Source organism: Allobosea sp., assembly GCF_017308015.1.
In the GTDB taxonomy this organism is placed as follows: Bacteria; Pseudomonadota; Alphaproteobacteria; order Rhizobiales; family Beijerinckiaceae; genus Allobosea.
In genome coordinates, this window is sequence record NZ_JAFKFW010000006.1 from 1 (window position 1) to 112,001 (window position 112,001).

At 66.3% G+C, this 112,001-nt stretch carries 105 protein-coding genes (1 of these 105 running past the window's edge); 44 read left to right on the forward strand and 61 right to left on the reverse strand.

The genetic code is table 11. The features are described from left to right. Window positions 1–295 precede the first annotated feature (295 nt). Window positions 296–1,099 (forward strand): DUF72 domain-containing protein, encoded by an 804-nt coding sequence (locus tag J0I42_RS06810; protein WP_291654059.1) that lies wholly within the window; start codon window positions 296–298, stop codon window positions 1,097–1,099. Window positions 1,100–1,103: 4 nt separating this feature from the next. Here J0I42_RS06810 and J0I42_RS06815 read toward each other — a convergent pair whose 3' ends face one another. From J0I42_RS06815 to htpX, 6 genes are all read right to left on the reverse strand, one after another. Beyond that, window positions 1,104–1,592, reverse strand: a complete 489-nt coding sequence (locus tag J0I42_RS06815) for a YbaK/EbsC family protein (RefSeq protein WP_291654061.1) — start codon at window positions 1,590–1,592, stop codon at window positions 1,104–1,106. Beyond that, on the reverse strand, window positions 1,589–1,867 hold the full coding sequence (locus J0I42_RS06820) for a hypothetical protein (protein WP_291654063.1): 279 nt from the start codon (window positions 1,865–1,867) through the stop codon (window positions 1,589–1,591). The genes J0I42_RS06815 and J0I42_RS06820 overlap by 4 nt, the downstream gene beginning before the upstream one ends. A 57-nt stretch (window positions 1,868–1,924) precedes the next feature. Beyond that, window positions 1,925–3,517, reverse strand: coding sequence for a bifunctional phosphoribosylaminoimidazolecarboxamide formyltransferase/IMP cyclohydrolase (gene purH, locus J0I42_RS06825; RefSeq protein WP_291654065.1), 1,593 nt, complete (start codon window positions 3,515–3,517; stop codon window positions 1,925–1,927). 101 nt (window positions 3,518–3,618) lie between these two features. Next, window positions 3,619–5,337 (reverse strand): heparinase II/III family protein, encoded by a 1,719-nt coding sequence (locus J0I42_RS06830; RefSeq protein WP_291654067.1) that lies wholly within the window; start codon window positions 5,335–5,337, stop codon window positions 3,619–3,621. Window positions 5,338–5,421: 84 nt separating this feature from the next. Beyond that, entirely contained in the window at window positions 5,422–6,783 is a 1,362-nt protein-coding gene (locus J0I42_RS06835; protein ID WP_291654069.1) for an RsmB/NOP family class I SAM-dependent RNA methyltransferase, read from the reverse strand. A gap of 1 nt (window position 6,784) precedes the next feature. Next, window positions 6,785–7,714 (reverse strand): zinc metalloprotease HtpX, encoded by a 930-nt coding sequence (gene htpX, locus J0I42_RS06840; protein WP_291654071.1) that lies wholly within the window; start codon window positions 7,712–7,714, stop codon window positions 6,785–6,787. Between the two features lie 116 nt (window positions 7,715–7,830). On the opposite strand from htpX, the gene J0I42_RS06845 reads away from it, so the two are divergent. Both J0I42_RS06845 and J0I42_RS06850 read left to right on the forward strand, forming a co-directional pair. Then, window positions 7,831–8,052, forward strand: coding sequence for a DUF1674 domain-containing protein (locus J0I42_RS06845; RefSeq protein WP_291654073.1), 222 nt, complete (start codon window positions 7,831–7,833; stop codon window positions 8,050–8,052). A 202-nt stretch (window positions 8,053–8,254) separates the two neighbouring features. Further along, window positions 8,255–9,559 carry a class I SAM-dependent methyltransferase gene (locus tag J0I42_RS06850; RefSeq protein ID WP_291654075.1) on the forward strand — a complete coding sequence of 435 codons (1,305 nt, stop codon included), beginning with the start codon at window positions 8,255–8,257 and terminating at the stop codon, window positions 9,557–9,559. Window positions 9,560–9,743: 184 nt separating this feature from the next. Here the strand turns inward: J0I42_RS06850 and J0I42_RS06855 are convergent, their stop codons facing one another. Next, complete coding sequence (locus tag J0I42_RS06855; RefSeq protein ID WP_047574507.1) at window positions 9,744–10,061, reverse strand: DUF2853 family protein; 318 nt, start codon at window positions 10,059–10,061, stop codon at window positions 9,744–9,746. A gap of 230 nt (window positions 10,062–10,291) precedes the next feature. On the opposite strand from J0I42_RS06855, the gene J0I42_RS06860 reads away from it, so the two are divergent. Continuing rightward, complete coding sequence (locus J0I42_RS06860; RefSeq protein ID WP_291654079.1) at window positions 10,292–11,248, forward strand: 2-hydroxyacid dehydrogenase; 957 nt, start codon at window positions 10,292–10,294, stop codon at window positions 11,246–11,248. Between the two features lie 4 nt (window positions 11,249–11,252). Here J0I42_RS06860 and J0I42_RS06865 read toward each other — a convergent pair whose 3' ends face one another. The 4 genes from J0I42_RS06865 to J0I42_RS06880 form a co-directional block, all read right to left on the reverse strand. After that, window positions 11,253–11,765 (reverse strand): L,D-transpeptidase, encoded by a 513-nt coding sequence (locus J0I42_RS06865; RefSeq protein ID WP_291654080.1) that lies wholly within the window; start codon window positions 11,763–11,765, stop codon window positions 11,253–11,255. A 113-nt stretch (window positions 11,766–11,878) separates the two neighbouring features. After that, window positions 11,879–12,703 (reverse strand): heme ABC transporter ATP-binding protein, encoded by an 825-nt coding sequence (locus J0I42_RS06870; RefSeq protein ID WP_291654082.1) that lies wholly within the window; start codon window positions 12,701–12,703, stop codon window positions 11,879–11,881. After that, entirely contained in the window at window positions 12,696–13,724 is a 1,029-nt protein-coding gene (locus tag J0I42_RS06875) for a FecCD family ABC transporter permease (RefSeq protein ID WP_291654249.1), read from the reverse strand. The genes J0I42_RS06870 and J0I42_RS06875 overlap by 8 nt, the downstream gene beginning before the upstream one ends. A gap of 74 nt (window positions 13,725–13,798) precedes the next feature. Then, on the reverse strand, window positions 13,799–14,758 hold the full coding sequence (locus J0I42_RS06880) for a heme/hemin ABC transporter substrate-binding protein (RefSeq protein WP_291654083.1): 960 nt from the start codon (window positions 14,756–14,758) through the stop codon (window positions 13,799–13,801). A gap of 347 nt (window positions 14,759–15,105) precedes the next feature. Between J0I42_RS06880 and hmuQ the strand changes: the two genes are divergently transcribed. From hmuQ to J0I42_RS06895, 3 genes are all read left to right on the forward strand, one after another. Continuing rightward, window positions 15,106–15,453 (forward strand): heme-degrading protein HmuQ, encoded by a 348-nt coding sequence (gene hmuQ, locus J0I42_RS06885; protein WP_291654084.1) that lies wholly within the window; start codon window positions 15,106–15,108, stop codon window positions 15,451–15,453. 10 nt (window positions 15,454–15,463) lie between these two features. Further along, window positions 15,464–15,985 carry a heme utilization cystosolic carrier protein HutX gene (hutX, locus tag J0I42_RS06890; RefSeq protein ID WP_291654085.1) on the forward strand — a complete coding sequence of 174 codons (522 nt, stop codon included), beginning with the start codon at window positions 15,464–15,466 and terminating at the stop codon, window positions 15,983–15,985. 140 nt (window positions 15,986–16,125) lie between these two features. Continuing rightward, window positions 16,126–17,583 carry a hypothetical protein gene (locus J0I42_RS06895; RefSeq protein WP_291654086.1) on the forward strand — a complete coding sequence of 486 codons (1,458 nt, stop codon included), beginning with the start codon at window positions 16,126–16,128 and terminating at the stop codon, window positions 17,581–17,583. 62 nt (window positions 17,584–17,645) lie between these two features. On the opposite strand, the gene J0I42_RS06900 is transcribed toward J0I42_RS06895, so the two are convergent. Further along, window positions 17,646–18,368, reverse strand: a complete 723-nt coding sequence (locus J0I42_RS06900; RefSeq protein ID WP_291654087.1) for a fused DSP-PTPase phosphatase/NAD kinase-like protein — start codon at window positions 18,366–18,368, stop codon at window positions 17,646–17,648. A gap of 152 nt (window positions 18,369–18,520) precedes the next feature. Here J0I42_RS06900 and ppa point away from each other — a divergent pair, with 152 nt between their 5' ends. After that, a complete protein-coding gene (ppa, locus tag J0I42_RS06905; RefSeq protein WP_291654088.1) occupies window positions 18,521–19,060 on the forward strand; it encodes an inorganic diphosphatase in 540 nt (179 codons plus the stop codon). Between the two features lie 54 nt (window positions 19,061–19,114). Here the strand turns inward: ppa and J0I42_RS06910 are convergent, their stop codons facing one another. Next, window positions 19,115–19,990 (reverse strand): HpcH/HpaI aldolase/citrate lyase family protein, encoded by an 876-nt coding sequence (locus J0I42_RS06910; protein WP_291654089.1) that lies wholly within the window; start codon window positions 19,988–19,990, stop codon window positions 19,115–19,117. Between the two features lie 91 nt (window positions 19,991–20,081). Between J0I42_RS06910 and J0I42_RS23975 the strand changes: the two genes are divergently transcribed. The 6 genes from J0I42_RS23975 to J0I42_RS06945 all read left to right on the forward strand — a co-directional run bounded on the left by J0I42_RS23975 (window position 20,082) and on the right by J0I42_RS06945 (window position 26,533). Beyond that, a complete protein-coding gene (locus tag J0I42_RS23975; RefSeq protein WP_366509805.1) occupies window positions 20,082–21,794 on the forward strand; it encodes a serine/threonine dehydratase in 1,713 nt (570 codons plus the stop codon). Between the two features lie 76 nt (window positions 21,795–21,870). Further along, window positions 21,871–22,932: a MaoC family dehydratase gene (locus J0I42_RS06925; protein WP_291654090.1), complete on the forward strand. Its 1,062-nt coding sequence runs from the start codon at window positions 21,871–21,873 to the stop codon at window positions 22,930–22,932. Between the two features lie 154 nt (window positions 22,933–23,086). Continuing rightward, a complete protein-coding gene (gene sdhC, locus J0I42_RS06930; RefSeq protein ID WP_291654251.1) occupies window positions 23,087–23,485 on the forward strand; it encodes a succinate dehydrogenase, cytochrome b556 subunit in 399 nt (132 codons plus the stop codon). Between the two features lie 11 nt (window positions 23,486–23,496). Further along, window positions 23,497–23,889 (forward strand): succinate dehydrogenase, hydrophobic membrane anchor protein, encoded by a 393-nt coding sequence (sdhD, locus tag J0I42_RS06935; protein ID WP_291654091.1) that lies wholly within the window; start codon window positions 23,497–23,499, stop codon window positions 23,887–23,889. Window positions 23,890–23,893: 4 nt separating this feature from the next. Next, on the forward strand, window positions 23,894–25,726 hold the full coding sequence (sdhA, locus tag J0I42_RS06940) for a succinate dehydrogenase flavoprotein subunit (RefSeq protein WP_291654092.1): 1,833 nt from the start codon (window positions 23,894–23,896) through the stop codon (window positions 25,724–25,726). A gap of 9 nt (window positions 25,727–25,735) precedes the next feature. Further along, entirely contained in the window at window positions 25,736–26,533 is a 798-nt protein-coding gene (locus tag J0I42_RS06945; protein ID WP_291654093.1) for a succinate dehydrogenase iron-sulfur subunit, read from the forward strand. Window positions 26,534–26,722: 189 nt separating this feature from the next. Here J0I42_RS06945 and J0I42_RS06950 read toward each other — a convergent pair whose 3' ends face one another. Together J0I42_RS06950 and J0I42_RS06955 are read right to left on the reverse strand one after the other, a co-directional pair. Further along, window positions 26,723–27,964 carry an NAD(P)/FAD-dependent oxidoreductase gene (locus J0I42_RS06950; protein WP_291654094.1) on the reverse strand — a complete coding sequence of 414 codons (1,242 nt, stop codon included), beginning with the start codon at window positions 27,962–27,964 and terminating at the stop codon, window positions 26,723–26,725. Beyond that, window positions 27,961–28,764, reverse strand: a complete 804-nt coding sequence (locus J0I42_RS06955) for a glutamine amidotransferase (RefSeq protein ID WP_291654095.1) — start codon at window positions 28,762–28,764, stop codon at window positions 27,961–27,963. The genes J0I42_RS06950 and J0I42_RS06955 overlap by 4 nt, the downstream gene beginning before the upstream one ends. Here J0I42_RS06955 and J0I42_RS06960 point away from each other — a divergent pair. The 3 genes from J0I42_RS06960 (at window position 28,753) to J0I42_RS06970 (ending at window position 34,146) form a co-directional block, all read left to right on the forward strand. After that, on the forward strand, window positions 28,753–29,652 hold the full coding sequence (locus tag J0I42_RS06960) for a TetR/AcrR family transcriptional regulator (protein WP_291654096.1): 900 nt from the start codon (window positions 28,753–28,755) through the stop codon (window positions 29,650–29,652). The genes J0I42_RS06955 and J0I42_RS06960 overlap by 12 nt on opposite strands. A 65-nt stretch (window positions 29,653–29,717) precedes the next feature. Next, on the forward strand, window positions 29,718–30,899 hold the full coding sequence (locus tag J0I42_RS06965; protein WP_291654097.1) for an efflux RND transporter periplasmic adaptor subunit: 1,182 nt from the start codon (window positions 29,718–29,720) through the stop codon (window positions 30,897–30,899). A 25-nt stretch (window positions 30,900–30,924) separates the two neighbouring features. Continuing rightward, entirely contained in the window at window positions 30,925–34,146 is a 3,222-nt protein-coding gene (locus J0I42_RS06970; RefSeq protein ID WP_291654098.1) for an efflux RND transporter permease subunit, read from the forward strand. A gap of 4 nt (window positions 34,147–34,150) precedes the next feature. On the opposite strand, the gene J0I42_RS06975 is transcribed toward J0I42_RS06970, so the two are convergent. The 3 genes from J0I42_RS06975 to J0I42_RS06985 form a co-directional block, all read right to left on the reverse strand. Then, window positions 34,151–34,846 (reverse strand): hypothetical protein, encoded by a 696-nt coding sequence (locus J0I42_RS06975; protein ID WP_291654099.1) that lies wholly within the window; start codon window positions 34,844–34,846, stop codon window positions 34,151–34,153. Then, the gene (locus tag J0I42_RS06980; protein WP_291654100.1) at window positions 34,843–35,970 is read right to left on the reverse strand and encodes a hypothetical protein; all 1,128 of its coding nucleotides are present in this window, start codon (window positions 35,968–35,970) and stop codon (window positions 34,843–34,845) included. Before J0I42_RS06980 ends, J0I42_RS06975 begins: the two co-directional genes overlap by 4 nt. A gap of 61 nt (window positions 35,971–36,031) precedes the next feature. Continuing rightward, a complete protein-coding gene (locus tag J0I42_RS06985) occupies window positions 36,032–36,535 on the reverse strand; it encodes a winged helix-turn-helix transcriptional regulator (protein WP_291654101.1) in 504 nt (167 codons plus the stop codon). 100 nt (window positions 36,536–36,635) lie between these two features. On the opposite strand from J0I42_RS06985, the gene J0I42_RS06990 reads away from it, so the two are divergent. Continuing rightward, window positions 36,636–37,196 (forward strand): dihydrofolate reductase family protein, encoded by a 561-nt coding sequence (locus J0I42_RS06990; protein WP_291654102.1) that lies wholly within the window; start codon window positions 36,636–36,638, stop codon window positions 37,194–37,196. Between the two features lie 9 nt (window positions 37,197–37,205). On the opposite strand, the gene J0I42_RS06995 is transcribed toward J0I42_RS06990, so the two are convergent. After that, window positions 37,206–38,108 carry a DMT family transporter gene (locus J0I42_RS06995; RefSeq protein ID WP_291654103.1) on the reverse strand — a complete coding sequence of 301 codons (903 nt, stop codon included), beginning with the start codon at window positions 38,106–38,108 and terminating at the stop codon, window positions 37,206–37,208. A 165-nt stretch (window positions 38,109–38,273) separates the two neighbouring features. On the opposite strand from J0I42_RS06995, the gene J0I42_RS07000 reads away from it, so the two are divergent. Together J0I42_RS07000 and obgE are read left to right on the forward strand one after the other, a co-directional pair. Further along, a complete protein-coding gene (locus J0I42_RS07000) occupies window positions 38,274–39,140 on the forward strand; it encodes a LysR family transcriptional regulator (protein WP_291654104.1) in 867 nt (288 codons plus the stop codon). 44 nt (window positions 39,141–39,184) lie between these two features. Continuing rightward, a complete protein-coding gene (gene obgE, locus J0I42_RS07005) occupies window positions 39,185–40,228 on the forward strand; it encodes a GTPase ObgE (protein ID WP_047582735.1) in 1,044 nt (347 codons plus the stop codon). 49 nt (window positions 40,229–40,277) lie between these two features. On the opposite strand, the gene J0I42_RS07010 is transcribed toward obgE, so the two are convergent. Together J0I42_RS07010 and J0I42_RS07015 are read right to left on the reverse strand one after the other, a co-directional pair. Continuing rightward, on the reverse strand, window positions 40,278–41,054 hold the full coding sequence (locus J0I42_RS07010; protein ID WP_291654105.1) for a hypothetical protein: 777 nt from the start codon (window positions 41,052–41,054) through the stop codon (window positions 40,278–40,280). A gap of 6 nt (window positions 41,055–41,060) precedes the next feature. Continuing rightward, the gene (locus J0I42_RS07015) at window positions 41,061–42,197 is read right to left on the reverse strand and encodes a DSD1 family PLP-dependent enzyme (protein ID WP_291654106.1); all 1,137 of its coding nucleotides are present in this window, start codon (window positions 42,195–42,197) and stop codon (window positions 41,061–41,063) included. A 120-nt stretch (window positions 42,198–42,317) separates the two neighbouring features. Here J0I42_RS07015 and J0I42_RS07020 point away from each other — a divergent pair, with 120 nt between their 5' ends. Further along, window positions 42,318–44,138, forward strand: a complete 1,821-nt coding sequence (locus J0I42_RS07020) for an ABC transporter ATP-binding protein (protein ID WP_291654107.1) — start codon at window positions 42,318–42,320, stop codon at window positions 44,136–44,138. Window positions 44,139–44,147: 9 nt separating this feature from the next. On the opposite strand, the gene surE is transcribed toward J0I42_RS07020, so the two are convergent. The 9 genes from surE to J0I42_RS07065 all read right to left on the reverse strand — a co-directional run bounded on the left by surE (window position 44,148) and on the right by J0I42_RS07065 (window position 54,625). Next, window positions 44,148–44,912 (reverse strand): 5'/3'-nucleotidase SurE, encoded by a 765-nt coding sequence (gene surE / locus J0I42_RS07025; protein WP_291654108.1) that lies wholly within the window; start codon window positions 44,910–44,912, stop codon window positions 44,148–44,150. Between the two features lie 2 nt (window positions 44,913–44,914). After that, entirely contained in the window at window positions 44,915–46,060 is a 1,146-nt protein-coding gene (locus tag J0I42_RS07030; protein WP_291654109.1) for an MBL fold metallo-hydrolase, read from the reverse strand. A 10-nt stretch (window positions 46,061–46,070) separates the two neighbouring features. Beyond that, a complete protein-coding gene (locus J0I42_RS07035; protein ID WP_291654110.1) occupies window positions 46,071–47,162 on the reverse strand; it encodes an ABC transporter ATP-binding protein in 1,092 nt (363 codons plus the stop codon). After that, window positions 47,150–48,862: an ABC transporter permease gene (locus tag J0I42_RS07040; RefSeq protein WP_291654111.1), complete on the reverse strand. Its 1,713-nt coding sequence runs from the start codon at window positions 48,860–48,862 to the stop codon at window positions 47,150–47,152. Before J0I42_RS07040 ends, J0I42_RS07035 begins: the two co-directional genes overlap by 13 nt. 17 nt (window positions 48,863–48,879) lie before the next feature. Beyond that, the gene (locus tag J0I42_RS07045; RefSeq protein WP_465247652.1) at window positions 48,880–49,887 is read right to left on the reverse strand and encodes an ABC transporter substrate-binding protein; all 1,008 of its coding nucleotides are present in this window, start codon (window positions 49,885–49,887) and stop codon (window positions 48,880–48,882) included. A 131-nt stretch (window positions 49,888–50,018) separates the two neighbouring features. Further along, entirely contained in the window at window positions 50,019–51,254 is a 1,236-nt protein-coding gene (locus J0I42_RS07050; protein WP_291654112.1) for a dihydrolipoamide acetyltransferase family protein, read from the reverse strand. Further along, window positions 51,254–52,264 (reverse strand): alpha-ketoacid dehydrogenase subunit beta, encoded by a 1,011-nt coding sequence (locus tag J0I42_RS07055; RefSeq protein ID WP_291654113.1) that lies wholly within the window; start codon window positions 52,262–52,264, stop codon window positions 51,254–51,256. The genes J0I42_RS07050 and J0I42_RS07055 overlap by 1 nt, the downstream gene beginning before the upstream one ends. A 1-nt stretch (window position 52,265) precedes the next feature. Continuing rightward, window positions 52,266–53,267 (reverse strand): thiamine pyrophosphate-dependent dehydrogenase E1 component subunit alpha, encoded by a 1,002-nt coding sequence (locus J0I42_RS07060; protein ID WP_291654114.1) that lies wholly within the window; start codon window positions 53,265–53,267, stop codon window positions 52,266–52,268. Then, entirely contained in the window at window positions 53,264–54,625 is a 1,362-nt protein-coding gene (locus J0I42_RS07065) for an NAD(P)H-dependent oxidoreductase (RefSeq protein ID WP_291654115.1), read from the reverse strand. The genes J0I42_RS07060 and J0I42_RS07065 overlap by 4 nt, the downstream gene beginning before the upstream one ends. Before the next feature lie 115 nt (window positions 54,626–54,740). On the opposite strand from J0I42_RS07065, the gene J0I42_RS07070 reads away from it, so the two are divergent. Together J0I42_RS07070 and J0I42_RS07075 are read left to right on the forward strand one after the other, a co-directional pair. Beyond that, a complete protein-coding gene (locus J0I42_RS07070) occupies window positions 54,741–55,799 on the forward strand; it encodes a sugar-binding transcriptional regulator (protein ID WP_291654116.1) in 1,059 nt (352 codons plus the stop codon). Next, window positions 55,789–56,145, forward strand: coding sequence for a hypothetical protein (locus J0I42_RS07075; protein ID WP_291654117.1), 357 nt, complete (start codon window positions 55,789–55,791; stop codon window positions 56,143–56,145). Before J0I42_RS07070 ends, J0I42_RS07075 begins: the two co-directional genes overlap by 11 nt. Before the next feature lie 4 nt (window positions 56,146–56,149). Here J0I42_RS07075 and J0I42_RS07080 read toward each other — a convergent pair whose 3' ends face one another. From J0I42_RS07080 to J0I42_RS07125, 10 genes are all read right to left on the reverse strand, one after another. Continuing rightward, window positions 56,150–56,671 (reverse strand): hypothetical protein, encoded by a 522-nt coding sequence (locus J0I42_RS07080; protein ID WP_291654118.1) that lies wholly within the window; start codon window positions 56,669–56,671, stop codon window positions 56,150–56,152. Between the two features lie 12 nt (window positions 56,672–56,683). Further along, window positions 56,684–57,613 (reverse strand): nucleoside hydrolase, encoded by a 930-nt coding sequence (locus J0I42_RS07085; protein ID WP_291654119.1) that lies wholly within the window; start codon window positions 57,611–57,613, stop codon window positions 56,684–56,686. Between the two features lies 1 nt (window position 57,614). Next, a complete protein-coding gene (locus J0I42_RS07090) occupies window positions 57,615–58,379 on the reverse strand; it encodes an ATP-binding cassette domain-containing protein (protein WP_291654120.1) in 765 nt (254 codons plus the stop codon). A 71-nt stretch (window positions 58,380–58,450) separates the two neighbouring features. Next, a complete protein-coding gene (locus J0I42_RS07095; protein WP_291654121.1) occupies window positions 58,451–59,395 on the reverse strand; it encodes a sugar ABC transporter substrate-binding protein in 945 nt (314 codons plus the stop codon). A 38-nt stretch (window positions 59,396–59,433) separates the two neighbouring features. Beyond that, on the reverse strand, window positions 59,434–60,390 hold the full coding sequence (locus J0I42_RS07100; protein WP_291654122.1) for an ABC transporter permease: 957 nt from the start codon (window positions 60,388–60,390) through the stop codon (window positions 59,434–59,436). Between the two features lie 69 nt (window positions 60,391–60,459). Beyond that, entirely contained in the window at window positions 60,460–61,977 is a 1,518-nt protein-coding gene (locus tag J0I42_RS07105; RefSeq protein ID WP_291654123.1) for a xylulokinase, read from the reverse strand. Between the two features lie 118 nt (window positions 61,978–62,095). Further along, window positions 62,096–63,106: a Gfo/Idh/MocA family protein gene (locus J0I42_RS07110; RefSeq protein WP_291654124.1), complete on the reverse strand. Its 1,011-nt coding sequence runs from the start codon at window positions 63,104–63,106 to the stop codon at window positions 62,096–62,098. An 11-nt stretch (window positions 63,107–63,117) separates the two neighbouring features. Next, window positions 63,118–64,140 carry a Gfo/Idh/MocA family protein gene (locus tag J0I42_RS07115; protein ID WP_291654125.1) on the reverse strand — a complete coding sequence of 341 codons (1,023 nt, stop codon included), beginning with the start codon at window positions 64,138–64,140 and terminating at the stop codon, window positions 63,118–63,120. A 2-nt stretch (window positions 64,141–64,142) separates the two neighbouring features. Next, window positions 64,143–65,318 carry an extracellular solute-binding protein gene (locus tag J0I42_RS07120; protein ID WP_291654126.1) on the reverse strand — a complete coding sequence of 392 codons (1,176 nt, stop codon included), beginning with the start codon at window positions 65,316–65,318 and terminating at the stop codon, window positions 64,143–64,145. 146 nt (window positions 65,319–65,464) lie between these two features. Beyond that, on the reverse strand, window positions 65,465–66,649 hold the full coding sequence (locus J0I42_RS07125; protein WP_291654127.1) for an ROK family protein: 1,185 nt from the start codon (window positions 66,647–66,649) through the stop codon (window positions 65,465–65,467). Between the two features lie 116 nt (window positions 66,650–66,765). Between J0I42_RS07125 and J0I42_RS07130 the strand changes: the two genes are divergently transcribed. The 3 genes from J0I42_RS07130 to J0I42_RS07140 are packed head-to-tail and all read left to right on the forward strand — an operon-like array spanning window position 66,766 to window position 69,776. Next, complete coding sequence (locus J0I42_RS07130) at window positions 66,766–67,512, forward strand: glucosamine-6-phosphate deaminase (protein WP_291654128.1); 747 nt, start codon at window positions 66,766–66,768, stop codon at window positions 67,510–67,512. Between the two features lie 2 nt (window positions 67,513–67,514). Further along, a complete protein-coding gene (locus tag J0I42_RS07135; protein ID WP_291654129.1) occupies window positions 67,515–68,549 on the forward strand; it encodes an amidohydrolase family protein in 1,035 nt (344 codons plus the stop codon). Window positions 68,550–68,582: 33 nt separating this feature from the next. Further along, window positions 68,583–69,776: an extracellular solute-binding protein gene (locus tag J0I42_RS07140; RefSeq protein WP_291654130.1), complete on the forward strand. Its 1,194-nt coding sequence runs from the start codon at window positions 68,583–68,585 to the stop codon at window positions 69,774–69,776. A gap of 106 nt (window positions 69,777–69,882) precedes the next feature. On the opposite strand, the gene J0I42_RS07145 is transcribed toward J0I42_RS07140, so the two are convergent. Genes J0I42_RS07145 through J0I42_RS07165 form a run of 5 tightly spaced genes read right to left on the reverse strand, consistent with a single transcriptional unit; the run spans window position 69,883 to window position 75,870 of the window. Next, window positions 69,883–71,544 carry an ABC transporter ATP-binding protein gene (locus J0I42_RS07145; RefSeq protein WP_291654131.1) on the reverse strand — a complete coding sequence of 554 codons (1,662 nt, stop codon included), beginning with the start codon at window positions 71,542–71,544 and terminating at the stop codon, window positions 69,883–69,885. After that, window positions 71,541–72,359, reverse strand: a complete 819-nt coding sequence (locus J0I42_RS07150) for an ABC transporter permease (RefSeq protein ID WP_291654253.1) — start codon at window positions 72,357–72,359, stop codon at window positions 71,541–71,543. The genes J0I42_RS07145 and J0I42_RS07150 overlap by 4 nt, the downstream gene beginning before the upstream one ends. A 50-nt stretch (window positions 72,360–72,409) precedes the next feature. Continuing rightward, window positions 72,410–73,354, reverse strand: coding sequence for an ABC transporter permease (locus J0I42_RS07155; RefSeq protein ID WP_291654132.1), 945 nt, complete (start codon window positions 73,352–73,354; stop codon window positions 72,410–72,412). A 60-nt stretch (window positions 73,355–73,414) separates the two neighbouring features. Beyond that, window positions 73,415–74,956: an ABC transporter substrate-binding protein gene (locus tag J0I42_RS07160; protein WP_291654133.1), complete on the reverse strand. Its 1,542-nt coding sequence runs from the start codon at window positions 74,954–74,956 to the stop codon at window positions 73,415–73,417. Between the two features lie 29 nt (window positions 74,957–74,985). Continuing rightward, a complete protein-coding gene (locus tag J0I42_RS07165; RefSeq protein WP_291654134.1) occupies window positions 74,986–75,870 on the reverse strand; it encodes an alpha/beta hydrolase family protein in 885 nt (294 codons plus the stop codon). A 170-nt stretch (window positions 75,871–76,040) separates the two neighbouring features. Here J0I42_RS07165 and J0I42_RS07170 point away from each other — a divergent pair, with 170 nt between their 5' ends. Beyond that, window positions 76,041–76,703, forward strand: coding sequence for a GntR family transcriptional regulator (locus tag J0I42_RS07170; RefSeq protein WP_291654135.1), 663 nt, complete (start codon window positions 76,041–76,043; stop codon window positions 76,701–76,703). Window positions 76,704–76,891: 188 nt separating this feature from the next. On the opposite strand, the gene J0I42_RS07175 is transcribed toward J0I42_RS07170, so the two are convergent. Next, window positions 76,892–78,445, reverse strand: coding sequence for an ABC transporter substrate-binding protein (locus tag J0I42_RS07175; RefSeq protein WP_291654136.1), 1,554 nt, complete (start codon window positions 78,443–78,445; stop codon window positions 76,892–76,894). A gap of 43 nt (window positions 78,446–78,488) precedes the next feature. Then, entirely contained in the window at window positions 78,489–79,631 is a 1,143-nt protein-coding gene (locus J0I42_RS07180) for a C45 family autoproteolytic acyltransferase/hydolase (protein ID WP_291654137.1), read from the reverse strand. Window positions 79,632–79,713: 82 nt separating this feature from the next. Here J0I42_RS07180 and J0I42_RS07185 point away from each other — a divergent pair, with 82 nt between their 5' ends. Beyond that, complete coding sequence (locus J0I42_RS07185) at window positions 79,714–80,601, forward strand: GntR family transcriptional regulator (RefSeq protein ID WP_291654138.1); 888 nt, start codon at window positions 79,714–79,716, stop codon at window positions 80,599–80,601. Between the two features lie 180 nt (window positions 80,602–80,781). Continuing rightward, on the forward strand, window positions 80,782–82,032 hold the full coding sequence (locus J0I42_RS07190; RefSeq protein ID WP_291654139.1) for an aminopeptidase: 1,251 nt from the start codon (window positions 80,782–80,784) through the stop codon (window positions 82,030–82,032). 15 nt (window positions 82,033–82,047) lie between these two features. Here the strand turns inward: J0I42_RS07190 and J0I42_RS07195 are convergent, their stop codons facing one another. The 5 genes from J0I42_RS07195 to J0I42_RS07215 all read right to left on the reverse strand — a co-directional run bounded on the left by J0I42_RS07195 (window position 82,048) and on the right by J0I42_RS07215 (window position 87,812). After that, window positions 82,048–83,085 carry a DmpA family aminopeptidase gene (locus tag J0I42_RS07195; RefSeq protein WP_291654140.1) on the reverse strand — a complete coding sequence of 346 codons (1,038 nt, stop codon included), beginning with the start codon at window positions 83,083–83,085 and terminating at the stop codon, window positions 82,048–82,050. Between the two features lie 22 nt (window positions 83,086–83,107). Further along, complete coding sequence (locus J0I42_RS07200) at window positions 83,108–84,076, reverse strand: ornithine cyclodeaminase family protein (protein ID WP_291654141.1); 969 nt, start codon at window positions 84,074–84,076, stop codon at window positions 83,108–83,110. A 300-nt stretch (window positions 84,077–84,376) separates the two neighbouring features. Further along, the gene (locus tag J0I42_RS07205; protein WP_291654142.1) at window positions 84,377–85,789 is read right to left on the reverse strand and encodes a L,D-transpeptidase family protein; all 1,413 of its coding nucleotides are present in this window, start codon (window positions 85,787–85,789) and stop codon (window positions 84,377–84,379) included. Window positions 85,790–85,987: 198 nt separating this feature from the next. Continuing rightward, complete coding sequence (locus tag J0I42_RS07210) at window positions 85,988–86,941, reverse strand: acetyl-CoA carboxylase carboxyltransferase subunit alpha (RefSeq protein ID WP_291654143.1); 954 nt, start codon at window positions 86,939–86,941, stop codon at window positions 85,988–85,990. A 103-nt stretch (window positions 86,942–87,044) separates the two neighbouring features. Then, on the reverse strand, window positions 87,045–87,812 hold the full coding sequence (locus J0I42_RS07215) for a class I SAM-dependent methyltransferase (RefSeq protein WP_291654144.1): 768 nt from the start codon (window positions 87,810–87,812) through the stop codon (window positions 87,045–87,047). 140 nt (window positions 87,813–87,952) lie between these two features. On the opposite strand from J0I42_RS07215, the gene gloB reads away from it, so the two are divergent. The 3 genes from gloB to J0I42_RS07230 are packed head-to-tail and all read left to right on the forward strand — an operon-like array spanning window position 87,953 to window position 89,941. Then, window positions 87,953–88,717, forward strand: coding sequence for a hydroxyacylglutathione hydrolase (gene gloB / locus J0I42_RS07220; protein ID WP_291654254.1), 765 nt, complete (start codon window positions 87,953–87,955; stop codon window positions 88,715–88,717). An 8-nt stretch (window positions 88,718–88,725) separates the two neighbouring features. Next, window positions 88,726–89,181 carry a cupin domain-containing protein gene (locus J0I42_RS07225; protein ID WP_291654255.1) on the forward strand — a complete coding sequence of 152 codons (456 nt, stop codon included), beginning with the start codon at window positions 88,726–88,728 and terminating at the stop codon, window positions 89,179–89,181. Between the two features lies 1 nt (window position 89,182). Next, window positions 89,183–89,941 (forward strand): GNAT family N-acetyltransferase, encoded by a 759-nt coding sequence (locus J0I42_RS07230; protein WP_291654145.1) that lies wholly within the window; start codon window positions 89,183–89,185, stop codon window positions 89,939–89,941. A 103-nt stretch (window positions 89,942–90,044) separates the two neighbouring features. Here the strand turns inward: J0I42_RS07230 and J0I42_RS07235 are convergent, their stop codons facing one another. Continuing rightward, window positions 90,045–90,500: a DUF2938 domain-containing protein gene (locus J0I42_RS07235; RefSeq protein WP_465247657.1), complete on the reverse strand. Its 456-nt coding sequence runs from the start codon at window positions 90,498–90,500 to the stop codon at window positions 90,045–90,047. A 207-nt stretch (window positions 90,501–90,707) separates the two neighbouring features. Here J0I42_RS07235 and J0I42_RS07240 point away from each other — a divergent pair, with 207 nt between their 5' ends. The 4 genes from J0I42_RS07240 to J0I42_RS07255 all read left to right on the forward strand — a co-directional run bounded on the left by J0I42_RS07240 (window position 90,708) and on the right by J0I42_RS07255 (window position 96,554). Then, the gene (locus J0I42_RS07240; RefSeq protein ID WP_291654147.1) at window positions 90,708–91,802 is read left to right on the forward strand and encodes an ROK family protein; all 1,095 of its coding nucleotides are present in this window, start codon (window positions 90,708–90,710) and stop codon (window positions 91,800–91,802) included. Between the two features lie 213 nt (window positions 91,803–92,015). Further along, the gene (locus J0I42_RS07245) at window positions 92,016–94,637 is read left to right on the forward strand and encodes a DUF3772 domain-containing protein (protein ID WP_291654148.1); all 2,622 of its coding nucleotides are present in this window, start codon (window positions 92,016–92,018) and stop codon (window positions 94,635–94,637) included. 4 nt (window positions 94,638–94,641) lie between these two features. Further along, window positions 94,642–95,166 carry a CAP domain-containing protein gene (locus J0I42_RS07250; RefSeq protein ID WP_291654149.1) on the forward strand — a complete coding sequence of 175 codons (525 nt, stop codon included), beginning with the start codon at window positions 94,642–94,644 and terminating at the stop codon, window positions 95,164–95,166. A 161-nt stretch (window positions 95,167–95,327) separates the two neighbouring features. After that, window positions 95,328–96,554, forward strand: coding sequence for a winged helix-turn-helix domain-containing protein (locus J0I42_RS07255; protein WP_291654150.1), 1,227 nt, complete (start codon window positions 95,328–95,330; stop codon window positions 96,552–96,554). On the opposite strand, the gene mutT is transcribed toward J0I42_RS07255, so the two are convergent. The 5 genes from mutT to J0I42_RS07280 form a co-directional block, all read right to left on the reverse strand. Further along, window positions 96,520–96,936: an 8-oxo-dGTP diphosphatase MutT gene (mutT, locus tag J0I42_RS07260; RefSeq protein ID WP_291654256.1), complete on the reverse strand. Its 417-nt coding sequence runs from the start codon at window positions 96,934–96,936 to the stop codon at window positions 96,520–96,522. The two genes, J0I42_RS07255 and mutT, sit on opposite strands and share 35 nt — an antisense overlap. Then, window positions 96,933–97,448, reverse strand: a complete 516-nt coding sequence (locus J0I42_RS07265) for a carboxypeptidase regulatory-like domain-containing protein (protein WP_291654151.1) — start codon at window positions 97,446–97,448, stop codon at window positions 96,933–96,935. The genes mutT and J0I42_RS07265 overlap by 4 nt, the downstream gene beginning before the upstream one ends. Continuing rightward, window positions 97,445–98,374, reverse strand: coding sequence for a DMT family transporter (locus tag J0I42_RS07270; RefSeq protein ID WP_291654152.1), 930 nt, complete (start codon window positions 98,372–98,374; stop codon window positions 97,445–97,447). The genes J0I42_RS07265 and J0I42_RS07270 overlap by 4 nt, the downstream gene beginning before the upstream one ends. Next, on the reverse strand, window positions 98,355–99,605 hold the full coding sequence (argJ, locus tag J0I42_RS07275; RefSeq protein WP_291654153.1) for a bifunctional glutamate N-acetyltransferase/amino-acid acetyltransferase ArgJ: 1,251 nt from the start codon (window positions 99,603–99,605) through the stop codon (window positions 98,355–98,357). Before argJ ends, J0I42_RS07270 begins: the two co-directional genes overlap by 20 nt. Before the next feature lie 161 nt (window positions 99,606–99,766). Beyond that, a complete protein-coding gene (locus tag J0I42_RS07280) occupies window positions 99,767–100,615 on the reverse strand; it encodes a peptidylprolyl isomerase (protein ID WP_291654154.1) in 849 nt (282 codons plus the stop codon). Between the two features lie 360 nt (window positions 100,616–100,975). Between J0I42_RS07280 and secA the strand changes: the two genes are divergently transcribed. The 5 genes from secA (at window position 100,976) to serA (ending at window position 107,410) form a co-directional block, all read left to right on the forward strand. Continuing rightward, entirely contained in the window at window positions 100,976–103,750 is a 2,775-nt protein-coding gene (secA, locus tag J0I42_RS07285; RefSeq protein WP_291654155.1) for a preprotein translocase subunit SecA, read from the forward strand. A 192-nt stretch (window positions 103,751–103,942) separates the two neighbouring features. Next, entirely contained in the window at window positions 103,943–104,458 is a 516-nt protein-coding gene (locus J0I42_RS07290) for an invasion associated locus B family protein (RefSeq protein WP_291654156.1), read from the forward strand. Window positions 104,459–104,588: 130 nt separating this feature from the next. Beyond that, window positions 104,589–105,572, forward strand: coding sequence for an SPFH domain-containing protein (locus J0I42_RS07295; RefSeq protein ID WP_291654157.1), 984 nt, complete (start codon window positions 104,589–104,591; stop codon window positions 105,570–105,572). Between the two features lie 12 nt (window positions 105,573–105,584). After that, complete coding sequence (locus tag J0I42_RS07300) at window positions 105,585–106,031, forward strand: NfeD family protein (protein ID WP_291654158.1); 447 nt, start codon at window positions 105,585–105,587, stop codon at window positions 106,029–106,031. A 119-nt stretch (window positions 106,032–106,150) separates the two neighbouring features. Further along, entirely contained in the window at window positions 106,151–107,410 is a 1,260-nt protein-coding gene (gene serA / locus J0I42_RS07305; protein ID WP_291654159.1) for a phosphoglycerate dehydrogenase, read from the forward strand. Window positions 107,411–107,413: 3 nt separating this feature from the next. On the opposite strand, the gene J0I42_RS07310 is transcribed toward serA, so the two are convergent. Then, entirely contained in the window at window positions 107,414–107,599 is a 186-nt protein-coding gene (locus J0I42_RS07310; protein ID WP_291654264.1) for a hypothetical protein, read from the reverse strand. A 290-nt stretch (window positions 107,600–107,889) separates the two neighbouring features. On the opposite strand from J0I42_RS07310, the gene J0I42_RS07315 reads away from it, so the two are divergent. Both J0I42_RS07315 and J0I42_RS07320 read left to right on the forward strand, forming a co-directional pair. Next, window positions 107,890–108,882: an LLM class flavin-dependent oxidoreductase gene (locus tag J0I42_RS07315; protein ID WP_291654160.1), complete on the forward strand. Its 993-nt coding sequence runs from the start codon at window positions 107,890–107,892 to the stop codon at window positions 108,880–108,882. A gap of 157 nt (window positions 108,883–109,039) precedes the next feature. Next, window positions 109,040–109,495: a Fur family transcriptional regulator gene (locus J0I42_RS07320; protein ID WP_291654161.1), complete on the forward strand. Its 456-nt coding sequence runs from the start codon at window positions 109,040–109,042 to the stop codon at window positions 109,493–109,495. Window positions 109,496–109,504: 9 nt separating this feature from the next. On the opposite strand, the gene J0I42_RS07325 is transcribed toward J0I42_RS07320, so the two are convergent. Together J0I42_RS07325 and J0I42_RS07330 are read right to left on the reverse strand one after the other, a co-directional pair. Next, complete coding sequence (locus J0I42_RS07325) at window positions 109,505–109,777, reverse strand: GNAT family N-acetyltransferase (RefSeq protein ID WP_291654162.1); 273 nt, start codon at window positions 109,775–109,777, stop codon at window positions 109,505–109,507. Window positions 109,778–109,809: 32 nt separating this feature from the next. Continuing rightward, window positions 109,810–111,423: an OpgD/OpgG family glucan biosynthesis protein gene (locus J0I42_RS07330; protein ID WP_291654163.1), complete on the reverse strand. Its 1,614-nt coding sequence runs from the start codon at window positions 111,421–111,423 to the stop codon at window positions 109,810–109,812. Window positions 111,424–111,710: 287 nt separating this feature from the next. Between J0I42_RS07330 and J0I42_RS07335 the strand changes: the two genes are divergently transcribed. Then, window positions 111,711–112,001 carry the 5' portion of a glyoxalase superfamily protein gene (locus tag J0I42_RS07335; RefSeq protein WP_291654257.1) on the forward strand. 258 nt of this gene lie beyond the right edge of the window, so the window shows 291 of its 549 coding nt (coding positions 1–291); its start codon is at window positions 111,711–111,713; the stop codon falls past the right edge of the window.

A 112,001-nucleotide genomic window follows, 5' to 3' on the forward strand; every position in this document is an offset into this window, starting at 1 on the left:
GCGGGGTGGAGCAGCCCGGTAGCTCGTCAGGCTCATAACCTGAAGGTCGTCAGTTCAAATCTGGCCCCCGCAACCAATATCGCCAAAAACCCCGCCTCCAAAACAGGCGGGGTTTTCGCGTTCGAGCCCAGAAAACGGATGCGACGCCGACGAGGCTGATCACCAGCTCGCAAAAGCAGGCTCCTCCTGACAGCCTTGGCCGGCCCTACGACCTATCCTCCTGCCATCTGTCGGGAAACGGGTGGCGCACCGCTGCTCGCGAAGGCAGGATCGGTCTGATAATCGGAGGAGTGCGATGACCGCCGCAGCAGGCAAGATTCATATCGGCATCGGCGGCTGGGTGTTCGAGCCCTGGCGCGGGGCTTTCTACCCCGATGGGCTGCCCCAGAAGCGCGAGCTCGAATATGCGGCGAGCAAGCTCACGTCGATCGAGATCAACGGCACCTATTACGGCTCGCAGAAGCCGGAGAGCTTTGCTAGATGGCGCGAAGAGACGCCGGCCGATTTCGTATTTGCGCTGAAGGGCTCGCGCTTCTGCACGAATCGTCGCGTGCTGGCGGAGGCAGGGCCCTCGGTCGAGAAATTTCTCTCCAGCGGCCTGACCGAATTGAAGCAGAAGCTCGGGCCGATCAACTGGCAGTTCATGCCGACCAAGCGGTTCGATCCCGACGATTTCGAGGCTTTCCTCAGGTTGCTACCCAAGGAGCTCGATGGGATGACGCTGCGCCATGCCGTCGAGGTCCGGCATGACAGCTTTCGCTCGCCGGATTTCATTGCGCTCCTGCGCGAGTACGGGGTGGCCGCGATCACCTCGGCCGACGCCGACTATACCCAGATTGCCGATGTGACGGCGCCGTTCGTCTATGCCCGGATCATGGGGACGAAGGAGCTGGAGCCGAAAGGCTATTCCGAAGCGGGGTTGGATCGTTGGGCGAAGGCGGCGCACGCCTGGGCCAGGGGCAGCGTACCGGAGGGGCTGGATATCGTCGGCCCCGCGACGAAGGCCGGGAAGCGCGACGTGTTTCTCTATGTCATCAGCGGAGGCAAGGTGCGCAATCCGGCTGCTGCGATGGAGCTGATCGCACGAACCAGGGTCTGAGTTCCTATTCCGCCGCGGCGACGTCCTGCGTTGCTTCCTGGCAGGTATCGACCCATTCGGCCTGGGTCAGCTCGGCCATGCGCTCCGGTGCGATGCGTAGCGCGCTATGCGTCGAACCGGCCGCCGGCACGACGATGTCGAAGGCCCTCAGAGAGATGTCGCAATAGACCTTGAGCGGCGTCGCCAGCCCGAAGGGGCAGACGCCACCGACCGGATGACCGGTCAGGGCCTCGACCTCCTCTTGTCCAAGCATGCGCGGCTTGCCGCCGAGCGCCGCCTTGGCCTTCCTGTTGTCGAGCCGCGCGTCGCCACGGGTGACGACAAGCACGACCTCGTTGCCGATGCGCAAGGAAAGCGTCTTGGCGATCTGGCCGGGCTCGACACCATGAGCCGCCGCGGCGAGCGGCACGGTGGCGCTGCTTTCCTCGGTGACGATGACAGCGATATCGGGCGCGTTCTTGGCGAAGAAGGTGCGGACGGATTCGAGGCTCATCGGGCGATTCGGAAAGTCAGCCACAGGATCAGCAGGCTGGCGATGGCCGGCACGCCGAAGACGACGAGGAAGATCGGCGCTTCCTCCCTTACGGTATAGCCCGCCCGGGCGACGCCGATCCAGAGATTGATCAAGGCACCGGCGAACCAGAGCGGCAGGAAGAGCTTCACGGCGAAGGGGATCGGCCGGCCGGCGGCAATAGACAGGCGCGGCGCCAGGACGAGCAGCATGCCGAGCAGGGCAAAGCCGATGCCGATGACCTTGATCGTGTGCACTTCTTCCCCTGCGTCAATGGTCTGGCCGCAGAGGCTGGCGCGCTGCGGGCCTCGCCGTCAATGGCGGAAGTGGCGATGCCCGGTGAAGACCATGGCGAGGCCGGCCTCGTCGGCCGCCTTGATCACCTCATCGTCGCGCATCGAGCCGCCCGGCTGGATCACGGCGGTGGCGCCGGCCTCGGCCGCAGCGAGCAAGCCGTCGGCAAAGGGGAAGAAGGCGTCGGAGGCGACGACCGAGCCCTTGGCGAGGCTCTCCGCGACGCCGGCCGCCTTCGCGGCCTCTGCGGCCTTCCAGGCAGCAATGCGCGAGGAATCGACCCGGCTCATCTGGCCGGCGCCGATGCCGACGGTTGCGAGATCCTTCGCATAGACAATGGCGTTCGACTTGACGTGCTTGGCGACGCGGAAGGCGAAGCGCAGGTCGGCCAGCTCGCGCTCGCTCGGCTGCCGCTTCGTCACGACCTTGAGCTCCATGTCGTCAACGACGGCATTATCCCGCGACTGGGCGAGGAAGCCGCCGGAAACGGTGCGCAGCGACAGGCCGGGTGCACGGACATCCGGCAGTCCGCCGGTGAGCAGCAGGCGCAGGTTCTTCTTGGCGGCGATCATCGCGATCGCCTCCTCGTCGGCGTCCGGCGCGATGATGACTTCGGTGAAGATCTCGACGATCTTCCTGGCCGCAGCGGCGTCGAGCTTGCGGTTCAGCGCGACGATGCCGCCGAAGGCCGAGACGGGATCGCAGGCCAGCGCGCGCTCATAGGCTTCGAGCAGCGAGCCGCCGGCGGCGACGCCGCAAGGGTTGGCATGCTTGACGATGACGCAGGCGGCAGAAGCCTCGGGCGCGAACTCGGCGACGCATTCGAAGGCGGCGTCGGTGTCGTTGATGTTGTTGTAGGAGAGCTGCTTGCCCTGGACCTGACGCGCGGTCGAGACACCCGGCCGGTTCTCCGGCGTGCGGTAGAAGGCGGCCCATTGATGCGGGTTCTCACCGTAGCGCATCGTCTCGGCGAGGGCGCCGCCAAGGGCGCGGAAGGCCGGGGCCGTGTCGCCAAGCTCATTGGCGAACCAGTTCGAGATCGCCGCGTCATAGGCCGCGGTGCGGGCATAGGCCTTCTGGGCGAGTTTGCGGCGCAGCGTCAGCGTGGTCGCGCCCTTCTGCGCCTCGAGATCGGCGAGGACGGAGGGATAGTCGGCCGGCTCGACCACCACGGCGACGTCGTGATGGTTCTTGGCGGCGGCGCGGATCATGGCGGGGCCGCCGATATCGATGTTCTCGATGCAGTCGTCATAGGCCTTGCCGGCGGCGACCGTCGCCTCGAACGGGTAGAGATTCACGACCAGCAGATCGATCGGCTGGATGCCGTGGCCGAGCATTGAGGCCTGGTGTTCGGGATGCGAGCGGATGGCGAGCAGGCCGCCATGGACCTTCGGATGCAGGGTCTTGACCCGGCCGTCCATCATCTCGGGGAAGCCGGTGAGGTCGGAGACGTCCGAGACCGGCAGGCCGGCTTCGGCGATCGCCTTGGCGGTGCCGCCGGTCGAGACCAGCGCGATGCCGAGCTTGTGGAGGGCGCGCGCGAAATCGATCAGGCCCGTCTTGTCGGAAACGGAAAGGAGCGCGCGTTCGACGCGGCGAAGCTCATTCGGCATCGGGATCAGGTCCGGCTTTGATTGCAGGAAGGCAGTTTCGGCAGACGCGCGCGGGCTATCATGCTGCGCTGCAAAAGGCAAAAGCCGCCGTCGCAGAACCGTCACGCGTCAGGTGCGGGTTCCATGGCCTCGCGCTCGGCGATCACGGCGGCAACGGTCTTGCCGGCACGCGGATTGGCGGCGCTGATCCGGCTGAATCGCCAGATAACGCGTGGAGTCGCAACCGCGTCGAAGGCGATGACGAGTTGCTCGGTGCGGCGCCTGCCGTCGGACGAGGCAAGGAAGATGCTCTCCTCGATGGCGATGGCGGCGCCGCCGGCTTCGAAGCTCCAAACCTCGCCCGAGGCGAGCGCCAGAAGCGCGCCCGTGCCCTCGCGGACGAGGCTTGCGCGGACATTGGGGTGAAGATGGAAGCGCAGCGCCGCGGAAAGTGCCGTATGCGTGCCGGTCAGGGCGACTTCATCCTCTCCGGCAAGTGTCGCGCCATCGGGTGCCAGCACGAGCCGGCGGGTATGGACCGCGCCGAGATTGCGGCGATAGCCGTCATGGCTTGCCACCCATTCGGCGCCGCCAGCCCCATCCTGGCGGGCGGCACGGACATCGCGGGGGCCGGAGACAATACGCATCTCGCCCAGAACCGTGCCGAAATTCGCGCTCGAGCGATCGTCGAGGACAAGTGTGGAATGGGCTGCGGTGCTGCGTGCGGCGAGCTTCAACTCCGGCGGGCCGAAACGGCTGGCGCCGCAATTGACGATGATGCGCTGCGCGCCGCTGGAGAATTCGAAGGCGAGGCAGCCGGCATGTGCCTCGACCGAATAGGCGCCGCGTGGCGGGGCCCCTGCATCCGCGACGACGATGCTGCGTTCGGCCGAGAGGCGGCTGTAGCCGGAATAGGCGGCGTGCTCGGTCGGGCGGCCACGCGCGTCGTCATAGGCAGCGAGCGTCGCCATCAGGTCGGGCGGGGTCGTGCCCATGCCGTTGAACAAGGCGAGCGCCCCGTCGCCATGCCGGAACAGGCGCAGATGCGGCATCATCCGCTCGATCGCGGTCAGCAGGCCGCGCGGCGGTTCTGCGCCGCGGGCAGCGAAGGTTTCGCGCAAGGGCAGGAGATCGAGCAGGAATTCGATCAGCAGGCGCGGGTTGCGCGAGAGATGGCCGCCATCGGGGAGGATCTGCTCGTCGAGCTCGTCGGAGAGGAGGGTTTCGATCCGGCGCCGGCGGCCGTCCTGTCCATCAAGGCAAATGGCGGCGAAGGCGATGGCGATCAGCCCGTTCAACCGGTCGGCGCCCTCGACTGCACCGGCGAGAGCCAGGCTCAGCCGGTCGGTGAGGCGTGAGACATGACGCAGATAGCGCTCGTAGAAGGCGTGATCGGCGCCCTCCAGCAGCAGTGGTGAGTGCGACAGGAAGGAGATCAGCCGGCGGGCGGCCACGGCCGGGCGTCGTGCGATGTCGTGCCGGTCCCTGCGCCGGGTGATGAAGTCCTCGACAAGGCTGCGGGCATTGGCGCGGGCGATAGCCGTATCGGCGGCGCGCATGTGGCGCAGCCAGCCAAAGCCGTAGAGCCCTTCGGCCCAGGCTTCGCTCGGCGGCGTCGCGTCGAAAGGCGATTCGCCGTGGCTGCGCAGCGTCCGCCCGGCGAAGGCATAATAGCCCGCGTAGAAGTCGCCAGCCGTTGTCGGGTCGGCCGTGCGCAGGTCGTGCGGGGCGAAGAGCAAGCGTGTGACGTGGCTCCGGCCGAACGGCCAGAGCTTGCGGGTCGCGCCGACAAACTGGCCGCGGGTTCGCCGCGCCGCCCGTCCGATCGCGGCCTGGGCCAACCCCCGTCGCTCAGCCCACCCGTTCAAAACTCCCGTCAGCTCCGTGCCCGGGCGCGGCAGCGTGCCGCGCGAATCCCGATCTTGTCATAGCCTGATCAGGCGGGTTGCGTAAAATCCCGCCCATCCCGACAGGCGCGGAGTTTCGCCCGGCAATTGGTGTGGAAGGGTACGGATATCGCCGTTCGCGTCGATTGCCTCGGCCAAACCGCCGATTTCCTCGGAACGAACCGGCTCGCGACGAAACTGGGGATTGCGAGCCAGGAAGGCGGTGGTCTGCTGCTCGCCTTCCTCCGGCTCCAGCGAGCAGGTGCAGTAAACGAGGCGTCCGCCGGACTTGGTCAGCGCGGCGGCGGCGTCGAGCAGGCGCGCCTGCAGGGCGGCGAGGCGGTCGCGATCCTCGGGGAGCTTGGTCCAGGCGACATCGGGATGGCGGCGGATCGTACCGGTTGCGCTACAGGGCGCGTCGAGCAGCACGGCGTCGAACGGCTCGGCCTTCCATGTTGCCGCATCGGCTGTGACGACCTCGGCCGAGAGTCCGAGCCGGGCGAGATTGGCCTTCAGGCGACGCAGGCGCGGGCCGGAGCGGTCGAGCGCGGTGACGTTGGCGCCGGCCGCCGCGATCTGAGCGGTCTTGCCGCCGGGAGCAGCGCAGAGATCGGCGATGCGCTCGCCCGGTTGTGGAGCCAGCAGCTTCACCGGCAGGGCGGCGGCGGCGTCCTGAACCCACCATTCACCCTCGTCGAAGCCGGACAGGCCGGCGATGGCCTGGCGCTCGCGCAGGCGCACGGAGCCGATCGGCAGGGCAATGCCATCGAGCTTTTCCGCCCAGCCGGCTGGGTCGGCCTTGACTGTGAGGTCGAGCGGCGGCTCCTCGCGATGGCTCTGCGCGATCGCGGCGGCGGTGTCCTCGCCATAGGCCGTGCACCAGCTTTCCACCAGCCAGTCGGGCGTATCGCCGAAGACTTCCGCCTGCGCTTCGGCGAGAACCGCATCGCGCTCACGGGCGAGGCGACGCAGCACGGCATTGCCGAGCGCGGCATAGCGGGCCGAGCGCGGATCCTCATGCAGATGGCGGATGGCGAGGTCGACGGCCGCATGATCGGGTACGTCGAGGAAGAGAATCTGGGCGGCGGCGGCCGTCACGATCGGTTCGAACGGGCCGGATTTGCGCGGGCTGCCGCGGTCGAGCCGCGCATCGATCGCCTGCTGAATCGTGCCGAGGCGGCGGAAGGCCGTCACTACGATGGCGCGGGCGAGGCTCGCATCGGCGGCATCGAGCCCTGATCCGGGCAGCATCCGCTCCAGGGTCTCGTCGAGCGCGACGCGGGCGCGCAGCACTTCGTCGATGACGGCGGCTGCGAGACGGCGCGCCGGCAGGCCCGGCGCATCGTCGGATTTCGGCGCTTCCGGCTGGGGCGGGCGGCGTGTGGAGGCTTGATCCGCCATCTCAGCCCCACGGGCCCGGCTGGCGCGGGGCGTTACCCCAGGGATTGTTGGCGGCCTGGGCGGTGAACCCTGTACCGGCATTGCCGCTGGTGATGCCGAGCGCCCGTGCCTGATCCATCAGGGCGGCGATGCGATTGCCGGTGTCGGGGTGTGTCGAGAACAGATTATCCATGCCGCCGCCGGTCAGGGGATTGATGATGAACATGTGCGCCGTAGCAGGCTTGGCCTCGGCTGTCTCGTTGGGGATGTGCTGGACTCCGGCCGCGATCTTGGCGAGCGCATCGGCAAGCCAGACCGGATTGCCGCAGATCTGACCGCCGAGCCGGTCAGCCTCATACTCGCGCGAGCGCGAAATCGCCATCTGGATCAGTGCAGCCGCCATCGGCGCCAGGATCGAGAGCAGGATCTGGACGATGACATTCGGGCGGTTGTCGCGCGAGCCGAAGAACATGCCGAATGTGACGAGCGAGGAGATCGCGCCGGCGAAGGTCGCAGTGATCGTCATGGTCAGCGTGTCGTGGTTCTTGATATGCGCGAGCTCGTGCGCCATCACGCCAGCGAGTTCCTCATAGGTCAGCGTGCGCAGGATGCCGGTGGTCGCCGCCACGGCCGCGTTCTGCGGGTTGCGGCCGGTAGCGAAGGCGTTGGGCTGGTCCTCGTGAATCAGGTAGACGCGCGGCATCGGCATGTTCGCGCGGGCCGCGAGATCGCGCACCATTCCGTAGAGCTCGGGCGCGCTGCGCTCATCGATCTCCTGCGCGTTATGGGCTGCTAGCGCCATCCGGTCGGAATTCCAGTAGCTGAAGAGGTTTGTCACGGCCGCGAAGCCGAGAGCCATCAGCATGCCGCCCCCACCGCCGAGCAGATAGCCGACCGCGCCGAAGAGCGCCGTCAGGCCCGCCATCAACATGCCGGTGCGAACGTAGTTCATTGAAACCCCTTCTATGGCGCCTGTTTGCGCAAGCCCTCGCATCTGCGAGCGTCGTGCCCTATGTGGTGAGGGCAATCCCGATCCTGCAAGAGAATCCTGCAAGGAAACGTGCCGACATGCCCGAGAAGACCGATCAGGACAGGCTCGCGGAGGCTGCCGAGCCCAAGATTCTGTCTCCAGCGGCGGAGCGCGCATTGGCCGAAGCGGCGGCGCGACGCGCCGCGATCGATGCCCATGCCGCGGAAGTCGCAAGGCAGCGCGAGGTCAATGGGCGCGGCGGGCTGGAGCCGGTGCGCTATGACGACTGGGAAGTGAAGGGCATCGCCAGCGATTTCTAGCCTCATTGCGAGTTCTCGGATCTTGCTCACGGCAAGCCCGGAGACAGGCTCCGCGGAACAATGTCGGAGGGCCGCGCATGGTGTCTCAACCGACCCGCCGGGATGGTCCTACCGCTTCGCGCCTCGCGAAGACAGAGCTGCAAGGCGCTCCTGCATGTTGCCAGATGGCGGCTTCGCGTCCAAACATCTGCGGATGCGCTTCATGGACAGCAACGACAAGCGCCTCGCGGCCCTGCGCCGCCTTCTCGCCGAGGTGCATGAGAAGCTCGGCCTGAAGCTCGGCTTCCGTCTCTGGGACGGCAGTTCGGTGCCGGCCTCCTGGCCGTCGGATGGGCTCGCCATCGCCATTGCCGATGCCGGCGTTTTGGCCGCGCTGCTCCGCAAACCCAAGCTCGATACGGTGCTGAACCTGCACATCGCCGATCGCATCGCGATCGTGAACGGTTCGATCTTCGATCTCGCCGCCGCACGACCAGAAGGCAAGATCGGCAAGCTCGCGCGGGATATCCCGAAGGGCGCTGTCTTCGATGTCGTCCGTCGCTTCATCTTCGCGCCGGGCAAGGCGCCCGATGCGATCGGCCATCGCAAGGGCGATGAACTCGCGCGCGATGGCGCGCCCGCCACCAACAAGGCCAATATCGCCTATCATTACGACGTTTCGAACGATTTCTACCGGCTCTTCCTCGACGAGGAGATGGTCTACACCTGCGCCTATTTTACCGAGGATCACGGCGATCTGGAGCGGGCCCAGCGTGACAAGCTTGACATGATCTGCCGCAAGCTGCGCCTGAAGCCGGGCGACCGCTTCCTCGATATCGGCTGCGGCTGGGGCGCGCTGGTCTGCCATGCCGCGCGCTATTACGGCGTCGAGGCTCATGGCGTGACGCTGGCCGAGGAGCAGCTCGCTCTGGCGCGCGACAAGGTCGGGAAGCTCGGCCTTCAGGGCAAGGTCACGCTCCACCTCAGGGACTTCACGCAGATGGAAGGGGAGTTCGACAAGATTTCCTCCATCGGCATGTTCGAACATGTCGGCATCCGCAATCATCCGTCCTATTTCCAGACGGTGAACCGGCTGCTCAGGCCGCGCGGTCTGTACCTGCATCATTGCATCTCGCGCCGCGCCAAGAAGACCGAGAAGGCCTTCAACAAGATGCCGGCGGAGTATCGCGCACTGGTGCGCTACATCTTTCCGGGTGGGGAGCTCGACCATCTGGGGATGTCGATCGCCAATCTCGAGCGCCATGGCTTCGAGGTCCACGATGTCGAAGGCTGGCGCGAGCACTACCAGCGCACGACGCGGCTGTGGTGGGAGCGACTGGAGGCCAACAGAGCCAGAGCCGAGGCCGAGATCGGCCCCGAGCGAACGCGGATGTGGCTGCTGTATCTCGCGGGCTGCTCGCTTGCCTTCGAGCGCGGCGGGGCGCTGATCAACCAGACGCTGGTCTCGAAACGGCGCAAGGGCGCTTCCGGCCTGCCGCTGACGCGCGCAGACCTCTATCGCGTCTGAACGGGACTTTGGCCGGCACCGCATCGGACCGAAATGTGGATTCTTCCTTTCAGAAGAATCCGATGCAGCAATACCCTGCTAGATCACCGTTATCGCGCCCCACAGGGCGCGCGGTGATCTAGGCCTGGGTCTTCCGTATGTCCTGTTTTCGGGAAGCCGCCCGGCTTGTCGTCGGGCCGAAGCCTTACTTCTTGACGAAGAGGTCGAGCTTTCCGTGATGCTCGGCCAGCAGGTAGTAGAAGGTCAGGCGGGACTTGGTCTTGTCGGCCTTCATATGCTCGCAGATCGCCTTGACCGAGCCATCGAGATCGCCGGACTTCAAGCCGAGCTTCTTCTTCAGGAAGTTTTCGCGGACGCGGTCGAGTTCGGCCGGATCGGAGCAGGCGACGTAGCGGGTGTCTGGTTTGCTCATCACCAGAGCGTAGGATTTCGACATGCCGGCGAAGGCCGCTTCGTTGAGCGGCTTCTTGGCGAATTTCTTCACGTCGGCGAGATGGTCCATCTGGTAGCCCCTTCCTGACCCGCGCGGGAGTACGGGTGGTTACGTGTCGCGGGGCGGACGTTAACGCGGTTCTTCGTGAGGTGCGAGAGGGCAAACGCGATGATTTCCAGATTTTGGAACCGCTTCGCCCTCTCTTTGGTAGAAAGTCGAAATGCGCTACGTCGAGCACAGGCACCATGTTGCTCGAGACCTGTTCGGAGGGGGCGGTGCTGACACGCAGCATGCGCTCAATGGATAAGATGAAGCCGACGATCCTGATGATTCCGCGCCTCGCCGACGATGCGATTGCGAGCCTGAAGCAAAGCTACACGGTGATCGGGCCGGTCGATGGCGGCGATGCTGCGGGCATCCCGGCCGCTGCGCGGGAAGCCCGTGCGTTGGTGACCTATGGCGGGCTCCGCACCGACGCGGAACTGATGGCCGCCTTGCCGAAGCTCGAGTTGATCGCCTGCTATGGCAGCGGTATCGAGGGGGTCGATGCCACCGCAGCCAAGGCGCGCGGCATCAGGCTCTGCAACGCCGCCGATGCCAATGCGCGCAGTGTGGCGGAATTCGCGATGGGCCTGATGCTCTGCGTCATGCGTGGGATCGGGCGAGGCGATCGATTCGTCCGGGAAGGCCTTTGGAATCGCCGGGGTATCGAGCCGGTGGCCAATACGCCGGACCTGGCCGGCCGGAAGATCGGCATCTACGGGCTTGGCGCCATCGGCAGTCGCATCGCGAGCCGGGCCGCGGCTTTCGAGATGGAGGTGGGCTATCACAGCCGCACGCCCAAGCCGGGGCTGGATTATCGCTTCCATGACAGCCTGCTCGGCCTCGCCGAGTGGGCGGATGTGCTCATGGTCGCGGTCCGGGCCAGCGCGGAGACGCGCAATGCGGTCGACGACGCCGTCCTGAGCGCGCTGGGGCCGTCGGGCCATGTCGTCAACATCTCGCGGGGGCTCGTCATCGACGAAGAGGCGCTCTGCGCTGCCCTCGAACAAAAGCGGATCGCCGGGGCTGCGCTCGACGTCTTCGTGGCGGAGCCGCATGTGCCGGAGCGGCTGCGCAAGCTCGACAACGTCGTGCTGACTCCTCATATCGCCGCGAGTTCGCAGGACGCCAAGAAGGCGCAGTTGCGCACGCTGCTCAGCAATCTCGACGCGTTCTTTGCGGGCCGGCCGATGCCTTCGGCCGTTCCGCTTTGACGTCTCAGGGCAGGACGACGACCGGCGTGCCCATCCGGACGCGGGCGTAGAGATCGATCACGTCCTGGTTGTGCATGCGGAAGCAGCCATAGGACGCGGCGGTGCCGATCGTGTTCGGCATGTTGGTGCCGTGGATGGCGTATTGCCCGGTCGGTCCCAGCCCGATGACGCGCGCGCCCATCGGGTTGCGAGGAGAGCCGCCCGGAATGACGTCGGGCAGGCGTGGGTTGTCCCGCCGGACCTCTGCCGGCGGGCTCCAGGCCGGATCGACCTGCAGTTCCTCGACATATTTGACGCCGCGCCACTGCTTGCCGGCCTTGCCGACGGCGACAGTGTAGCGGATCGCCTCGCCGGGCCCGGTGACGAAATAGAGCCTCCGCTCGCCGGTGCGGATCACGATGGTGCCGGGGTCGAAGCGCCCGTCGCGCATCCCGACGATCTCGCGTGCCTGTGCCGGCAGCGCGGCGGGAGAGGCTGCCGCGAGGACAAGGGTGGCAACGGCGGCATGTCTGAGCATGGTCGGAACTCCCGCTGGAAACTGGCGGGAGTTGTGGCGTTACAGCCGTGAAGCGGGGGTTGAGCGATATGGTGAAGCCGTGATTCAGGATGAATCGCGGCTGAATCCGTTTCCTATGCCGCCGGCCGGGCGCGATGCTGCTGCGGCAGCAGGAAGGGCAGACCGGGTGCGGGGGCGCGGCTCAGCGTCAGGTCGACCTTGAAGACCTGGCGCAGCAGGGCGTCGTCCAGGGTCTTCGCCGGCGGCCCCTGCGCGATGATGTGGCCCTGATCCATCACGACGAGATGGTCGGCATAGGTCACGGCTAGATTGAGATCGTGCAGCACGATCAGCACCGCCACACCGCGCGCGGCGATGCTGCGAGCCATGTCGAGCAGCGCGAGCTGGTGGCAAAGATCGAGGCTGGCGATCGGCTCGTCGAGGAAGAGCACCTGCCGCTCGGCGACGCTCCGGCCAGCCTCGAGCTGGCAGAGCGCGCGGGCGAACTGCACGCGCTGCTGCTCGCCGCCGGAGAGCGTCTGGTAGCGTCGTCCCGCGAGATCGATCACGCCGGCGGCGGCGAGGCTTTCGGCGACGATCGCCTCGCGCCGCTGGCGCGAGAGCGCCCGGCCGATACCGTCAACGCCGAGGCTCGCGACCTCGTAGACGCTGAAGGGGAAGGCGAGGCGGGCATGCTGGGCCATGACCGAGCGCAGGCAGGCCAGCCGCCAGGCGGGAACCGATGCGAACGGTTCGCCGGCGATGCGGATCTCGCCGCCGGCCGGCTTGATCTCGCCGGTCAGGAGTTTGAGCAGCGTCGATTTGCCGGCGCCGTTCGGGCCGATCAGAATCGTGGTCGTGCCGCCGGCCAATTCGAGGTTCGCATCGGTGACCAGCCGACGCCCGTCCGCGACGAAGCTGACACCATGGCCGGATAGGAACGGGTTCGCTTCAGACATCGATCAGGCTCGTGCGGCGCAGCAGCAACCAGAGGAAGAAGGGCGCGCCGATCGTGGCGGTGACGATGCCGATCGGCAGCTCGGCCGGGACGACGATGAGGCGGGCGACGATGTCGGCGCCGACCAGCAGCATCGCGCCGCCCAATGCCGAGAGCGGCAGCAGCAGACGATGATCCGGCCCGACGCAGAGCCGGATCAGATGCGGCACGACGATGCCGACGAAGCCGATCAGGCCGGCCGTGGCGACGCTGGCGCCGACGGCGAGCGCGACCAGCAGGATCGCCAGCGCCTTGATGCGCTGGACGGGGATGCCGAGATGATAGGCCTCGGCCTCGCCGAGCATGAGCCCATTCAGGCCGCGTGCCAGCAGCGGCATCAGCAGAAGCAGCGGCAGGATGATCGGCGCGACCACTGTCAGCTTGGTCCAGCTCGCGCCGCCCAGGCTGCCGAGCGACCAGAAGGTGAGATCGCGCAATTGCCGGTCGTCCGACCAGAAGGCGAGGAGGCCGGTCAACGCGCTGGCGAGCGCGCCGAGCGCGACACCGGCGAGCAGCATCGTCGCGACCGAGGTGCGGCCGCCACGGGTGGCGATGAGATACAGCGCCAGCGTCGAGACGAGGCCGCCGCAGAAGGCGCCGGCCGGCAGGGCGGCGAAAGGCAGCTTCATCATGCTGCCGGCGAGGAAGCGGTCGCCGAGCACGATCGTGGCGGCTGCGGCGAGCGCCGCGCCGCTGGAGACGCCGACAAGGCCGGGATCGGCGAGCGGGTTGCGGAACAATCCCTGCATCAACGCTCCCGAAACCGCGAGGCCAGCGCCGACGAGAAGGCCGAGAAGGACGCGCGGCAGGCGGATATTGAGGACGACGAGGACGTCGCGACCTTCGAGCAGGCTGGTGTCGCCCGTCAGGCGCGCCATCAGGATCTCGGCGACGCGGCCCGGCGCGATCGCGATCGCCCCCTGCCCGATGGCGACGATGGTCAGGAAAAGGCAGGCGAGGCCGAGGCCGATGACGGCGAGCATGCCGGTGCGCCGGCGGCCGGCGATCAGCGTTGCCAAGGTTGAAGAGGCCACGGTCGGGGCAGGCGTCGCGAGGGTCACGGGGTGGCGGCCGTCCCGAGCGGCGGGATCACGGCTTCCGGATAGATCGCGGCCATCAGGTCGCGGGCCGCCATCGGCGTGCGTGGTCCGAAGCCGAGCAGATAGAGTCCGTCCATATGGACCAACCGCTTCTCGCTTGCCGCGGGAATCCGGGCGAAGGCAGGCATCGCGAAAAGCTCGTCCGGCGTGATGTTGTGCGCGCTGCTGTTGCGCATCATCAGCACCATGTCGGGCGCGGCGGCGGCGATCGCCTCATCCGTCATCGGCTTGTAGCCTTCGATCGCGTCGGCGACGTTGATACCGCCGGCCAGCGCGATGATGCCGTCGGCCGAGCTGTTACGGCCGCCGACCATCGCCCGGCCGTTCTGCAGCGAAAGCAGGAAGAGGATACGCTTCTTCCTCGCAAGACCGGCGCGCAGCGTGGCGAGTTCGTCGAAATGCGCCCTGGTCTGCGCGGCCAGGCGTTCGGCCGGGGCGGCCGCGCCGATCGCGGTACCGATCGCGGCGATCTTGGTGACGACCCCCTCGGGGGTCAGCCCATCATGGATGCGGGCGATCTTCACGCCGGATTCGCTCAAGAGCGAAACGGCGTCCGGCGGACCGGCGCCGTCGATCAGCATGATCAGCGACGGCTTCAGCGAGAGCACGCCTTCGGCTGAAAGCGCGCGGACATAGCCGACATTGGCCTTCTCCTTCAGCGCCTCGGGCGGGAATTGGCTGGTGGAGTCGATGCCGACGATGCGGTCCTGCAGGCCGAGCGCGTAGATGACCTCGGTAATGACGCCGCCGGCGACGACGATGCGATCCGGCGTCTGGGCAAGTGCTGCGCCCGGCAAGGCCCGGGAGAGCCCGAGCCCGCCGAGGCCAAGAGCGCTCAAGCCAAGGGCTGTCGTCAGCTCGCGGCGGTTCGGCTGCTGAAGGCCGCGATGCGCTGGGATGATGCGCGAGCCGGGCATGTCGCAACTCCATTCGGGCGCAGATGGCGGTCTTTCCGGCATGAGCGCTCAGATTACAAGTTTGTAGTCAGTTTAAAATGATTCAATATAGAGTATATCTTGTTTTTAATTACTCAAAACAAGATATACTTTGCATCATTATTGACGCTGATATGAGCCTTTACTACAACGGGTCAAGGGCTATGCGATGCGCAGCCAACCCGTCTGGCGATATCGCCGGACGGGCGGTTTCCGGCTCTTGCGCATGTCCCGGTCGAAACCTCCGCTCGGAGGCGGTCGATCGGGACAGGATTGCCCGGTTTCGTTCGCTTCCGCCGTTTCCGGCGTGCCAGATGCAGGATTTACTCATGTTCATCGCCATGAATCGCTTCAAGGTCGTCAAGGGCGAGGAGGCCGCCTTCGAGACGGTGTGGTCCTCGCGCAAGAGCCGCCTCGACGAGATGCCGGGCTTCCTCTCCTTCCATCTGCTGAAGGGGCCGGAGAAGGAGGACCACACACTCTACTCCTCCCATACGAGCTGGGCCTCGAAGGAGGATTTCACGGTCTGGACCAAGTCCGAGCAGTTCCGCGAATCGCATCGCAGCGCCGGCCAGCCGCGTCCGAAGCCGATCTATCTCGGCCATCCCGAGTTCGAGGGGTTCGAGACCGTGCTGAGCGAGAGCAATCCGCACCTGCCCCGCCAGGCGGCCGAGTGAGGCTCGGGCTATGACGATTGCCGATATCACCAAGCGGGATCCGATGGAGCAGGCGCGTGCGCTGCTCGCCGCCAAGCCGGACGGCCTGGTCGAGGCGATTGCGCGCGAGGCCAAGGTCTCGACGCGCGCCGTGCTCGAGCTTTTGCCCGAGGCGCAGCGCCAGTTCGTGGCACCCGAGCGTTTCGAGGACGTCTGGAAGGAGCTCGCGACCTGGGGCACGGTGCTCTTCCTGATGCATACGCCCGACATCGTGCTGGAATGCGAGGGCTCACTCCCGGTCGGCAGCTTCGGCCACGGCTATTACAACATCCATGGCGACAGTCCGATCGGCGGCCACATCAAAGCCGAGAACTGCCGGGCGATCTATCTGGTCGACCGTTCGACGGCGCAGGGCCGGCGTGCCTGCTCGGTGCAGTTCTTCAACGGCGCCGGCGACGTGATGTTCAAGGTCTTCGTGCGGCGTGATACCGCGCGGGAACTGCTGCCGGATCAGCTGGCGCGGTTCGAGGCGCTCAAGACGACATTCGCCTGAGCCGCAAAAACGACATGGTGTCCGGTTCATGCATCGCGCGGCAGAAGCCGCGCGATGCGGCCACCGATGAAGGCGATGAGCGGAATTCACCATTCGTTAACCATGCTGGCCCAGCCTTCGCGGCAGAAGGCCCGTCGACCATGACCGTCTCCCGCGACCGAGAGCCCGCGGATAACGCGACGGACATGGCCGGCGAGGAACTACCCGACGGTTCGACGATGGGGGTCGCGATGGCCGCACATGTCACCATGGATCGGGCCCATCTGCCGCATCGGCGCCCGGGGCTGACGATCGCGGCCGGGCGAAGGTTTGTGGCAAGGCGGGTTCCCGCTCTGCGCTCGAATCTGGGCTCGGCGCTTCTGCTTGGCCTACGCTTCATTCAGGCGCGGCTGATCTCGGTCTGGGGTCTGATCATCGCGGCCGCCCTGTGTCCGCCCTTCGTCTTCGCAGCCTTCGCCGTCTTTTCCTCGGCTGCGAACTTCATCTCGATCGCCTCGCTGCTGCGGCTGGAAGCGGTGTTCTTCAGGAGCAGCGATCGCGTCCGGCTCGGTCTCGCCTTCCGCCTTGCGGCGACCGTGGGCTCGGCCTTCCTCGCCGTCACCACATTCATCCTGATCGGGCTCGCCGCGACCGGTTGGATCGCGCCCGCGGTCGCCTTCTTCTTCCTCGTCTCGCTCACGGCGCGCTCGGTGCTGCGCCTGCTTTGGTCAGAGGCCACCGCGGAGGGGGATTTCCGCGCCATCGGCAACAGCAATGTCGTCCAGGCCGTGGTGCAGCCGGCCATCATGCTGATCCTGATCGCGATCTTCGGTCCGAAGGCGCTGACCCTGTTCATGGCCGATGCGCTCGGGCATGTCCTGGCGGCGGCCTATCTGCTGCTGCGCCGGCGGGATTCGATCGCCGGCCTGGTCCGTCCGGCGCTTTGGTCCTGGCGCAGTCTCATCGAGGCGACGGTGCGCTGGCGGGACGCTCCGTTGGCCCTGCTGCCTTCGGCCCTGCTGGCCTATGGATTCGCGGTCGCGCCGCTCCTCGCGCTGCCTTATGCCAGCAATACCGTTCTAGCGGCGCAGGTCGCGCTGTCGATGCGTCTGCTTGACATGCCGACCCAGATGTTCGGAACCGTTTCCATCCCGCTGGTGCTGAACCGCCTGCGGATGCATGTGGGTCCACGTCGGCGCTTCTGGGCGCGGATCATGACCCTTGGGCTGACCGTCGGCGCGACCGTCCTGTTCAGCGCCATCGCCGTCGCCTCGCTCATGGCCGATCAATGGCTGATCGGAACCCAGTGGCAGGATCTGGGCGAGGTCGTCGCGCTGCTGGCGGCATTCTATATCGGTATCGCCGTGCTCGGCCCATTGCAGGAAGTGGCGACGCTTTCGCGCCAGCCCTTCTGGCAGGTCGCGATCAATGCCGTCGCATTGGTTGCGATCGTGGCGGCTATGGCATGGTTTCGGGTCCTGTCGCCGGAGTTGCTGCTGACGATCGGCGCCATCTCGATCCTCCGGACGCTGGCGCATGCCGCCTTCATCTGGCTGCATCTCGACGATCCCGCCGAGGCGCCGTCCGACTGCCTTGCTGCTTCGGGGGGTGCCCGCTGAGCGGCTTTTGCTCGCCGCATTCCCTTTACGCGAACCGGTGGCCACTTGGCTTGAATATGCTCTTATTCGCGGCGGATCAGCCTGTCTGCGATCAGCGAGGAGAGTAGCCCGGGCTTGAACTCGCGCTCCAGCCGCTCGGGGTCGTAGATCGTGGCGACCCAGTCGAGGAAGGCGACGCCGTTCGTTTCACCCTCACGGTGATAGGCCTCGAAGAAGGCGTCGAGAATGCCGGTCTTGGCAAAGCGAAAATGGCCGTAGCGCAGTGAGAGCTGGCGCATGGCCTCGTCGAGCGGTCGTCCTTCATGCACTAGCAGATAGAGGGCCGAGAAGAAGCCGGCCCGATCAGCGCCCGATTTGCAGTGAACGAGGGCTGGCTCGTCGAGACTTGCGAAGAAAGCTTTCGCGCCGATGATGGTCTCGCGATCGGGCGCGCCTCGCGAGCGCAGCACGAAATCGACGAGCTTGATGCCGTGGCGCTCGCAGGCCTCCTTCTGGAGCGGCCAGGAGCCGTGCTCGCGGCCGCCACGCAGGTTGACGATGGTCTTGATGCCCTTGCGCGCGAAGGCCGCGATCTGGCCGGGTGCCGGCTGGGCCGAGCGCCAGAGCCGCGGCGTGACGCGGTGGGCGTTGAGATAGGCGAGCCGGAAGATGCCGTGGTCGACAAGGAGCATGTTGGCCCAGGCGCGCAGGCGCTGGCCGCGGCCTTCGAGCGGCCGGTCCCAGCGGGCGATGCGGGCCATGCGGCGGGCATAGCGCTCTTCGTCGGGGCGCAGGCGGCTCAGCACGGCCTGGTCTCGGGGCTGTTCATGGGGCGCCGGATAGCAGCGCGGGGGCGCATGCGCAAATCGTCTGAGCACCAAGCGTGGCGGAAGGGCTTGGACTTTTCGCCGCGAACTTGCATAAGGCCCGGCAAAATTCCCAAGCGACAGGTTCCAGAATGCGCATCGACGCCATCTCCATCGGCAAGAACCCGCCCGAAGAAGTGAATGTCCTGATCGAAGTGGCGATCGGCGGCGAGCCGATCAAGTACGAGATGGACAAGGAAGCCGGCACGCTCTTCGTCGACCGCTTCCTCTATACCCCGATGCGTTATCCCGGAAACTACGGCTTCATCCCGCATACGCTCTCGGAAGACGGCGACCCCTGCGACGTGCTGGTCGCCAATACGCGTCCGCTGGTGCCGGGCTCCTATATTGCGGTCAGGCCCATTGGCGTGATGCTGATGGAGGACGAGGGCGGCGGCGACGAGAAGATCATCGCCGTGCCCGTGCCGAAGCTGACCAAGCGCTACGAGAACGTCCACAACTACACCGATCTGCCGCAGATCACGCTCGATCAGATCCAGCACTTCTTCGAGCATTACAAGGATCTGGAGCCCGGCAAATGGGTCAAGCTCAAGGGCTGGGGCGACGCCGCCATGGCCAGGAAGCTGATCGTCGAGGCGATCGAGCGGGCGAAGGCGGCGAAGGAGGGCTGAGCCCTCTCGTCCAGACGTTTCGAAGGGCCGCGTGCAGCGCGGCCCTTTTTCGTTTCAGGCCGCGATCGCCTCTGCCAGTGCAACCGTTCGGCGCGCCATCTCGGCATGGAGCAGTTCGACCATGCGGCCGTCGAGCTGGATCGCGCCCTTGCCGGCGTTCTCCGGCAGGTCGAAGGCGGCGATAATGGCGCGGGCTTTCGTCAACTCGGCCTCGTCGGGTGCGAAGACGGCGTTGGCCACCGCGACCTGGGATGGGTGGATCAGGGTGCGGCCGTCGAAACCGAGATCGCGGCCCTGCTCGCATTCGGCCAGGAAGCCGGCCTCGTCCCGGATGTCGTTATAGACGCCGTCGAGGATGTCTATGCCATGGGCGCGGGCGGCGAGCAGCGCGCTCGTCAGCCAGGGCAGCATCGTCGCCCGGCCGGGCACGAAGCGGGCGCGGGTTTCCTTGGCGAGGTCGTTGGTTCCCATGACGAAGCAGGCGAGCCGCGTCACGGGATCGAGAGCGGCGCGAGCGACGCGCTCGACGTCGAGGATGGCTAGCGGGGTCTCGATCATCGCCCAGACGGCGATAGAGGGATCGGCCCAGAGGCCCTTCAACTGGCTGCCGACCTCATGCAGCGTTTCCGGCGCCGAGACCTTCGGGATCAGGATCGCCTGCGGCTTCGCCTCGGCGGCGGCGGCGAGATCGTCGATGAACCAGGGGGTTCCGACACCGTTGACGCGGATCACCAGCTCGCGCCTTCCATAGCCGCCGGCCTTCACGGCAGCGCAGACCTGCCGGCGCGCAACCGCCTTGGCGTCGGGCGCGACGGCGTCCTCAAGGTCGAGGATCAGAACGTCGGCCGCGATCTCGCGAGCCTTTTCCAGCGCGCGGGCGTTCGAGCCCGGCATATAGAGGGCGCTGCGGCGGGGGCGTATCGTGCTCATGGTCTCTCCTGACACGGGCCGGCTCGTGCTGCGCTGCACAGTAGACGAACGCAGATGCAATGCCAGCGCTGCGAAAGGCGGAGGAAACGGGATGGCGTGGCTCGCCGGTGTCGATGGCTGCAAGGGCGGCTGGATCGTCGCCATTGCGTCCGATGACGGGAAGACCGCGCCGTTGATCCGCGTGGTGTCACGCTTTGCCGATCTGTTCGTGGGCGAGATCGTGCCCGATCTGGTTGCGGTCGACATGCCTATCGGTCTGCCGGATCGGGTACAGGGCTCCGGGCGCGGTCCGGAGCAGGCGGTGCGAGCGCTGCTGGGCGACCGGCAATCCTCGGTCTTTTCGATCCCCGCGCGCCGGGCCGTCGAGGCGACCGATTATCGGGAAGCTTGTGCACTGGCGCTCGCCGCCTCCGATCCGCCGCGCAAGGTCTCGAAGCAGGGCTTCCACCTGTTCCCGAAGATCCGCGAAATCGATGGCCTGCTGCGTCCCGAGCCCGCTTTGCGCGAGCGCGTCTTCGAAATTCATCCCGAGTTGGCCTTCCGTACAATGCGGGGCGCACCGCTGCTTCAGCCCAAGAAGATCAAGGGCGTGCTCAATCCGGAGGGGCTGGCTGAGCGGAGGAGCCTGCTGATCGCAGCCGGCATTTCGGCGGAGACGGCAGGCTCCCGCCCGCCGGGCGGGGCAGCCGCCGACGACCTTCTCGACGCGCTGGCGGCGCTGGTCGTCGCCCGGCACATTGCCGCCGGGCGCGGGCAGCCCTTTCCCGATCCGCCGGGACGCGATAGCCACGGGCTTCCGATTGCGATCTGGACGTGGCGTCCAGTGTCCGAGCCCGAGCAGGATATCGTCATGAGCGCACGCCCCGTCACCCGTCCGATGATCGAGGAAGCGGCGGAGCGCATCGCCGGCCATGCCCGCGTCACGCCGGCGATGCGATTGGGCCCGGGCGCTTTCGGCGCGCAGGCGGATGTCTCGCTCAAACTCGAATGCCTCCAGCATGCCGGTTCGTTCAAGACGCGCGGCGCCTTCAACAACCTGCTCTCGCTGCCGGTGCCGGCAGCCGGCGTCTCGGCCGCGTCCGGCGGCAATCATGGCGCGGCGGTGGCCTATGCCGCGATGAAGCGCGGGGTGAAGGCGACGATCTTCGTCCCCGAGATTTCGCCAGCCGCGAAGATCGAGGCGATCAAGCGCTTCGGCGCCGACGTCGTGATCGGCGGCGCGCAGTACGATGACGCGCAGGCCGCCTGCGATCGCTTCGTTACCGAGACCGGCGCGCTCAAGATTCATCCTTTCGCGGCGGTGGAGACCATCGCCGGACAGGGCACGCTCGGTCGCGAATGGGATTTGCAGGAGCCCGATCTCGACACGGTGCTCGTCGCGGTCGGCGGCGGTGGGCTGATCTCCGGCATCGCCAGCTGGTTTGCCGGCAGCAAGGTCAAGGTCGTCGGCGTCGAGCCGGAAGGTTCGCGCGCCCTGCAGGCTGCGTTCGACGCGAAGGGGCCCGTCGAGGTCAAGGTCGCGTCGGTGGCGGCGGATTCGCTGGGCGCCCGCAATGTCGGTCAGCTCGTCTATGACGTGACCCGGGACAGTGTCGATCATATTGCGCTGGTGCCGGATGCGACGATCACGGAGGCGCAAGGCGTACTCTGGCGCGATTTCCGTCTCGCGGTCGAACCTGGCGGGGCGGCGGCGCTGGGTGCGCTGCTCTGCGGCGCCTACAAGCCTGCGAAGGGGGAGCGGCTCGGTGTGCTGGTCTGCGGCGCCAATGTCGATATGACGAAGCTCGCTGCCATCGTCGGCTGATCGCTTTCGGCTTTCGTCGGGGCTGGACGCCGACCTTGGTTGCAACGCACACTTGCCTGCGATCAGGAGGGGATGCATGCCCGGCTCTAACCCGAAGACCAGTTCCGGCCGCTTCTTCGAGGATTTCCACCTCGGCGATACCATCGTCCATGCAACGCCGCGCACGGTGCGGGCCGGTGATGCGGCGCTCTATTCGGCGCTCTATGGTTCGCGTTTTGCGGTGCAGTCCTCGGATGTTTTCGCGAATGCGATCGGCTATCCCACGGCGCCGATCGACGACTTGCTGGTCTTCCATATCGTCTTCGGCAAGACCGTGCCGGATGTCTCGCTGAATGCCATCGCCAATCTCGGCTATGCCGACGGGCGCTTCCTCAAGCCGGTCTATCCGGGCGATACGCTCTCGACGACGTCGGAGGTCATCGGGCTGAAGCAGACTTCGGCCGGCGATGCCGGCATCGTCTATGTCCGCTCGATCGGCCGTAACCAGCGTGGCGAGATCGTGCTGAGTTATGCGCGCTGGGTCCTAGTGCGCAAACGCGAGCCCGGCACGCCGGCCCATGCCGAGCAGGTGCCCGATCTGGCCAAGGCGGTGCTGCCGGAAGCGCTCGGGGAGGGCTGCCCCCGAATCGAGCTTGCCGCTTACGACGATGCGCTCGCCGGCTCGACCTTTCGCTGGAGCGACTACGCCGTCGGCGAACGGATCGATCATGTCGACGGCATGACCGTCGAGGAGGCCGAGCACCAGCTCGCTACCCGGCTCTACCAGAACACGGCGCGGGTGCATTTCGATGCGCACGCGGCGCCGGATAGCCGCTTCGGCAAGCGCCTGATCTATGGTGGCCATGTCATCAGCCTGGCGCGCGCGCTGTCGTTCAACGGGCTCGGCAATGCCTTCCACATCGCCGCGATCAATGGCGGGCGCCATGTCGCGCCGCTTTTCGCCGGCGACACCGTCTATGCCTGGAGCGAGGTGCTCGGCAGCGCGGAAATTCCGGAGCGCAGCGATATCGGCGCGCTCCGGCTCAGGCTGGTGGCGACGAAGAACCGCGCGTGCCTGGATTTCCCGCTGAAGATCGGCGATCAGTATGATCCGAGCGTGATTCTCGATTTCGACTATTGGGCGCTTCTGCCGCGCTGACTTTTAGCAGCAAAATGACGATTTTCATAATCTGTAACTTTGTTATGCGCCTGCCGCATTGCAGCGCCGGGACGGTTTCGTTAGAGAACCAGTCACTCTAGAATGATGCCAAATGGGCTCGCGCGTTTTCTGCGGGCCGCTTGATCGGAGAACGATATTGGCCGAGGTCAAGCCCGCGGCTCGTCCGCTTTCGCCCCATCTGCAGATTTATCGCTGGTCCTGGACGATGGCGATGTCCGTCGCCCATCGCGTCACCGGTACCGGGCTCTATCTCGGCACGGTGCTGATCGCCGCCTGGTTGGTCGCAGCCGCCTCGGGGCCTGCCGCCTTCGACACGGCGCAGGCCATCGCCGGTTCGTTCCTCGGCCGGCTCGTGCTCTTCCTCTACAGCTTCTCGCTGATTCACCACATGTGCGGCGGCCTGCGCCATTTCGTCTGGGATACGGGCAAGGGCTATGAGCCGCAGACGCGCATGAACATGGCGAAGTTCACGCTCGTCGCATCGGTGAGCCTCACGGTCCTGGTCTGGATCGCCGCTCTGGTCCTGCGCTGAGGAGCCCCGCCATGCTGTCCAATTCCTCGATGCGCACCCCGCTCGGCCGTGTTCGCGGCCTCGGTTCAGCCAAGTCCGGCACCGGCCATTTCTGGCTGCAGCGCGTCACCGCCGTCTCGAACCTCATCCTGACGGTGATCTTCATCGGTATCGTCATCGCGCTGGTCGGCCGGCCCTACCCGGCGGCGGTCGCGCTTCTGTCGCATCCGCTTGTCGCGATCCTGATGCTGCTCTTCATCCTCTCGGCCTGCATCCATATGCGTCTGGGCATGCAAGTCATCATCGAGGACTACATCCATGGCGAGGGGGCCAAGGTCCTCGCCGTCATGGCCAACACCTTCTTCGCCATCGCGGTCGGCGCGGCCAGCGTCTACGCGGTGCTGAAGCTGTCTTTTGGAGGCTGATCCGATGGCGATCACCAAGTCCCGCCCGGTCCCGGCCTATGCCGGTACCGCCTATCCGATCACCGACCACACCTTCGACGTCGTCGTCGTCGGCGCGGGCGGTGCGGGTCTGCGCGCCACGGTCGGCTGCTCGCAGGCCGGCCTGCGCACCGCCTGCATCTCGAAGGTGTTCCCCACCCGCTCGCACACCGTCGCGGCGCAGGGCGGCGTTGCCGCCTCGCTCGGCAACATGGGCAAGGACACCTGGCAGTGGCACATGTACGACACCGTGAAGGGGTCGGACTGGCTCGGCGACCAGGACGCCATCGAATATCTCGTGCGCAACGCGCCGGCCGCCGTCTACGAACTCGAGCACTGGGGCGTGCCGTTCTCGCGCACCGAGGACGGCCGCATCTATCAGCGTCCCTTCGGCGGCATGACCACCGAATTCGGCGAGGGCCCGCCGGCCCAGCGCACCTGCGCCGCGGCCGACCGCACGGGCCACGCCATGCTGCACACGCTCTACGGGCAGGCGCTGCGCTACAATACCGAGTTCTTCATCGAGTATTTCGCCATCGACCTGATCATGGACGAGGATGGCCATTGCCGCGGTGTGATCGCGCTCAAGCTCGATGACGGTACGCTGCACCGCTTCCGCGCCCAGCAGACCATCCTGGCGACCGGCGGTTATGGTCGCGCCTATTTCTCGGCGACCTCGGCCCATACCTGCACCGGCGATGGCGGCGGCATGGTGCTGCGCGCCGGCCTGCCGCTGCAGGACATGGAGTTCGTGCAGTTCCACCCGACCGGCATCTATGGCTCGGGCTGCCTGATCACCGAAGGCGCGCGCGGCGAGGGCGGCTATCTCACGAATTCCGAGGGCGAGCGTTTCATGGAGCGCTATGCGCCCTCCGCCAAGGACCTCGCCTCGCGCGACGTCGTCTCGCGCTCGATGACGATGGAGATCCGGGCCGGCCGCGGCGTCGGCAAGGACAAGGACCACATCTACCTGCATCTCGACCATCTCGATCCGAAGATCCTGCACGAGCGCCTGCCGGGCATCTCGGAGAGCGCCAAGATCTTCGCCGGCGTCGACGTGACGCGCGAGCCGATTCCGGTCCTGCCGACGGTGCACTACAACATGGGCGGCATCCCCACGAACTATCACGGGGAAGTGCTGACCAAGGTCGGCGGCGATCCGGATACGGTGGTGCCGGGCCTGATGGCGATCGGCGAGGCGGCTTGCGTCTCGGTCCACGGCGCCAACCGCCTCGGCTCCAACTCGCTGATCGACCTCGTCGTGTTCGGCCGCGCGGCCGGCCTGCGCTGCGCCGACACGGTGACGGCGGGCGAGAAACAGCCCGAGCTGCCGAAGGGCTCCTCGGACCTCGCGCTCAGCCGCCTCGACAAGTACCGCAACGCTGCGGGCGGCACGCCGACCGCGGTGCTGCGCGACCGGATGCAGCGGACGATGCAGAACAACTGCGCCGTCTATCGCGAGGGCGACACGCTGGAAGAGGGTCACAAGCTCATCCACGAGGTCTGGAACGGCATCACCGATATCGGCACCAAGGATCGCTCGCTGATCTGGAATTCCGACCTGATCGAGACCCTGGAATTCGACAACCTGATCACCCAGGCGGTCGTGACCATGGATTCGGCGCTGAACCGTCCGGAAAGCCGCGGCGCCCATGCCCGCGAGGACTATCCGAACCGCGACGACAAGGACTGGATGAAGCACACGCTCGCCTGGATCGATGACGAGAAACGCACGATCACGCTCGATGACCGGCCGGTGCACACTTACACGATGTCCAACGACATCGAGTACATCAAGCCCAAGGCACGGGTGTACTGAGGGACTCCGATGGCTGAATTCAATCTCCCGAAGAACTCCCGCCTCGTCGAGGGTAAGGCCTGGCCGAAGCCGGCCGGTGCCAAGAAGCTGACCGAGTTCAAGGTCTATCGCTGGAGTCCGGACGACACCGAGAATCCGCGCACCGACACCTATTGGGTCGACCGCGACGATTGCGGCCCGATGGTGCTCGACGCGCTGATCTGGATCAAGAACAAGGTCGACCCGACGCTGACCTTCAGGCGCTCCTGCCGCGAGGGCATCTGCGGTTCCTGCGCCATGAACATGGACGGCAAGAACGGTCTTGCCTGCACCACCGGCATCGATGAGTGCGGCGGTACCGGCAAGAATTCGGGGAAGGTCGCGATCTACCCGCTGCCGCATATGCCTGTGGTCAAGGACCTCGTGCCGGACCTGACGCGCTTCTATGCCCAGCACGCCTCGATCGAGCCCTGGTTGAAGACCACGACGCCGGCCCCCGAGAAGGAATGGCGTCAGGCCAAGGACGACCGCGAGAAGCTCGACGGCCTCTACGAGTGCATCCTCTGCGCCTGCTGCTCGACTTCCTGCCCGAGCTACTGGTGGAACGGCGACCGTTATCTCGGCCCGGCCGCGCTGCTGCAGGCCTATCGCTGGCTGATCGATAGCCGCGACGAGGCGACCGGCGAGCGGCTCGACAATCTGGAAGACCCCTTCCGGCTCTATCGCTGCCACACCATCATGAACTGCGCGAATGCCTGCCCGAAGGGCCTGAACCCGGCCAAGGCGATCGCGGAAGTCAAGAAGATGATGGTCGCCCGCCAGGTCTGACGAAGGCTGTGTTCCCGTACGCACTGCGGCATGAAGCGCCGCGGCGCCGACACGGGACCGTTTTCAAATAGAGGCGCGTTCTCATATCGAGGCGCGCCTTTTTTGTTATCGAGCCGCTTTTCCCGAGCTCTGCCCCGCATCCGCCCAGCGGCGTTTCATGCCGCAGTGCGTACGGGATTACCGCCGCTATCAGCGGATATAGCGCTCCGGCCGGAACGGCCTCGGGTCGATTGGCGGCTTCTCGCCGCAGACCATCGTGGCGATCAACTCGCCGGTGATCGGGCCGGTCGAGAAGCCGATATGCTGATTGCCGAAGGCAAGCCAAAGGCCGGGATTGCGGGGCGCTTCGCCGATCATCGGCAGGGAATCCGGAAGGGTCGGCCGGGCGCCGCGCCAGGTTTCGCCGACGACCTCGCCCAGCGGGAAGGCGTCGCGCGCCGCGGCGGTCGCCCCGTCGATCTGGCGGTGTTCGTCGGGTGCATCGCGGAACGAGAGATCGACGCCGCTGGTCACGCGAAAACCCTGCTCCATCGGCGCCATGTAATAGGCGCCGTCGACATCGTAGAGCGGCCGCGACAGGCCGGTGCCGGCTTCCGGCTTGAGATGGCGGTGATAGCCGCGCTCGACATCCAGTTTTGGATCGATGCCGAGCGACTTCAACAGATCGCCGCTCCATGGGCCGAGGGCGACGACCGCGAGATCGGCCTCGAAACTCCCTGAAGCGGTGCTCGCGCGCCAGCCATTGCCATTGCGGGTGAGGCCGGTGACCGCGGCCTGCTCTATCCGGCCCCCTCGCTCGGCGAAGAGCGCCGCATAAGCCTCGGTGACGGCGCCGGGAGAATCGACCGAGCCGACGCAGGGGATCAGGAGCCCGGCCGGGAAAATCGGGTTCAGGTTCGGCTCGATTCCGGAAATGCCCTGCCGGTCGAGGACTTCAGACGCGATGCCGTGACGCTTGAGGAAATCGTGCTCGGCCCGGGCAGCTTCATGGCCGGCTTCGGTGCGCCAGAGCTTGAGCGTGCCGGTCTCGCGCAGGCGATGGGAGACGCCGGCCTCGGCCATCAGGGCGCGGTGACGCTCGACCGTGCTCGCCGTCAGAGCCTGCAGAGCGGCGATGCGCGCGGCTCCCTGCGAGGGCCGGGCCTCCCAGAGGAAACGCAGCAGCCAGCCCGGCTTCGTGAAGGCGCGGGCCCAGCTCAGGTTGAGCGCGGGGTGGCGGTTGCCGAGATAGCCCGTGATCTTGGCGTAAAGCGAGGGATTGTTCAGCGGCAGGATTGAGGAGGTCGCGAGCACGCCGGCATTGCCGTAGGAGGTTTCGCGGCCTGGCGCCTTGCGGTCGATCAGGGTGACAGCGATGCCGCGCTTCTGGAGCGCGAGCGCGCAGGAAACGCCGACCATGCCGGCGCCGAGAACGAGAGCTGTACGTTTCAAGATGATGTCGTTCCGGCTGCTGCCGGCTCCTTAAGCCAGTAATCAAGGAAGGCGTCGAGCCAGAGCCGGATCGCCGGATCGTGCTGGAACCAGCCGGGCACATGGGTGTGGCCGAGCTGGGCGCCCGGCATCAGCGTGCGCTCATAGCCGCGCACCGACCAGCGATACATCATTGCCGGCGTAACTTCGGGGTGGAACTGGATGCCATAGGCCTTGCTGCCGGCGCGGATAGCCTGGACCGGGAAATCCCCGCCGGTTGCGAGACACTCCGCGCCGTTCGGGCAGTCGAAGCCGTCCCGGTGCCACTGATAGACTGTACCGGGCCAAGTGAAGCCGGCGGCGGCCGCGTGCGAATGGCCGCTTTCCGTGATCGCAAGCGGGTAATAGCCGACCTCGGCGCGACCCTCGCCATGGGTATAGACGCGCGCGCCCATATGCTTCGCCAGCATCTGCGCGCCCAGGCAGATGCCGAGGAAGGCGGCGTCCTCCTTCAGGCAGGTACCGATCCAGTCGATCTCGGCCTTGATGAAGTCGTCGGGGTCATTGGCTCCCATCGGGCCGCCGAAGATCACCGCGCCGGCATGGTCGCGCATGGTCGGCGGCAGAGGATCGCCAAAGCGCGGCTTGCGGATGTCGAGCGCATGACCGCGCGCCTGCAGCAGACGGCCGACCCGGCCGGGCGTCGAATGCTCCTGATGCAGCACGACGAGCACGGGCTTCGGCGCGGGCTTCGTCTTGCTGGCTGTGAGAGGGGAGCGGCTGCGGCGAGACGGACGCAAGGGGAAGGCGTGGTCGTTCATCACGGACTTCAAGGTCGCTCGCGCGTGACGTTGAGGAGAGACGACGCGCGAAGCCATGCCAGATCGCTTCCAAGCATGCGGTTCCGGACGGTGCGAAGCAAGCAATTTATGCGCCGGGGCGCGGCGATGGCTCGGGCCTGTCAGCCCGTCTCATCATCGGGCCAACGCCTGCAAACAGGGTCCGGCTTGACGTTCGGGGCCTTATCTGAGATGAGAATGAACATTCATTCTCATTCATATCGCGCTCTGATGCCACCTCCGGTTCCCGCACCGCAGCCATCTGCCGCCCTGTCGGAGCGGCATATCCGCATTCTCGATGCGGCTGAACGGGTCTTCGCGCGTGCGGGTTTCCATGCGGCCACGATGCAGGATGTAGCGGCCGAGGCGGGTATGAGCCCGGGCAATCTCTACCGCTATTTCAGCGCGAAGGACGCGATCATCGAGGGTATGACCGAGCGAGATCGCAGCCTGATCGCGGAGGATTTCGGCAATCTCTGCCCGAACAACGGCGCGCTGCTCGACCAGCTCGAGAAGCTCGGCCGCAGGCATCTCGTGCATCAGCCGCGCGAAAAGGCCGTCATCGCCCTGCAGATCTGGGCCGAGGCGGCGCGCAACCCCGGCATGGCGCGGATGTGCGCGGATATCGAAGGTACCGTGATCGAAGGGCTCGCCGCGGCGATCCGTGACGCCAAGGCGAACGGCGAGCTGGCGCCACGGCTCGACGAGGGTCGCTTTCTCATGGCGATCTCGATGATGGCGGACGGCTTCTTCTGTCGGCGGGCAATGGATCCGAATTTCGACCTCACGGCTGCCGCCGATACGCTCTTCGACGGCATGCGTCAACTCGCCCAGACCATGCTCCTGCCCGAAACGGAGACGCAGTCGTGATTTCTGCTCCGGCCGGGCTTTTCCCGTTTCCGTCCGGCCGCCACGCCGTAACAGGATTCTCTCCGATGCCCCTTCATTCGATCGTTCCGCTGAATGCGATGATCGCCCTGGCCCTGCTGGCGGCACCGTTGCCGCTGCAGGCCCAGACTGCCGCTCCGGTTTCGCCCGCCGCCGCGGGCCCCTCCGTTACGGTGACGCAGGCGCAGGCCACCGAGATCGTGCAGAGCGTGGTCGTCTCGGGCTCGATCGTCGCCCGCGACGAGATCCTGGTCGCGCCGGAAGTCGACGGGCTCGCGATCGTCGATTTGCTGGCGCAGGAGGGCGACAAGGTCGCTCAGGGGCAGGTGCTTGCACGGCTGAACCGTACGACGCTCGATGTGCAGAAGGCGCAGAACGACGCCCAGATCGCCCGTGCCGAGGCGCTGGTCGCACAAGCCAAGGCCCAGATCGCCGAGGCCGACGCCAATCTCGTCCAGGCCAACAATGCCTTCGACCGGACAAAGGCCCTGCGCGAGAGCGGCAATGCCAGCATCGAGACGTTCGACCAGCGTGCCGCTGCGGCACGCTCGGGACAGGCACGCTCCAATTCGGCCCGGCAGGCGCTGGCGATCGCCAGCGCCGATCTCGCTTTGGCGCAGGCGCAGGGCCAGGACATCGCTGTCAAGCTGGCGCGAACCGAGATCAAGGCGCCGCGCGCCGGCACCATCAGCCGGCGGACGGCGCGGCTTGGCTCGATGGCGAGCATGCTGCCGCAGAGCGAGCCGCTGTTTCGGATCATCGCCGATGGCGCGGTCGAGCTGGAAGCGCAGGTCGCCGAGGTCGAACTGCCCCGACTCAGGCTCGGCCAGCGCGTCGCGGTGACGCCGGCCGGTGCCAAGGAAGCCCTGGCGGGCAGCATCCGCCTGATCATGCCGGAGGTCGACAAGGCATCGCGGCTTGGCCGGGTCCTCGTCGCGCTCGACGGCAACCCGCCGGTCGCCATCGGCTCCTTCGCGCGCGGGATCATCGAAACCGGGCGCAAGCGCGCCGTGACCCTGCCGCTTTCGGCCATCACCTATAGCCGCCTCGGCGCAACCGTTCAGTCGGTGAAGGACGGCAAGGTCACCACCAAGCCGGTGACGCTCGGGCTCGTCGGCCATGGCCGTGCCGAGATCGCAGGCGGCCTTGGCGAGGGCGAAACCGTGGTCGCGCGAGCCGGCACCTTCGTGCGCGACGGCGATATCGTTACGGCGATCACGACGAACTGACGGATTTTATAGAGGCTCCTGGCCGATGAACGTCAATTTCTCTGCCTGGTCGATCCGGAAGCCGGTTCCGGCCATTCTGCTCTTCGTCGTGCTCTGCGTGCTCGGGCTGCTCGCCTTCTCGAAGCTGCCGGTCACGCGCTTCCCGAATATCGACATTCCGCTGGTTTCCGTCACCGTGACGCAGTCCGGCGCGGCGCCGGCCGAGCTCGAGAGCCAGGTCAGCAAGCGCGTCGAGGACACGGTCGCCAACATTACAGGCGTCAAGCACGTCACTTCGACGCTGACCGACGGCCAGTCGCTGACGCTGATCGAGTTCCGGCTGGAAACCAACACGGACCGGGCCGTCAACGACGTCAAGGATGCGATCGCCAAGATCCGCGCCGAGCTGCCACGGACGATCGACGAGCCGATCATCCAGCGCATCGATGTCGAGGGGCAGTCGATCCTGACCTATGGCGCGGCTTCGGCCGGGATGACGCTGGAGCAGCTCTCCTGGCATGTCGACGATGTCGTTGCGCGCGAATTGCAGGGGCTGAAGGGCGTTGGCCGGGTCGAGCGCTATGGCGGCGTCGATCGCGAGATCCGCATCTCGCTCGATCCCGACCGCCTGCTCGCGCTCGGCATCACCGCCGGCGAGGTCAACCGCCAGATCCGCGCGACCAATGTCGACCTCGCGGGCGGACGTGGCGAGGTCGGCGGCCAGGAACAGGCGATCCGCACGTTGGCGGGTGCACGCACCGTCGCGGATCTCGCGGAGACCAAGATCACGCTTTCCGGCGGGCGCGAGGTGCGCCTGAAGGAACTCGGCCGTGTCGAGGATTCCAATTCCGAACCGCGCGCCTTCGGCCGCCTGAACAAGAACCCGGTCGTCACCTTCGCGGTGTTCCGCTCGAAGGGATCGAGCGAGCTTTCGGTGAAGGATGTCGTGGCGCAGCGCGTGGGGGAGCTGAACAAGCGCTTCCCGGACATCAGGATCACGCCGATCGACGACGCGGTCGCCTATACCTACGGCAACTACAAGGCGGCGATGGAGACGCTGCTGGAGGGCGCGGCGCTCGCCGTCATCGTCGTCTTCCTGTTCCTGCGCAACTGGCGGGCGACGCTGATCACGGCGGTGGCGCTGCCGCTCTCGGCGATCCCCACGTTCTGGGCAATGGAATTGATGGGCTTCTCGCTGAACCTCGTCAGCCTGCTCGGCATCACACTGGTGACCGGCATCCTCGTCGATGACGCCATCGTCGAGATCGAGAACATCGTCCGCCACATGAAGATGGGCAAATCGCCCTATCGCGCCGCGATGGAGGCGGCCGACGAGATCGGGCTCGCGGTCATCGCGATCACGCTGACCATCGTCGCGATCTTCGCGCCGGTCTCGTTCATGGGCGGTGTCGCCGGCCAGTATTTCCGGCAGTTCGGCCTGACCGTCGCCGTCGCCGTGCTGTTCTCGCTGCTCGTCGCGCGCCTGATCACGCCGATGATGGCGGCCTATCTGATGAAGCCGGTCCACCACGCCGATCCCAAGGACGGCTGGGTCATGCGCGGCTATGTCGGCCTGCTCAAGGGCACGCTGAAGAAGCGGCGCATTCCGTTCTTCCCGCGCTTCGACGGTTCGGGCCGCTGGCGGACCATGCCGTTCAACACGGCCTATGCGACTCTGGTCGTCGGCTTCATGTTCCTGATCGGCTCGATCCAGGCGACGCAGATGCTGCCGACCGGCTTCATTCCGGACGAGGACACTTCGCGCGTCGTCGCCTCGGTGGAGCTGCCGCCGGGCTCGACGCTGGAGAATACCCGCGTCACCACCGACAAGCTCGTCGACGCGCTGAAGACCATTCCGGAAGTGCGTGATGTCTTCGTGCTCGGCGGTGCGTCGCCGACCGGCCAGCGCGAGGTGCGCCGCGCCGCGGTGTTCATCCTGCTCAAGCCCAAGGCCGAGCGCGACATCGCCCAGAAGGAGCTCAAGGTCACCATCGCCGAGAAGCTCGCCAGCGTGCCCGACGTGCGCGCCTGGTATGTCAACGAGCGCGGCGAGCGCGAGATGGCCTTCTCGATCCTGTCCAAGGACGGCGAGGCGCTCGACGCTGCCGTCGCCAGGATCGAGGCGCGGATGCGCCAGGTCGACGGCTATCTCAACGTCGCGACCGCGGGCTCGCTGAGCCGCCCGGAATTGCGCGTCACGCCGAAGCTGGAGGAGGCCGCCGGTCTCGGCGTCACGCCCGAGGCGATCTCGGAAGCCGTACGCGTCGCCACGATCGGCGATGTCGGGCCCAACCTCGCCAAGTTCAATGCGGGCGACCGGCTGGTGCCGATCCGCGTCCAGCTCGACGAGGCCGCCCGCACCGACATGCGCAACATCGCAGCGCTTCGCGTGACCAACGCGACCGGCGTCTCGATTCCGCTGACGGCTGTCGCCGAGATCGGCTTCGGCGAAGGGCCGAGCTCGATCGATCGCTATGACCGCGTCCGCCGCGCCCAGATCGGCGCCGATCTGAAGCGTGGCTTCGAGCTCGGCACGGCGCAGGACAAGTTCCAGGAGATCGTCAAGGAGGTCGGCCTGCCCCCGGGCGTCTGGATCGCCGCGACCGGCGATGCCGAGATCCAGGGCGAGGTCGTGCAGGGCTTCATCACCGCGATGACCACCGGCCTGATGCTGGTGCTGGCGGTGCTGATCCTGCTGTTCGGCTCGGTCTTCCAGCCGATCACCATCCTGCTCTCGCTGCCGCTCTCCTTCGGCGGCGTGGTGATCGCGCTCCTGGCGACGAATAACGCCGTCTCGATGCCGGTCTATATCGGCCTGCTCATGCTGATGGGCATCGTCACCAAGAACGCGATCATGCTGGTCGATTTCGCGGTCGAGGAGGTCGGGCGCGGCAAGGACCGCTTCACGGCGCTGATCGAAGCCGGCCGCAAGCGGGCAAGGCCGATCCTGATGACCACGATCGCGATGGCGGCGGGCATGCTGCCCTCGGCCTATGGCGTCGGCGATGGCGGCGAGTTCCGCGCGCCGATGGCGATCGCGGTGATCGGCGGCCTGATCGTCTCGACCGTGCTCTCGCTGGTCTTCGTGCCGTCCTTCTACATGGTGATGGACGATCTCTCGCGGGCGACCGGCTGGCTCTTCGGCCGCTTCTTCGGCAAGGCCGAGGATGAAAGCCAGTGGGAGCCGATCGAGGAGCACGCCGCACCCGCGATCGCGACGGCGGAAGCGATGTCGAAGCCGGCTCCGCCACGACTGGCGGCGGAGTGAGGGGTCAGGGCTGCGGCTGGAGCTCGAGCGGGAAGGGCGTGCGTTCGTAGATGTCTTCGAGGCCGTTGCGGGCGACGAAGCCGTCTTCCCATCCGTGGAGAAGGGAGGCGACTCCAGCTCGGTCTCCGTCGGCGATCAACGCACCAAGTTCCGAAGCTTTCTCGTAATCGGGGCGCGGCCATGACGTCATGCGGAGATGCGTGTCCTTGATGTCCTCGTAGACGGCGAGGGATTCCTCCCAGCGCCCCAAGGCTGCCGCGATGGCGAGGCGATAAGGTGGGTAATGATTGAGCCAGCCGTCATATTTATGAGACCGCGGCACCCCCTCGATTCGAAACATGTCCTCGATGGTCTGCACACAGCGCAGCATCGGCAGAATATTCGTCTCGATCTCCTCGACGGCCGTTTCGATGAAACCAGCTTCCGACCAAAGGCTCGGCTTACCGCGGGGCAGCCAGAACGATTCGGCAGAGAGACCTCCCAGCGAGCCGAAAGGTCCGAAGCAATGCCCGACATGCCAAAAAAAGTTAGGATCATCGGCGCGTGACGTGCGGTCGATCGAGATCGAGCGAGAGACATGCCGCATCGGCCTCAGCACGAGGTAAGGCACCTTGAAGACGTAATGATCTTTCACGACAAGATCGTCGTTGCGAGCCGTCAGGTGAGCGAAAAGCGTTTTGATCTGCTTTTTCGTCGTCAACCTTTTGGCCTCACCGCTATGACGATAACGCGGAGGACAGGCTTGAATCCCATCGCTGCCGCATTTGCTATAATTTCAGCCCGCCGGTCTGGCAAATTGGCAAGGCCGGTCTTCAGATCGTAGACGCAAAGTGTGCCATCTCGGCGATATTCATAAGCGTCGACGCGGACCGACCCAGGATAACCATAACTCACTTCTCCGCCGCTTGCTCCTTCCGCGCGCTCTTTGATGTATGATCGTTCGGCGTCGAAGTTGCTGTCATGTAGATCTTTGACGAATTTTGCGAAGCCCGTGTGAACGCTTGTTCCGTAAGCGGCTCGCGACGGGTAGAGCTCAGGAGCGCCAGCGGCATTGGCAGCGCGGTCGGCGAGTGTCTGGACGTCCGTTAAGCGCTGGCAAGCCAGTTCGGCCTCTTCCTGCGTCACACTTCCGGAATAAAGCAGCTCAAGCGCTCCGCTCGTGCTGAACCCGGGCCGATAATCCCGGGCATTGAAGCCTATAACGGCCTGCTGGCCATCGCTGCCGTTCAGTTGCGACTGCCAGTTGAATAAGGCGACTCCGCCGCCAATGATCATTGGCAAGGCTTTGTCAGCGTAAGCTGGCTGCACTGTCGCATCAGGTTCGGGGCCGGATGCAGTCCAGGTTGTGCGGGCGACGAGATCGCCTTCGGGGCCGCCGTGATAGATCGACTGGACGTTGCCGGTCGTTTCGAAGCTGGTCTTGTTGCCATCGGGCTGGATGACGGTCTGGCGTTCGTCGAAGCTGACGGCGCGCGAGGCGGCGTATTCCGATCGGATCGTCGTGCCCTGGCCATCCGTGACGGCCTGCTCGAAGATCGAGCCGTCCTCGTTCCAGCCCTCTCCCAGCGAGGACCAACCGGTATCGGCACCCAGAGAGCTGCCATCGGGAGAAAGGGGATCCGCCGCGCTGGAGCCGCCGCCTCCGCCCGCGCCGCTGGTCCATTGCCCGCCGCCGGCATTGCCGGAGGGGACGCGCGGCTGGTTCGGGTTGTATTTGCGATGGAAATGGTCGCGCCGGATCAGGCAAAGCTCGTCGCGTAGCCGCAACACGCGCAACCGCGCGGCGCGCAGTTCGCGATCAGCATAGGGGCGGAGGATCGGCATAGGGGACTCCTGGACGGAGCCCTAGTGTCGTGCCGCTACGGCATGCGGGGATAAGTTGGCCTCAGCCTGCCATGGCCTGCCGCCGCGCCAGTGCGTCCCGATAGGCCTGGGTCAGCTCGCCGAGCACCGATTGCTCGGGCTTGGGTGCATGGAGATGGAGATGCCTCAGCTCCTGCATGAAGCGCTCCCAGAGCGCCGGGCCGCCTTCGCTGAGGAGTTTGGCGCGGATCGAGAGTTCTTCGGTCACCGGCAGGAAGTGGCGGCCCCATTCGCCCATCGCGGCGAAGACGGGGACGAGCGCGACGCCCATCTCGGTCAGGCTGTAGATCGCCTTCTGCTTGTGGCTGGCGTCGTCACGGCGTGAGAGCAGGCCCTTTTCGACGAGGCGTTTCAGGCGGTCGGCGAGGATGTTCGAGGCGATGCCCTCGTCTGATTTCGTCAGCATTTCGCGGAAATGCCGGCGGTTGCCGAACATGATGTCGCGGAGCACGATCAGACTCCAGCGATCGCCCAGGATTTCAAGTGTCAGATTGATCGGACAGCCCGAACGGCCGGTCTCGCGCATGCTCGTCTCCAAAACCGCTTGCGATATAGGATCGGTCTGGCTACTCAACAACTGGTTGCAAATTAAAACTGGTTTTGACCGGACCTATCAGGAGGGCGCGATGGCCAAGGTGATCGTCTGGAATCTGATGACGCTGGAAGGGTTCTTCGAGGGCAAGGAGAAATGGGATCTCGGCTTCCATGGCGACGCCTGGGGCGACGAGCTATCCGAGCTGAGCAGCGAGTTCGGGCGCAAGGCCGGGCTGCTGGTCTTCGGCCGCGTCACCTATGAGGGGATGAAGGCCTATTGGACCTCGGCCGAGGAGGAGGGTGAGACCAAGATCTTCATGAACGCCCTGCCGAAGCTTGTGGCGTCACGCAGCCTCACCGGCTCCGACTGGAACAACACGACGGTGACGGCGGATATTGTCGGCGAGATCACGCGCCGGAAGGCGGAAGCCGGCAAGGACATCTATGTCTTCGGCAGCGCCGAATTGACGGAGTCGCTGTTGGCTGCCGGGCTTGTCGACGAGATCATGATCGCGGTCGCGCCGGTCACGATCGGGCAGGGGACGCCCCTGTTCAAGCCGAACGCACAGAAGCGTCGCTATACGCTGCTCGCGGCCCGTCCGCTCAAGAACGGCACCGTGATCCTGCACTATGGCGTCAAGTCGGCGGCCTGAGCGCGAGGCTCAGCCGCGCCGGACCAGCAGCACGGCGGCGAGAATGGCGACGCCGCCGAAGGCCTGGACCGGGGTCGGCTGCTCGCCGAAGATCGCCCAGGCGGCGAGCACGCTGACCAGAGCCGGCCAGACCATGACGAGCGAGGCCGCGCCGGCGCCGTAGCTGCCGAGCGAGAGCGTGATCAGGCCCTGGCCGAGCGCATGCGAGACGACGCCGAGCGCGGCGACCGCAAGCCAGCCCTGCAGGCTCGCCGGGATGACCTGCTCGCCCAACAGCAGCGCTGCGACCAGGCAGAAAACGGCACATATGATACTGGAAACGAGGCTGACATAGCCGGCACCGGCACCGTCGCGGGCGCGGCGCACCGCGAGGATATAGGCGGCATAGGAGAGGGCGGCGCCGACTGCGAGGCTGTCGCCGAAGAGATTGCCGGTGACCTGCCCGGCGCCGGTGAATTTTGGCAGGACGAGCAGGGCCGCGCCGGCGACCGCCAGCATGAGCGCGCCGAGGATGCGCCGAGAGGGCTTATCGCCGAGCAGCAGCCAGCCGCCGAGCACGACGCCGACCGGCGACAGATTGCCGAGCAGCGACGCATTGGCGATCGTCGTATGGCCGAGCGCAGCGTTGTAGAGCGTGACATCGACGCCGAAAGTCAGACCGGCCAGCGCGACGGCGATGAAGGCGCCGCGACCAATCCTTTCGCCTGCCGGCCGGCGCGGCTCCAGCACCGTCCAGGCGACAAGCGCCGGCACGGCGAAGAGCATGCGCCAGAAGCCGGCCGCGGCCGGGCCGACATCGGCGAGGCGCACGAAGATGCCGGAAAAGCCGATGCAGGTGGCGCCGGTGAGCAGGGCGAGGAACATCGCGAGCGCAGGCGATGCGGACCGGACGGGGATCGCGGGGGCGGACATGGTATCTTCTGAAAAAAGGGAAGCCAGCTTCGGCCGCGACGGCGCGGCCTGCCCAGCTTCGTTCTGGCATCGATATAGGGCGCTTCCTTCGATCGGAAAAACGGATTATTCTGATTTAACCATTCTTAAAACCGATCGATCCCGTGCGTTCCAAGGAGGCACGTCATGACCGCTCATTTCGACCTCGCAGCGCTCGGCATGCTGGTGGCCGTGGCCGAGACCGGCGGCTTCACCGCAGCGGGCATCCGACTCGGCCGGACACAGTCGGCGATCTCGGTGCGCATCCAGGACCTGGAGAACCAGCTCGGCCACAAGCTGCTCGAGCGCTCGCGCCGCGGCGTCACGCCGACCGATGCAGGCGAGCGCCTGATCGCGCATGCGCGGCGCCTGCTCGCGGTCGAGCGGGAGGCGCTGGCCGATCTCGCCGGCGAGACGCCGACAGGACGCCTGCGCATCGGCGTGCCCGACGACTATATGGATGCCTATCTCCGGCCGCTGATCGCGCGCTTCGCGGTGGAACATCCCAAGGTCGAGCTCGAGGTGCATTGCGATCTCTCGAAGCGGATCGAGCCGGCACTTAAGGCCGGCGATCTCGACCTCGCGGTGGTCTCGCAGGAGCCGAGCCGGCCGATGGGCGAGGTGCTCCGGCGCGAGCCGATGATCTGGGTCGCGGCGCGCGGCCACAGGCCGGAATTGCAGGAGACGTTGCCGTTGGCCTTGTTCTCAGAGGGCTGCCGGGCGCGCTCGCGCATCCTCGGGGCGCTGAACAGTGCGGGGCGGGCCTATCGGCTGGTCTTTTCCTGCTCTCATACGTCGGGCGTACTCTCGGCGGTGGAAGGCGGTTTCTGTGTCACCGCGATCACGGAAAGCGCGGTCCCGCCGTCGTTGCGTCGGCTCGGCGCGGCCGAGGGGCTGCCGCCGCTGTTCGAACTGACGGTCGGGCTGATCATGGCGCCGCGCCCGGGACTGGCGGCCCAGCGCTTCGCCGATGCGCTCCGCGAGGAGATGAGCGCTTTCCGGCAGGCTGCGTGATCCGGTCCATTGCCCTTTCCTCCGCTCCTCACTAGTGAAACAGCATGAAATTCCTCGACCAGGCCAAGATCTATGTGAAGGCGGGAGACGGCGGCGCCGGCTGCGTCTCCTTCCGCCGCGAAAAATTCATCGAGTTCGGCGGGCCGAACGGCGGCGACGGCGGACGCGGCGGCGATATCGTCGTCGAATGCGTGCAGGGCCTGAACACGCTGATCGATTTCCGCTTCCAGCAGCATTTCAAGGCGCGGACCGGCGAGCACGGGATGGGCAAGGACCGCCATGGCGCGAATTCGCCGGCGATCGTGCTGAAGGTGCCGCCGGGGACCGAGATCCTCGACGAGGACGGCGAGACCAAGATCGCCGACCTGACCGAGCCTGGCCAGCGCTTCGTGTTGTGCAAGGGCGGCAATGGCGGTTTCGGCAACGCCTATTTCAAGACCGCGACCAACCAGGCGCCGCGCCATGCCAACCCCGGATTGCCGGGCGAGGAGCGCTGGGTCTGGCTGCGCCTGAAGCTGATCGCGGATGCCGGGCTCGTCGGTTTGCCCAATGCCGGAAAGTCGACCTTCCTTGCCACCGTCACGGCGGCGAAGCCGAAGATCGCGGATTATCCGTTCACGACGCTGCATCCCGGCCTCGGCGTCGTGCGCGTCGACGGGCGCGAGATGGTGCTGGCCGATATTCCCGGCCTGATCGAGGGCGCGCATGAAGGCCATGGCCTCGGCGACCGCTTCCTCGGCCATATCGAGCGCTGCCGCGTGCTGCTGCATCTGGTCGAGGGCACCAGCGAGCATGCCGGCAAGGCCTACAAGACCGTGCGCGAGGAGCTGGAAGCCTATGGCGAGGGGCTGGCCGAGAAGCCGGAAATCGTCGCGCTCTCCAAGGTCGATGCACTGACGCCGGAAGTACTCAAAGAGCAGGTCGCGCGCCTGAAGCGGGCGGCCAAGCGCATGCCGATCATCCTCTCGGCCGCCTCGGGCGAGGGTGTCGACGCGGCGCTGCGGGCGCTTTTCGCGGTGGTCGAGGAAGCCCGCCGCGAGGAGGAGCGCGAGAACGCTCCGGTGCAGGAGACCGGCTGGCGGCCCTGACGCCTGTGGCTGCTTCTCAGGATGATGGGTAACGTTTTCGAACAACCCCTTAGCGGAAATTCCGCCAGGCGCCGACGCGGTGGATGCTTTCGCGGTCGCGCCCGGCTTCGCCGAAGGGCGCGACCGGCCAATCCCAGCTTTCATCCGGTGGGGGAAGCGTGACGCCGCGCGTGAGATCAAAGCGGTCGGTGTGCGCGCCGGTGCGGTCACGTTCGATCATCTCGACATCACTCAGCAGGACGACACGACCGCCCAAGCGGCGGAGATCGGCGAGATGCCAGGCGATGCATTGCGCCGGCAGCTCTTTGGGCAATCTTGCTGCACGGGTGGGATGATCATCCAGCCAGTCCTCGACCGGCCAGGCGAGCTGCGACATGAGATTGGCGGAGATGACGAGGTCGATGGCCGGGTCGGCGGTCAGGTCGGCCAGAGGCTCGATCCGCCCCTTTTCCTCTTCAGCCAGCCAGCCCATGACGCCGGTGAGGTCGCGGTTCAGGAGCGTAACCTTGGGCCGAAAGCACATGCGCAGCCGGATCTGCGGCAGGTGGACGGCATCAACCAGCAGGACCTGCTCGAACCGTTTGCAGAGCAGGTCGAGCGGGATGTCCCGCAGCAGGCCCGAGCCGAGGACGATCACCCTGCGGCGCCGTGGCAGCTCGGCGACGGCTTGCGTGATCACGGCACGGCAGCGCTTGTGATGCTCAGCCCAGGCCTGACGCTGCCGGTTGCCGCGCGCCCATAGCGCGACGCTTTCCCCGACGAGACCGAGTTGGCGCGTCATCGGTGCGGCCGGCGTCGTCAGCCGTAGCAGGAGCTCGGCGAGCATGGCTGGTCAGATCAGCGCACCACGCGCTGCGACAGGCCAGAGAGCCTCGACATGGGCATCGGGACCATGCAGGCCGCGGACGCAAACATACCAGTCGTGCAGGTTGACCGTCGGGTCGCAATGGCCGGGGATCAGCAGCAGACGGTCGCCGCGATGCGGCACCGCGACCGGGTCGCCAGTGAGGACGCCATGTTCGTCGGAGGGCTTGGTATAGATCACGCCCTCGCGACGGAAGGGAACCGGCATGCCGGAATCGACTGCCGCCGCCTTGTGGCCGGCATCGACGATGGCGCGGTCCGGCACCGGTTTGCTCATCACGCCCGCGAGGATGAAAAGGGCGTGCTCGAAGCTGCGGAAAGGCGTGCCGTCGGCCTGGCGGTTGCGGGCGTAATCGGCATCCATGAAGATGTAGGAGCCGGGTTGAATCTCGTTCCAGATGCCGGACTGGGTCTCGAGCTCATGGGTGCCGGTGCCGGCACCGGTGACGACCTCGCATTTCAGGCCGGCATGGGCGAGGCGTTCGACGGTGTTGCGGGCGGCGAAGCCGGCGCGCTCGATCGCCTCGCGCCGCTCGTCGATGGAGCGCATGTGCTGCGCCGAGCCGTGATAGGCGTGAATGCCGGCGAAGCGCAGTGTGTTGGAGCGCGCGATGGCTTCGGCCAACCGGACAGCGCCCTCTCCGGGCGCGACGCCACAGCGTCGGCCACCGACATCGATCTCGACATAGACATCGAGCGTCACGTCGTTGCGGGCAGCCGCTTCCGCCGCCTCGCGCACGCCGTCGGGATGGTCGACACAGAGGCCGATCTTGGCGCTGCGGGCGAGCCGGGCGAGGCGATCTAGCTTGGCCGCGCCGACGATCTCATTGGTCACCAGCACGTCGCCGACGCCGCCGGCCACCAGCACTTCCGCCTCTCCTACCTTCTGGCAGCACTGCCCGACCGCGCCATGGGCGATCTGGCGCAGCGCGATCTCCGGGCTCTTGTGCGATTTGGCGTGGGGCCGGAGCCTGATGCCATGCGCCTGGGTGAAGGCCGCCATGGCGACGAGATTGCGCTCGAACGCATCGAGATCGAGCACGAGGGCAGGGGTTTCGATCTCGGCGAAGCTCTGGCCGGGCTGGGCCGGCGGGGATAGAGGCATGAAGTCTCCTGAATCGGTTATGGCCATGGGAAGACAGCTTCGTGTCCGTAGCAAGGCCCTTGCGCCGTGTACCGGCATGCGCCAGTGGCGCTTGCAAGGCTGCCATGATAGGCCCCCGGCATGAAGATCGGCCGCGTCACCGACGACACCCTCGCGCTCTTTGCCCGTGTCTGGCGCGAGCAGATCAGATCCTACCTTCCGCAGATGCTGATGATTCTCGGCCTCGTCGTGGTCATTGCGGCGACGACGAGCTTCTATCCGCTCCTGATCAAGGCGGCGTTCGACGCCTTCGCCGATCCATTGACGGCCGAATCGACCGGCTTCGTCCGGCGCATGGAACGGCTGGTCTCGAAGTCGATCGGCTATGATATCGGCGTCATCAACGCGGTGGCGACCGTGGTGGTGATCGTCACGGCGATCAAGGGCTTCTCATTGCTTGCGCAGACGGTAATGACCAACAATGTGGTCAGCCGTATCGAGGCGGACATGCAGACGGCGCTCTACGGCCATCTGATCGACGCCGATCTGGCCCAGCTCCAGCGCGAGAACCCCGCTTCCCTCACACAGCGCTTCACGACTGATTTCACCTTCGTCAAGGAGGCGCTGACGCGCATCGTCAATATCGCGATCCGCGACGTGGTCACCGCGATTGCCCTGGTCGGCGCGTTGATCTGGATCGACTGGCAGATGACGCTGGTGGTGCTCCTGATCGCACCGGTGATCGCCCATCCGATCGGTCGAATCGGCCGCAAGCTCCGGCGGATGGCCAGTTCACAGCAGGAACAGACCGGCCTGATGGCCAATCTCGTCACCGAGAGCCTGCAGGGCGCCCGTGTCGCCAAGACCGACCGCCTCGAACCCTATCTGAAGGACCGCGCCGCCAATGCCTTCGAGGCGATCCGGGCGCTGAAGATGAAGGCGGCCAATGCGCGCGGGCGGCTCGATCCGCTGCTCGAGGTCGGTGGCGGCCTTGCTGTGGCGGGCGTGCTCGCCGCCATCGGCGTGCGCATCACCTCCGGCAATTCGACGGTCGGCGATTTCACCGGCTATGTCTCGGCGTTACTGCTCGCGGCCCAGCCGATGCGCTCGCTCGGCAATCTCAATGCCATCGTCCAGGAGGCGGGCGCGTCGCTGAAGCGCTATTACGCGCTGATGGACGAGAAGCCGCAGGTGCTGGACCGGCCGAATGCGAAGCCGCTTTCTGTCGGGGCCGGCGAAGTCGCCTTCCGCCATCTGCGCTTTCGCTATCGCGAGGACCAGCGCGCGCTGGAAGGGATCGATCTCCTCGCGCAGGGCGGGAAGACGATGGCACTGGTCGGCCGCTCCGGATCAGGCAAGTCGACGCTGCTCGCGCTCGTGCCACGCCTCTACGACCCTACCGCGGGCCGCATCGAGATCGATGGACAGGATCTGCGCCATGTCACGCTGAGGAGCCTGCGCCGGCAGGTCGGCGTCGTCAGCCAGGATGTGGTGCTGTTCGACGACAGCGTGCGGGCCAATATCGCCTTCGGCCGACCGGAAGCGTCGGAGGACGAGATCGTCGCCGCGGCGAAGGCGGCTGCCGCGCATGAGTTCATCATGGCGATGCCGGGCGGCTACGACGCCTCGGTCGGCGAGCGTGGCCACAAGCTTTCGGGCGGCGAGCGCCAGCGCATCGCGATCGCACGCGCCATCCTGAAGAACGCGCCGATCCTGCTGCTCGACGAGGCGACCAGCGCGCTCGACACGGAATCCGAGCGATTGGTCCAGCAGGCGCTGGCGTCACTGATGAAGGGGCGCACGACCATCGTCATCGCACACCGGCTCTCGACGATCCGCGAGGCCGACCTGATCGTGGTGATGGACGAGGGCAAGGTCGTCGAGACCGGCAGCCACGACGAATTGTTGGCGCGTGATGGTGCCTATGCCCGCTTGCATCGGATGCAGTTCCTCGAGAGCTGAGCGGGCGACTCAGCTCGCAGGCTGCTTCAGCGCATTGTTGAGTTCGTCGGCGAAGCCGGTATCCAGCGGCGCACCATCGCTCCAGCAATGGCGGACGATGGCGATGCGGCCTGAATCGATCAGGCTGTTCTCGTCGCCGGGACGGCTTGTGTGCGGACGCCCGCGCCGGATGCGCCAGACGATCTTCTCGCCTTCTTCCGAGACGATATCAGCCGCGCCCGCGATCTTGTCGCGGCCGATACCGGCGAGGCCGATTTCGGCCGACAGGTCCTTCGGCAGATTGACGCTCAGGAATGTGCCCTCGCGGGTCCAGTGCGCGCGTGTCCGCCAGAGATTCTTGATCAGGGCGGCGAGCGCGGCGACGTCGCGCTCCTCCGAGGTCCCGCCCTTGGTGCGGGAGAAGCCGATGGCGGGAAGGTTCCAGAAACTCGCCTCACGAGCGATCGAGAGCGTGCCGGAATAGGCTGCATCCTCGGCGGCATTGCGGCCGTCATTGACGCCGGAGAGCACGAGATCAGGAGCGCCGCCGTCGCGGAAGAGCACGGTCATCGCTGCGACGACGCAATCGGCGGGCGTGCCGCTCAGCGCGTAGACCTGCGGTTCGCGGCGGCTGAGCGTCAGCTCCTTGTCGAAGGAGAGATGGTGGCTGGCGGCAGTCCATTTCCGCTCGGGCGCGACAACCCAGATATCGGAGGCGATGCGGGCGGCGGCTTTACGCAGTAGGGCGATGCCGGGAGCGTCGATGCCGTCGTCATTGGCGATGAGGATGCGCATGGTCAGACCTCGATGACGTCGCTGGGCTTGAGGCCCGTGACCAATCCGGGAATTTCTTTGGCCAGCAAGGCTGCGGTCGCGGCATCGCAGGAATGGGCGAGGATGCGGCCGGCGCCGCTCGCCGCCGCGATGGCGATGTTCTCGGGCAGCGTCGGGTGGGTCGGGAAGCGCAGCCATTCGGCTTCGCCGGCGGCCAGCATGTGGTCGGCCGGGCTGCCCTTGGGAATGCCGCCGGTCAGCAGGACCGGATGCCGCTCGCGATGGGCTTGCGCGAGTGCGGCCTTGGACGGCCCGGCGAGTCCCATGCCGTCATCGACGAGCAGGGCGGCGGCGGGGAGCGGTTGTCCCTCTTCCCAGAGCAGCGCCTCGGCGAAACGCGCCGACAATGTATCGGCGGCACCGGGCTTCAGCCATGTGGAAGCGGCGATCTGCTGAGCCAACGCCGCGCGCATCGAGGGGTGGATCGCGATCGGCGTGTCGATCAACCCGATCAGTTCGACGGAACGACCGGAGAGCGGCGTCGGCAACACGGCGCCCTGTGGATGGACCGCGAGCCAGCGCTTGATGGCGGCGCCACGCTCGACGGCAGGGATGCGGTCCGGGCCATAGGAGGCATCGATCAGCAGCAGGTCGCAGGGGGGCAGCGCATCCGTGGCGAAGACGGGGCTATCCGGCACGACGTCGCCGCAATAGCCCAAGCTGCGGCCGTCTGCGCTCAGATGGCACCAGATGCCGCCGACGACATGGCCGCTGCGGCCGGTGCGGATCGCGATCGGGCCGATAGCGAAATCCGAGCCGTGCGTGATGATCTCGACGGGGGCTTGTCTGGCGAGCTTACGCTCCTCCGGCGTCGCATAGGCGGCGAGCGTCGCGTCGGTTTCGCTCGCGGATTCGGCACTCATCAGAATGCGGCCGGCAAAGCCGTTGGCGAGGCACCAGCCGAGCGCGGCGACGTGGTCCTCATGCGCATGAGTGACGATGATCGCATCGGTGCGTTCGAGCTCGGCGCGCGTAATCGCCGGGTGGTAGGCGCCGCCGCGTGCACTGGTGTCGACGCCGACATCGAGCAGGAGCCGGGTCCCACCGTGCTCGATGCCGATACAGGTCCGGCCCTTCTCGCCGACCCCGCCGTGAATCCTCAGTCTCATGCCGCCGGTCTCACGCAGCCTTGTCCAGGGAGACGCTTTCCGGGATGATCCAGCCGTCGGTGATGGCGATGTGGATGGGCTCGCCGGCCTGGGCTGGCGAAGGCTCGGCCGCGTCGAGATGCAGGATCATGTCCTGATTGGCTCCGGGGCGAGCCTCCATGCGGAAGAAGCCGCCCTGATAGGACAGGCGTTCGACCGTGGCCGGGACACTGCCCGGCCCCGCTGCGGTGATGCCGATGTCGCGGGCCCGCAGACAGAGCCTCGCCTGATTGTTGACGGTCTGGTCCGGGCGGCAGCGGACGATCGCCTCGACACCGAGCACGCCGACCTTGCAGCGCCCCGCCTGAGGCGAGGATAGGATCGTGGCCGGCAGCACCATGCCTTCGCCGATGAAGCCGGCGACGGTCACGTTGGCGGGCTCGCGATAGAGCAGCGAGGGCGTGGCGAGCTGGAGCAGGCGGCCGCGATCCATCACGGCGATGCGGTCGGCCAGCGCCATGGCCTCGGCCTGGTCATGGGTGATGTAGACCATGGTCGTGCCGGTACGCTCATGGAAGCGGGCGAATTCCTCTTCCATCGAAGCGCGCAGATGGACGTCGAGATTGGCGAGCGGCTCGTCGAGCAGCACCAGCGAGGGCTCGGTGACGAGGCAGCGGGCGAGCGCGACGCGCTGGCGCTGACCACCCGACAGAAGGCCCGGCCTCCGCTCGGCGAAACCGTTCAGGCCGACGAGATCGAGTGCAGCGGCGACCCGCTTCGCCCGTTCGGGATCGCGCACGCCGGCGACGGTGAGGCCGTAGGCGACGTTTTCCGCCACCGTCATATGCGGCCAGAGTGCATAGGACTGGAAAACGATGCCGAGCTTGCGATGTTCCGGCGGAATATGGGTTTCCGCGGAGGAGACCAGGCGGTCGCCGATGCGGATCTGGCCGCCGTCGAGCTTGTCGAAGCCGGCGATCTGGCGCAGCAGCGTGGTCTTGCCGCAGCCGGAGGGGCCGAGCACCGCGAGGAACTCGCCGTCCTCGACGGCGATCGAGACATCGTCGAGCGCGAGATAGGAACCGAAGCGCTTCTGGGCGCGGTCGATGGTCAGTCGCGCCACGGCAGGACTCCCTGGGGCAGTTTCTGGGCGAAGAGGCTGGTGGAGGCCATCAGGCCGATCGTGACGATGACGGTCACGGCCGCCAGCGCCGAGGCATAGGTCGAATCGCCGCCCTGCTCGAAGGAGAAGACGACGACGCCGAGCGTCTCGGCGCCGGACGACCAGAGCAGGGCTGAGACGGTGAGTTCGTTGAAGGCGGTGAGGAAGACCAGCAATGCGCCCGCGACGGCAGCCGGCGCGACCAGCGGGAAGATGATGGTGACGAGCCGGCGCGGCAGGCTGGCGCCGGCGATCTGGGCGGCCTCCTCCAGGGTGCGGTCGATCTGGAGATAGCCGCTGATGACGGGGCGCAGGCCGAGCACCAGGAAGCGGGCGAGATAGGCGAAGACGATGATCCAGACCGTGTTGTAGAGCGAGACGTTCAGCACAGGCAGAGGTTTGAGGAAGAGCAGGATCGCGGCGATGGCGAGCACGACGCCGGGCATCGCATAAGGCAGTTCGGCGGCGAGATTGAGCAGTCGCAGCGCCCGCGACTTTTTCCAGACGATGAAATAGCCGAGCGGCACGCAGATCAGCACGATCAGGGTCGCTGCGCCGGCCGACATCAGGAAGGAATTGACGAAGGCGCGCTTCGAGGCAGCGTGCTCGAACAGCACATAGGCGTAGTTGGCGAGCGTCGCGGTTTTCGCGTTGAGCGGCACGCCGAAGGCGGGGATCAGCGAGGTCGAGAGCAGGCCGAGGAAGGGCATCGCCAGGACGAGGATCGCGAAGACCCATAGTCCGATCTCGACCGGCCGGCGCCAGCGGCCGAGCTCGAAGGGGCGCGCCGCGCTCGAGGTCGTGGTGATCCGGAAGTCGCGCCGGCGCAGCATCAGGTCCTGCAGGAGGATGCCGGCCATCGCGATGACGCCGATCAGCAGGGAGAGGATCGCGACCTCGGAGAGCACGCCGGGCCCGAGGCCCGCGAGACGTTGGTAGATCAGCGTCGGCAGGACGAGGAAATTGCCGGGAATGCCGAGAAAGGCGGGGATGCCGAAATTGCCGAGGCTGGAGACGAAGCAGAGCGCGATGCCGGCGACGAGCGGCGGCGTCATCAGCGGCAGGACGACGGTGCGCAGCACGGTGAGCGGGTGCGCCCCGGCGGCGAGGCCGGCCTCGATCAGTTCCTTCGGCAGGGCGCGCAGGCCGGCGCGCAGGGTCAGGAAGACCAGGGGCGCATATTGCAGGCCGAGCAGCAGGATGATGCCCTCGCGCGAATAGAGCGGGTTGCGGCTGCCGAGCGGCGGCGCCATGCCGACGAGCTTGAGCAGCGTGCTCGACGGGCCGAAGAGCTGGAGCCAGGCCAGCGCCGTGACCTGCGGCGCGATCATCAGCGGCAGGACGAAGCAGAAGGTGAAGGCGTTGCGGGCGCGGATATCGGTCAGCGTCGCCAGCAGCGCCACGGTCCCACCGATCAGTGTCGCGAGGATCGTGCCGGCGATGGCGGTTGTCAGGCTGTTCCAGGTCGCCGTCCAGGTCGCCGGGCTCGCCATGACCTTGCCGAGCGCCGTCGCCGAGAGTTGACCGCCAGGGGCGAGTCCCTCGACGATCAGGCGCCCGATCGGCAGCAGCGACAGGAGTGCGACGAGGCCGACGAGCCCCCAGAGGAGACCCGTCTCCTCGACGCGCGTACGCAGCGTCGCGGGATCGGCGAGGGACATGCGCACGCTGTCCGGGCTCAGTTGCCGAACATCGTGGCGAAGCGGGCCTTGTCGGCCTCGGTCGCCTTGACTACGGCCGCGATGTCGGAGGCCATGACGTTGATCTTGGTGCCCTCCGGCAACCAGGCGGGCGAGCCGATGCCGGGCTTGGCGGGGATATAGCCCATGGTCAGCGCGAGCTTCTGGCCGTCATCAGAGAGGATGAAGTCGACGAAGGCCTTCGCGGCGGCCTCGTTCTTCGTGGTCTTCACGATGGCGACGGGTTCGGTCACGGCCGGCGCGCCCTCCTTCGGGAAGACGAACTCGATCGGTGAGCCCTGCTTCTTGGCGTTGAAGGCCATGAAGTCGACCAGCACGCCGTAAGATTTCTCGCCGCTGGCGACGGATTTCAGGACGGCGCCGTTGCCGCGCACGGCGACAGCCTCGTTCGCCTTCAGCCCCTCGAACAGCTTCCAGCCGAGATCGGGACGGGCGGTCATGGTGGAGAGCATGATTGCGGCCGCGCCGGAATAGAGCGGGCTCGGCATCGAGATCTGGCCCTTGTAGGCGGGCTTGTCGAGATCGGTCCAGGAGGCCGGCTTTTCCTTGGCGCCGGTGTTGTAGGCGATGCCGGTAGTGATCAGCTTTGAGCCGAAATAGGTCTTGTCGGGGTCGAAGGAGCCGGGCTGGAGCCCATCGGTCTTGGCTGCGGGATAGGCGAGGAGCTGCTTCTGGTCCTTCAGGATCTCCATGCTTGCGGCGTCCGCGATCAGCAGCACGTCAGCGCCGGGCTGGCCGGCCGAAATCTCGGCGGCGAGCTTGCCCATCACCTCGGTCGTGCCGGAGCGGAAGATCTCAACCTCGACATTCGGATAGGCCTTCTTGAAGGCGGCCGTGGTCTGGGCCGCGTCCTTCTCCGGCTGCGAGGTGTAGAGCACGAGCTTGCCGGAGGGCGCCTGCGCGAAGGCGGGGGCGGCGGCAAGCAGGGCAGCGGCGGCCGTCATCATCAGGCCGTGTCGCGTGAAGCGGCGTCGTGTCAGGGTCATGGTCTTGTCTCCTCCGTTGTCGCGATGCCGACCTTTACGCCAAATGCGCTGGTCGATCTTCGTGTCAGATCGTCATCTCAGGTCAGCTCGTGCCGGTCATTCGCGATGCGACGACCGGCTGTCGTCTTCCTTCACAGAAGCAGCTCGGGGTTTTCAAGGGCCTCGCGCAGATCGGCCATGAAACGGGCGGCGGCGACACCGTCGACGATGCGGTGGTCCGATGACAGTGTGAAATTCGCCATCGGCCTGAGCACGACCTGGCCTTCGCGCCCGACCGGCTTGTCGACGGTGCGGCCGACAGCGAGAATCGCCCCCTGCGGCGGGTTGATGATCGCCGTGAACGAGTCGACGCCATACATGCCGAGATTGGAGATGGTGAAGGTGCCGCCGCCGAGCTCGGCCGGAGTCAGGGTGCGCTTCGCCACGCCCTCGCGCAGTCTCGCGAATTCGTGCGTCATGGCGCGCATATCCATGACGCCGGCATCGCGCAGCACGGGCACGACGAGGTCGCCGTCGCGCTCCATCGCGATGCCGATATCGATGCGCTCGTGGAAACGGGTCGCTTCGCCCTCGGCCGAGGCATTGATGACCGGGTGATCGCGCAGGATGCGGGCGGCGACGCGGGCGATCAGCACGGTCAGGCTGGGCTTGGGCGCGCCGATGCGCTCGTGCCGCTTGGCGAGGCGGCCGAGCAGGTCGCGCGCGGCGCTCATCTCGATCTCGGACGTCAGATAGAAATGCGGGGCGGTGCGCATGCTCTCGGAGAGCCGGTTCGCGACGATGCGGCGAATGGCCGAGAAGGGCTGCAGGCGGTCTTCGGAAGCATTCGCCGATAAGGTCGGTGCGGGGCGCGTCTCCTGCGCCGGAGCGCAGCGCGGCCGCTGCTCCAGATGTCGCTTCACGTCGGCTTCACCGATGCGGCCACGCGGACCGGTGCCAGCCACGGTCTTGAGGTCGAGCGCATTTTGCCGGGCGATGCGGCGGGCGAGCGGGGTCGCACGCAGGCCGGACGAGGTCGGTGCGGCCGCAATCGCCGGCGTGGCCGGTATCTCGGTCTTCGAAAGCAATGTGGCAGCCGCCACGGTAGCCGCAGCGGCTGCCGGCCCGGACGGTGTGGTGGCGGCCTCACCGTCGAGGTAGATCCACGCAACGGGTGTTCCGACCGAGATCGGCACGCCGATTTCTGCCTTGATGTTCCGGATCGCGCCGCTGGCGGGGGCCTCGACCTCCATCACGGCCTTGTTGGTGCCGATCTCGAAGATCGTGTCGCCCTGGCGGACCTGGTCGCCTTCCTTGACATGCCAGGCCTCGATCGTGCCCGTCTCCATGTCCATGTCGACCTTGGGAAGGATGACCTCGATGGGCATCAGGCTTCCCCGCGGCGGACGAGATTGGTGGCGGCGGCGACGATGTCGTCCTCCTGCGGGACGGCCGCCTTCTCCAGAACCGGATTGTAGGGGATCGGCACATCGGCGCCGCCGAGCCGGATGATCGGCGCATCCAGGAAATCGAAGACCTCGCTCTCGGCGATCATCGCCGAGATCTCGGCGCCGATGCCCATGGTCTTCACGCCCTCGTAGACGACGAGCAGGCGATGCGTCTTGCGCACGCTCTCGGCGATGGTGGCGAAGTCGATCGGGCGGATCGAGCGCAGGTCGATGACCTCGGCCGAGATGCCGTCGCTGGCCAGACGTTCGGCCGCGGCTTCCGCCTTGCGGGCCATGATCGAGGAGCCGACGATGGTGACATCCGTACCCTCGCGCCGGATCGCGGCCTTGCCGATCGGCACGCGATAGGCCTCGGCCGGGACATGGCCCTTGGTCTTGTAGAGCAGCTTGTGCTCGAAGATCAGTACGGGGTTGGGGTCGTCGATCGCGGCGAGCAGCATGCCCTTGGCATCATGCGGCGTGCTCGGCTGGAGAACCTTCAGGCCCGGAACATGGGCGAACCAGGCTTCAAGGCTCTGGCTGTGCTGGGCCGCCGCACCTGTGCCCGAGCCGCCGGGCAGGCGCACCACCATCGGGACGCTGGCCTTGCCGCCGAACATGAAGCGGATCTTGGCCGCCTGATTGACGAGCTGCTCCATGGCCAGCGTGACGAAATCCGAGAACTGGATTTCGAGCACAGGCCGCATGCCGGTGATCGCGGCGCCGACCGCCGCACCGGCGATGCCGAGCTCGCTGATCGGGGTATCGATCACACGGTCCGTGCCGAAGCGGTGGACGAGGTCTCCGGAGACGCCGAAGGCGCCGCCATAGACGCCGACATCCTCGCCGAACAGGAAGACGCGTTCATCGGCCTCCATCGCCTGGCCGAGCGCCTCGCGCACCGCCTCGGCATAGGAAAGCTCGCGGATCTCGGTCGCGGGTTCGAGCATGTCAGAGGGCATAGACGTCACGGGTCAGGTCTTTCGGATCGGGGTCCGGGCAGGCGCGGGCGAATTCGACGGCGGCGTCGATGTCGCGCTGGGCGTCCTCTTCGAGCTTCATCAGCGCAGCCGCGTCGAAGCGGTCATGCGCCTTGAGTTCGTCTTCGAGCCGCCGGATCGGGTCCTGGCTGCGCCATTCCTCGATCTCCTCCTTGGAGCGGTAGAGATTGCGGTCGCTCTTGGAATGGCCGCGCCAGCGATAGGTCTTGCATTCGATCAGCGAGGGGCCTTCGCCGGAGCGGGCACGCGCGATCGCGACGGCCGCGACGGCCGCGACGCCGGCGAGGTCGTTACCATCCAGGCAATGGCCGGGCATGCCGTAGGCCGCCGCGCGGTCGGCGACGTTCGGCACCGCCATGGCGCGGCCGATATCCATCGACATGCCGTATTTGTTGTTCTCGCAGACGAAGACGACCGGCAGCTTCCAGATCGAAGCCATGTTGAGCGCCTCGTGGAAGGCGCCCTCGTTCGAGGCGCCGTCGCCGAAGAAGACCATGCAGACCCGGCCATTCTTCTGCGCCTTGATGCTCATGCCGACACCGACCGCGATCGGCAGGCCGCCGCCGACGATGCCGTTGGCGCCGAGATTGCCGCCCTCGACATCGGCGATATGCATCGAGCCGCCGCGGCCCTTGCAGTAGCCGGTCTCCTTGCCGAAGAACTCGGCGAACATCAGCTTCGGCTCGGCACCGCGGGCGATGCAGTGGCCGTGGCCGCGATGGGTCGAGAGGATATAGTCGTGGGCTTCGAGCGGCAGCGTCGTGCCGACCGCGCTCGCTTCCTGGCCGATCGAGAGATGCATCGTGCCGTGGATCAGCCCGCGCATGTAGCTCGCCTCGGCCGCCTCCTCGAACTTGCGGATCAGGTGCATCCGGGTCAGCGCCTGCGCCACCGTCGCGTCGTCGAGCGCTGCAAGTTCCGGCCGCTGGTTCGGCTTCTGATGGGCGCTCATGCCTGGGCTCCGGAGGTCAGCGCGGCGATCATCGCGTCCTGCGCACGGCGCACCTCGACGATCTTCAATCGTTCGTCGGGTGTGGCGTCGGCCAGCGTGATCAACTCGCCCTTGCGGACGGGCCGCGTCATGGTCGCGCCCTGGGCGAGGCCGATCGGCAGCGCCTTGCGCGCCTGCGCATCGGCGCGGGAGAGCGCGAAACCTCGATAGCCGTATTCGCCGATGGCATCGAGCGTCTCGCCGACCGCGAGATCGCGCTTGGCGACGCAGCCGACCTCCGAGGTCGGCACCGGCAGCGGGCGCATATGGCTCTGGTTGAAGATGACGGCGGCGGCGGCCGAAAGCGGCACTTCCAGGCTCGTCAGGTGATAGGGCCGGAAGAAGGAGTAGTACGGGCCGGGGCCGAGATGCAGGTCGCTCATCCGCTCGCGAACGCGGGGATGACGCATCTCGGCGACGGCGAAGACGCCGGGCGCGACGCCCTTGGCCACCGAGAAATCGACGACGCCCTTCTGCGAGAGCAGACCGCCTTCCTCCTTCGGGCAGAAATAGTTCTGCAACTCGTCCTTCGGCGCGGCCGGGCCGTGCATGCCGGGGATATCCGGCACGAAGCCGCAGGCATTAGCGATGGCGACCATCTCGACCATCGTCTTCGAGCCGTCGACGAACTCGACGAGCATGCGCGGGTTCATGTTCCGGCGCGTGGCTTCCTCGACATAATCGGCCGGAACGGCGTCGATGCGGAACGGATTGTTCTTGCCCTTGCCGGCGGCGACGACGGGATAGCCCATAGCGCGGACGAAATTGATCAGCTCCATCGCGGCGGCAGGCTCGTCGCCGGCGCCCAGCGTATAAACCACGCCGGCCTTGGCGGCCTCGACGGCGAGATAGGAGCCGATGGTGATATCGGCCTCGACATTCATCATCACGATATGCTTGCGCGCCGCGATGGCGGTCAGGGCGACACGCGAGCCGGCTTCCGGGTTGCCAGTGGCGTCGATGATGACATCGACATGGGGCGAGCGGCAGATCAGGTCGAGCGAGGTCGTGGCGACGATGCGGCTCTTGCGGCGCGCCGCGTCGAGCCCGGCCTCGTCGGTGACGTTGTCGACCTCGCCCTTTCGCCCTGCGAGCGCAGCGGCCTCCGCAACGCGATCCGGCGCGATATCGGCGACGGCAGCGATCTCGATGCCGGTCATTTGGGAGATCTGGACGACGATATCGGTGCCCATCTGGCCGGCGCCGATCAGGCCGACACGGACGGGTTTGCCAGCCTTGGCGCGCAATTCGAGGGCTTCGGCCAGGGACAGGCCGGCGACGGGCACGCCCAAAGGCGGCTGCGGCTGGATCGCGGCCATCGTCGATATCTCTCCCTAGGACATATGTTCTTTAGTTGGAACAAAAGGACATGTCATTCGTCCTGTCAAGCGCACAGATGTTCAAACGGGTTGCCTTCGGGGCCGCGATGCGGTGATGCTGGTGCAAGTGCCCGAGGCGGCGCGGCAGGGAGCGCTCGTGGAAGACGCATTCGGAGCAGGACAAATCCAAGGCGAAGTGCCGGTCGCGGAGGCAAAAGTCCGGGCTGCATGGCTCTACTATGTCGAGGGCCTGACCCAGGAGCAGATAGCCGAGGCGCTGGGGCTCAGCCGGATCAAGGTGATCCGCATGCTGGCGGCGGCGCGTTCCGAAGGACTGGTCAAGATCAGGATCGATGCGCGCTCGGCCCGGCAGGCGGGTCTGGAGCGCGGCCTCGTCACCGCTTTCGGCCTGAAAGAGGCGGTGGTGGTGCCGGCGGCGCGCGATGCGGCCAGCGTCTCGGCGCTCGTCGGCTATGCCGCTGGTCTCTGGCTTTCAGACAAGCTGACCGACAACATGTCACTGGCCGTCGGCTGGGGGCAGACCCTGCATCTGGCGCTCCGCGGCATGCAGCCGCGCCATGTCGAGGCGATGTCTGTCGTCTCGCTACTGGGCGGCCTCACCCATTCGCGCAGCATCAACCCCTCGGCGGTGGCGCGCCGCGTCGCCGACATGTTCGGGGCCGATTGCTTCCAGTTGACCGCGCCGGTTTTCGTCTCGAATGCCGAGATCCGCGATGCCCTCTGGCGTGAGCCGACCTTGCGAGACCTGCTCGACCGCGCGCGAGCGGCCGATGTCGCGCTGGTCAGCGTCGGCGATCTCGTGCCGGGTTCGACGCTGTTCCGCGAGGGTTTGCTGCCGCAATCGGATCTCGCCGGCCTGAAGAAGGCCGGGGCGGTCGGCGATCTCGTCTGCCATTTCATCGATGCCGAGGGCGAACTGGTGGATCATCCCGTGAACCGGCGTATCATGGCGGTGAGCCCGGCCGATCTCAGGGGCATCGGCCTCGTCGCGATTGCGGCCGGCGGCGCCCATAAGGAACATGCGATCCGCGCGGCCCTGAGAGCCAGCGCGGCGAAGGTGCTGATCACCGATGAAGGCGCTGCCGAAGCCCTGCTGGCCGGCAGTGCGATCACTACAAAGGGAGCCGAGGGGGAGACACGCCATGGCCAATAATTTCGAGCAGTTCGCGCGCAATTCCCTGCAGTTCCGGCCGTCCGACATCCGCCTTATGCTGGAGCGGGTGCATTCCCATGTCGTGAAGCCACGCATGTCGGCAGAAGAGCTGCTGGAGGTGGTGCAGGGCCTCGGTTTTTCGACCGTCGAAGCCTTCGGGGACCAGATCGGCCTGGAACGAGTGACCTCGGAGAGCTGGGCACGCTACGGCCTATCGCGGGACGCCGCGCAGCTTCTGCTCGCGCTACTGAACTATCGCCAGCGCCTGCTCGACGCGATGGACGATTTCGAGAAGACGACCCAGATTCCGCTGGACGGGTTCTTCGAGAACCAGCAGCTACCGTAACGCGTCAGCGGCAGAAATCGGCGCAGCCGACTTCCCAGAATGCTTTGCCGGATTCAAGTGCCGGCACTGACGGGCGTGGCTTGCGACCGGGCAGGTCGGCGGGGACGGGTTTGACCCATTCCCACCAGCCATGGGCGCATTGGGAGCGGAAGGCCATCTGGTCGGAGATCGAGGTGTTCTCCTGCTCCAGCACGGCGTCGAGCGCCGCGCAGGCTTCACGCAGGCGTATGTCATGGGCGTCGCTGCCATCGTTGGCGTAGTCGTGGAAGGCTTCGGTGAAGGCCTCCATTTCGCGGGCGATATGAGGCCAGTCGGAACGTCCGAGATTCCAGGCATCCATCCATTCGCGCACGACGGTTTCGACCGCTTCGGCCTTGGGCTTGTCCTTGACCTTGCGGGCGGTGGTCAGCATGTGGCGCATCAATTCGGCGCGGGCATGGGCGTGGCGCGCACGCAGGGCCGCCTCCTGCATCTGCGCGATGGCTTCCGCGGCTTCCTGCTGCAGTGCTTCGACGAAATGCGGCATGGATTTAGTCTCTCAGGGCAACGTGGCGAGGCGTTCGATCATCTGCTCGAACAGCTCATGAGCTTTCACGGTCGCGACGACATGGGCGTTGGGCTCACGCTTGAGGCGACCGTTCCAGTCGATCGTGGTGCGTCCGCGCAAGGGGCCGTCGCCGGTCTCGACCGCAACGAAGCAGTCGCGGCCGTCGAATAGCTCAGGCCAAAGCAGGTAGGCGATGACGCAAGGGTCGTGCATCGGGTGGCCATCGGAGCCGAGCCTGCCGGGTCGGGGGCGGGTCAGCATACCGTGAACGGCCTTGCCCGCCGCGTTGCCGAGCGTGCCGATACGGGCGATCTGATCGTGGCTGGCGATGGCCTGCAGCGTGACGCCGAGACCGAACATCACGATCGGCCGGCCGCAACCGAAGACGACCGCCGCCGCATGCGGATCGACATAGGTGTTGAACTCCGCGGCGGGCGTGATGTTGCCGAGCCCTATGGCGCCGCCCATCAGCACGATGCGCTCCACCTTCGGCAGGATGTCGGGTGCGAGTCGGAAAGCCAGCGCGAGATTGGTCAGCGGGCCGAGTGGGCAGAGCGTGATGCCGTCCGCGGGTGCGGCACGACAGAAATCGATGATCGCCTGCACGGCGTGAACGGGTGCCGCCAGGCTCCGCGGCTGGGGCAGGTCGGCACCGGCCAGCCCATCGGGACCGCAGACAAATTCCGCGGTTTCGAGCGCGCAGACCAGCGGCCCCTCGGCGCCGCGATGCACGGGGATATCGTCGCGACCCGCGAGATCGCGGATGCGCAGTGCGTTCGCCGTGGTCTGCGCGACCGGGACATTGCCTGCGACCGTGGTAATCGCCCTCAGATCGATCCAGTCGGCGCTGGCGAAGGCGAGGAGCAGAGCGACGGCGTCGTCCTGACCGGGATCGGTGTCGACGATGATCGTTTTGCGCATCTCAGGCCGCCCTGGCGTTGCCGGCCATGATCATGTGAGCGATGTCGTCGGCGGTAAGGTCGCCGAGCGGCCGGTCGACATATTTGCGGCCGGCGCCCATGATGACGACGCGGTCGGCGAGCGCCACGACGTCGCGCATATTGTGGCTGATCAGGATGACGGTGCGCCCGTCCGCCTTGAGCTTGCGGATGAGGTCGAGGACGAGCGCGCTTTCCTTGACGCCGAGTGCGGCGGTCGGCTCGTCCATGATGATGATCTCGGCGTTCCAGCGCAGCGCGCGGGAGATCGCGACCGCCTGGCGCTGGCCGCCCGAGAGGCGCTCGACCGGCCGGGTCATGTCGGTGACGGCGGCGGAGAGCTGCGAAAGGTAACGCTGCGATTCAGCGATCATCTTCTTCTTGTCGAGGATGCGCAGGAAGGGCAGCAGCACCGGCTTGGTCAGCTCCGAACCCATGAAGACGTTCTGGGCGATGGAGAGGCGCGGGGCGAGGGCCAGATCCTGGTAGATCGTCGCGACACCGTTCTCCAGCGCGTCATGCGGCGAGGCGAAGGTGACCGGCCTGCCGCGCAGACTGATCGTACCGCTCGTCGCCTCCTCGGCGCCCGAGATCACCTTGATCAGGCTCGACTTGCCCGCACCGTTATCGCCGCAGAGCGCCACGACCTCGCCCTTGAAGATGTCGAGATCGACATCGCGCACGGCCACGACCGGGCCATAGGCCTTGCCAATGCCGCGTAGCGAGAGGAGGGGAGTGGGGTTGGTCATGGCCTGTCCGGGAATCGCAGCGGCACGTTTCCGTCATGCCCGGGTGGGCCCGGGCATGACGGTTCCGATCCTCACTTCTTCAGGAACTGCTGGACGTTGTTCTTGTCGACCAGTACGGCTTCCGTGAAGAGATAGGGGCCCGACGTGATGCTCTCCTTCGGCTTCTTGTCGATGACGATCGCCTGGATGGCGTCGACCGCCTGTTTGCCCATCTCGTCGAAGGGCACTGCGACGGTCGCCATGAGGGTCGAATTCGGGTCGGCGATGCGCTCGTAGCTTTCCTTGCCACCGTCGACCGAGACCAGCGGGACCTGGCCCTTCTTCACCCCTTGAGCCTGCAGGAGATCGTCGATGATGTAGGCCTGGCCGTCGAAAGAAGCCCAGATGCCGTTGATCTTGCCCTGGTTCTGCAGGAGCAGGGCCTGCATGCCGGCGCGGACATCGTCGCGCCAGCTTTGGGTGCGGGCCATCGAGAACTTGCCGAGCTCCTTCACCGCCTGGTTCTCGGCGAGGACGGCGTCCAGCAGACGGCCGCGGATGCGCGAGGCGACGTTCAGGTCGAAGCGGGCCGAGATGATGTTGCCCTGGTAGCCGAGCTGGCCGAGCAGATAGAGCGCGGCATCGGCGCCGACCTTGTACTCGTTGGTCTGGATATCGAAGAGCGCATGCGGGCTCGAACCCGACTGGACGGTGATGACCGGGATCCTGGCATCCTTTGCCGCCTTGAACTGGGCGTCGGCCTCGACCGGTTTGCCCATGGCGATGATGATGGCGTCGACCTTCCTGGCGATCAGTGCATCGAATTGCTCCGCGTGCTTCGGCAGTGCGCCTTCCGAGTTCAGCAGCGTGACGTTCCAGCCCTTCGCCTTGGCTGCGGCTGCGGCGGCATTGGCGACGCGCGCATGCGTTTCTGATGTGAACTGGAAGCCGATGATGCCGACCTCGAACGCTCCGGCCGACTGGCCCAGCGCGAGAAGCGCCGCGGCGGCCACCAGCATTTTCCTCAAACCGAACATGAAACCCTCTCCCAACATTCTGCCTGCTGTCGTCGAAATCAGACCTTGAACGCCGCCTTCTTCATCGCGCTGGCCGAGAAGGCGACCGAGCCGATGATGATCGCGCCGAGCACGATATCCTGGATGTAATAGGGCGCGCCCATCAGCACCAAGCCGTTGCCGAGCACCTTGAGCACCAGCGCCGCAAAGACCGTGCCGGGTATGTTGGGCTTGCCGGGATCGAACATGGTCATGCCGAGCAGTACGGCGGCGATGGCATAGAGCAGATAGTCGCCCGCCATGTTCGGCGCGGCCGAGGACAGGTTGGCGGCGAGCAGCATGGCCATCAGGCCGGCGAAGACGCCTGAAAGCAAAAGGCCGATCCGCTTCATCCGGGCGGTGGCGATGCCGGCGAGCCGCGCGGCTTCGTCCGCCTCGCCGGTCGCGACCATATGCGCGCCGGTCCGCGTCCATTTGACGAGCCCATAGGCGAAGAGCGTGGCGCCGGCCATCCAGAGCACGAGATTGGGGATGCCGAACGAGTAGCCGCGGGCGAGCCCGGTGAAGCCGACCGGCCAGCGCCCGACGAAGGCGACGCCCTGCGTGATCATGAAAGCGAAGCCCTTGGCGATCGCGGCGGTGCCGAGCGTCATGATCAGCGAGGGGATGCGCAGCACGGTGACGCCGTAGCCGTTCAGCGTGCCGAGCACGATGCCGACGCCGATGGCGGCCGATACCGCGACGGCCGGCGGATATTGCGCATGGACCAGCCAGCCGCAGACCACCGCCGCGAGGCTCGCCATCTCCGCGACCGAAAGATCGAGCTCGGCCACGGTGAAGGCCAACGCGAAGCCGAGCGCGAGGATGGCGAGGAAGCTCGTGTCCTTCAGCACGTTGATGATGTTCATCGTGCTGGCGAAGTTCGGGGCGAAGATCAGGAAGAACAGGATCAGCGCCAGGCCGGCGAGCGCCGTGCCATAGCGTCCGATCAGTTCGCGCGGGTCGATGCGGCCCAAGCTCAGCTTCCCTTCTTCGCGGTCACGCGCGCCAGCACCCGGTTTCGAATCCTCGGCATGGAGCGTCCTTTACGCGGCGCTTGCCGAGTTGGCGAGGCCGGGCAACGCGGCGGTGTTCTGCGCCAGCGCGACGAGATCGGCCGAGATCGGCGCGAGTGCCGCCTCGCTCTGCCGATAGAGGGCATAGAGTGCGTTATAGGCCGTGCGGCGGGATGCGTCGGGCTCGTAACGGTGAGCAATGCTGACGAGTGCATCCTGCGCGGCTTCCAGCGACGCGAAGCGGCCAAGACCCGTCCAGGCGATGATCGCCGCGCCGAGCAGGCCGGGCTCTTTGGCGGTCCCCACTGCGATTGGCCGGCCGCAGATGTCGGCCTTGATCTGTGCCCAGGCCGGATTGGCTGCCGCGCCGCCACCGAAGCGGATCTCGTCGACGCGGGCGCCGAGTGCGCTCTCCGCGCGTTCCAGCACGAGCCGGTTCTGGCAGGCGACGCCTTCGAGCACGGCATAGGCGAGATCGGTCGGGCCGTGCCGGCGGCCGAGCCCGATGAAGGCGCCGCGCAGGTTGGGGTCCCAATAGGGCACGCGCTCGCCTTGCAGATAGGGCAGGAAAATGAGCGGCTGCGGATGGCGCCGCCCGTCCAGCAGGCGCTCGATGGTCTCCCCGACAGCGCCTACGCCGCCGAGCAGGCCGGCGAGCCAGGCGGCGGTGTCGGCGCCGTTCTGGCTGGGGCCGCCGAGATGCCAGAGGCCGCGCCAGTCGACGGAGATCAGTCCCTCGGCTTCCGCCTGTTCGGGGCCGAGCACGCCGAGCACCTCGGTTGTGCCGGAAATATTGTAGGCATAGCCCGGTCGAAGGGCGCCCAATCCGGCCACGGCTGCCCAGGTATCGTTGCAGCCGCAGAGGACGGGGATGCCGGCCAGCCGGTCGAAGGGATCCGGCAGGCCGGGGCGGACGGATCCGATGGTCTCGGTGGGTTCGAGGATGGCCGGGATCACGCTGGCCGACAGGCTGATCGCCTCAAGTCCCGAGGAGCCGTTGGTGGCATCGGTGCAAGCGATGAGCCGCGCCAGTGAGACCGGGTCGCTCGCCTGCCGACCGGTCAGGCAGAAGTTCAGGTAGTCCTTGGGCTCCAGCACGCAGGCGAGCGCGCGGGTGTTCTCCGGCTCGTTCTCGGCCAGCCAGGCGAGGCGGGCGAGCGGGTGGAAAGCGTTGATGCGGCCGGCTTCGGAATGACCTGCCAGTACGTCGCGCAGACGGGCAGCGATGCTGTCCGACCGCGCATCTTTCCAGGTCATGGCTGGACGCAATTCCTGCCCATCATGGCCGACAAAGACCTGCGTCCGGGTCACGCCGCAGATCGCGATGCCTTGGACGTTTGCGAACAACTCCGGTGCTTGGTCGGCGAGCTTGCCGCAGGCTTCGAGCAATTGCGCCCACCAGGCCCGCGCAGAGATCTCCGAGCGATCGAGATGGTCGTCCAGGACGGGGCCGGGGACGGCATGCTCGGCCAATGTCGTCCCGCGATCGTTGATCAGCGCAGCACGGAAGCTGCTGCCGCCAAGATCACAGGCGAGTACGACGCTCATCGTCCGGCTCCGGCCGAAGCGGGGCGAAGAGAGGACCGGGGAACAGACTTCACTGGGCGACCTTCAGACATCGACTCTTGGAGCGTCATAAACCGCCTGCGAGTCAAGGATGTCGCATTCAGGCGCTGCACTTCGCATTCTTGAGGATGTCGTCGACCAGCCGCTGTGAAGCGAGAGCTTCCTCGCCGGTGACGACGGGGTCGCGGCCCTGCTCGATCGCGTCGAGGAAATCGGCGATGACGGCGCGGTGGGCGTCATGCGGGAAATCCATGATGTTGGCGCCGCTGCCGGTAGAGCCCTCGGCTTCGACGATCTCCTCGCGCCCGTCGAGGAAGGCGAGGCGCAGGCGCCCGCCGATCAGGGCGGCAAAACCCCTGGTGCCGGTGATCTCGATGCGCTCGGGATAGCCGGGATAGGCGGCCGTGGTCGTCACCAGCGTGGCAGGAGCGCCATTGCCGGTCTCAAGCAGAGCCGAGACATAGTCCTCGGTCTCCATACGATGGAGGGCGGTGGTGCGAGCCTGTGCGGCGACGACCTTGGAAACCCCGACCAGCGAGCGGAACAGGTCGAGTGAATGGATCGCCTGCGTGAGCAGCACACCACCGCCATCGCGGGCAAGCGTGCCACGGCCGGGCTCGTCGTAGTAGCTCTGCGGACGCCACCAGGGAACGGAGAGGAAGGCGGCTTCGATCGTGCCGAGCTCGCCGGAATCGAGCGCGGCCTTCAGGCGCAGGCTCGCTGGGCGAAAGCGATGCTGGAGCGTCACACCGAAGGTCTTAGCCGTCCGGCGGGCGGTATCGACGAGGCGCTGGCCGCGCTCGCTGGTCAATTCCAACGGCTTCTCGACGAGAACATGTTTGCCGGCTTCAAGGCAAAGTGCGGAGACGTCGAGATGGCTCGAAGGCGGCGTCAGCACAATGCAGGCGTCCACGGCGGGATCGGCCAGAACCGCGTCGAGGTCGGTCGTGGTCGGGAAGGGGAATTGCCCGGCATAGGCCTTGGCCCGTTCCGGTGTGCGGCTCACGGCCCAGCGCGTATCGGCGCGATCGGCGAGGTCGAGCAGGCTTTTCGAATGCGGCAGGGAGGCGGGGCCGAGCCCGATCACGGCGATGCCGAGCTTGCGTGTCATGACGGATGTCCTCAAGCGCGAGCGGTGGGTTTTGCCGGCAGCCATGCGGCCTTGGTTTGCGCCTCCAGCGCGAGCCGGCAGACGGTGAAGGCGTGGCGCTGGCTCATCGCGGTTTCGCTGCGGGCAGCGATATCGGCGACGAGGTTGCGGAAATAGGTCAGCGGCTCGCTGGAGGCATCGATATGGCGGGTGCCGGCCTTGTCGATGAGGAAGACATGGTCGGTGCCGGGGCGGCCGGCGATGTCGACATATTTGCGCAGCTCGATCGTGCCCTCGGTGCCGAGGATGGTGAGGCGCCCGTCGCCCCAGGTCGGCAGGCCGTCGGCCGTGAACCAGTCGACGCGAATATAGCCGCCGGCCCTGTCACTGCGCAGCAGAATCTCGCCGAAATCCTCGAAATCGGGGAAATCCGGCCCGCCGAAATGGCCGACGCCCGAGGCGACGACATCCGCATCATTCGAACCGGTGAAATGCAGGAACTGGTCGATCTGGTGCGAGGCAATGTCGGTGAGGATGCCGCCATAACAGCGCTTGTCGAAGAACCAGTCCGGCCGGATCGCGCGGTTGAAACGGTGCGGGCCCATGCCGAGCGTCTGCACGACCCGGCCGATCGCGCCGTCGGCGATCAGCTTGCCGGCGATGAGCGTCGCCGGGACGATGAAGCGCTCGGAGAAGCAGATCGAGAAGATGCGCCCGGTCTGGGCTACCGCCCGCTCGACAGCGGTGAGCTGGTCGAAAGAGGTAACGCCGGGCTTGTCGACCATCACGTCCTTGCCGGCCCGCATGGCGCGGATGGCGATGGCAGCGCGTTCCGCCGGAATGGCGGCGCAGACGATCAAATCGATCGTAGGATCGTCGATCAGCCGGTCGGCGGTGCTTTCCGGCAGATCGGGAAAGCGCTCGCGGAAGCCCGAGAGGACGCGCTCGTCGCTGGTCGTGGGATCGAAGCCGACGCAGGTCGCGCCGGCTTCGAGGAGACCACCGACCATATGGTAGATATGGCGGTGGTCGAGGCCGATGGCGGCGAACTTCATCGCTATTGCGGCGCGCCGTGACCGACGCCGATTTCCTGGTCCCAGCGCCGGAAGGCGGCGACGAGACGCTCGGGCGTCAGCGGCGGGCGGGTCGGCAGGCTGGTGATCAGCCCGTCATATTCCGGCCGGCCGTATTCGGCGAGGATGTCGCGGCTTTCCTGCGGCGCCATGGCGAGCGTCACGCCCTTGATCGCCGGTCCCGGATAGAAATAGCCCTTGTCGTAGGTCACGGCCTGGGCCTCGGGTTTGAGCATATAGGCCATGAGGGCGACCAGCGCCGGCAGCTTGTCGGCCGGGACGCCCTTGGGGATGCACATGAACTGGGTGTCGGGAATCCAGTGCGTGTTGGCGAGGACGAAGACCTTGGCCTCCTTCGGCACGATGCCGAGGACGCGCGGGTTGATGTCCCAGCCGAGCGTCGAGACGATGACGTCACGGGTGCCTTCGCCGAGTTCCTTCATCGTCGCGGCGGTGCCGCCCGGATAATAGTCGACACCGGTACCGAGCTCCTTGAGATAGGCCCAGCTCTTGTCCCAGCCCTTGATCGGGTCGGTCGGATCGGCATCGCCAAGGATGTAGGGCAGGCCCATGAGCCAGGTCCAGCCGGGACCGGAATTCACGGGGCGAGCATAGGTGAAGCGCTTCGGGTTCTGCTTGACATAGGCGAGCAGCTCCTCGGCCGTCTTCGGTACGGTCTTGAGGCGCTCGGGCGCATATTCGAAGAGCGGGCCGGAGGGCGAATAGACCACCGCGACGCCCTCGTTCTGGCCGAAATTGCGCTGCATCATCAGCGCCTGCTCGTGATAGACCTCTTCCGGCTTCGGCAGGTCCTTGGCATGGGACTTCCACACATCGACCCAGAGCCCCTGCTGGATACCGTCCGACATGGCGCCGGGGCCGGTCAGCACGAGATCGATGTCGACGCGGTTGGCCTGCTGCTGGGCCTTGAGCTTCGCCGGCAGCTCCGGCGAGGGCGCGCGCGAGAAGTTCAGGCGCGAGATCAGCTTCGGATTGTCCTTGGCGAATTTCTCGATTGCCGCCTGCGTGAGCTGAAGATTGCCGGCGACATCGATGATGTTGAGCGCGACGGGCGCGCTCTGCGCCAGCGCTCCGCCGGCTTTGAGCGCAGCGAGGCCGGCTGCTCCGGCCATGACGGTGCGACGTGTCGGATGGGTCATGATCTCTCCCTGAGGTGTGCTCTCTTGTGCGATGCCGTCAGCGGCATCCGGAGCATTTCACTGGGATACTAGTGCACCACGTTAGGGCGTGCCAGCGCATTCCGCGGCATGGCAGGCATCGCGCGACGGCATGGGGATCTGGGGAATCAAACCTGTCCGAGCAGCAGCGCTTCGGTCGCCCGGCTGAGCAAGGGCGCGGCAGCGCCGTGAATTTCATAGAGATGGCTGGCTGGCACGCCGGCGAGATCGGGCACGGCAAAGCCGTCCATCGTGCCTTCCGCGCGGAACAGCGTGTTGAACCGCGCCCAGAGTTGCGGATTGGCGGAAAAGGGCCCGCTTACCCATATGCGAGCGGGAAAAAGCATGCGGCAGGCGTTTGCGAGCGCGCGCGAGAGCAACCCGGCCGCCATCTCGACACCGGGCAGTGCCAGCAGGTCGAGGCCGGCGAGCTGTCGGGCAAGTCGTACTTCGTCCTGGTCGAGATCGGGCCAATGCCGGCGCAGCGTGGGAAGCAGCGACCAGAGCGCGGCGCCGGTTTCTAGGCAGGCGGTGTTGCCGCAGCCGCAGCGTCGTCCGTCCAGCGCCGTGAGCCGCCAATGGCCGATCTCGCCGAAGGAGCCTGTCGGCGCGAAGGGCTCGCCATCGACCGCATAGGCGAGGCCGACGCCCCAGCCCCAGTGGAGCAGGATCGTGCCGCCCGCGAAATTCTCGGGCTCGCGAGCGGCGCGAGCGCGCAATTCGGCATCGAGATTGCGGCAGATCGTGACCGGGCCCGCCACGGGTTCGAGGACGGATGCGATGTCGAGCCCGCGCATGCGCGGCCAGCGCGAGGCCAGAAGCCATTGGCCCTGCTTCAGATCGATCAGGCCGGAGAGCGAGACGGCCGTTCCGGCATGACTCATCCCCGGCGGCATCGCGTCGAGGAGGTCGCGTGCGAGCTCCGCCATCACGGCGGCGATCGCGGCATTGTCGGCATCGCCCGAGATGGTGCGGCGGCGTTCAGCGACGAGATGGCCGTTGAGATCGACCAGCGCGCCGGAGAGAGACTGGCTGGAGACATAGATGACGGAGGCGCCGATGCGGCGGGTATGCGCGACGAGGATCGCCGGGGGCCGCCCGCGTCCGCTCGCCTCACCGACGGCCTCGATGACGAGACGGCGCGCGATGAGGTCACCGACGACGCGCGAGACGCTGGTCGAACGCAACTGCAGGATGCGGCCGATATCGGCGCGGGAATGAGCTTCGCCGTTGAGGATCAGCCGGTAAATCCGGGCGCAGTCCCGGTCATGGGCGAGCGCGAGGCGGGTTTCGTCGAGCGTCAGCAGGGACAAGGCGGACTCTATTCGGAACGGTTGCGTTCAAAATTAATCATTGCGTTTCGAGCGAAGCTTCATAAGCTCGGGTCTAGAATATCGGAAAATTTCTGGCATAAAAGGTTCAAAATTCGATGATCGAGATGCATGTCGCCTCCGACAAGGACGAGCTCGGCCGGCAGGCGGCGGCGCTGGGCGCCCAGGCGATCCGCGACGAGCTTGCCCACCATGGTGCCGCGGCGATCATCGTGGCGACCGGCGCCAGCCAGTTCGAGATGCTGAACCATCTCGTCGCGGCCGAGGGCATCGACTGGTCGAAAGTCACCGCCTTCCATCTCGACGAGTATGTCGGCCTGCCCGAGAGCCATCCGGCGAGCTTCCGGCGCTATCTGCGCGAGCGTTTCATGGCGCCGCTGAAGAATGCTCCGACCTTCGTCCCGGTCGATGGCGAAGGCGACGCGGCTGCGGCGGTGAAGCGGCTCAACCGGCAGATCGCCGGCCAGCGCATCGCCGTCTGCTTCGCCGGAATCGGCGAGAACTGCCATCTCGCCTTCAACGATCCGCCGGCCGATTTCGACACCGAGGAGCCCTATCTCGTCGTGGACCTGGACGATGCCTGCCGCCAGCAGCAATTCGGCGAGGGCTGGTTCCCGAGCTTCGACGCAGTGCCGCGGCAGGCGATCTCGATGAGCGTCCGCCAGATCCTGAAGAGCGAGCTGATCGTCCTGTCGGTCTCCGACACGCGCAAGGCGGCGGCCGCGAAGGCGGCGCTGGAAGGGCCGGTCAGCAATCTCAGCCCTGCCTCGATCCTGCAGACGCACAAGCGGACCGTGCTGTTCATCGATCCGCCGGCCGCCTCGCAGCTGACCCGGAAGGGCTGACCATGCACACGCCCGGCCTAATCGATCTCCAGGTGAACGGCTTTGCCGGGCTGGATTTCAACTCCGGCACCATGACCCCGGCCGACCTCGACCGGGCGCTGGAGGCGATGCTGGCGACGGGCGTCACCACCTGCCTGCCGACGATCATCACCGCGCATCCGTACGAGCTGGAAGAGCGTTTCCGTGCGCTCGACGCCGCGGTGAACGGCAGCCGGCTCGGGCCGCTGATGTGCCCGGGCTATCACCTCGAAGGCCCGTTCCTGAACCCGGCGGCCGGCTATTGCGGCTGCCATCCGCCGGAGGCGATGACGGCTGCCACACCGGACCTCATCGCGCATCTCGAAGGGCTGTTGTCGCGGCCGATCCTGATGGTGACGCTGGCGCCTGAGATCGAAGGCGGCATCGCACTCGCCGGAGCGCTGGCTCGCATGGGCAAGGTCGTCGCGATCGGCCATTCCGCCGCTGATTTCGACGTTGTCGCGGCTGCGGCCGATGTCGGCGTCACGCTCTCGACCCATCTCGGCAATGGTTTGCCGCAGGACTTGCCCAAGCTGTCGAATTCGCTCTTCGCACAGCTCGGCGAGGATCGGTTGATGGCCGGCTTCATCGCCGATGGTATCCATCTGCCTCCGAAGGCGCTGAAGAGCCTGATCCGGGCGAAGGGTGTCGAGCGCTCGATCCTCGTCACCGACGCAGTGGTGGCAGCGGGCGCCGCGCCCGGTCGCTACAGCTTCGCGGGGATGCCGGTCGAGCTCTCCGCTGACGGCTCGGTGCATCAGGTGAATGGCGGGTCGCTGGCAGGCTCGGCGCTCAAACTCGACGACGCCATCCGTAACGTCGTCGCCTGGGGCATTGCGACGCCCGGGGAGGCGGTCGCGATGGCCTCTACCCATGCGCTGGCCTGTATCGCCGATGCATTGGCCGAAGCCCGAATCACCTTGCCGGAGAGCGCGATCGACTGGTCGCCGGATCTCCGGGTTCGCAGCGTGCGCATCGGTGACGAGCGCCGTGATTTCGCTGCTGAAGCAGCGGCCTGAAGAATGTCATCAACCAATGAAAAGGGGAGAAGCATGAGTGAATTTTCGAAAGGCGTGGATCGCCGCACCGTTCTGGGCGGGCTGGGCGCGCTGACCCTAGGCGGGAGCGGTGCCTTCGCCGCCGTGCCGGCGCTGCCTTCCGCTCCGGTCGGCATCAACATCATCGATGTCGGTGGGGCGCTGGCCCTAATGCAGCAGGCCTTCGACGACTACCGTACCGCCAATCCGAAGCTTGTCTCGCGGATCACCTATGTGAAGGCGCCGGCGCCGGAGCTGGCGAGCAAGATCAAGGCGCAGCAGGATGCCGGGCGCTCCGATCTCGACCTCGTGCTTACCGGCTCGGACGGTCTGGCGGCTGGCCTCGAGCAGAATCTCTGGCTCAAGATCTTCCCGGATTTTGCCGAGAAATTCCCGAATATCGAGCAGAATTACGAGCCGGCGGCGCTGAACCTGCACAAGGTTCAGGGCGCAGGTTTCGGCACGGTGGTGAACTACTATCCGTCCGGGCCGCTGCTCGAATACATGCCGGCGCGCGTCAAGCAGGTGCCGACCACGGCCGAGGAACTGCTCGCCTGGGCCAAGGCCAATCCCAACAAGTTCATGTATGCGCGCCCGACCAATTCCGGTCCGGGCCGCACCTTCATGATGGGTCTGCCCTATATCCTCGGCGACAAGGACCCGCAGGACCCGGTCAATGGCTGGGACAAGACCTGGGCCTATCTGCAGGAGATCGGCGAGTACATCGAATATTATCCGGCGGGCACAGGCGCGACGATGAAGGAATTCGGCGACGGTTCGCGCGACATCATCATCTCGACGACGGGCTGGGACATCAATCCGCGCGCGCTCGGCATCGTGCCGAAGGAAGCCAAGATCCAGACGCTGAAGGGCTTCCACTGGGTCTCGGACGCTTTCTTCATGTGCGTGCCGAAGGGCATCCCCAACGATCGTCTCGCCGTCGTCCTCGACATCATGGCGCACGTGCTGACGCCGAAGATGCAGGCCTATTCCTATGACGAGGGCTATCTCTATCCGGGCCCGGCGGTGAAGGACGTGCCGCTCTCGCTGGCGCCGAAGCGCAGCCAGGAGGTGATCGCGGAGTTCGGCCGGCCGGAATATGCCGACCTGATCGCCAAGAACCCGATCGAACTGCCGCTGAAGCCCGACAAGATGGTCGTCGCCTTCCGCAAATGGGACGAACTGGTCGGCGCCAAGCGCAAGCGCTGATTGATGCCATGTCTTCGCTCTGCCCCGCAGCGGAGCGAAGGAAAGGCCCGGAAGCCATCGACGGTGCCGCCACCGAAGATGGCTTCCGGGCCTTTCTGTTTCAGCTTCAGCCCGTGATCGCCTTGTCGTTCTCGGCACGGCGCCAGAAGAGCCTTACCCCGCCTTCTGCGGTGCTCTCCAATCCCGGGACGGCCGCGAGGAGCTTCTGGGTATAGGGGTGTCTCGGATTGTCGAAGATGTCGTCTCTGGGGCCTTCCTCGACGATGCGGCCATCCTGCATGACGATGACGCGGTCGGCGACCTGCTCGACCACGCCGAGATCGTGGCTGATGAACAGGCAGGAGAAGCCGTGCTTCTTCTGCAACTCGTCGAACAGCTCCAGGACCTGCGCGCGGACCGTCACGTCGAGCGCCGAGACCGGTTCGTCGGCGATGACGAAGCTCGGCCGGCGCACGATGGCGCGGGCGATCGCGATGCGCTGGCGCTGGCCGCCCGAAAGTTCGTGCGGATAGCGTTCGGCGAAGCCCTCGCCCAGGCCCACCTCGGTCAGAACCTCGGCAACGCGCGCCTTGCGATCGGCCGGGCTCATGTTGGGGACGAGCCTGAGCGGCTCGGCGACGAGCTGCTGGATCGTCATGCGCGGATCGAGCGAAGAGTAAGGGTCCTGGAAGACCATCTGGCAGTTCAGCCGATAGTCCCAGTAGGCGGCATCGCTTTTTTCGATGGGCTTGCCGTTGAAGCGGATTTCGCCGCCGGCGGGCTTGACGAGGCCTGCGATCGACTGTCCGAGCGTGGTCTTGCCGGAGCCCGAGCCGCCGACAACAGCGACGACCTCGCCCGGCTGCACGTCGATGCTGATGCCGTGCAGCGCGCGCTTCGCCTGTTCCTTGCGGAAGAAGCCCTGCCGGCCGGGGTACTCGACGATGAGATCGCGGACCGCGACGATCGGCGTCTTCACTTCCGGCAGGGCGCGCGCCGGCAGACGGTGGGGCATCGCCGAGAGCAGCTTGCGGGTATAGGGATGCTGCGGCCGGGCGAGAATGTCGTCGCTCAAGCCCTGCTCGACCACGTCGCCCTGGCACATCACGACGATGCGGCTGCAATAGCGCGCGACCATGCCGAGATCATGCGAGATCAGCAGCACGGCGGTGTCGTTGGCCTGCGTCAGCTCGACCATCAGCTCCATGACGTCGCGCTGGACGACGGCGTCGAGCGCGGTGGTCGGCTCGTCGGCCAGCAGCAGCGCGGGCTTCAGCAGCATCACCGAAGCCAGCATGATGCGCTGGCGCATGCCGCCGGAGAACTGGTGCGGATAGGCGGTGAGGGCCCCTTCCGGATCGCGCAGGCCGACGCGCTTGAGCATGTCGAGGATCAGTGCCCGGCGCTGGCTCGCGTCGAGCTTGCGGTGCAGCGCCAGACCCTCGTCGAGCTGGCGCCCGATCAGCATCGAGGGGTTGAGCGAGGTCATCGGCTCCTGGAAGACCATGCCGACCCTGGAGCCGCGCATGGTGCGCAGCGCCTTTCCGTCCATGGCCATCACATCCTGGCCGTCGAAGCGGATGGTGCCGCCCTCGAGCCGTACCGCCGGCGGGATGAAGCCCATCACGGCACGGGCCGCAAGCGTCTTGCCCGAGCCGGACTCGCCGACGATGCCGACGATCTCGCCGGGGAAGACCTGGAAGGAGACGTCGTTGACCACGGTGCGGCCGGAGCCGCCGATCTTCAGGGTGAGGCCGGCGACATCAAGGAGCGGGGCAGTTTTGGTCATCGCGAGCCCCTCATCCGCGGGTCGAGCCGGTCGCGCACGGCGTCGCCGAGCAGGTTGATGCCGAGCAGGGTCAGCGAGATCGCGAGGCCCGGGAAGATGCCGAGCCAGACCGCCTGGCCGATATAGGGTCGCGAGCCCGCCAGCATGTTGCCCCAGGTCGGGGCCGGCGGCGGCACGCCGAGACCGAGGAAGGAGAGCGCGCTCTCCGCCAGCAGGACGTAGCCGAACATCGATGTCGCCAGCACGGTCAATGGCGCGATGCAGTTCGGCAGGATGTGGCGGGCCATGGTGAAGCCCTCGGAGTTGCCCATCACGCGCGAGGCCGCGATGAACTCGCGCTCGCGCAGCGAGAGCACCGTGCCGCGCACGACGCGGGCGACCGAGGGCGTGTAGGCGATGCCGAGCGCGACGATGATGCCGTATTTGTTGGCGCCGACCACCGCAAGCAGGCCGAGCGCCAGCAGGATGCCGGGGAAGGCCAGCAGCGCGTCGTTGAAGGCCATGATGATGCGGTCGGTCCAGCCGCGCATATACCCGGAGAACAAGCCGATCGTGGTGCCCATGATCACGGCGAGCGTCACCGTCAGGATGCTGATCCAAACCGAGGTCGCCGCACCCGCCATCAGGCGCGAGAGCACGTCCCGGCCGAATTCGTCAGTGCCCAGCCAGTGCAGGGCGGAGGGTGCCGCCAGCTTCTCGCGGAAGGAGAGCTTCAGCGGGTCGTAAGGCGTCCAGAGAGCGCCGGTACCGGCCGTCAGGAGCAGGAGCGTAATCAGCGTGCCACCGACGATCGCATTGGGAGCGGGGAGCTTCATGCGGCGGGTCTTCTTCATGGTGCCGCCCGTGCTCATGGTGCTGTCGCTGCTCATTGCGCCGTTACCCTTGGATCGAAGACCGGGTAGCAGAGGTCGATGACGAGGTTCACCAGCACATAGGTGAAGGCGACGAAGAGCATGCAGCCCTGGATGACCGGATAGTCGCGGGCGAAGATCGCATCGACCAGCAGGCGCCCCAGTCCCGGGATGGTGAAGACCGTTTCGACGACCGCGATGCCGCCGAGCAGGTTGCCGAGGACGAGGCCGATCAGGGTCCAGGTCGGGCCAAAGGCGTTCTTGAAGGCGTGGCGCCAGAGAACCGCACTCTCCGAAAGGCCCTTGGCGCGGGCGTGGGTGATGTAGTCGAGCCGCAGCACCTCCAGAGTCGAGGCCCGCGCCATGCGCAGGATCACGCCGATCTCGTGGAGGAACAGCGTCATGATCGGCATGACGAGGTAGAGGATGCCGGCCCAGGGGTTCTCGGCGATCGAGACATAGCCGACGACCGGCAGCCATTCGAGCTTGAGCCCGAAGAACAGCAGGAGCAGGAGACCCAGCCAGAAGGTCGGGATCGAGAGCAACAGCGTCGCGGTCGCGACGAGGCCAAGATCGAGACTTGAATTCTGCTTCCAGGCGGCGATGACGCCAGCCGGCACCGCGACGCAGCTCGCCAGCAGAACGGCGACGAGCACGATCTGGGCCGAGACCCAGAAGCGCTGCAGGATCAGCGGCAATACCGCCTGCTGCGACGAGATCGACTGGCCGAAATCGCCGCTCAGAACATTACCCATCCAGATGCCGAACTGCATTGGCAGCGACTGGTCGAGCCCGAGCCGCGCCCTGAGATCGGCAAGGCTCGCCGGCGTCGCAAGGTCCCCCAGCATCAACTGGGCCGGATCGCCCGGAATCAGCCGGATCAGCACGAAGACCGAAACCGCTACGATGAGCAGCGTCGGCAGTGCCATCCCTATCCGTGTCAATGCAAAGCGGAACATCGAAGGCCCTCCCAAGCCTCAGAGCCGACCCCGCCGGGAGGCAGGGCCGGCCTTATCGTCTCACTTCGAGACGCTGACCTCCCAGAGGCGCAACTGGGATGCCCAGGGCGTCACGCCGCTCACCTTCTTGGAATGGGCGATGATGTCGAGGTCGTTATGGGTGAAGATCGTGGGTACCTCGTCGATAAAGCGCTTGTGCAGGTCGTCGAAGATTTTCTGGCGCTCGGCCGTGTCGGTCACCACCATCGACTTCTGGATCAGGGCGAGCGCCTCCGGCTCCTCCCAGATCTTGCGCGGCTGCTTGTCCTTCGGGCCGGCGATCTGCTCGAAGCCGAGCGCGGGGTCGAAGCGGCTCGAATAGGAGAAGGACTGCATCTGGTAATTGCCCTTGTTGTAGCGATCCAGCTGCGTCGCCCATTCCAGGACCTCGATCTCGGCATTGATGCCGGCCGCCTGCATCATCGCCTGGGCGATGACGGCGGTGTTGAAGCTCGGCACCGAGGAGCGCTTGTTGGCGAGAATCACGATCTTCTCGCCCTTGTAGCCGGCCTTCTGCAGCAGGGCCTTTGCCGCTGCGAGATCGTATTTGAAGCCCTGCTTTTCGACGTCGCCGTAGTATTTCGAGGTCGTGTAGACGGGCGAGTTGTTGGGCTTGCCGAGGCCATTCGAGACATTGGCGACGAGTTCGGGGAAGTCGATCGCCGCCGCGATGGCCTGGCGCAGGGCCTGGTTCTTCATCACGGGATCGCGCGTCTGGATGATCAGGCTGTGCCGGACGGGGTTCGGCGCGATCGCGAGCGTCAGGTTCGCGGCCTTCTTGAGGTCGGGCACGTCCGATTCCGGCATCAGCGCCATATCGAGCGAGCCGGCGAGGAGGCCGGCCTTCACCGTCGCCGCGTCGGGGATGACCATGAAGCGGGCTTCCTTCACCAGCGGGCGCTTCGAGCCGATATAGCCGTCGCGCTTGTCGCCCTTGGGCGAGGCATATTGGTCAAAGGCGAGAAGCTGGACCGACTGGGCGCGCTTCCACTCGCCGAGCATGAAGGGGCCGGTGCCGATCGGCTTGTCCCAGCTATCGTCGGCCTTGACCGAGTCCTTGTGGATCACGGCCGTGCCGCCGCAATCGGCGCGGGCGAGCGAGTCGAGGAAGAGGCCGTTCGGCTCGTTGATCTCCATCACGACGGTGTCGGCATCCGGGGTCGAGATCTTCTCGACCTTCAGGCCGTTACGCCCGTCGAAATCGGAGAGGCAGCGCCAGTCCGTCTTCGGGTCCATGTAGCGGTTCCAGCTCCACAGCACGTCGGCCGAGGTCATGGTCGCGCCGTTATGGAACTTCACGCCCTTGCGAAGGCGGAACGTGTAGGTCTTGCCGTCCGGCGAGATCTCGACTTTCTCCGCCAGCAGCGGGCCGACCGAGCCGTCCTCGGCATAGCCGACGAGACCTTCGACCATGTGCAGCACGACGGAATCGGTGTTGCCGTCGCGATTGACGCCCGGATTGGTCGAGCGGATGTCGGCATTGAGCACGGCCGTCAGCGTCTGGGCCTGCAGGGCGCCGGCCGAGAGGGCGAGCGCAGCGGCGGAGACAAGGAAGCGCTTCATGATGTTTCCTTTGTTGTTATTGCGATTGTTCAGCCGGCCTTTCGGCCGGTACGGATGCGGCGAAGCTCGCCGGCGAAGAAGTCTTCCACGACGGGCACGACCTTGACGCCGTCATGCGGCGTATTCGGCACGAGGTCGAAGCGGGCCTCGATGCCGTTTGCGGCGAAGTTGTCGCGCAGGCTCGCGAGACGTTCCGGCCGGTTGGTGCCGGCATGGTTGGCGTCAGGCATCCAGTTGCGGCCGCCCGGCTTGTGGGTGATCTCCCAGGTCTCGAGATCTGCCGCACCGACCACCATCTGCACTGCGACCTGCTTCATCGCGGGGATGTCGAGCGGCTGCCCGAAGAGCTCGGCGAAGTTACGGGTGCCGACCCACCAGTCGCGGCTGGGGTCGAGCAGGGTGACCGAACCCGGCGCACCGATCGAGACGCCCCAGAGCTTCCCGGGCTGCAGCATCAGGAACCGATGGGCGAAATGGCCGCCACCGGAATAGCCGAACAGGCCGAAGCGATCGAAGGCGATGCCATAACGCTCGGAAACCTCCGCGACGATGGCGAGCAGCACATGGTCATAACGGAGGTTGCCTTCGCGCATGTACTTGAAGCCGTCGCGATTGCCGTCGCCCAGTACGCCGATCGGGAAGAGCGGCGCCAGGATGATGCAGTTGTTCCAGCGCGCGAAGGACGAGAAGGCGTCGCGATAGCCGGTGAAGCCCCGGCCGGTGCCGTGCATCGCAACGATCAATTCCGGCTTCTCGCCGCCCTGGCCCAGCGTCGACGGCACATAGAGGCAATAGGGGAAGCGCGGGTCGTGCTTCGAGGCATAGATCGAGGTCGGGCCGTATTCGTAGAGCGCCCTGGCGCGTGCGGCCGCCTCGGAGTCGGGCTTGGCGGTCTGTTCTGCCACGGCATTCACGGGCGTTCTCCTCTGGCGAAATTATTGGCGCCAATTATGTTGCATGGTATGGTTGGGTTCGCAACCACCTTCTTCCGCGCCGTGCGAATCCTGCTTGGGCATTGCTTCGGCGCATTTTCTTCACGCAAACCGGTGTCCACTTCGCTCGAAAATGCTTTAGAGAGCCCGTCATGACCGAGCGGAAACGCAAGAACACCAGCACGCGGCGCGCCATGCTCGCCAACGAGATCGCCCAGGCGATCCGCCTGCGCGCATTCAGGCCCGGCGAATGGCTGCGCCAGATCGACCTGGAGGAGCGCTTCGAGGCGACGCGGTTCGATGTGCGCAGCGCGCTCGACGAGCTCGCCGTGCGCAAGACCATCGAGCATGTCCCGAACCGGGGCTATCGGGTCGCCGAAGTCGATATGAAGACCTATGAAGAGATCCTGGCGACGCGCATCATTCTGGAAGGTGCGACGGCAGAGGGCGTCGTCGCCCGCATCGACGACGCCGCCATAGCGCGGCTGGACGCGCTCGCGGCGCAATTCTCCGTCGCGGTGACGACCGGCAGCCGGACCGAACAGAGCGAGATCAACCGCGCCTTCCATCAACTCATGTATTCTTTCTGCGGCAATGCCGTGCTGGAGGAGATGATCTGGGGCCTGCGCGACCGCGGACGCGGCTCGCAGATCACGGTGTGGAGCTCGCATGAACTGCTGCAGAAGAGCGATCGCGAGCATCTCGAGATGATCGCAGCCCTGAGAGCGCGCGATGCGGAGCGACTGGCAGCCCTGATCGCGATCCATATCATCAAGGGGGCGCCGGTCGGCCCGGCTCCGATCGAGCCAGGCTGAGCGACCATCGTCATGTGGCGATGACGAGGTCGATCGGTCCGTGCCGGCGCCTTGCCGCCAAAGAGCAGGGGTGCCAGGGCAGAGGCCGAAACGCCGACCTTTCCCGTTCCCTCGTCGTCCTGCTGTTTCGGCATGCCCGTTGGGGCATGCCGTCCTGTCGGACGCCATGAGGCCGAAGTGACAGGTCGTTATTGGCCGACGCTGACTTCCCAGGCGCGGGGCAGCGAGCTCAACGTCGAGACATAGCCCTGGGTCTTGCTGCTGATCGCGCCGCCGACGATGCCGTTATAGAGCATCACCATTGGAACTTCGGCGATGAAGCGCTTGTGTAACTCGTCGAAGATCTTCTGACGCTCGGCCTTGTCGTTCACGACCATGGACTTGTCGAGCAGGGCCTGCACCTCCGGGTTGTCCCAGAGCTTGCGCGGTTGCTTGTCCTTCGGGCCGGTCATCGACTCGTAGCTCAGCGCGGGGTCCATGCGGCCCGAATAGGGGAAGGCCTGCATCGTGTAGTTGCCCTTGCTGTAGCGGTCGAGCTGCGTCGCCCATTCCAGCACCTCGATCTCGATATTGAAGCCGACCGCCTTCAGCATCTGCTGGGCGACCACGGCGGCGTCGAAGCTTTCCGGGTAGCGCTTGTTGGCGAGCATTACGATCTTCTCGCCCTTGTAGCCCGCATCTGTCAGGAGCTTCTTGGCGGCGGCGGGATCGTATTTCCAGCCCTGCTTCTGGACCGGGCCGTAATAGGCGGAGAGCGCCGGCACGATCGAGTTGTTGGGCGAGCCGATGCCGTCGGTGACGGCGCCGACCAGTTCCCTGGAGTCGATCGCCGCGGCCATAGCCTGGCGCAGCTTGACGTTCTGCAGCAACGGGTCGCGTGTCTGGATGATCAGCCCGACCAGACCCATGCTGGAGACGACCGAGGTCTTGACCTTGTCGTTTTTCTTGAGCTCGGCGATATCGGTGTTGGCGATATCCGGAACGATATCGATGTCGCCCTTCAGGAGAGCGGCCTTGGCGGTCGCATTGTCGGGAATGACGAGGAAGCGGACCTCGTCGACCAAAGGCTTCTTGGCGCCGGTCAGGCCGTCGATCTTGCCGGGCAGCGAGGCGTAGTCGGCGAAGCGCTCGAGCCGGATGTATTCGCCGCGCTTCCATTCCGCGAACTTAAACGGGCCGGTGCCGACGGGCTTGTCGAAGGACCCGTCGGCCTTGATCGAATCCTTGTGCAGGATGCCGGTCATGGCGCAGTCGGTGCGGGCGAGCCCGGCAAGGAAAAGCGCGCTCGGCTTGTCCAGATCGAAGACGACGGTCCTGTCGTCGGGCGCCGACACTTTCTCGACCTTGACCTGGCCGCGGCCGTCGAATTCCGAGAGGCAGCGCCAGTCGGTTTTCGGGTCCATATAACGGTTCCAGCTCCACAACACGTCGGCCGAGGTCAGCGGGGCGCCGTTATGGAACTTCACGCCCTGACGCAGCGTAAATCGATAGCTCTTTCCGTCCGGAGAGATATCGATCTTCTCGGCCAGCAGCGGCTTCGGCAGAGCGTCCTCGCCATAGGCGACAAGGCCCTCGACCATCTGCACGACGACACCGTCGGTATTGGCGTCGCGGTTCACGCCCGGATTGATCGAGCGGATGTCGGCACGCAACTGGATCTTGAGTGTGCTCGCATCCGCAGCCTGCACGAGGCCGCCGCAGAGCAGTGCGGCAGCGAGGGCGGTGGTGGTGGTTTGGCGCATCCTGTTCCCCTGTTGTTTTCGGTTGTGACGCGGTTTGACCGGGCTATTCCGCCGCTTCGGCGAGCAGCACGGGATCCTCGGTCAGGCTGTAGCGAGTGAAGACGCGGTTCTGGGCCGGCAGCGGCGCGACCTCCATGATCCCCTTCGCCGGCTGCATGATCACCATGGCGACGGTGGCCGAGAGATTGCCGGCCTCGTTCGGGCGGACCGGGCGGCAGACCGAGTGAGGCGCGAGGAAGTCGTCGAAGAAGGCCTGCTTCAGGTCATTGACGGTCAGCTTGCGGCCGGCTTCGTCGAGCAGCTTGCGGACGCGCCAGTCGCGATAGAAGCTCTCCGGCACGCGCGGGATGCCGGTGTCCCTGATCTTGGTCAGCGCGATCTGCCCGACCCAGTGGTTGGCGTGCACGATCATGCCGTCCTGCGGATAGAGCGGGAAAGCCTCGTCCGGGGCACATTCGAAATCGATGCCGAAGCCCTTCACGGTCGAGAGCATCATGTTGTTCGAGCAGGCCTTGGGCGTCGTCGCCACGGCCTTGATCGCGAAGGCGAGATGCTCCTGCTCCAGCACTTTGCGCCGGATCAGGGCGAGCGGCACGCCAGCCTGCGTGAAGTCACGCTCGGATTCGAGATAATTGGCGGTGATCGAGATGCCGGCCGCGTTCATCCCGCAGCGGGCGAGGCCGCCGGCCTCGACGAAGGTCAGGAAGTCGGGACCGTCGGTACGGCGCACGCGCAGGACGATCGCCGTTTCCGCGCACTCGGCCTTCCAATCCCAGTTCTGGCCGTGGATCAGCTCGCCCGAGGCGCTGCGCTCCGGCAGAATGATCGCGCCGGTGCAGCCGTCGTCGAGTTCCTCCTGGGCCTCGATCGGCTTATTCTTGACGAGGCGGGCCTTGGCGATGACCTCGGTGCGGGCATTGACCATGACGATGTCCTCGAGCGTGACACCGGCGCCGTCGGCGATGCCGCGCATCTCCTCGATGTAATGCGCGCCGAAAGCCTCGATCTCCCGCGCGAACTCGGCGATCAGCGCCGATTTCGCCTTGGCGTCGTAACCGATCTCGCCAAGCTGGCCGCCATAGAGCTCGATCGAGCGCTTGACCCGCTGCGGCACGGCTGCGCCGTGCTGGCGGCCCCGCTCATAAGGCGTGCCCGACACATCGACGAAGGGGCAGGGCTGGACCATGGCGCACATCTTTCCGGTATGCTGACGAGAGATCGTGCTGTATTGTATTTCATCATCAACTAAAACAATCAAGGGCCTTCCGATGACGGCGCCGACCCGGCTGCAACAGGAGATTGCCGACCGCATCCTGCAGCTCGTGCGCGATGACGCGCTGGCGGCCGGAGCCTGGCTCAACGAGAACGCGACTGCTCGCCGGCTCGGCGTGTCGCGCACCCCGGTCAGGGCAGCGCTGGATCATCTCGCCGAGCAGGGCGTGGTGCGCCGGCATCTCAACAAGGGCATCGAGATCGTCAGCCTGCCGGCGGCGAGCGACAGCGCCCGGACGCCGGAGACGGTCGATCTCGCGATGGTCAGACTTGCGCACGAGCGCGAGAACGGTTTGCTCCCGGACGAGTTTTCCGAACTGGAGGTGATGCGTCGTTACGATCTCGGCCGACCGGAGGCGCAAAAGCTGCTCGCCCGGCTGGCCGATCTCGACATGGTCGAGCGCAAGCCGGGTTATGGCTGGCGCTTCCTGCATGAGCCGCGGGATCAGCGTCTGCGCGACGAGTGCTACCGTTTCCGCCTGCTGATCGAGCCGATGGCGATGCTCGAACCCGGCTTCAAGCTGGAGCCCGGCTGGATCGCCGAGATGCGGGCGCGGCATGTCGAGGCGCTGGCACGGCCGTGGCGGGAATCGTCGAGCATCGCCTTCTACGAGATGAATGCCGATTTCCACGAGGGCCTGGCAGCGGCCACGGGCAACCGCTTCTTCCATTCGGCAATGCGGCGCCAAAATCAGCTCCGGCGCCTGTCGAACTATGACTGGGACCAGGGCATGGAGCGCGTCCGCGTGAACTGCTCCGAGCATATGACCATGCTCGATCATCTGGAGACAGGCGAAAACGAGGTCGCCTCGGCGCTGATGCGCAGCCATCTGCTGCGCGCAAGCAAGCTCAGGCGAATGAGCAAGCTGGAGGAGGGGAAGTAGGGCAGCGGCGTGTGGAGACCTGTGCCGTCATTCCGGGGCATTGCGCAGCAATGAGCCTGGAATGACGGCGCTCTTTCTCTATCGCTGCTCTCGGATGGCAGCCCTGCCGTCACGGCGGTTGACCCGGCGACGATTTGGGCCAGCAATGGCTGCCATCCCGAATCCGACAGGTCGCGTGCCATGACTATCCATCAGCCTCCGCAAGCCATCGATCCCGCCCAGCTCGACAAGCTGGCCGAGGTCGCGATCCGCGTCGGCCTGAACCTCCAGCCGGGGCAGGACCTGTTCCTGACGGCGCCGGTCGCGGCGCTGCCGCTGGTCCGGCTGATCGCCGCGCACGCCTACAAGGCGGGCGCAGGCATCGTCACGCCGATGCTGGCCGACGAGGAGGTGACGCTGGCGCGCTATCGCTTCGCGCCGGATGCGAGCTTCGACAAGGCCCCCGCCTGGCTCTACAAGGGGGTCGCCGAGGCCTTTTCCGCGAATACCGCGCGGCTTGCCATCGTCGGCGACAATCCGATGCTGCTGGCGAACGAGGATCCCGCCAAGGTCGGGCGCGCCAGCAAGGCCAATTCGCTGGCTTATCAGCCGGCGCTGGAGAAGATCGCCGGTTTCGACATCAACTGGAACATCCTGGCCTATCCGAGCGCGGCCTGGGCTCGCCAAGTGTTTCCTGACGATGCCGAGGAGGTTGCCGTCGGCAAACTGGCGGAGGCAATCTTCTCGGCCTCCCGGATCGATCAGGCCGATCCGGTCGCGGCCTGGGCAGCGCATAACGCGGCCTTGCGGGCGCGGCGCGACTGGCTGAACGGCCAGCGCTTCGCCTCGCTGCATTTCACCGGGCCGGGAACCGATCTAACCGTCGGGCTGGCCGATGGCCATGACTGGCAGGGCGGTGCCTCGCCGGCCAAGAACGGTATCGTCTGTAATCCGAACATCCCGACCGAGGAGGTTTTCACGACCCCGCATGCGCGCCGGGTCGAGGGGCATGTGTCGAGTACCAAGCCGCTCTCCTATCAGGGCTCACTGATCGACGAGATCCGCGTGCGTTTCGAGGGTGGGCGGATCGTCGAGGCCAAGGCGTCGCGCGGTGAGGCGGTGCTCAACAAGGTGCTCGATACCGACGAGGGCTCGCGCCGGCTTGGCGAGGTCGCGCTGGTGCCGAATTCCTCGCCGATCTCGAAGAGCGGCATCCTGTTCTACAACACGCTCTTCGACGAGAACGCGTCCTGCCATATCGCGCTCGGTCAATGCTATTCGAAATGCTTCGTCGACGGCGCGAACCTGACGCCGGAGCAGATCGCGGCGCAGGGCGGCAACAAGAGCCTGATCCATATCGACTGGATGATCGGCTCCGGCGAAGTCGATATCGATGGCTTCCATGCGGACGGCAGCCGCATGCCGGTGTTCCGCAAGGGCGAATGGGCCTGAGCGGCCCGCACGGCTTCAGCCGGCGTTGGCTCTGAGCCAATCGCCCAGCGACGGGCGGTGATGCCCATCACGCCCGGTCGTGGCAGGGGCGGCGACCAGCGCGTTGAGCACGGCTTCCTGCGTCGCCTCGGCGGCGGCGCGGAAGAGCGTGTCGATGCGGTTCTCGTTGAGTGCGCGCAGCGGCACGAGGTCGGCCGGCTGATCGTGGTCGATCGGATCGGCGGTAGTGAAGGCAACCGCAATGTCGCCGCTGCCATTGCCCCAGAAGGCGCCGAGCCGGGCTAGACCGGCACCGCCCCGCCGCGCGACACGGTGAAGCTGCCGTGATTCCAATGGCACGTCGGTCGCTATAACCAGAATGACCGAGCCGCGTTCGGCATGCGGCTTGGCTTCCGGCGGAACCGGACGGCGGCCATCGGGCAGCACGAGATCGCCGGCATTGCCGAAATTGGCCAGCGCCAGAACACCGAGCATGTGCCCGGCGTCGTCGAGCGCGAAGCGGCGCGAGGCCGTGCCGATGCCGCCCTTGAAGCCGAAGGCGCTCATGCCGGTGCCGGCGCCGACCGCGCCTTCCGCGACGGGGCCGGAGGCCGCGGCGTCGAGCGCGGCGAAGGCATGAGCCTCCGTCAGCGCGCGGGCGCGAATATCGGAGAGATAGCCGTCATTGCATTCGAGCACAACAGGATTGACCGTGCCGGTCTGCCGGCCGATGTCGGGATTGGCGGCGAGCGCGCGCGTCACCAGTGCGTCGAATCCGGTGCCGACGCTCAGGGTATTGCCGAGCAGGAGCGGAGTCTCGATCTGGCCGAGCTCGGCGAGCTGCATCAGGCCAACGCTCTTGCCGAAGCCGTTGATGACGTCGACGGCAGCGCGGAGTTTCCGGCGAAACAGATTGCCGTCATGCGGCAGCAGCGCCGTGAAGCCGGTCCGCAGTTCGCCTTCGTTCAAGGTGAAATGGCCGAGCTTGATGCCGGGCACGTCGGTGATCGCATTGAGCGGGCCGGGCTGCAGGATGCCGCAGGTGAGGCCGAAATCGCGAAGGCGCTGAGTCATGGCTTAGTCCGATACGGCGAGATCAGCGCGGGAGGATGGTGCCGAGCCCCCGCGCCCGGGCCTTCCCGACGGCGAGATGGGCGAGCGCGAGATCGGCGAGCGCGACGCCGCGAAAGCAGAAGAGGGAACGGCCGGCCGGCGCGGTCGGATGCGGGGCGGCGGCGAGCTCCGAGAGGTCATGGCCGAAAACGACGGTCGTGACCGGATTGCCAGCGGCGTCGTAAGGCGCCTGTGATTGTTCCAGGCTGTCGGTCGCGAGGACGTCGAAGGCCGGCAACGCCTCCGGCAGCCAACTCCGGCCGGTGTCGACTGCCGCGGCGAAGGCGACGGGCTTGAGGCGGCGAGCATCAAGGAAGGGCGTCATGCCGGGGCCGCCCGGCACCATCGAGATCACGATATCGCTCTGCGCCAGCAGTGTATCGGCATCGTCGAGCACCTGTGCCGCGAGGCCGGTCGCGCGCGCGGCTTCCGCGAGGCGCTCGGCCGAGGCGCGGCTGCGGCTCATGGTCAGTGCCGTCGTGAGGCCCGGATAGAGCGCGCGGAAGGCGGCGAGATGGGCATGGGCCTGCAAGCCGCAGCCGACGAAGCCGATCGTGCGGGGCCGCGGCGGGGCAAGGCGGGATGCAGCGGCGGCGGTGATCGCGGCGGTACGGATCAGGGTGATCTCGTCGCCGTCGATGATCGCGCGCGGCATCCCTGTCGCATAGTCGTTCATACAGATCAGAGCGCTGACGGCAGGCAGGGTCGAGCCTGCGGCGACCGGGGCCATCGCGACCCATTTCACCGTGGCGATCTGACGCGCGGAGGAGGCAGCCGTCATCGCCTGGAATCCGTGGCCCGGTCCGAGCGTCAACGCCGTCTTCGGGATGCTCCGGTCCAGCCCTGCGGCGTAATCGCGAAAGCTCTGCAGGACGGCTTCGCGAGCTTCGCCGGGCGAGATCGCCAGCGCCCGGACGTCGTCGCGCGAAAGGTAAAGCAAACTATCGCTCATCAGGGATTCTCCTTGACGTCGGCGGCATCCGAAGCGGCCTGGAAGCCCGGATACAGACTGGTCGCAGCGGCGTCGAGGCGACCGTCGAACTGGCGCCATGGCCGGGCATCCCGGACAGCGCCTGGGCGCCTAGCCGAATTCGGAGATTGTCCGCCGCGGGAGGGCTTGGCACGACGTCCGCCGATCGCGTGCTGCCAAAACGAAACAGCCCTCCGGGGCTTCGCGTCTGCGAAGAGATCGTTGCTCTTATCTGCAGGCCCGTGGCAATTAAGCCACGCTACCTGCATGCTCCGCTACCGGTCAGCGCTGCGTCGGCTGACTGGCATAGGCCGCAGTCGACTGGTCGAGGCTGGAGGTCCTGAGGCCGCTGGCACGGCGAGGCGGAAGCGGGGCGCTGGTCGCGGTCGGTGCCGCCGGAACCGCCGACACGACCGGGACCGAGGCGGTGGTCATGCCCTGGTCAGCCGTGCCACCGAACACCGGCATGAAGCTCAGCGCGCGCTGCAAAAACGGCTTCTCCTCGGCGGGAACGACCGGGGTGGAGGAGGCGCTCGCGAGCACCGGGACCTGCTGGGCATTGCCCGGAGCGACCTTGGCGAGCTGCGTGGCGGCAGGCGCCGCCGGGCGTGGCGCCGCGGCGGGTTTGGCTTCCGCGGGCTTGACGACGGGCTCCTCGACGGGGGCCGCGGCGACCGCGGCGAGAACCGCGTCGTTGTCGGCGGAGGCGGCGCGCACGGTCGCCTTGGCCTTGCCGGTATTGTCGAGAACGACGACGCGCGGGCCGATGGCGAGCGCATCCTGGCGGCTGATGCCGACATCCCGCGACGCCCAGGAGGCCGAGCGGTTCAGGGCATCGGCGCCGTTGGAGGCGAGCGCCCGCTTGAAGGAGGCATGCTGGTCGCCGTCGTCATAGATCAGCTTGATCGCCGGCGTACCCTTGGCGACGAGCGCAGCAACCTGGACCTCGTCCTCACGGCGCTTCTCGGCGACGGCGGCCGGAGCCTGGCCACCGTTGAAGACATAGCGGCCCCCGGCGACGGACACGGCCGGCTCGTCCCTGGTGACCTCGAAATAGTCCGAGCCTTCCTTCAGATTCTTCCAGAAGGCGATGTTGGGGTCGAGCCGGTGCTTGGCCAGATTCTGCGCGGTCATCCGGAAGGGGTAGGCCTGCATCTGTACGGCGCGCTGGCCGGCGTTCTGAGCCTCGCGCACCAGGGCGTAGATCTCGCCGATCTGGTCGTCCGTCATCGAATAGCAGCCGGCCGAGGAGCAGGCGCCGTGCACCATCAGATGCGCGCCGGTGCGGCCATAGGAGCGGTCATAGGCGTTGGGATAGCCCATGTTGAACGAGACGTAATAGGACGAGTTCGGGTTCATCTGCTGCGGCGCGATGGCATAGAAGCCCTCCGGCGCCATGCGATCGCCCTCGCGGATCTTCGGGCCTAGCTGGCCGGACCAGCGGCACATCGGGTAGGTCTTCAGCAGTGCGTATTGCCCGTCGGCCTTGCGCTTCCAGACTTCGAGCTCCGACTCCTTCTTGAAGGAGCGGATGATGATCGGCTGGTCCTTGCTCATGCCCTTCTCGGACATGAGCGCATAGGTCGCGCCCGGAATCGGGATGTTGTGCCGGGCGGAGCCGCGATAACGGTCCTCCTCGCAGGCAGCCAGCGTCAATGCAACAAAAGCCACGAGCGCGAGTTGCTTGATTGCCACGTCGTCAATCCCATCGAACGGCAGGCCGGGGCGCGACCTGTGACTTCGCAAGACGGCCAAATTGTGCCCGTCGACTCGTTTTAGATGCGTTAGCCTTGAGGGTTCCTTACCATAGGCTTCACGCGTCTGGCCACATGGTCAACGCAAGGTAAAGGAACCTTGCCTTCGCGTATGCGAGATATCCCGCTCCCGCATTGCTCAGAGATTGCGGCCGATCGCGAGGAATTTGTCGGAGCGCTTGTTGACGATGTCTTCGGCGCTTAGACCGGCGAGATCGCCCAGCGCGGCGGAGATGGCGTCGCCGGCGCGGTTGATCGAAGCCTGGCCGTCGCGATGGGCGCCGCCGGTCGGCTCCTGCACGATCCGGTCGATGATGCCGAATTTCAGCAGGTCCTGCGCCGTGATCTTCATGCCGGTCGCGGCGTCCTGGGCACGCGCGGTGTCGCGCCAGAGGATCGAGGCCGCGCCTTCCGGCGAGATCACCGAATAGATCGCATGCTCCATCATCAGCACGCGGCTGGCGGCGGCGATCGCGATCGCGCCACCCGAGCCGCCCTCGCCGATGACGAGTGCGACGCTGGGGCTGCGCAGGCCGAGCCAGGCTTCGGTCGAGCGGGCGATGGCCTCGGCCTGACCGCGTTCCTCCGCCTCGATTCCCGGATAGGCGCCGGCGGTGTCGACGAAGCTCAGTACCGGCAGGCCGAAACGGTCGGCGAGTTCGGTCAGACGTACGGCCTTGCGGTAGCCTTCGGGCTTGGGCATGCCGAAATTGTGCCGGATTCTGGTCTCGGTCGAGTCGCCCTTTTCCTGGCCGATGACGCAGACGGGTTCGCCGCGGAAGCGGCCGAAGCCGCCGACGATGGCCTCGTCCTCGCCGAAGGCGCGGTCGCCGGCGAGCGGGGTGAACTCGGTGATCAGCCCGGCGCAGTAATCCTTGAAATGCGGGCGCTGCGGATGGCGGGCCACCAGCGTCTTCTGCCAGGGCGTCAGCGCCGCATAGAGCTCTTTCAGCGCCTGGCTGGCGCGGGCGTCGAGCTTGCCGATCTCCTCGGACAGGGAGATGCCGTCGCCGCGCGCCTCGAGGGCCCGCAACTCGTCCGCCTTCGCCTCCAGCTCGGCGACCGGTTTCTCGAAATCCAGATAGCTACGCATCGTGATCCAGTTCAAATTCCGCGCCAGGAGCGGGCGGAGCGGCGGTTTACAGCGAAACCGGGCTTGAAAAGCGCCGGACCTTGTCCGCGCCCCGGTGAAATTGTCAACCCGTCCGTGGCTTCGCAGTCGGGTTTGCCGCACGCGGTGTCGGCGTCGGTTGCGGCAGCAGGACGGGTCTCAGCGCGAAGCTGCGTCGTGTCGCGCGCAAGGGCGCGCGCCGGTAGAACTGCTTGGTCGCGTCGATGATATGGACGCCGGCGAAGGGCAGTGACAGGCCCGCGCCGATCTGCTCCCAGGCGAGGGCCGAGCGCATCAGCAATCGCCTTTGCAAGGGCGGGACGTAGAGCGCCTCGGTCCAGTGCTCGGGCGAGAATTCGGCGCCGCGCATCAGCGCCGAGAGCTGGCGACGGCTGAAGGGGCGGCCCTGGCCAAAGGGCGTGCCGTCCATCCGGGCCCAGAGTCCGCGCCGGTTCGGCACGACGAGGATCATCCGCCCTCCGGGATTGAGCACGCGCGAAACCTCTTCCAAGAGGTCGTCCGGGCTTTCGGTCTCCTCCAGCGCGTGGACGAGCACGACCCGGTCGATCGAGGCGGTCGGCAAGGGCAGGAGCGTCGGCTCGACCAGGGCGGAGGCGGAGAGGCCGGGCGAAGGCCAGTTCACCACGCCCTGCGCCGCCGGCATGAAGGCGATGGTCCGCTCGGCCTGCATGCCGAGCACGGAGAGGTAAGGCGTCGCATAGCCCAGGCCCAGCAGGCGCTGGCGCGCGCAATCAGGCCAGAAACGCAGCATAGTCCGGCCGATGAAGCGCCGGGCCACATGGCCGAGCGGGCTCGCATAGAAGGCACGCAGATCGACGACGTCCAGAGGCATGGCGCCTGACATGGAACGCGCGGCGCCCGAGCGCAAGGGCCGCCCTTTGGCGATGCCGGGTTGATCGATGGCCGGGCATGGCTCATGCAGGGCGTATGACCGCTCGCCGTTCCGGTGGGCCGACCCTGCCGGAGGAAGCCATGCCGCTCGACCTTCACGTCTTCCGCACGCTCAACGACAATGCGGGCGCGCTGCTCCACGACCCCGCCAGCGGGGCCTGCGCGGCGATCGACGTGCCCGATGCCGGGGAGATGCTCGCCGCCGCCAGGGCCAGGGGCTGGACGATCAGCGACATCTTCATCACCCATGCCCATCACGATCATACCCAGGGCGTCGCCGAGGTGAAGCAGGCGACGGGCGCCCATGTCATCGGCCCGGCCGACGCGCGGACGAGCGCGCCGCTCGACCGGGTTGTGGGTGAAGGCGACACCATCAGCTTCGGCGGCGAGAGCTTCGAGACATGGCATACGCCCGGCCATTCCGACGGGCATCTCAGCTTCGTCGGGCGTGGCGCCAAGCTCGCACTGGTGGGCGATGTCGTCTTCGTGATGGGCTGCGGGCGCGTCCAACCCGGCCAGATGGACAGGATGTGGGCCTCGCTCTCGCGCCTGATGGCGCTACCCGGCGACACGCGTCTCCTTGGCGGCCATGACTACACCTTGTCCAACGCTCGCTTCGCCCGCTCGGTCGATTCCGCGAACGAGGCGCTCAAGGCGCGCTTCGCCGAGGCCGAGAAGGCCAAGGCCGAGGGCCGTTTCTGGGCGCTGACCACCGTGGCCGAGGAGCAAGCGTCCAATCCGTTCTTCCGCGCGGCCGAGCCGGCGCTGGCGAAGGCGGTGGGGCTTGCCGGTGCCGCACCGGGCGAGGTCTTCGCGGCTCTACGCGAAGCCAAGAACCGGTTCTGACCATGGCGATGCGGCTGGACGGGCTGACCGCGGCGGAGGTCATCCGCCTGCTCGACCTCAAGCCCCATCCCGAAGGCGGCCATTATCGGGAGACCTTTCGCGATCCGGCCGGGCCCGAGGGGCGGGGCTTCTCGACCGCGATCTATTATCTGCTCGACGCCGGCGAGACTTCGGAGTGGCATCGCGTCGACGCCGCCGAGATCTGGCACCATTATGCTGGCGCGCCGCTGGTCATCACCGTCTCGCCCAACGGGCACGACGCCTCCGCCCATCATCTCGGCACCGAGCTCGCCGCCGGGCAGCGGCCGCAATTCGTGGTGCCGGCCGGCTGGTGGCAGAGCGCGACCTCGCTCGGCGCCTGGACGCTGGTCGGCTGCACGGTCGCGCCGGGTTTCGAATTCAAAGGTTTCGAGATGGCGCCGCCGGGCTGGCGACCGACACCGCGCAAGCCATCCGGGGGATAGGATGCCGACGAAAACGGAAGATAGCGAACTCGTGCTCGGCTGCGAGCGGCGCATCATCAATGCCTGGCCGGCGCTGTCGACGCTGATCGTCGGCGACTGGGTGCTGCGCTTCGCCAACGGCTATTCGGGGCGGGGCAATTCGGCGACGCCACTCAGCTATGGCGCGGAGCTCGACGCCAGGATGCTCGACCTGATCGAGGAGCTCTACCGCGCCGACGGGCTCACTCCCGCGATCCGCCTGACGCCGCTGGTGGCCGACGCGGCGCGCGCGGCGGTTCTGGAGCGGGGTTACCGGGTCAAGGACAGGTCTTTCGGCCAGATCGCGCCGCTTGCCGGCCTGCCGCCTTCCGAGGAGCCGGAACTGCAGATCGAGGCGCGGCCGAGCCAGGAATGGACGGCCGGTGTCGCCGCTCTCCAGAGCGGCAACAAGACCCATGCCGGCAATCTCGGGGCGATCATCGAGAAGGTCCGGCTGCCGGCGGCCTTCGCGAGTTGGCTGGTCGAGGGCGAGGCGGTCGCCTTCGGCATGAGTGTGGCCGAGCGCGGCATGGCCGAGATCGGCCTGATCTGCGTCCATCCCGGACATCGCGGCCATGGCTACGGCCGGAAGATCGTAAGAGGGCTGATGGGCTGGGCTGCGGCGATGGATTGCCAGAGCGCCTATCTGCAGGTCGAGCAGAGCAATGCGGTGGCGATCAACCTCTATGGCAGCCTCGGCTTCCGCGAGCTCTATCAATACGAGACGCGCATCCTGGATTAGGGCGTCATTCTCGGGCTTGACCCGAGAATCTCAGGCCGGAGGAGGTGCTGGAGCCTCCGTGTCACGAGATGCCCGGGTCAAGCCCGGGCATGACGAGGGTCGGTTACTGCGTCAGCAGCGCGGTGCCGTAAAGGCCGATGGCGAAGAGCGTGTGGCTGACGAAATTGAGCAGCCGAATCTGGTTTGCGTTCGGTTTCTTCGAGGCGGCGACGCCCATGCCCATGCCCGGCTGCAGGATGAACCAGCCGCAACCGATCGTCGCCCAGCCGACGATGAGCGCCGGCAGGAAGGTCGGATTGCGGACCCAGCCGGCGTCGGCGATCGCCAGCACGATTCCGGCGAAGGCGATGCCGACGAGATAATGGCAGATCCAGCCGATCGCGAGCTCGCCGGCGACAGGTTCTGACTTCGCGATATCGTCATGCCAGACGCGCCCGCGCGGCAGATGGGCGAACCAGCGGCCGGGCATTGCCCAGTTCGGCTTGGGGAATCCGAAGAGGCGCAGGAACTGAGCCCAGATATCAGTGAGCGCGGTCGCTCCGACGCCGATGACGATCATCCGCAAGATCAGATCCGCCACGTTCCATCTCCCGGCTGCATCGATGCGGTTCGCCCCTGTTGGAGCGGCGTTCGCGACGATGGTCAACCCGCCGCAATGATCCGGTTACGCGCGGGCGGGCTGCATGAGGCGCATCGACCCGCGGGGGAACCGCGGCCGGTTCCGGGGGGTTGGCTCCGCTGATCCATGTCGAACAGGGGGAATACCATGGCCACGGCAACCGCCGAGACGTCACGCAGCGCGGTCAAGGCTGCGACAGGGCCGCATGGCGCCGCCGAGCTGCCCTCCGTCGTGGTGACCAGCTACAATCTGGAAGTTCGCGACGAAGATGGTTTCGTCGGCGACAAGGCGAGCCGGGGCGCCTTCATCGAGCATCTCGATGCGCTGCGCGGCCATCTGAAGCGCAACGGCAACGATCCCCTGAAGGGCAAGACGGCTGAAATCGGTAAGAAGGAACTCGACGCGCTGCTGCAGGACGGCGATGCTCGGGAGGCCGTGCTCGTGCTCAGCGCCATCGAGGGCTTCGCACAATCTCTCGCCTTCGTCATCCGTCGCTTCACAAGGCTGAAGAGCTGGGCCGAGATCGAGCGCATCGTGGTCGGTGGCGGCTTTCGCGAGAGCCGCGTCGGCGAACTCGCGATCGCGCGTGCCGCGATCATTCTACGGGCCGACGGGCGCGATCTCGATCTTGTCCCGGTGAGCCATCATCCGGACGAGGCCGGGTTGGTCGGCAGCGCTCATCTCGCGCCAAAATGGATCTTCGAGGCTTATGACAGCCTCGTCGCCGTCGATATCGGCGGTTCGAACATCCGTGCCGGCATCGTCGAGCTTCGGCAGAAGAAGGCGCCCGACCTCAGCAAGGCACGGGTCTGGAAATCCGAACTCTGGCGCCATGCCGATGAGGAGCCGAGCCGCGACGAGGCGATCAAGCGGCTGGGCAAGATGCTGCGCGAGCAGATCGGGGACGCCGGGAAGGCCGGCTTGCGTGTCGCCCCCTTTATCGGTGTCGGCTGTCCGGGGTTGATCGAACCCGACGGCACCATCGATCGTGGCGCGCAGAACCTGCCCGGCAACTGGGAAAGCAGCCGCTTCAACCTCGTCAACAGCATCCGTGCGCTCGTGCCGGAGATCGGCGAGCACGAGACCGAGGTCGTGATGCACAACGATGCCGTGATCCAGGGGCTCAGCGAGATGCCGGCGATGCAGGATGTCGAGAACTGGGCGGTGCTGACGATCGGCACCGGCCTCGGCAATGCGAGCTATCACAACCGTGCCAGGGCGAAGAGCAAGGGGCGCGATTGAACTGCATATGGTCGAAAACGGCGCATCCGCCATCTTCAGGTCGTGTTTTGCGGGGATGAGGCGACGGGGCCTGCCTCCCCGCCCCGTTCCGACCCAAGAATCCGGGAGCCCTTCGTGCCGGTCGAATTCCGCTCTTCATCTTGCCTTGTGCGCATCGCTGTGCGGAGGGTCGAGCCGGAGCCGAATCATCACAACGGGCAGGGCCGGATCGCCATGGCAGCGCGCAGGACGCGAGCGTCGTTTTCGAGCCTGCTGGGCGTCCTGACGATCGGCCTGATACTCGTCGCCATGGCCTTCGCGGTGGCGGGATCGGCCCAGGCCCAGGCGGCAGCGGAGCCAGGCAGCCTCCGCGCAAGGTTGGACAGCGTCCGCGCCGATCTCGCACAGATCGAGACGACGATGGCCTCGCCCAATCCCAGCGATGCCGAATTGCAACGGCAGCGTCTGCGCCTGCAGCCCTCGCTCGACCAGTTGCGTCTGATCATCGACGAGCAGGCGCCGAAGGTCGAACAGGCCAAGCTCCGGCTCGACCAGCTCGGCGCCAAGCCGGAGGCCGGCGCGCCGGCGGAGAGCGCCGAGATCGTCCGCGACCGCGAGGCGCGCGCCAAGTCATTTGCGGAGGCCGACGAGACGCTGAAGCTCGCCAAGGCCTCGCTGCTCCAGGCCGAGCAATTGCAGAGCAGCATCGGCGACAAGCGCCGGGAGATCTTCGCCAAGGAGCTGTTCGCGGCCGGCCCGTCCGTGGCGAATCCGGAGGTCTGGAGCAATGCGATCGCGACAGCGCCGGAAGACCTGCGCGCGTCCGGTTACATCTTCGGCGGCTGGCTCGAAGGCGTGAGCGAGGCCTTTTCCGGCACGCGCGGCACGGTGGTCGCGCTCGCCCTGATGGGTGCACTCCTGCTCTATCTGGCGCGAGCGCGCTATCTGCCGCGCTTCAAGGCGCGCTTCAGCAACACGCAGGATACCGGCAACCTGCACTGCCTCTATATTGCGCTCGCCCATATCGTCGCCGGCGCCGCGCCCCCGGTGCTCGCAAGCTGGCTGATTTACAAGGCCCTGAACACGACCGGGCTCCTGCCGCCGCGCATCCAGCCGGTGATCTGGGCGATCGTAGCCGGCCTCGCCTTCTTCGCCTTCGTGCAGGCTCTTGCCGATGCGCTGTTCGCGCCGTCGAGCCCGCAGCGGCGCCTGGTCAAGGTGATGGACCCGACGGCCCGCAGCGTCGTCTGGATCGCGAGTTCGCTCGCCGCGGTCATGTCGATCGGCAAGGTCTTCGAAGCCTGGCTGCAGGCGATCGCCGCAGGCCTCGCGATCTCGATCATCGTCAAGGCGTTCTTCGCCATCCTGTTCGCGCTTGCGCTGATCGCCGGGCTTTACCAGATCCGCGACGACGAGGAGGTCGAGCAGGAGGCGTGCCTCGGCCCCTATGTCCCGGTCGACGGCGCCAGCCTTGGACCGGTGCGCATCTTCGGCTGGGTCGTCGGTTTCGGCATCATCGCAGCGGCTCTGAGCGGCTATGTCATCTTTGCCGCATTCCTGGCCGAGCAGACGCTCTGGATCGGGATCGTCGCCTGCCTTTTCCTGCTGGCCTTCCAGTTCATCGATCTCGGTATTCCCCGCCTCTTCGGCGGCAAGGGCCGCTTCGCGCTCACGCTGAAGGCGGGCATGGGATTGCGCGCCGCCACGCTCGACAAGATCTCGGTCATCGGTGTCGGCGTGCTGAAGCTCCTGTTGATCGCGGTGACGGTCCTGCTCGTCCTCGCGCCCTGGGGGCTGGAATCGAGCGATTTCCTCGTTTCGCTCAGGGCCGCCTTCTTCGGCTTCCAGGTCGGCGGGGTTACCGTCTCGCTCTCGACCATCGTCGTCGGCGCGATCGTCTTCGCGATGGGCATCGGCGCAACGCGGGCGATGCAGCGCTGGCTCGAGAACCAGTTCCTGCCGACAACGACGCTCGATCCTGGCCTGCGCAATTCGATCACCACCGCCGCCGGCTATGTCGGCTATATCGCAGCGGCGGCGATCACGGTCACGGCCGTGGGCCTCAGCCTGGAGCGCCTGACACTCGTCGCCTCGGCTCTTTCCGTCGGTATCGGTTTCGGCCTGCAATCGGTGGTGTCGAACTTCGTTTCGGGCCTGATCCTGCTCTGGGAGCGACCGATCCGGGTGGGCGATCAAGTTCTGGTCGGCGACATCGAAGGCATCGTCAAGCGCATCAATGTCCGCTCGACGGAGATAGCGACCTTCGACCGGGCGACCGTGATCGTACCGAATTCGAATCTGATCTCAGGCGTGGTGCGCAACCGTGTCCGCAACGACCGGACCGGGCGCGTGCTGATCGCGCTCACGGTGCCGCGATCGCTCGATGCCGGCCAGGTCCGGGCGATGCTGTCCGAAGTCGCCTCGAACCATGGCGATGTCATGCAGAAGCCGCCGCCGGCGGTGATGTTCAAGAAGCTCGGCACCACGACGATGGATTTCGAGCTCGTCTGCGTCGTCAGCGATGTCGAGATCACCGGACGCGTCAACAGCGACCTCAATTTTGCGATCCACAAGCGCCTCGCCGAAATGGAGCCCGCCGCGGCCGTGCCCCAGTTGGTGGTGCGCGGGCTGGAAGGTGTCGAGCATTCACTCGGCAGTATCGCCGTGGCGGTTGGAGAGCGCGGGGGTGCACGCAGCCGCGTGAAGCGCGAACCGGCAAAGCCGGCGGCAGCCTCCCTGGAGCGCCATTCGCGCAAGACGGTCGCGGCGGAGGAGCCGGAAGAGGGGGAAGCGGAAACGAACAAGCCCGCTCCCGCCCCGGCGCCCGAGCCGGCCAAGGATGACAGCAAGGAATGATCGGATGCCCAGCCTTTTCCGCCGCGGCGCGGCCTCGCGCACGATGACCTGTCCGGCCGCGCTTGCCGGCGCGCTCGCTCTGCTGGGTATCGCCGGTTGTGCCGAGCCGCAGCGCCAGGGCCAGCCCGCCTTCTATCGCGATCTCGGCTCGGCTTCGGCGCAGGTCGATACGGAGCAGGCCCGGGCGATGATCTCGGCTTACCGGCTCAATGCGGGGCTTGGCGCTCTCGTGCTCGATCCCGCGCTGGTCGAGGCGGCCCGGCGCGAAGCTGCGGCCATGGCCGGCTCGGACAAGCCGGCACAGGCCGACGCGGTCAAGGCGCGCCTCGCGCGTGATGGCCAGCCGGGGGCAGAAGCCAATCTCTCTGCCGGGTATCGCCGCCTTGCCGAAGCCTTCTCTGGCTGGCGGGACTCGCCGCAGCACGATCGTGTCATGAAGGATGCGAAGGCCAAGCGGATGGGCATCGCCACGGCCTATGCGCCCGGTTCGAAATATCAGGTTTACTGGGCCCTGATCGTCGCCCCGTAGCTGTTGGCTGCTTCTGTGGCGCCGGGTCGGGCGTGAGCGGGCCCCGGTTGGTCGCGGGAGCGTCCGACCCGCGCATCACGTGCAGCACTCCCGCCAATCGCTGTCAGGTACAAGGCCCGCGGCCCCTTACGGGATGCCGCGAGCCCGGCTAGCTTGCCCGCATGCCCGCGCGATCCCGGAAGCCGATCTCCCTCCCTGTCGAACAGGCCCGCCGCCTCTGGCTCCATGCCCAGCGTCTCGACCAGCGTGACCCGTTCGGGGCTGGTCCGGACGCGGCGCGCGCCGCGATCGAGCATCTCGGTTATGTCCAGATCGACACGATCAACGTGATCGAGCGCTGTCATCACCACATCCTCTATGCCCGGATTCCGGCCTATCGCCGGGCCGATCTCGCGTATCTGCAATCGGTCGGGAAGAGCGTTTTCGAGTACTGGACGCATGCGCTGGCCTACGTGCCGACCCGTGACATCCGTTATTTCCTGCCGGCGATGAAGGCACATCGCGAGGAGCCGAAACGCTGGTCGGCGGTCGGTGCCCGCGAGGAGACGCGCAAGCTCCTGCGCCGCATCCGCAAGGACGGGGCGCTGTCGATCCGCGATATCGAGGAGGAGCTGATCGAAAAGGCGCATCTCTGGGCCAGCAAGAAGCCCTCCAAGGGGCTGCTGGAGCGCGCCTTCTACGATGGCGAGCTGGCGATTTCGGCGCGGGCCGGCATGGTCAAGACCTACGAATTGTTCGATCGGCATTTCCAGTGGGCGAAGAAGCCGACGCCGGCGAGCGAACGACAGATCACCGCTTACCTCCTCGACCGGGCGCTAAGGGCGCAGGGGCTGGTCAGCCTCGATTCGATCTGCCATCTCGACGCGCCTTCCAAGAAGGCGGTTGCCGAACTGATCGCGGCCCGCGTCAGGCGTCGGGAGCTTGTTCCCGTCGCGGTGGAGGGCGCCGGCAAGACGCAACACTGGGCCGACCCGGCTGCGCTGGAGTCGCTCCCCGCGCCGGACGAGACGCTGATCCATGTCCTCTCGCCCTTTGATCCGCTGATGATCCAGCGCAAGCGGGCGAAGCTCCTCCTCGACTATACCCATGTCTTCGAGGCCTATCTGCCGAAGGAGAAGCGGGTCTACGGTTATTTCGGCCTGCCGGTGCTGGCGGGCGAGCGCGTCGTTGCCGTGCTCGACCTGAAGACCGACCGGGCCGCCGGAAAACTCCTGATGCAGCAATGGACCTGGCTCGATGGCTGCGAAGAGCCCTCGCTGAAGGTGGCGATCGAGGAGGAATTGCAGCGCTTCGAGCGTTTCCAGCTCGCGCTCGAAGAGGGACAGGCCGCGGCGTTCGCCCCGCAGCAGCCGATCACGCTCCCAGAAGGTCGATCAGCGGCGGAATGAGCGGCTCGTCGGCCGGCGGCATGGCGAGATCGCGCAGTTTGCCGGGGCGGACCCATTTCAGCGCCTGACCTTCGCGGGACATGGCGGTGCCTTCCCAGCGTCGGCAGATATAGAGCGGCATCAGCAGGTGAAATTCGGGATAGGCGTAGCTCGCGAAGGTCAGCGGCGCGAGGCAATTCTCCTTCACCCCGATGCCGAGTTCCTCGGAAAGCTCGCGGATCAGAGCGGGTTCCGGCCGCTCGCCGGCTTCAAGCTTGCCGCCGGGGAATTCCCACAACCCCGCAAGCGCCTTGCCTTCCGGACGCTGCGTGACGAGGACGCGGTTGTCGGCATCGATCAGGGCGCAGGCGACGACGAGGAGCAGCTTCACAGGGGAACTCAGTTGCCGGAGAGGATGACCTGGACGGGCTCGGTTTCCTTGCCCGTCAGCGTGACGCTGTCATAGACCGAGCCGCCCTCGCGGGTGAAGGCCGTCTCTTCGCCCCAGATCACCTGCGTGGTCAGAAAATAGCTGCCCGGTGCCACCTTGTCGAAGGCGAAGCGGCCATTGGCCTCGGCCTTGGTCGTGCGGATGTATTCGGCATAGGCGGGGTCGACCTCGTCCTCGCGCGGATAGGCGCTGTGGGGCACGTATTTGGCCTTGCCGTAGAAATTGGCGAAGCGCTCGCGGGCGAAGGCCGTGGCGGGGACGAGGCGCACGACCTGGCCGGCGGCGTTCACGACGACGCCGCTCGGCTTGGTGCGGAAGGCATGGCCGACGATGATTCCGGTACCGGTCTTCTTGATGAAGGCGGCCTCCTCGGAGGAGAAGGCGACGGTCGCCGGCTTGCGGTCGACGCAGCCCGTGATGATGACGCCGGCCAGCAGCGTCGCCGCGACAATCCCGATCTTCATGCAGCCCCCGCCCGACGCGGCGCCATCGTCACCAGGAAGACGCCGGTCAGGATGATGCAGCCGGCGGCGATTTGCCGCAACTCCAGCGTTTCGCCGAGGACGAGCATGCCCATGACCGCAGCGACGGTCGGCACGAGATAGCCGGTCATCGCCGCTCGCGTCGGGCCGGCAGCGCGGATCAGGCGCATGAACACCGTCATCGGGATGGCCGTGCAGACGACCCCGAGCGCGAGCATGGCCGCCCAATGATTGCCGAGGGGGAGAAAGGCAGCCGGCCCCGCGAAGAGCAGCGCCAGAAGCGAGGCGCTGAGGCCGGAGACGACCTGCTGGCCGAGCGCGAGACGCATTGGATCGCCGGCCGGAGCCGGCACCGCCCGGACATAGATGTTGCCCGCCGCGTAGCTCAGCATGCTCGCGACCATCGCCAGGACGCTGAGGCTCGTGGCTCCGCCTTCGAAGAGGCGCGGTCCGATCAGCAGGGCGACGCCGGCAAGCCCGATCAGGATACCGCCGAGGCGCCGCCCGCTCAGGCGCTCCTCCGCGAAGATCAGGTGGGCGACGATGGCGGTGACCAGCGGGCCGGCCGCCTGGATCATCGCTGCCGGGCCACTGGCGAGCTGGATCAGGGCGTAGGCCGTCAGGATATTCGGAATCCAGCCATTGGTGGCGCCGAGGACCAGCCAGTGACAAATCTCGTGGCGCCGCGGCAGCGGGCTCTGGCCGAGCCAGCGCAGCCAGAGCGCGAGCGAGACCGCGCCGAGCAGGCCGCGCCCCGCCGCGATGGCGAAGGGCGAGACCTGTCCGCTCATCAGTTTGATGAACAGGAAGCTCGACCCCCAGAAAACCGAGGTGACGAGCAGATGGACGACGATGAAGCCGCGGCTCGGCTCCAGCGAGGCCTGAGCCTCAGGAGCGGTAGTCGCCATTGATCTCGACATAGGCCTTGGTCAGGTCGCAGGTCCAGACCGTGGCCTTGCCGCGTCCCAACCCGAGATCGGCGGTGATGACGATATTGTCGCCCTTCATGTAGTCGGAGACCGCGACCTCGTCATAGGACGGGGCGCGCGCGCCCTGCTTCGCCACGACGATATCGCCGAAGCCGATATCGAGCCTGTCGCGGTCGGCCGGTTCGCCGGCCTTGCCGACAGCCATGACGACGCGGCCCCAATTGGCGTCCTCGCCGGCGATCGCGGTCTTGACCAGCGGAGAATTGGCGATGGAGAGCGCAACGCGCTTGGCCGAGCGGGCGGAAGCCGCGCCGGTGACACGGACCTCGACGAACTTGCGGGCGCCTTCGCCGTCCTTGCAGACGAGATGGGAGAGCTCCAGCAGGATCGAGTTCAGCGCGCGCTTGAAGCCGGAGAGTCTGTTGTCGTTGATCTCGGTGATGGCGGGGACGCCGCGCGCCGCGGCTTTGCCCGTCGCGAAGAGCATCAGCGTGTCCGAGGTCGAGCTGTCGCTATCGACAGTGACCGCGTTGAACGAGCCTTTCACGCCCTTGGAGAGCAGGACCTGCAGCACGGGAGCGGCGATCGGCGCGTCGGTGAAGACGAAGGAGAGCATCGTCGCCATGTCCGGCGCGATCATGCCGGCGCCCTTGGCGATGCCGGCGATGACGACCTCCTGGCCGTCGATCTTGGCCTTGCGGGTCAGGGCCTTCGGGAAGGTGTCGGTGGTCATGATCGCGCGGGCGGCGTCGATCCAGGGACCGTCGGCAGCGCGCTTGGCGCATTCGTCGAGCACGCCCTTGAACTTGGTGGCGTCGAGCGGCTCGCCGATCACGCCGGTCGAGGCGATGAAAACCTCTTGCGGCTCGCAGCCGGCGGCCTTGGCGGCAATCTGGGCAGTGAGCTTGACCGCGTCACGGCCCTTCAGGCCGGTGAAGGCATTGGCGTTGCCGGAATTGACGACGACGGCGCGGGCCGAACCCTGCTTCAGATTTTCGCGGCACCAGTCAACCGGCGCAGAGGGGCATTTCGAGCGGGTGAAGACGCCGGCGACCTGCGTGCCTTCGTCGAGCAGCGCGAACCAGACGTCCTGGCGGCCCTTGTAGCGGATGCCGGCCTCGGCGGTGGCGAAGCGCACGCCCGGGATCGGAGGAACCTTGGGCTGGCGCTTTGGCGCGAGCGGGGAAACGGGGACATCCTTGCCGGCCATCGGACTTCCTCCTGCGGAGCGCTGCTGGAAAACCGGCGAATCGTCCTCGTCGCCGGGCAGCGCATCTCGTTCAAAAGCCCTCTGCCGCAGGCCGATGACGAAAACAAGAAGGGCGGCCGCAAGGGCCGCCCTCCAAAATCGCGCGAGACGGAGCGAAACGCTCAGTTCTTCTTCGGCTCGGCCGGCTTGGCGGCATCCGGGGCCGGGCTTGCCGGCTTGTCGAGACGCTCGACCTTAGCCTTCTCGCGCATGGCGAGGACGAGGTCCTGCTGGGCCTTGCGCTCGAGATACTGGTCGATCTGCGGCTTCACCGCGGCGAAATCCGGCAGCGGCTTGGAACGCTTGTCCTCGAGCTTGATGACGTGCCAGCCGAACTGGCTCTTCACTGGCTCGGAAACCTCGCCCTTCTTCAGCTTGAACGCGGCTTCGGCGAATTCCGGCACCATGCGGTCCTTGGTGAACCACCCGAGATCGCCGCCTTCCTTGCCCGAACCCGGGTCCTTGGAGAGTTCGGCCGCAACCTTGGCGAAATCCTCGCCCTTCTTCAGCCGCTCGACGGCCGCCTTGGCCTGCGCCTCGTCCTCGACGAGGATGTGGCGGGCATGGGCCTCTTCCTCGGGCGCCATCGCCTTGGTGGTGTCATCGAAGAGCTTCTTGGCGGCTTCCGGGGTGACGGCCTTCTTGCCCTCGCGCGTCAGGTATTCGTCGAGGAGCACCTTCTCGCGGTAATAGGCGAGGCGGGCGGCGAAATCGGGGGTGTCGCCGATCTTGGCCTCGGCCGCGGCCTTGGCGCCAAGCTTGAGGTCGACGAGATAGTTGATGACCTCGTCGCGCTTGCGCTCCTCGGGGAGCTGGGCGAGGCGCTCGCCGAGATCCTCGGTCGCGAGCTGGATGTCCTTCTCGGTGATGGCGATGCCGTCGACCTTGGCGACGACCTTGTCTGCCTGGGCGAAGGCCGGGCCCGCCAGCAGCGCGAAGCCGAGGACGGCGATGAAACGGGCTGAGCTCATGAATGACGGCCTTTCGTCGGAAACCGAGGCGGTTTGGCGGCTGCACTGCCCGATGAACGCGGCAAAGGCAAGGCGGTTCAGGCGATTGCGCCGGCCGATCACGCAGCTTTGCACCGGTCCCGATGCCGCAGCGTCGCATGATCTCAAGCACCGGCTCTTGGAAGCTGCCCGGAAAAACCCCACATCCGGAGCCGAATTCACTTGCCGTTTCACTGCCTGTTGGTCGAAACGCACGCTGGACCCTGCCCGCGCACGCGTCTAAACACGCGGTCGCATTTCGAGAATACCCGAGTTCCCGGCTCGCGCGCGACGATGCTACGCGCCGGCAGGAAGCTCAAAGCATCACCTGAAAGGCCCAACATGCTTGGCGCGCTCGCAAAGAAACTCTTCGGCTCGTCGAATGACCGCCGCGTCAAGGGCTATCAGCCCCGCGTCGCGGCGATCAACGCCCTGGAGAAAGAGCTCTCGGGGCTGAGCGACGAGGCGCTGAAGGCGCGCACCGAGGAGTTCAAGAAGCAGATCGCCGAGGGCAAGAAGCTCGACGACCTCCTGGTGCCGGCCTTCGCCACGGTGCGCGAGGCGGCCAAGCGCGTGCTCGGCCAGCGGCCCTACGACGTCCAGCTCGTCGGCGGCATGGTGCTGCACGAAGGCGCTATCGCCGAGATGAAGACCGGCGAAGGCAAGACGCTGGTCGCGACGCTGCCGACCTATCTCAACGCGCTCGAGGGCAAGGGCGTCCATGTCGTCACCGTCAACGACTACCTGGCCCGGCGCGACGCCGAGTGGATGGCGAGGCTCTACAACTTCCTCGGGCTGACCGTCGGCATCATCGTGCACGGCCTCGACGACGAGGAGCGCCAGCGCGCCTATGCCTGCGACATCACCTACGGCACGAACAACGAGTTCGGCTTCGACTACCTCCGCGACAACATGAAATACGACGTCGCGCAGATGAGCCAGCGGGGCCACCATTTCGCGATCGTCGACGAGGTCGACTCGATCCTGGTCGACGAAGCCCGCACGCCGCTGATCATCTCCGGCCCGCTCGACGACAAGTCGGACCTCTATGTCTCGATCGACAAGGTGTTGCCCGGCCTCGTCCCGGCCGATTACGAGGTCGACGAAAAGCAGCGCACGGTGGCGCTGACCGAAGCCGGCAACGAGCATATCGAGGAACTGCTGCGCGAGGCCGGCCTCCTGACCGAGGGCGATCTCTATGACGCCCACAACGTCACGCTGGTCCACCACGTCAATCAGGCGCTGCGCGCGCATACGCTGTTCACCCGCGACAAGGACTATATCGTCCGCGGCGACGAGGTCGTGATCATCGACGAGTTCACCGGCCGCATGATGCCGGGCCGGCGCTATTCGGAGGGCCTTCATCAGGCGCTGGAAGCCAAGGAGCACGTCACCGTCCAGCCCGAGAATGCGACGCTGGCCTCGATCACCTTCCAGAACTATTTCCGTCTCTATGCCAAGCTCGCCGGCATGACCGGCACGGCGGCGACCGAGGCCGACGAGTTCTTCCAGATCTACAAGCTCGAGGTCGTCGAGATCCCGACCAACGTTCCCGTCGCGCGAAAGGACGAGGATGACGAGGTCTACCGCACCTTCGAGGAGAAGGTGCGCGGCGTCATCCGCGAGATCCAGGCGGCGCAGGAGAACGGCCAGCCGGTCCTTGTCGGCACCACCTCGATCGAGCGCTCCGAGCTGATCGCCGAGATGTTGGAGAAGGCGGGCTACAAGCTGCTCGACTTCACAGATCCCAAGGCACTGGAGCCGATCTACGAGGCCGCACGCGCGGGCAAGACGACCAAGGCGTTTGCGGTGCTGAACGCCCGCTTCCACGAGCAGGAAGCCTATATCGTCGCTCAGGCCGGTGTGCCCGGCGCAATCACCATCGCGACCAACATGGCCGGCCGCGGCACCGACATCCAGCTCGGCGGCAATGCCGAGATGCGGATCAACCATGATCTCGCCGGCATGGAGGAAGGCCCGGAGCGTGATGCCAGGGCTGCCGCCATCCGCGCCGAGGTGGCGGAGTTCAAGCAGCGCGTGCTCAAGTCCGGCGGGCTCTACATCGTCGGCACGGAGCGCCACGAGAGCCGGCGCATCGACAACCAGCTCCGCGGCCGCGCCGGCCGCCAGGGCGATCCCGGCCGCTCCAAGTTCTTCCTGTCGCTGCAGGACGACCTGATGCGCATCTTCGGTTCCGACCGGATGGACGGCATGTTGACCAAGCTCGGCCTCAAGGAGGACGAGGCGATCGTCCACCCCTGGATCAACAAGGCGGTCGAAAAGGCGCAGGGCAAGGTCGAGGCGCGCAATTTCGACATCCGCAAGAACATCCTGAAGTACGACGACGTCATGAACGACCAGCGCAAGGTCGTGTTCGAGCAGCGTCGCGACTTCATGCGTCAGGCGAGCGTGCGCGAGACCATCGACGACATGCGCCATGGCGTGGTCGAGGATGTCGTCGCCCGTCACATCCCGGAAGAGGCCTATCCCGAGCAGTGGGATACTGCCGGCCTCAAGCAGGAGGTGATCCAGCACCTCAACCTCGATCTGCCGATCGAGGATTGGGCCAAGGAGGAGGGTATCGCCGACAGCGAAATCCGCGAACGTATCCGCAAGCTCGCCGACGAGGATTATGCCGGCCGCATCGAGCGCAATACTGAAGAAGTCATGAGCTATGTCGAGAAGCAGGTGCTGCTGCAGTCGCTCGATCATCTCTGGCGCGATCATCTGGTCACGCTCGACCATCTGCGCCAGGTCATCGGGTGGCGCGGGCTCGCCCAGCGCGATCCGCTGCAGGAATACAAGCAGGAGGCCTTCGAGCTGTTCGACGGACTGATCGGCCTGTTGCGCCAGCAAGTCACCGGGCATCTCTCGCGCATCGAGGTGCGCTTCGACCAGCCCGAGGATCAGGCGCCGATGCAGGCGCAGGACGGCGCGGGTTCGGGCTTTGGCGATTATGGCGCCACGGGCGTGCAGTTCGCCGCCACCGATGCCGATACGGCTGTGCTCGACCGCAACCCGGAAGATCCCGAGAGCTGGGGCAAGGTCGGCCGCAACGAGTCCTGTCCGTGCGGTTCCGGCAAGAAATTCAAGCACTGCCACGGCCAGTTCGCCTGAAGGCGCCGATCTTCTGACCGCTTCCGATACCCGGCCTCGTGCCGGGTATCGTCGTTTCAGGGGCCCTGCGACCGGTGAGCGGCTGGCGGGCGGTGATCCTGCGCCGGATCGACGCACTGATTGTTAGGATCATGTTTACGCCTCGGTAACACTCTCCTTTCCAAGTTTGCCGCGATGGAAGGAGATGAGACCATGTTCAAAACGATGCTTTCGGCCGCCTGCATCACCATTTCGGGTAGCTTCGGCGTACACGCAGCGAGCCCAAAATCACTGGGTCAGTTCGGCGACTGGAACGCAGCTACTTACGCAAAGGGTGATCTGTCTCGTTGCTTCATTATGAGCAAACCTTCGTCTGAAGAGCCGTCGAATTTGCGTCATGGCGAGGTTTTCTTCTTCGTGCAGACCGGTGACAAGGCATCGGATACGGAATCGAGCTTCCAGACCGGTTACGACTTCGCCCGCAACTCGGTCGTCACCGTCACGATCGGTGACGACCGTTTCCGCATGCTGACCGAGGGCAGCAATGCCTGGCTCGAGCGGCTGGAACGCGAGCCGGCGCTGCTCGCGGCGATGCGAGCGGGGAGCAGCATGACACTCGAAGCGCGCTCGTTGCGGGGCAACGTTACCAGCTATACGTTCTCACTCACGGGCGTGACCGCGGCCTCGCGCATGCTGGCGCGTTGCGACACGGGCGCGACACAGAGCTGACGCGCGTTTCGGAGTGGGGAGCCGCTGCGGGCGGCTCGCTCCGCGATACCTCCGCTTGCATCCGGCCGTCGCAACCGCCAGTTTGAGAGCGGTATGAGGATGACGGCGTGTCGGCGCCGCGGGGGGCGAGATGGACTTGTCGGGCTTCAACATCGCCGTGATCGTGATCGTGGCGCTGGTCATCTTGACGATCGCGCGCGGCGTCCGCACCGTTCCGCAGGGCTTCAACTACACGGTCGAGCGCTTTGGTCGCTATTCGCGGACGCTGAGCGCCGGCCTCGGGCTGATCGTGCCCTATATCGACCGCGTTGGCCACAAGGTGAATGTCATGGAGCAGGTGCTCGACATTCCCTCGCAGGAGGCGATCACCAAGGACAATGCCGGCGTGCGCATCGACGCCGCAGCCTTTTTCCAGGTGCTCGACGCGGCCAAGGCCTGCTACGAGGTGTCTTCGCTCAACGATGCGCTGATGGTCCTGACGATGACCAATATCCGCACCGTCGTCGGCTCGATGGATCTCGACCAGCTCCTGTCGCATCGCGACGAGATCAATGAGCGGCTGCTGCGGGTGATGGATGCGGCGGCCTCGCCCTGGGGCGTCAAGGTCACGCGCATCGAGATCCGGGACATCCTGCCGCCGGCTGATATCGCCGGCGCGATGAACCGGCAGATGAAGGCCGAGCGCGAGAAGCGCGCAGCGATCCTTGAAGCCGAAGGCCTGCGTCAAGCCGAGATCCTCAAGGCCGAGGGGCAGAAGCAATCCCAAATCCTTGCCGCCGAGGGGCGCAAGGAATCGGCGCTGCGCGACGCGGAGGCCCGCGAAAGGCTCGCGCAAGCCGAGGCGACCGCAACGGCCATGGTTTCGGAGGCGATCAGCCGCGGCGATATCCAGGCCGCCAATTTCCTGATCGCCGAGCGCTATACCGACGCGCTGAAAGCAATCGCTTCGAGCCATAACAGCAAGGTCGTGATCGTGCCGATCGAGGCAGCCTCGCTCGCCGGTACGGTCGGCGGCATCGCGCAACTCACCAAGGCGGTGTTCGGCGAGGATGCGACGGCGCAGCGCCGGGGCGGGGCTGGCTCGGTTCCGTCTTCGGGCCGCCCCGGCACCTGATCGGAGGCGGGAGTGTTCGACTGGTTTACGAATTTGGGTGGCTGGAGCTGGGCCATTCTCGGGCTCGTCCTGATCGGTGGCGAGATGCTGGCACCGGGCGTCTTCCTGATCTGGCTCGGCCTTGCCGCGCTGCTCACCGGGGCCGTGGTCGGCCTCTTCGACATCGGCTGGCAGGCGGCGATGCTGGTCTTCGCCTTGCTTGCCGGAGCCTGTGTGCTCGCCGGGCGCCTGCTGACGCGCCGCAGGGGCGAGGAGCCGGACGCCGCGACAGGGCTGAACGATCGAGGCCGCCAGCTCATCGGCCGGGTTTTCCGGCTGGAGGCGACGATGATGGGCGGCGAGGGGCGCGTGCGCGTTGGTGATTCGTCCTGGCGGGTCGTCGGTCCGGAGCTGCTGGCCGGTACAGAGATCAAGGTGGTGCGGGTCGAGGGCTCGACGCTGGTCGTCGAGAAGGCCTGAAAGCCAGCCATGAGATTTTTGCATCGGCCGCGACGATTTTAGCGACAGCGTTGCGTCCGAGGCGTTGGCCTGCCGCGCTGCGGGGACTATAGCAACCGCTCCTCCACGAGCGCAGCGTCATGACCAGCCCCAGCGAACGCCTTTCCCTTCCGAAGGACCGCATCAAGGTTCTGCTGCTGGAAGGTATCAACGATTCCGCCGTCGAACTGCTGCAGCAGGCCGGTTACAGCAACCTCGAACGGCTGCCGAAGGCGCTCGACCGCGAGGCGCTGCTGAAGGCAATCCAGGGGATGCATGTGCTCGGCATCCGTTCACGCACCCAGCTCACGCCGGAGATCTTTGCACGGGCCGACCGGCTCTTCGCCGTCGGTTGTTTCTCGGTGGGAACCAACCAGGTGGATCTCGACGCGGCGCGACTGCGCGGCGTGCCGGTATTCAACGCGCCCTTCTCGAACACGCGCAGCGTAGCCGAACTGACCATCGGTGAGATCGTCATGCTGCTCCGGCGCATCCCGGACCGCTCGCGCGACGCGCATCAGGGTGGCTGGGACAAGTCGGCCAACGGCTCCTTCGAAGTGCGCGGTAAGACGCTCGGCATCGTCGGCTACGGCAATATCGGCAGCCAGCTCTCGACATTGGCCGAAGCGATGGGCATGCGCGTGATCTATTACGATCACACCGACCGCCTGCGGCATGGCAATACCGAGCCGACGGTCAGCCTCGACGTGCTGCTCGGCGCGGCCGATGTGATCTCGCTGCATGTGCCGGAGACGGCGCAGACGGCCGGCATGATCGGAGCGGCGCAGATCGCGGCGATGAAGAAGGGCGCCTATCTCATCAACAATTCGCGCGGCACCGTCGTCGATCTCGACGCAGTGGCAGCCGCATTGAAGAGCGGCCATCTCGCAGGCGCAGCCGTCGACGTCTTCCCGGTCGAGCCGGCCTCCAATGCCGAACGCTTCGTCACGCCGTTGCAGGGCCTCTCCAACGTGATCCTGACGCCGCATATCGGTGGGTCGACCGAAGAGGCGCAGGAGCGCATCGGGGCGGAAGTCGCGCGCAAGCTCGTCGATTATTCCGATGTCGGCTCGACCGTGGGTGCGGTCAATTTCCCGCAGGTGCAGTTGCCGGCGCGTGCCATCGGCACGCGCTTCATCCATGTCCAGCGCAACGTGCCGGGCATGCTGCGGCGTTTGAACGACGTCTTTGCCAGCCGGCAGGTCAACATCGCCGCGCAAAACTACCAGACCGATGGCGAGGTCGGCTATGTCGTGATGGAGGCGGACGGAGTCTCCAGCGCCGAGGCGCGCGACATCCTCAAGGATATCCGCGCGCTCGACGGCACGATCCGGGCCCGTTTGCTCTACCAGCGCGACTGAGCCTCAGGCCTTCTTGGCCTTGGCGCCGGGCTTGATCGGCGTCTGGGTCGCGACGGGATCGCTTGCGGGGAAAGTATCCTTCAGTGCACTGTTGAGTTCGGCGTCCTTGCCTTGCTCGCGCGCGGCCTTGCGCTGTTCCTTCTGTTCCTTGCGCAGGCTTTCCCTGGCGGGATTGGCTGTGGCGGTCATGATGGATTCCTCCGGCATTGGCTGGCTCCTCTGAACAACGCGGCAGGGCGAAGCCCGTTCCGCCAGAACGCCAGCGCAGGCGCGCCATGACGAAGCCGGCCGCCCTCTGGATCGAAAGGCGCAGCCTTCCCATCTGGTGAAGCTACGTCGTCCCGCCGGGTTGCTCCGGCGCTGGAGAAACCCGGCAGTTATTCGAACTTCGGATTGCTCTAGGTCTTTGTTTTATCGCATTTTTTCAAGCGAATCGGTTTCCGCTTCGCCTGAAAATGCTTCAACCAGCAGGGCCCGTCATGGTCGCGATCTCCGTCCTCGATCTCGTTCCCGTCGTCGAAGGGGAGGGGCCGCGCGAGGCGCTGCTGAAATCCACCGACCTGATCCGCCATGCCGAGCGGCTCGGCTACACTCGCTACTGGGTGGCCGAGCATCACAACATGGTCGGCATCGCCAGCGCGGCGACCTCGGTGGTCATCGGTCAGCTGGCGGCGGCGACCAGCACGATCCGGGTCGGTGCCGGCGGCATCATGCTGCCGAACCACGCCCCGCTCGTCATCGCGGAGCAGTTCGGCACGCTGGAAGCGCTCTTCCCGGGAAGGATCGATCTCGGCCTCGGCCGCGCGCCGGGCACCGACCAGCTCACGCTCCGGGCGTTGCGCCGCAGCCCGATGTCATCGGACAGCTTCCCCCAGGATGTGCTCGAATTGCAGGCGCTGTTCGCGCCGGCCGGGCCGAACCAGGCGATTCGCGCCGTGCCGGGCGAGGGGCTGAATGTGCCGCTCTGGATTCTCGGTTCGAGCCTGTTCGGCGCGCAGCTCGCAGCCGAGCTCGGACTGCCCTACAGCTTCGCTTCGCATTTTGCGCCGGATGCGCTTATGCAGGCGCTCGCCGTTTATCGCGAGCGCTTCAAGCCGTCCGAGCAGCTCGCGGCACCCCGTGCGATGCCGGGCATCAATGTCGTGGCGGCCGAGACGGACGAGGAGGCGCGCCATCTCGCGACCTCGCTGCAGCAGCGTTTCGTCGGCATGGTCCGCGGCGCACGGGGCAAGCTGCAGCCGCCGATCGACGATATCGAGCAATACTGGTCGCCGGCCGAGAAGGCGCATGTCTCGGGAATGCTGCGCTATGCCTTCATCGGCTCGCCGGAAACGCTGAAACGGACGCTCGGAGCCTTCTTGCGGGAGACACAGGCGGACGAGATCATGATCACGGCGCCGATCTTCGACCACGAGAAGCGCAAGCGGTCCTATGAACTCGTCGCCGGAATCGCGGCTGACCTGAAAGGGTAGGGAAACTGCTTAGGAACCGCATGCGCCCGACCGAGCGGAAGATTTGTTGATACTCGGCTGATGCTGTCGAAAGGCATTTGCGTCAAATTATGCAAATGAGAATCATTCTTATACCGCTCCTTTTTGCAATTGGCGGTCGGCATTGCTATGGCAAGGCATGACCGAAACCGACCGGCGCATTGCCGTTTTCGAGAGCCAGTTGAAGGGAGCCGGGCTGCGCATGACGCAGCAGCGACGGCTGATCCTGCGCGTGCTGGCCGAAGCCGACGACCATCCCGATGCGAAGGGTATCTTCACCCGCGCCTTCGCACATGATCCGACGCTGTCGCTGTCGACCGTCTACCGAACGATGAAGGTGCTGGAATCGCAGGGTGCGATCGAGCGTCATGCCTTCGAGGACGGGATTTCACGCTACGAGCATGCCGATCAGGAACATCACGACCACCTGATCGACATCGATTCGGGCGAAGTGATCGAGTTCTCCTCGGATGCGATCGAGGAATTGCAGCGACGGATCGCAGCGGAACTCGGCTATGAGCTCGTCCGCCATCGCCTGGAGCTCTACGGTCGCAAAAAGCAGCCGGCGCGTCGGGGCGGTCGCAAGGCGTCCTGACTGTCCGGCTCAGCCATCGACGACATCGTTATATTCAGGGTGTTTCGCGAGCCAACCCCTGAGAAACTCGCAGCGCACCACGGCCTTGCGCCTGCTCGCCCGGAGCAGCTCGAAGACGCCCTTCGCCAGTTTTGAGCCGACGCCCTGCCCGGCGAATTGCGCGGGTACCTCGGTATGCACCAGCACCAGGCGCTCGCCCTCGCGGCGATAAGCGACGAGCGCGGTGCCGCCGTCGAGCGTGAGTTCGAAGCGATTCTGTTCGGGTTTCTCGACGACGTCCATGGCGCAGGCTCCTTCAGGTCGCCCTTTTTCAGTTACCCCTGCGCTTCGGCGCGCCAGGGGTAGGTCCAGGTTTCGGTCAGCGTCTTGCCGCCGCTCCGCAGGAAAGCGCGCATCTCGGCGAGCTGGCCGGGCTCGACCACGACATCGATGAAGGCGCGGAAGCCGTCCGTCTTGCGGTTCGGGACGATGAAGGCGCGGTCGATCCGGCCATAGGCGATCGAGGGCACGATCTCGACCTTGTCCGGCTGCTTCAGGTGGTAGTCGAGATCGCCGCCGGCGAAATCGATGATGAAGCGGCGCGAGCCCTCGGTGACCGGCTCGCCCGAGCCCAGCGCCTTGGGCTTGGCCTGGTAGGTGTTGACCACGCGCCCGCCCGGATGCAGGTCGCCGGAATCGAGCATCGCGATCAACTTGTAACCGAAGGAGAATTCCTTGCCCGGCTCAAGCGGCGTCTTCGGGGCCCAGAGCGCGACGATGTTGTCGTTGGTCTCATCGGTCGTCGGCATCTCGATCAGCTCGACGACGCCCTCTCCCCAATCGCCCTGCGGCTCGATCCAGTAGGAGGGCCGCAGTTCATAGGCGAGGTCGAGATCCTGGTAGTGCTCGAAGGTGCGATCGCGCTGCATCAGGCCGAAGCCGCGAATGTTGCGCTCGACGAATGAGGAGACGGCCTGCTGCCGCGGATTGCGCAGCGGGCGCCAGATCCATTCGCCACTGCCCGAATGGATCATCAGCCCGTCCGAATCGTGCAATTCGCTGCGGAAATCGTCGAAGAAGCGACGATCGTTCTCGCCGGTGAAGAACATCGAGGTCAGCGGCGCGAGGCCGAGCTTCTCGATCGGCGCGCGCGGATAGAGTGTCGCCGCGACCTCCATGACAGTGTCGAGATCGGGATAGATGGTGAAGCGGTAGGCGCCGGTCACGGCAGGGGAATCGAGCAGGGTGTGGATGACGATGCGTTCGGCGCCGGACGCGGGCGCCTCGACCCAGAACTCGCGGAAGACCGGAAACTCCTCGGCGGCCGTGCCGGCGCCGATCGAAAGGCCGCGGGCCGAGAGGCCGTAACGCTGGCCGCGGCCGAGCACGCGGAAATAGCTTGCGCCGATGAAGGAGATCAGCTCGTCGAAGACGCGCGGATCATTCAGCGGATAATGCAGCCGGAAGCCGGCGAAGCCGAGATTGACCGGCAGCGGCTTGTCGAACTTGACCTTGCCGTAGTCGAACAGGTTCGCTGCGTAGGGCACCGGCATCGGCACGCCGTCGCGCACGACATTCACCGTGACCGGGCGGGTGAAGAGGAAGCCCGGATGGAACATCTGCATGCGGAAGGGCGAGCCGTTCTGCTGCAGCAATGCCCGGTCGGGGCGGAACCGGATGTCGCGCCAGGAATCGTAGTCGAGCTTGGCCAGCGCTTCCGGCAGGGGCGCGATCGGCTCATAGGGAACGGCCGCGATCTCGCGGGCGCGGCGGCGCACGTCCTCAAAGCCGAAGCGGGGCTGAGGCGCGGCGTTCTGAGGGGGCGGTGGCGGCTGCGGACCCTGCGGCTGAGGCTGGGGCTGCTGGGCCAGGAGGGCGGAAGGCGCCACCGAGAGGCAGAGCGCGGCTGAGAGTCCGCCCAGGACGCGGCGGCGGTCTGTCGTGGTCATGCGTGGTCCGTCTTCCCCGTCGCCTCGGCTTTGCGAAATAGGCGGCGCCGAGACTTAAGGCCATGAAATGGGGCTGGTCTAGGGCATGCGTATGGCATCCCGCCTTGACAGGAGATGAAGATGCCGCGACCTTCGCGGTCGGCCGGATGCGGCCAGCCGCTCGCGCCGCTCAAAGGCAAGGTGAATGCATCCCTGAAGTCCCTGTCCTGATCCCGATTCGACTCGTGGACGGATATCGGCAAGGCGAGCCCCGATCCCAGCCGTCCGCAGCGAAAAGGATCTCGATGATGCGTAGCTTTCGCGATGCGAAGCTGATGGCGAGGAGCCTGCGCGAGGCCATGGCCGCGAAGCAGGTTCCGCTTTCACACTCCGAAACCCTGGAAATCGTCGCGCGCCAGTTCGGCTGCGACGACTGGAACGTGCTGGCGGCAAAGATCGGTGAGACTGCGCCCGATAAGCCGGCAGAGGCGGTGCTGCTCCAGATGGGGATTCCGATCCTGCGGATTTTCGACGAGGCGAAGGCGAAGGAATTCTATCTCGACTTTCTTGGCTTCACGCTGGATTGGGATCACCGCTTC

Bases quoted from the DNA above. Each gene is read 5' to 3' on its own strand.
- J0I42_RS07255 (WP_291654150.1), top strand. From the start codon at position 95,328: ATGCCCGCGCGATCCCGGAAGCCGATCTCCCTCCCTGTCGAACAGGCC.
- J0I42_RS06925 (WP_291654090.1), top strand. From the start codon at position 21,871: ATGCCCGGCTCTAACCCGAAGACCAGTTCCGGCCGCTTCTTCGAGGAT.
- J0I42_RS07330 (WP_291654163.1), bottom strand. From the start codon at position 111,423: ATGACCACGACAGACCGCCGCCGCGTCCTGGGCGGACTCTCAGCCGCG.
- J0I42_RS06980 (WP_291654100.1), bottom strand. From the start codon at position 35,970: ATGCCGATCCTCCGCCCCTATGCTGATCGCGAACTGCGCGCCGCGCGG.
- J0I42_RS07195 (WP_291654140.1), bottom strand. From the start codon at position 83,085: ATGACTCAGCGCCTTCGCGATTTCGGCCTCACCTGCGGCATCCTGCAG.
- surE (WP_291654108.1), bottom strand. From the start codon at position 44,912: ATGCGCATCCTCATCGCCAATGACGACGGCATCGACGCTCCCGGCATC.
- J0I42_RS06865 (WP_291654080.1), bottom strand. From the start codon at position 11,765: ATGCTCAGACATGCCGCCGTTGCCACCCTTGTCCTCGCGGCAGCCTCT.
- J0I42_RS07190 (WP_291654139.1), top strand. From the start codon at position 80,782: ATGACTATCCATCAGCCTCCGCAAGCCATCGATCCCGCCCAGCTCGAC.
- J0I42_RS07015 (WP_291654106.1), bottom strand. From the start codon at position 42,197: ATGCCTCTATCCCCGCCGGCCCAGCCCGGCCAGAGCTTCGCCGAGATC.
- J0I42_RS06955 (WP_291654095.1), bottom strand. From the start codon at position 28,764: ATGAACGACCACGCCTTCCCCTTGCGTCCGTCTCGCCGCAGCCGCTCC.
- J0I42_RS07200 (WP_291654141.1), bottom strand. From the start codon at position 84,076: ATGAGCGATAGTTTGCTTTACCTTTCGCGCGACGACGTCCGGGCGCTG.
- J0I42_RS07010 (WP_291654105.1), bottom strand. From the start codon at position 41,054: ATGCTCGCCGAGCTCCTGCTACGGCTGACGACGCCGGCCGCACCGATG.
- J0I42_RS06880 (WP_291654083.1), bottom strand. From the start codon at position 14,758: ATGCCCGGCTCGCGCATCATCCCAGCGCATCGCGGCCTTCAGCAGCCG.
- J0I42_RS06815 (WP_291654061.1), bottom strand. From the start codon at position 1,592: ATGAGCCTCGAATCCGTCCGCACCTTCTTCGCCAAGAACGCGCCCGAT.
- J0I42_RS07185 (WP_291654138.1), top strand. From the start codon at position 79,714: ATGACGGCGCCGACCCGGCTGCAACAGGAGATTGCCGACCGCATCCTG.
- J0I42_RS07090 (WP_291654120.1), bottom strand. From the start codon at position 58,379: ATGACCAACCCCACTCCCCTCCTCTCGCTACGCGGCATTGGCAAGGCC.
- serA (WP_291654159.1), top strand. From the start codon at position 106,151: ATGACCAGCCCCAGCGAACGCCTTTCCCTTCCGAAGGACCGCATCAAG.
- J0I42_RS06875 (WP_291654249.1), bottom strand. From the start codon at position 13,724: ATGCTCGCCGTCATCGGCCTCGGCCTCGCCTGCCTTTTCCTGACCATC.
- J0I42_RS07160 (WP_291654133.1), bottom strand. From the start codon at position 74,956: ATGAAGCGCTTCCTTGTCTCCGCCGCTGCGCTCGCCCTCTCGGCCGGC.
- J0I42_RS07230 (WP_291654145.1), top strand. From the start codon at position 89,183: ATGCCGACGAAAACGGAAGATAGCGAACTCGTGCTCGGCTGCGAGCGG.
- J0I42_RS07240 (WP_291654147.1), top strand. From the start codon at position 90,708: ATGGCCACGGCAACCGCCGAGACGTCACGCAGCGCGGTCAAGGCTGCG.
- J0I42_RS07085 (WP_291654119.1), bottom strand. From the start codon at position 57,613: ATGCGCAAAACGATCATCGTCGACACCGATCCCGGTCAGGACGACGCC.
- sdhD (WP_291654091.1), top strand. From the start codon at position 23,497: ATGCTGTCCAATTCCTCGATGCGCACCCCGCTCGGCCGTGTTCGCGGC.
- J0I42_RS07310 (WP_291654264.1), bottom strand. From the start codon at position 107,599: ATGACCGCCACAGCCAATCCCGCCAGGGAAAGCCTGCGCAAGGAACAG.
- argJ (WP_291654153.1), bottom strand. From the start codon at position 99,605: ATGGCCGGCAAGGATGTCCCCGTTTCCCCGCTCGCGCCAAAGCGCCAG.
- ppa (WP_291654088.1), top strand. From the start codon at position 18,521: ATGCGCATCGACGCCATCTCCATCGGCAAGAACCCGCCCGAAGAAGTG.
- J0I42_RS07280 (WP_291654154.1), bottom strand. From the start codon at position 100,615: ATGAGCTCAGCCCGTTTCATCGCCGTCCTCGGCTTCGCGCTGCTGGCG.
- J0I42_RS06850 (WP_291654075.1), top strand. From the start codon at position 8,255: ATGGACAGCAACGACAAGCGCCTCGCGGCCCTGCGCCGCCTTCTCGCC.
- J0I42_RS07105 (WP_291654123.1), bottom strand. From the start codon at position 61,977: ATGAGCGTCGTACTCGCCTGTGATCTTGGCGGCAGCAGCTTCCGTGCT.
- J0I42_RS07250 (WP_291654149.1), top strand. From the start codon at position 94,642: ATGCCCAGCCTTTTCCGCCGCGGCGCGGCCTCGCGCACGATGACCTGT.
- J0I42_RS06990 (WP_291654102.1), top strand. From the start codon at position 36,636: ATGGCCAAGGTGATCGTCTGGAATCTGATGACGCTGGAAGGGTTCTTC.
- purH (WP_291654065.1), bottom strand. From the start codon at position 3,517: ATGCCGAATGAGCTTCGCCGCGTCGAACGCGCGCTCCTTTCCGTTTCC.
- J0I42_RS07060 (WP_291654114.1), bottom strand. From the start codon at position 53,267: ATGAGCGCCCATCAGAAGCCGAACCAGCGGCCGGAACTTGCAGCGCTC.
- J0I42_RS07050 (WP_291654112.1), bottom strand. From the start codon at position 51,254: ATGCCCATCGAGGTCATCCTTCCCAAGGTCGACATGGACATGGAGACG.
- J0I42_RS07115 (WP_291654125.1), bottom strand. From the start codon at position 64,140: ATGAAGTTCGCCGCCATCGGCCTCGACCACCGCCATATCTACCATATG.
- J0I42_RS07210 (WP_291654143.1), bottom strand. From the start codon at position 86,941: ATGCGTAGCTATCTGGATTTCGAGAAACCGGTCGCCGAGCTGGAGGCG.
- J0I42_RS07120 (WP_291654126.1), bottom strand. From the start codon at position 65,318: ATGACCCATCCGACACGTCGCACCGTCATGGCCGGAGCAGCCGGCCTC.
- J0I42_RS07315 (WP_291654160.1), top strand. From the start codon at position 107,890: ATGGTCGCGATCTCCGTCCTCGATCTCGTTCCCGTCGTCGAAGGGGAG.
- J0I42_RS07040 (WP_291654111.1), bottom strand. From the start codon at position 48,862: ATGTCCCTCGCCGATCCCGCGACGCTGCGTACGCGCGTCGAGGAGACG.
- J0I42_RS07225 (WP_291654255.1), top strand. From the start codon at position 88,726: ATGCGGCTGGACGGGCTGACCGCGGCGGAGGTCATCCGCCTGCTCGAC.
- J0I42_RS07290 (WP_291654156.1), top strand. From the start codon at position 103,943: ATGTTCAAAACGATGCTTTCGGCCGCCTGCATCACCATTTCGGGTAGC.
- J0I42_RS06860 (WP_291654079.1), top strand. From the start codon at position 10,292: ATGGATAAGATGAAGCCGACGATCCTGATGATTCCGCGCCTCGCCGAC.
- hutX (WP_291654085.1), top strand. From the start codon at position 15,464: ATGACGATTGCCGATATCACCAAGCGGGATCCGATGGAGCAGGCGCGT.
- J0I42_RS07320 (WP_291654161.1), top strand. From the start codon at position 109,040: ATGACCGAAACCGACCGGCGCATTGCCGTTTTCGAGAGCCAGTTGAAG.
- J0I42_RS07130 (WP_291654128.1), top strand. From the start codon at position 66,766: ATGATCGAGATGCATGTCGCCTCCGACAAGGACGAGCTCGGCCGGCAG.
- J0I42_RS07145 (WP_291654131.1), bottom strand. From the start codon at position 71,544: ATGACCAAAACTGCCCCGCTCCTTGATGTCGCCGGCCTCACCCTGAAG.
- J0I42_RS07045 (WP_465247652.1), bottom strand. From the start codon at position 49,887: ATGACCCTGACACGACGCCGCTTCACGCGACACGGCCTGATGATGACG.
- J0I42_RS07070 (WP_291654116.1), top strand. From the start codon at position 54,741: ATGCTGGTGCAAGTGCCCGAGGCGGCGCGGCAGGGAGCGCTCGTGGAA.
- J0I42_RS06985 (WP_291654101.1), bottom strand. From the start codon at position 36,535: ATGCGCGAGACCGGCCGTTCGGGCTGTCCGATCAATCTGACACTTGAA.
- J0I42_RS06995 (WP_291654103.1), bottom strand. From the start codon at position 38,108: ATGTCCGCCCCCGCGATCCCCGTCCGGTCCGCATCGCCTGCGCTCGCG.
- J0I42_RS06835 (WP_291654069.1), bottom strand. From the start codon at position 6,783: ATGGCGGATCAAGCCTCCACACGCCGCCCGCCCCAGCCGGAAGCGCCG.
- J0I42_RS07235 (WP_465247657.1), bottom strand. From the start codon at position 90,500: ATGATCGTCATCGGCGTCGGAGCGACCGCGCTCACTGATATCTGGGCT.
- J0I42_RS07180 (WP_291654137.1), bottom strand. From the start codon at position 79,631: ATGGTCCAGCCCTGCCCCTTCGTCGATGTGTCGGGCACGCCTTATGAG.
- J0I42_RS06965 (WP_291654097.1), top strand. From the start codon at position 29,718: ATGCCCCTTCATTCGATCGTTCCGCTGAATGCGATGATCGCCCTGGCC.
- J0I42_RS07170 (WP_291654135.1), top strand. From the start codon at position 76,041: ATGACCGAGCGGAAACGCAAGAACACCAGCACGCGGCGCGCCATGCTC.
- J0I42_RS06845 (WP_291654073.1), top strand. From the start codon at position 7,831: ATGCCCGAGAAGACCGATCAGGACAGGCTCGCGGAGGCTGCCGAGCCC.
- sdhA (WP_291654092.1), top strand. From the start codon at position 23,894: ATGGCGATCACCAAGTCCCGCCCGGTCCCGGCCTATGCCGGTACCGCC.
- J0I42_RS07175 (WP_291654136.1), bottom strand. From the start codon at position 78,445: ATGCGCCAAACCACCACCACCGCCCTCGCTGCCGCACTGCTCTGCGGC.
- J0I42_RS07265 (WP_291654151.1), bottom strand. From the start codon at position 97,448: ATGAAGATCGGGATTGTCGCGGCGACGCTGCTGGCCGGCGTCATCATC.
- J0I42_RS06870 (WP_291654082.1), bottom strand. From the start codon at position 12,703: ATGTCTGAAGCGAACCCGTTCCTATCCGGCCATGGTGTCAGCTTCGTC.
- J0I42_RS07110 (WP_291654124.1), bottom strand. From the start codon at position 63,106: ATGACACGCAAGCTCGGCATCGCCGTGATCGGGCTCGGCCCCGCCTCC.
- J0I42_RS06945 (WP_291654093.1), top strand. From the start codon at position 25,736: ATGGCTGAATTCAATCTCCCGAAGAACTCCCGCCTCGTCGAGGGTAAG.
- J0I42_RS07065 (WP_291654115.1), bottom strand. From the start codon at position 54,625: ATGGCCGCGATCCAGCCGCAGCCGCCTTTGGGCGTGCCCGTCGCCGGC.
- J0I42_RS07140 (WP_291654130.1), top strand. From the start codon at position 68,583: ATGAGTGAATTTTCGAAAGGCGTGGATCGCCGCACCGTTCTGGGCGGG.
- J0I42_RS07135 (WP_291654129.1), top strand. From the start codon at position 67,515: ATGCACACGCCCGGCCTAATCGATCTCCAGGTGAACGGCTTTGCCGGG.
- J0I42_RS07270 (WP_291654152.1), bottom strand. From the start codon at position 98,374: ATGGCGACTACCGCTCCTGAGGCTCAGGCCTCGCTGGAGCCGAGCCGC.
- htpX (WP_291654071.1), bottom strand. From the start codon at position 7,714: ATGAACTACGTTCGCACCGGCATGTTGATGGCGGGCCTGACGGCGCTC.
- J0I42_RS23975 (WP_366509805.1), top strand. From the start codon at position 20,082: ATGGCGTGGCTCGCCGGTGTCGATGGCTGCAAGGGCGGCTGGATCGTC.
- gloB (WP_291654254.1), top strand. From the start codon at position 87,953: ATGCCGCTCGACCTTCACGTCTTCCGCACGCTCAACGACAATGCGGGC.
- J0I42_RS07155 (WP_291654132.1), bottom strand. From the start codon at position 73,354: ATGTTCCGCTTTGCATTGACACGGATAGGGATGGCACTGCCGACGCTG.
- J0I42_RS07150 (WP_291654253.1), bottom strand. From the start codon at position 72,359: ATGAAGCTCCCCGCTCCCAATGCGATCGTCGGTGGCACGCTGATTACG.
- J0I42_RS07095 (WP_291654121.1), bottom strand. From the start codon at position 59,395: ATGTTCGGTTTGAGGAAAATGCTGGTGGCCGCCGCGGCGCTTCTCGCG.
- J0I42_RS07325 (WP_291654162.1), bottom strand. From the start codon at position 109,777: ATGGACGTCGTCGAGAAACCCGAACAGAATCGCTTCGAACTCACGCTC.
- J0I42_RS07030 (WP_291654109.1), bottom strand. From the start codon at position 46,060: ATGAGACTGAGGATTCACGGCGGGGTCGGCGAGAAGGGCCGGACCTGT.
- J0I42_RS06910 (WP_291654089.1), bottom strand. From the start codon at position 19,990: ATGAGCACGATACGCCCCCGCCGCAGCGCCCTCTATATGCCGGGCTCG.
- secA (WP_291654155.1), top strand. From the start codon at position 100,976: ATGCTTGGCGCGCTCGCAAAGAAACTCTTCGGCTCGTCGAATGACCGC.
- J0I42_RS07080 (WP_291654118.1), bottom strand. From the start codon at position 56,671: ATGCCGCATTTCGTCGAAGCACTGCAGCAGGAAGCCGCGGAAGCCATC.
- J0I42_RS06855 (WP_047574507.1), bottom strand. From the start codon at position 10,061: ATGGACCATCTCGCCGACGTGAAGAAATTCGCCAAGAAGCCGCTCAAC.
- J0I42_RS06810 (WP_291654059.1), top strand. From the start codon at position 296: ATGACCGCCGCAGCAGGCAAGATTCATATCGGCATCGGCGGCTGGGTG.
- J0I42_RS07020 (WP_291654107.1), top strand. From the start codon at position 42,318: ATGAAGATCGGCCGCGTCACCGACGACACCCTCGCGCTCTTTGCCCGT.
- hmuQ (WP_291654084.1), top strand. From the start codon at position 15,106: ATGTTCATCGCCATGAATCGCTTCAAGGTCGTCAAGGGCGAGGAGGCC.
- J0I42_RS07075 (WP_291654117.1), top strand. From the start codon at position 55,789: ATGGCCAATAATTTCGAGCAGTTCGCGCGCAATTCCCTGCAGTTCCGG.
- J0I42_RS06895 (WP_291654086.1), top strand. From the start codon at position 16,126: ATGACCGTCTCCCGCGACCGAGAGCCCGCGGATAACGCGACGGACATG.
- J0I42_RS07245 (WP_291654148.1), top strand. From the start codon at position 92,016: ATGGCAGCGCGCAGGACGCGAGCGTCGTTTTCGAGCCTGCTGGGCGTC.
- J0I42_RS07055 (WP_291654113.1), bottom strand. From the start codon at position 52,264: ATGCTCGAACCCGCGACCGAGATCCGCGAGCTTTCCTATGCCGAGGCG.
- J0I42_RS06970 (WP_291654098.1), top strand. From the start codon at position 30,925: ATGAACGTCAATTTCTCTGCCTGGTCGATCCGGAAGCCGGTTCCGGCC.
- obgE (WP_047582735.1), top strand. From the start codon at position 39,185: ATGAAATTCCTCGACCAGGCCAAGATCTATGTGAAGGCGGGAGACGGC.
- J0I42_RS07215 (WP_291654144.1), bottom strand. From the start codon at position 87,812: ATGCCTCTGGACGTCGTCGATCTGCGTGCCTTCTATGCGAGCCCGCTC.
- J0I42_RS07295 (WP_291654157.1), top strand. From the start codon at position 104,589: ATGGACTTGTCGGGCTTCAACATCGCCGTGATCGTGATCGTGGCGCTG.
- J0I42_RS07000 (WP_291654104.1), top strand. From the start codon at position 38,274: ATGACCGCTCATTTCGACCTCGCAGCGCTCGGCATGCTGGTGGCCGTG.